Here is a 96,653-nt window from a genome sequence, read left to right as displayed (position 1 = left end):
GCGGCCTCGGTGTTCAGCGGCTCGATGTCGGAGATCGACCCGATGAACGTCGTCTTGCCGACGGCGAACCCGCCCGCGACGACGATCTTCACGACGGTGGGCGCGGCGCCCATCTCGCCGGCGTCACCGGCGGGTCGGGCGGTCGGCACGGCAGCGGCCTGGCCGGTGGCCACGGCGTCAGAGGGCGGAAATGCCATTGAGAACACTCTCCAGGACGCTCAGGGACAGGGCGGGCGACTGACCGGTGGTGGTCTCGACCGGGGTGGACGAGTGCACGCGGACGTAGCCCGCGTCGGCCAGGTCGGACACGACGACGCGCGTCACGCCCAGGGGCAGGTGCAGCAGCGCGGACAGCTCGGCGATGGAGATGTAGCCGTGCGACGCGTGCTGCAGGATCGCCCGCTTCTCGGGCGTCAGGCCCTGACCCGAGACGCCGGCCGGCAGCATCTCGACCAGCGCCTCCAGGGGGTAGTCGGACCGCTCGGACCGGACCCGGCCGCCGGTGAGGGCGTAGGGGCGGACGGTGCGGGTCTCGAACTCGCTCTCGCTCATCGGCTACCTCACACGCTGGGAGCGCGGGTCGCGCCGTCGACGGGGAGGCTGCCGCGCATCTCGGTGATGAGCTGCGGGGTGAGCGTGGCCTCGGTCCGCGAGACGAGCATCGCCATCTCGTAGCCGATGAGGCCCACGTCGCAGGTGGCGTCGGCGACGACCGCGAGGACGGAGCCGTTCGACACGCTCATCAGGAAGAGGAACAGGTTGTCCATCTCCACGATGGCCTGCCGCACGTCGCCGGCGCGGAGCTGGCGCGCCGCTCCCCGGGTGAGGCTCGACATGCCCGCCACGATCGCCGCGAGCTGGTCGCCGCTGGTGCGGTCGAGCTGCTCGGACATCGCCATGAGCAGACCGTCGGCCGACACCACCAGCGTGTGCCGGGTGCCGGGCACGGTCCGGACGAAGTTGTCCAGGAGCCAGCCGAAGTTGGCTGCCTCGGTGCTGAGGGTGGTCACACATCCTCCTGACGTGATGCAGGCGCGGCTGCGGCTGCGGGGACGGGTGTCACCATGACGGCGACGGCGGGACGGGCTGGGAGTCGGACTCGGTGCGGGGCTGCTCCGGCTCGGCGCCGGCCTGACCCTGGTCGGTGTCCGCGAGGGCGCGACGGCCCCGGCGGCTGCCGGACTGGAAGCTCGACAGCCGGTCGCGCAGGCTGTCGGCGTCTCGCGTCGGCGCCGGGCCGGACGCGGGCTGCGAGATCTCGGGCGCGGCCGGGATCGCGGTCGGCACGCGCCGGGTGAGCGAGCCGCCGGCCGGCACGTCGACCTTGGGCCGGTACGCGGACAGCTGGCTCAGCTCGCTCAACGCCTGCTCCTGGATGTCGGCCCGCAGCGCGAGCATCTGCGCCGCCTCCGCGTCGAGAGCGCCGGGCCGGCGGGACTGGTCCGCCGCGGGCGCCGCGACGTCCGCGGGCTGCGCGGACCACGAGGGCGCGGGCGCCGGCTGCGGCAGCGAGGCGCCGTCGGGCGACCAGGAGGACGCCCAGGCGCTCATGTCCCGGTGCGGGCGACGCTCGGCGGGCACGTCCGCACCCGGCTCGGGGGCCGGCGGCGGGACGTCGCCGCGGGTCCGGGTCGGCAGCGGGGCGGCGGCGACCGGGGCCTGCGGGGCCCACGCGGGCTCCGCGGCCTGGACGGGCAGCTCCGGCGACCACGCCGGCTCGGCGGGCGCCGACCAGGCGGGGCCGGCGGACCAGCCGGCGGGCTGCTGCGGGGCGACTTCGGCGGCGGGCTGCACGGGATCGACGGACGCGGGCGCGCCCGGAGCGGCGTGCTCCGGGGCGGACCACGCGGGAACGGCCGGGCCCGGGAGGGCACCCGGGTACGCGCCCGCGGGACCGGCGACCGGCTCCGGCGACGCACCGGTGCCCCAGCCGGAGGCCTCGGGGGCCGGGGACGCGGACCACGCCGGCTGCCCGGACGCGGCGGCACCGGGCGCGGCGGCGCTCGGCTGCTCGGCGTCCCAGGCGGTGACGGGCTGCCAGGACTGGGCGACCGACGGCCGCGCGGGAACCGGGGCCGGCGCGTCGGCCGGGGCCACCTGCTGCAGGGCGGCGGGCTGCGGGGCGCCGGCGGGCGTGCCCGCCGGCGACGACGTCGCCGGCCACGCGGGCGCGGCGGACGGGGCCGGCGCGGGGGCCGCCGCCGACGGCTCGGCGGAGCGGCGCCCGAACGAGAACAGCGACCGGCGCTTGCGCGGGCGGCGGTCCGCCTCCGCCTCGGCTCCGTCGCCCTGGACCAGGGCGGCGAAGTCGGGCAGCGCGGGCGCCGGGACCGGCGGGGCGAGCGGGGCGGGCGGAGCCGCGGGGGCCGGGACCGCCGGGGCGTGCGCCGCGGCAGGGAAGGCGGGCGGGGTCGCGGCGGGGGCGCCGGTCGGGGCCGTCGTGGTCGCCTCGGCCGCCGGGGCGCCCGGGACCGGCGCGCCCAGCACCGCGGTGTCGTCCGCGCGCCCCACGGGCGCGAGCGGCTGGTCGGCGACCGGGGCGGCGGCCCCGGACCACACGGCCGGCGAGTCCGCCGCCGCGGGGGCGACGGGCGTGACGCCGGCGGGCGCGGCGAGAACGTCCGGGGCGGCCTCGGGCTCGGCCTCGGCGTGCGCCGCCGGCTGCGCCCAGGACGGCTGCTCCGGAGCGGCCGGGGCGCCGGACCACGACGACCAGGCGAGCGACTCGTCGAGCGGCTCGTCGGGGGCGAGGGCCGGCACGACCATCGGCCGGTGCTCGGGCGTGGTCGGCCCGGCCTCGTCGTCGGCGGCCGCGAGGGCGGGGACGGCCGGCTCGGCGACGTCCGCCCCGGTGCCCGCGTCCCCGGCGGAGGGCGCCTCGACCTCGGCGGCCGCCGGCTCGGCCTCGGCCGCCGGCTCCACGTCGGCCGGCGCGGGGGCGGGCACGATCGGCAGGCTCGCCGTCAGAGGCGCGGACAGCGCGTCCAGGCGGGCGTGGTCGGCGGCGGACACCTCGGGCTCGTGGTCCACGAGCTCGTCGACGATCGACCGGACCTCGGCGGGCGACGTGATCGGCCGGCGGCGGAGCGGCAGCGCGGGTGCGGGCGCGGCCTCCTGGCCCCCGTTGACGGCGTCCTCGGGAGCGTCCGGGGCGTCGGGCGCGTCCGGGGCGTCCCCGGCGGGCTGCGCCAGCGCGTCGCGGCCGCGGAACCCGGAGAACAGGCCGGCACGCGGCCCGGCGGGCGCCGGGGCCGGGGCCTCGGGCTCCTCGGCCGGCGCCGCGGGGGCGCGGCTGGGCAGGCCACCGCGGGCCGGCAGCGCGCCGCGCGACGGCAGGGCGGCAGGTGCGTCGGGCGCCGGCGCGACGAGCGGCGTCCAGCCACCGGCCTCGGCGGCGATCTCGGGCGCGAGCGTGGCCTCGGTGGGGGCCGGCAGGACCACGTCCTGCTCGGTCGGCAGGTCGGAGCGCGCCGCGGGCGCGGCCGCCGGGGCGGGCTCCGGGGTGCCCTCGCCCGCGGTGCGGCGGCGGGGCAGGCCGGTCGAGGTGGCGCCGTCGGTGAGGGCGGCGAGGTCGACCGGGACCGCCGCCGGGGCCTCGACCGTCGGCAGCGAGCCGGTCGCGGGGCCGGAGCCGCGCGCGGCGCCGCCGGAACCGGCGAGGGCGGGGTCGTTCGCGGTGAACAGCGCGACCGGGAACCGCACGACGGCAGCCGTGCCGGAGAGCTCGCCCGAGGCGCGCTCCAGGACCACCGTGGCCCCGAGGCGCTGGGAGAGGCGCGCCACCACGAACAGGCCGAGGCGCTGCGCGCCGAGGGCCTCCGTGGGCGACGTCGAGGAGATCGTGGCGTTCGCGGCCGTGATCTCGTCGGGCGACATGCCCAGGCCCTGGTCGACGATCCGCACCACGACGTGCTCGCCGTCGACGCCGGTCCGCACGACGACGGGGGTGCCGGGCTCGGAGAACAGCGTCGCGTTCTCCAGCAGCTCCGCGAGGAGGTGCGCGGCACCCAGCGCGTTGAAGCCGTGCATGAGCGGGTCGGCGTCGAGCTCGAGCTGGACCCGGTCGTACTGCTCGATCTCGGACGACGCGGTGCGGACCACGTCGGACAGCGGCATGGCCTCGCGCAGGCGCCGGCCGGAGTCGATGCCGGCGAGCACCAGCAGGGACTCCGCGTTGCGGCGCATCCGGGTCGCGAGGTGGTCGAGGCGGAACAGGTTCGCCAGGACCGCCGGGTCCTCCTCCGACCGCTCGAGCGTGTCGATGAACGACAGCTGGCGCCCGAGCAGCACCTGGTCGCGGCGCGCGACGTTGACGAACATCTCGGCGATCGAGCCGCGGAGCGCGGCCTGCTCGCGCGCGACCTGGATCGTCGTCGAGTTGACGTCGTTGAACGCCTGGGCCAGCCGGCCGACCTCGTCCTGCGACTCGACCGGGATGTTCGCGAGCGTGAGGTCCGGGGTCTGGCCCGGGACGGCCACCTGCTCGACCAGGCGGGGGAGCTCCTCGCGGACCGTGCCGGCCGCGGCCGTCAGGCGGCGCATCGGGACGACGATCCCCCGGGAGACGACCAGGGCGATCACGATCGACAGCGCGGCGGCCGCCGCGGCGATGCCACCGGTGAGCAGCGCGCGCTCCCGCGCCTGGTCGGCGACCACGTCGGCGCGGTCGGCAGCGGACTCGAGCAGGTCGGTGCCGACGGGGCGCAGCGACGCGAGCTCCGCGTTGACCAGGCTGTTCCACCGGGTGGGGTCCAGCGCGGAGACGGTGAGCTCGTTGCCCGACACCATCGACAGCTGCATGGCCGTCAGGTCCGCGTCGCGGGAGCTCAGCTGCACGCCGGGCAGCCGCAGGCTGTTCGTGCGCTCCCGGGCGTCGGACCGCGCCTGGTCCTGCACGGCGAACAGGGCGGCGAGCTCCCGCACGTCGGAGGAGCTCGACCCGTCGCTGTCGAGGACGCTCGTCGCGAGCGGCTGCGCACGCAGGACCTGCTCGATCGTGTCGGCGATGGCGCCGTAGGCGGACATCCGGCTCGCCAGGGACCGCTCGGACAGCGTCTCGGAGACCACGACGGGCACGTCGTTGTCGGCGGTCACGATGTCGGTGTAGTTGCTGTCGACCAGGGTGCCGGGGATCGAGCCGGCGTCGACCCGGTCGCGGATCTCCACGAGGCGCGTGTGCTGGTCGCTCGCCCGCTGCACGGAGTCGGCGACGCGGGCGTCCAGGGTCGACAGGTCGATGTCGCGCAGGGCGGTGCCGAGGGCGGCCACCGCGTCGTCCGTCGCGGAGCGGGCGGCGCTCAGGTTGCCGCCGAGGGCCGCGTCGGTGGCCTGCTGCACGGACAGCGTCCGCTCCTGCTGCAGGGCCTCGGCCGCCCGGGCGTACAGGGGCATCGTGGTCACGACGTCGCGCACGGTGCCGGCGGTGCGGGCCTCGCCGATCGACTGGGAGGTGATGAACGCCGCGGTCAGCAGCAGGACGAGCACGGGCAGCGCGAGGACCGCCAGCACCTTGGTGCGGATGCCGAGCCTGCGCAGCATGTCGACCTGCCTCCCGATCCTCGCGTCCCACCTGGTCACGCGGGCGCGGCCAGGTGCAAGGCACCCGCCGAGGGCCCCCGTCCGAACGACATCGGCGCGCCCGGGCCCCGACATGAGCGCATCCGCAGGATTCATCCACCCGTGTCCTGCGCGGACACGGTGCGTAGGCTCGCACGGTGGACGTGGTGCAGGTCAAGAGCCCGGGCGGACCCGACGAGCTGGAGCTGGTCGCGCGGCCGGACCCGGAACCCGGCCCGGGCGAGGTGCTGGTGCGGGTCGCGGCCGCCGGCGTGAACCGCGCGGACCTGCTCCAGCGCGAGGGCAGGTACCCGCCGCCGCCGGCTGCGCCCGACTGGCCGGGCCTGGAGGTGTCGGGCGTCGTCGCAGGTCACGGCGCCGGGGTGGACGCCACGGCGTGGCCGCTGGGCGCGCGGGTCGCGGCGCTGCTGCCCGGCGGCGGCTACGCCGCGCTGGCCGCCGTGCCGGCCGGCCTGCTGCTGCCGGTGCCGGACGAGGTGGACCTGGTGGACGCCGCCGGGCTGCCCGAGGCGCTGCTCACCTCGTGGACGAACGTCGTGGACGCGGGCCGGCTCGCCCCCGGCGAGGTGCTGCTGGTCCAGGGCGGCTCGGGCGGGGTCGGCTCGGTGGCGGTCCAGCTCGGCGCTGCCCTCGGCGCGCACGTCGTCGCGACCGCGGGCGGGGCGGAGCGGGCCGCGCGGTGCCGCGAGCTGGGCGCCCGCACGGTCGTCGACCACCGCACCCAGGACGTCGCCGCGGCGGTGCGCGAGGCGACCGACGGGCACGGCGCCGACGTGGTCCTCGACGTGCTCGGCGCCGGCGGCCTCGCGACGAACCTGGCGGCGCTCGCGACCGGGGGGCGGCTCGTGGTGATCGGCACCCAGCGGGGAGCGCGGGCCGAGCTCGACCTGGGCCTGCTGATGGCCCGCCGGGGCAGCGTCATCGGGACGACGCTGCGCGCGCGGCCGCTCGCGGAGAAGGAGCGGATCGTCGCCGACGTGCGGGAGCACGCCTGGCCGATGCTGACCGACGGGCGCCTGCGGCCGGTGGTGCACGCCCGGCTGCCGCTGTCCCGGGCCGCGGACGCGCACCGGCTGCTCGACTCGGGCGAGGTGTTCGGCAAGGTCCTGCTGGTGCCGTGACGACGCCGGGGTCGCAGGGGTGCCGTCCGCGCCCGCGCGCGAGAGGATGGCGCGCATGAGCGACTCCAGCACCGGCCCGCAGCGGCCTCGCGTCGTCGTGCTCGGCGGCGGCTCCGGCGACCCCGACGCACCGGCCGACTCGGCCTCGGCGCAGGCGGACGCGGCCGAGGAGGCCACGGCCTCCGTCGGCCAGCCCGCCAAGGTGATGCGGATCGGCACGATGATCAAGCAGCTGCTCGACGAGGTGCGCAGCGCCCCGCTCGACGACGCGGCCCGCGCGCGGCTCGCCGAGGTGCACGAGCGCTCCCTGCACGAGCTCGAGGACGGGCTGTCGCCCGAGCTCATCGAGGAGCTGCACCGGATCACGCTGCCGTTCGCGGACGAGCAGACCCCGAGCGACGCCGAGCTGCGGATCGCGCAGGCGCAGCTGGTCGGCTGGCTCGAAGGGCTGTTCCACGGCATCCAGACGGCGCTGGTCGCGCAGCAGATGGCCGCGCAGGCGCAGCTCACGCAGATGCGGCGCGCCCTCCCGGGCGGCCATGGCCCGGCCGGGCCCGCGGGCCCGGGCGGCGTCCCGGTCCCCCCGCAGCCGGACCAGGGCCCCGGCCAGTACCTCTAGACCCCCCGCTCCCCACCCCCTCCCCGCACCCCCCCTCCCCGAGCCCTCGCCGAGAGTGCACTCGATGCGGGGTTCCGACGCCCGGAACCCCGCAGGTGGTGCAACCTCGGCGAACGCTCGGGCGCGGCGCGGCAGGCGCGGGCGCAGCGGGCGGGCGGGCGGTTACGCCGACGTGGCGCGGTCGTCGTCCCCCGGCTCACGGCGCGTCGCGGTCAGCACGATCGCCACCGAGACGCACAGCAGCCCGACGACCTCCCAGCCGTGCGGCCACTGCCGCAGCGCGACCGCGCCGACCACCGCCGCGGTCGCGGGCAGCATCGCCAGCAGCACGGCGAACGTCGCCGCCGTGACCCGGCGGAGCACGACCTGCTCGATCGCGTACGGCACGACGGACGACAGCACCGCGATGCCGACGACCGCCAGCGCCAGGCCGGCGTCGGCCAGCACCGGCGCGGCCGGCGCGGCGAGAAACGGCGCGCCGACCAGGGCGCCCGCCGTCATGCCGACCGCGAGCGAGGCGATGCCGTCGGGCGCGCGGCGCGCGTCCGGCGCCCGGTCGGCCGCCGACTCCCCGGCCGGGTGGCGTGCGCCGTGGGCCACCCGGCGTCCGAGCAGGATGTACCCCGCCCAGCACGCCGCGGCGACGCCGATGGCCACCAGGCCGCGCACCGAGTCCTCGCCGCCGGTGCTCAGCTCCACCCCGGCGAGCAGCACGACCCCGAGCGCGGCGACCACGATGCCGAGCCGCTCCCGCCAGGTCCGGCCGGTGACCGCCGCGACGGCGACGGGGCCCAGGAACTCGATCGCCACGGCGGTGCCCAGCGGCAGCACGTCGATGGCGACGTAGAAGGACACGTTCATCGCGGCGAGCACCACGCCGAACGCCGCGGCCGCGCCGAGGTCCGCCCGGGTCCACCGCGCGCGCCACGGCCGGCGCCACGCCAGCAGCACCAGCGCGGCGACGGCGATCCGCAGCCAGGCGACCGTCGGCGAGGGGATCACGGCGAACAGCGCCACGGCGAGGGCGGCGCCGCCGTACTGCGCGAGCCCGGAGACCGCGAACAGCGCCGGCGCCGGCACCCGGCCCACCAGGCCGCCCGCTCGTCCGCTCATCGACCACGCACTCTACGGGCCCGCACGACAGCGGAGCGTTCTGCCGGACACGCCGGTGCGTGTCGGGCAGAACGCTCCGCTCGACGAGGTCGCGACCGGGGATCAGCCCTTGACGGAGCCCGCCAGGAGGCCGCGCACGAAGTACCGCTGCAGCGAGATGAACACGATGAGCGGCACCACCATCGAGATGAACGCCCCGGCGGTGAGCACGTGCCAGTCGCCGCCGCGGCTGCCCGCCATCTCGGCGACCGCCACGGTCAGCGGCCGGGAGTCCGGCGACGCGAAGGTGAGGCCGACCAGCAGGTCGTTCCACACCCAGAGGAACTGGAAGATGCCGAACGCCGCGATGGCCGGGACCAGCAGCGGCAGCAGCACCCGGAAGAAGATCTTCACGTGCCCGGCGCCGTCGACGCGGGCCGCCTCGACGAGGGACGACGGGATGTCCTTCATGAAGTTGTGCAGCAGGAAGATCGCCAGCGGCAGGCCGAAGATCGAGTGCGACAGCCAGACCGTCCAGAACGACCCGGCGACGCCCGCGCTCACGTAGTCGCGCAGCAGCGGCACGAGGGCCACCTGCAGCGGGACGATCTGCAGCGCGAACACCGCGACGAACAGGATGTTGCGGCCCTTGAAGTCGATCCACGCGAACGCGTACGCCGCGAGCAGCGCGATGGTGATCGGGATGATCACCGCCGGGATCGTGATGACGAACGAGTTGACGAAGTACGTCGCCAGGTTCGCCCCGGAGCCGAACAGCGCCTGGTCGTAGTTGTCGAGCGTGAACTCGGCCTCGCCGTTGAACAGCCCGCCGAACACGGTCCACCAGCCGGACCGGCGGATGTCGAGCTCGGGCCGGAACGACGTGACGAGCAGGCCGACCGACGGGATCGTCCACAGGATCGCGATCAGGATCGCGAGGAACGACGCCCACGGCGACGACAGCCGGCCCTTGGTGGCGATCGCGCGCCGCTCGAGGCGGCTCAGCCGGCGCTGGCGTCCCGGCTCGCCGCCGGCGTCGGCGGTCTCCTCGAACGCCTCCGCGAACGGCCCGGTCGGGGGGAGCGGGGTGGTGGTCATCGGATCTCCTCCGACTTGCGCAGCTGCCGCACGTTGTAGACGACGATCGGGATCACCAGGACGAACAGGATCACCGCGAGCGCGGCGCTCAGGCCCTGGTTGTTCTGCCGGAACGCCTGCGTGTAGAACTCGTTCGCGATGACCTGCGTGTCGAACTGGCCGCCGGTCATGGTGCGGACGATGTCGAACACCTTGAGCGTCCCGATCGCGATCGTGGTGAGCACGACCACCAGCGCCGGTCGGATCGACGGCACGGTGATGTAGCGGAACATCCGCATCCCGCCGAGCCCGTCCAGGCGGGCGGCCTCGACGATGTCGTCCGGGATGGCCTTGATGGCCGCCGACAGCACGGTCATCGCGAAACCGGTCTGGATCCACACCATCACCACGATGAGGAACACGGTGTTCCACGGGGAGTTGATGAGGAACTGCTGCGGCTCCAGGCCGACCCAGACCAGCACCTGGTTGAGCAGGCCGGTCTGCTTCACGCCGGGCTGGTCCGGCTTGAACTCGTAGACGAACTTCCAGATGATCGACGCGCCGACCATCGAGATCGCCATCGGGATGAACACGAGCGCCTTGGCGAGCTTCTCGAACCGCGTGCGGTCCACCAGCACCGCGTAGACCAGGCCGATCACCGTCGAGGCGATCGGCACGAGGATGACCCAGATCGCGGTGTTCGTCAGAACGCTCTGGAACTGCCCGCCGGTCAGCACGCGGGTGTAGTTGTCCACGCCGATGAACTCGTTGCCGCGCTTGTCGAAGAACGAGTTCCACAGGGTGAGGACCGCGGGGCGCACCAGGCCCCACGCCAGCAGCAGCAGGGCGGGCCCGGCGAACGCCGCGGCCACCACCCACCGGGGGACCCGCTTGGGCCGGTCCACCAGGAAGAGGATCGCGCCCATGACGACCACGAACAGCGCGATCGCCAGGAACATCAGGGCGAACTTCTCGCCCACCGAGCTCGCGCTCGTCAACCAGTCCATGTACGCCTCCGAGCCGGGTGGGCCCGCCCGGCGGGGCCGCGGGTGTCCGCGGGCCCCGTCGGGCGGGCCGTCAGCCGATCAGTCGCTAGCTGCCCGGCTCCGTCAGGAGCCGGCGGGCCAGGAGTCCTCGACCGACTTCGCGGCCTCCTCCGTGGAGGTGCCGGTCAGCCAGTTCACGATGGCGGTCCAGAACGTGCCCGCCCCGACCTCGCCCGGCATCAGGTCCGACGCGTCGAACCGGATCACGGAGTTCGGGTCGGCGAGGATCTCCGCCGACAGCTGGTCGAACTCGGTGGCCAGGTTGTCCGGGTCCAGGCCGTTGTTCGCGCTGACCCAGCCGCCCATCGGGGTGGTCTTGGCCTTGGTGTTGGCCCAGTCCGCGCTCGACAGGTAGGTCTGGAACGCCTGCACCTCGGGACGGTCGTCGAACGCCGCCACGAACTCGCCGCCGCCGAGGACCGGCTTGATGTCGGTCTGGTTGGTCGGCAGGTAGAAGGCGTAGACGTCGCCGTCCGGCGCCACCTCGGTGCCCTCGGGCCACTGCGTCTGGTAGAAGTTCGCCGCACGGTGCAGCCAGCAGGTGCCGTCGAGGATCGGGAAGCCCGCGTCCGTCCACGGCGTCGTGGCGATCGAGTCGACCCCGCCCAGGCCGGCGTTCACGTACTCGTCGTTCTTGAGGATCTCGCCCGCGGTGTCCCAGGCCTCGATGATCTGGGGGTCGTTGAACGGGATCTCGTGCGTGTACCACTGGTCGTAGACCTCGGGTCCGGCGGTGCGGAGCACGATGTCCTCGATGAAGTCGGTGCCCGGCCAGCCGGTGGCGTCGCCGGACTCCACGCCCGCGCACCACGGCATGGCGCCGTCCTCGACGATCTGGTCCGACAGGGCGATCAGGTCGTCCCAGGTCTCCGGGACCTCGTAGCCCGCGTCCTCGAACATGGACGGCGAGTACCAGACGTACGACTTCACATTGGAGCCCAGCGGGGCCGCGTAGAACGTGCCGTCGACCGTGCCGTACTCCTTCCAGGACTCGCTGAAGAACTCGTCGACGTTGGCGACGGTCGCGTCCGGCGCCGGCACGATCGCGTCCGGGAAGTCCGTGACGATCGTGTTCAGCAGCCCGGGCTGCGGCAGGTACGCGATGTCCGGCGCGTTGCCGGCCTGGATGCGCACCAGGAGCTGGGCCTCGAACTCGCGCGAGCCCTCGTACTCGACCGTGACGCCGGTGCACTCCTCGAACGGGTCGTAGGAGTCCTCCTGCGTCTGCTGCTCGGGCTCGACGATCGACGTGTAGACCGAGACGGTCGTGCCGTCGAGGTCGCCGAAGTCGTCGAACACGGAGCAGTCGATCTCGTTCGCGGCGTCGGTGTCGCCGCCGCCGGACGTGCCCTCGTCCCCGGAGTCGTCTCCCCCACCGGAACAAGCCGTGAGCACGAGCGCCAGCCCGAGCCCGCCGGCCACCGCGGCGCTCGCGCCGCGACGACGGATCCTCATCATGCGTCTGCCTCCACCTCGTCGTGGTTGCGGGCCGAGGCGGGTGCGCCTCGGTGCGTGGGCTATATGCAAGCGTTTACATGGCTGGCGCACAACCACCGGAGGGGTTCCGACTTGTCACGATTTGGTCACATGGACGCGCGGTCGGCCCGATTCCGGCTCGTCCCGGTTCGTCCCCATGGCCTCGCCGTCGACCCGCGCTCGACCAGCACCGTCGGGAACACGACCTCCTCCGGCACCGGCGCGCCGGTGATCATCTCCAGCAGCATCGACGCCGCGGTGACCCCCTGCTCCTGCGCGTTCTGCACCATCGTGGTCAGGCCGAGGTGCTCCCCCATGTCGTGCCCGTCGACACCGACGACCGACACGTCCTCGGGCACCCGGAGCCCCCGGTCCCGCAGGGCCAGCAGCGCGCCCATCGCCATCTCGTCCGACGCCGCGAACACCGCCGTCACGTCGGGGCGCCGGTCCAGCAGCGCGTGCATCGACGCGCGGCCGCCCCGGACGTCGAAGTGCCCGTGCACCTCGAGCCCCGCGGTCGCCAGGCCGCGCGCCGCGAGCTCGGCGCGCCAGCCCTCGGCACGGCGCACGGCCGGCGACCACGGCAGGGTGTCGTCCGGCTCTCCCGACAGGTGCGCGATCACGGTGTGGCCGAGGTCCGCCAGGTGCGCGACCGCGCGGCGCGCGGTGCCGACGTCGTCCAGCCCGACGGTGACGTGGCCCGGCGCGCCCGCGCCGACGAACACCAGCGGATAGCCGAGCTCGTCGAGCAGCGCGACCTCCTCCGCCTCGAGCGGGAGCCCCACGACCAGCACGCCGTCGACGCGGCGGCGGAGCACGTCCGGGTCCAGCCGCAGCCGCCGGACCTCGCGGGACACCTCGAACGTGTAGAGCAGCGCGTCGAAGTCCTCGACCCGCAGGGCGCGCTCCGCGCCCTCGATCACGTTGGCGAAGAACCAGTGCGCGACCCACGGCGTGATGAGGCCGATCGTCCGCGTCCGCCCGGAGGCGAGCGACGAGGCGGACGGCGACGGCACGTACCCGAGCTCGTCGGCGGCCCGGCGCACCCGCTCGCGCGTGGCGGCGGTGACGTTCGGCAGGCCGCGCAGCGCGCGCGACACCGTCGCGGTGGACACCCCGGCAGCCCGGGCCACGTCGACGATGCCGTGCGCCATGGCGGGGATTGTGCTCCGCCCCGCGGGCCCCGGTCCACCCTGTCGGGCGACCGCTTGCCGTGGGAGCGCTACCGCTTTCCCGACCGCCACCGCCGCGCCGGGCGGCCGGGTCGCGCGCCCCGCGTCAGCCCGCCGCGTGCCCGACGGTCCGCAGCACCGCGACCACGCCGTCGTCCTCGACCGTGCCCGTGACCTCGTCGGCCGCGAGCCGGACGAACTCCGGCGCGTGCCCCATCGCCACGCCGCGCGCGGCCCAGCGGAGCATCTCGACGTCGTTGCCGCCGTCGCCCACCGCGACGGTCGCGAACGGCTCGACGCCCAGGTCGCGGCGCAGCTCCTCCAGCGCGCTCGCCTTGGAGACGCCGCCGGGGGTCAGGTCGAGCCAGGCGCTCCAGCCGACCGCGTAGGACACCTGGTGCAGGCCGACGCGCTCGACGAGCTCGCGGAACTCCTCGGGGGTGCTGCCCGGGTCCCGCACGACGACGCGGGTGGCGGGCTGCGCGACGAGCTCGTCGAACGGCAGCACCGTCTGCTCGCCGGTGAGCTCGTGGTCCGGGAACGGCCGGGACACCCGGAAGCCGTGGCCCAGGTCCTCGACGGCGAACAGCGCGTCGGGCAGCTCGGCCTGCAGGACGCGCAGGGCGGGCTCGGGGTCGAAGGTGGTCGTACTCGTGACCTCGTAGCCCTGCGGGGCCTCCGGGTCGAGGCGCGCGGTCACGGCGCCGTTCGAGCACACGACCCAGCCGGTCGTGAGCCCGAGGTCGGTGGCCACCGGCACCGCGCTGCGCACGCCGCGCCCGGTCGCGAGCACGACGTGGGCGCCCGCGTCGCGGAGCGCGGCCACGGCATCGCGCACGGCCGGCGACACGGCGCCGTCGTAGGACAGCAGCGTGCCGTCGACGTCGAGGGCGACGAGGGTGCCGGCCGCCGTGCGCGGGTGCGTCATCGCGACCCGCCCCCGACCGGCTCCAGCACCTCGAGGCCGCCGAGGTACGGCCGCAGGCCCTCGGGGACCCGCACCGAGCCGTCGGCCTGCTGGTGGTTCTCGAGGATCGCGACGATCCACCGGGTGGTCGCCAGCGTGCCGTTCAGCGTCGCGACCGGCCGGACCTCGCCGTCCGCCGTGCGCTCGCGCACCCCGAGCCGCCGGGCCTGGAACGTCGTGCAGTTGGAGGTCGACGTGAGCTCCAGGAACCGCTGCTGGCTGGGCAGCCAGGCCTCGCAGTCGAACTTGCGGGCCGCGCTGGACCCGAGGTCGCCCGCCGCGGTGTCGATGACCCGGTACGGCAGGTCCACGAGCTGGAGCATCTGCTCCTCCCAGCCCAGGATGCGGCGGTGCTCGTCGGCGGCGTCCTCGACGGTCGTGTAGGAGAACGCCTCGACCTTGTGGAACTGGTGCACGCGGATGATGCCGCGGGTGTCCTTGCCGTACGACCCGGCCTCGCGGCGGTAGCAGGCCGACCAGCCGGCGTAGCGCAGCGGGCCGCCCGACAGGTCGAGGATCTCCCCCGAGTGGTAGCCGGCGAGCGCCACCTCCGAGGTCCCGACGAGGTACAGGTCGTCCGCCTCGAGGCGGTAGATCTCGTCCGCGTGCGCGCCGAGGAACCCGGTGCCGGCCATGACCTCGGGCTTGACCAGCGTGGGGGTGATGACCGGCGTGAAGCCCGCCGCGAGGGCCAGGTCGACCGCGGCGTTCAGCAGCGCCAGCTCCAGCCGGGCGCCGATGCCGGTGAGGTAGTAGAACCGCGCGCCGGACACCTTGGCGCCGCGCTCGGTGTCGATCGCCCGCAGGCCCTCGCCGAGCTCCAGGTGGTCGCGGACCGCGAACTCGGCCCCGTACTCCGCGGCGAAGTCGCGCGGCGTGCCCTCGTGCCGCAGCACGACGTAGTCGTCCTCGCCGCCCGCCGGGACGCCCTCCTCGACGACGTTGCCGATCCGGCGCGCCAGGTCCGTCGCGAGCTCCTCCGCCGCGTCCGCGTCGGCCTGCAGCGCCTTGACCTGCTCCGCGACCTGCTTCGCGTGCGCGAGGAGGGACTGCTTCTCCTCGCCCTGCGCGGACGCGACCTTCTTGCCGAGCGCCTTCTGCTCCGCCCGGAGGCTCTCGAAGTCGGTGAGCGCGGCGCGGCGACGGGCGTCCGCGTCGAGCACCTGGTCCACGAGGGCCGGGTCGTCGCCGCGGGCCACCTGGCTCGCGCGCACGACGTCCGGGTCCTGGCGCAGCAGCTTGAGATCGATCACGCACCGAGCCTACCGACCGCCGCCGCGCCCCCGCCGCCCCGCGGCGTGCCCCGCAGGCGCCCCGCGGGCGGCCCGCGGGCACCGAGCGAGCAACCGACACGTCGAGCGAGTAGTCGGCGGATGCTCGCTCGACGTGTCGCGCACCCCCTCGGCGACCCGGACTCGTCGCGGGGACCTGAGGCGGCGGGCCGCTCCCGCCGCGTAGATTCCTCACATGACCTGGGAGGGATGGCTGGCCGTCGTCGCCGCCGCGCTGTCCGTCACCGCTCTCGTCGTCGCCGCGGTCGCCTGGCGCGCGACCGCCGCCGAGCGGCACGCCCGCCGCGCCGGCCAGATCCTCGGGACCGCGGCGAGCCACCACGCCTCCGTCACCACGACCGCGCAGCCGGAGCCGCACCGCCCGCTCGTGGCGTTCGTGGCCAACCCGTCGAAGCCGGGCGTGCCGGACCTGCGGGCGACCGTGCGCCGCGCGTGCGCCGAGCAGTACCTCCCCGAGCCGCTGTGGCTCGAGACCACGCTCGAGGACCCGGGCATCGGCCAGACCCGGGACGCGGTCGCGCGGGGCGCCGACATCGTCGTGGCGCTCGGCGGCGACGGCACCGTGCGCGCCGTGGCCGAGGCCCTGGTGGGGACCGGCGTCCCGATGGGCCTGGTGCCGGTCGGCACCGGCAACCTGCTCGCGCGGAACCTGGACATACCGATCGGCGACCCGCTCGCCGCGCTGCAGATCGCGCTGGACGGCACCGACCGGACGATCGACGTCGGCTGGCTCAAGGTGCTGCGGTACGAGTCGCGCGTCGACGACGACATCGCGGAGGCGGCCGACGACCTGCCCGCGGACACCGACGTGCCGCGCGACCACATCTTCCTGGTCATCGCCGGGGTCGGCTTCGACGCCGCGATGGTCGCGGACGCGGACGACGACCTCAAGGCCCGCGTCGGCTGGGTGGCGTACTTCGTCGCCGGCATCAAGCACCTGCACGGCCGCCGGCTGCGGACGACGGTCCGCCTGGACGACGCCCCGGGCGAGCCCGCGCGGGTGCGCAGCCTGCTGATCGGCAACTGCGGCCGGCTGCCCGGGGGCATCACCCTGCTGCCGGACGCCGTGCTCGACGACGGGTGGCTGGACGTCGCGGCGATCGACACCCGGGGCGGCGTCGCGGGGTGGGCCCAGCTGTTCGGCGAGGTGGTGCTGCAGGGGGTCGGCGTCCGCAGCCAGCTGCCCGCCAAGATCGGCCGGATCGACCACGCCCGCGCCCGCGAGGTGCACGTGCAGGTGTCGGGCGGCGAGTACGTGCAGGTCGACGGCGACGTGATCGGCCAGGTCACCGAGCTGTCGGCGCGCGTCGAGCCGGGCGCCCTGGTCGTCCGCGTCGCCGCGACCTAGCCGCGCGGAACCCGCCCGCGGCGGCCCGCGCACCGGGCACACTGCCGGGGTGAGCACCCACGACAGCGCGACGACCCGGGCGTACTACGACGACCTCGGCGACGCGGAGTGGTCCCGCCTCGAGGCGGACGTGGCGGGACGGGTCTCGCTGGAGGTGCACCGCCGGTTCCTCGCGCGGTTCGTCCGCCCGGGCGACCGGGTGCTCGAGGTGGGCGCGGGGCCCGGCCGGTTCACGCTGGCGCTGGCCGCGCTCGGCGCGACGGTGGTCGTGACGGACCTGTCCCCGGTGCAGCTCGAGCTGAACCGCGTGCGCGTGGGCGGGACCGCCGCCGAGGCCGCCGTGGAGCGCCGTGAGCTGCTCGACGTCGGCGACGCGAGCCGGTACGCCGACGGGGAGTTCGACGCGGTCGTGGCGTACGGCGGACCGCTGTCGTACACGTTCGACCGGGCCGAGGAGGCGCTGCGCGGGCTGCTCCGGGTCACCGCGCGCGGCGGCGCCGTCGTGGCGTCCGTGATGTCGGCGCTCGGCACCTGGCGCGCTGCGCTGCCCGGTGTGGCCCGCGCCGCCGCGGCGGCCGGCGAGGACGCGAACGACCGCGTGCTGCGCACCGGGGACCTGCGGCACCTGCCCGGGGCCGCGCACGTGTGCCGGATGTACCGATCGTCGGAGCTCGCGGGGCTCACCGCGGCGGCCGGCGGGGAGCTGGCCGCGCTCAGCGGCAGCAACTGGGCGTCGCTCGGCGACCCGGCGACGCTCGCGGACCTCGAGGCCGACCCCGACCGCTGGCGGCGGTTCCTCGACCACGAGGTCGCCGCGTGCGCGGAGCCCGGCGCCACGGACGGCGGCACGCACCTGCTCCTGGCCGTGCGGCACGCCTAGGCCGGCGCCCGCCCGCGTCGGTCAGACCGAGGCGCCCCCGCGCACCGAGCGGAGCCACTCGCGAGCCGTGCGGAAGTCGTCGTCGGCGGTGCCGATGTGCACGTCGGCCGGGTGCCGGTCGGCGCGCGGGTAGGAGCCGAGGTAGCGGACGTGCGGGCACACGCGGTGCAGTCCCATGAACGCCTCGCCCATCCGCTCCTCGCCGATGTGCCCCTCCGCGTCGATCGAGAACGAGTACCGGCCGAGGGAGTCGCCGATCGGCCGGGACTCGATCCGGGACAGGTTCACGCCGCGCGCCGCGAACTGCTCCAGCATGGTGAGCAGGGCGCCGGCCTCGTTGCTGGGCAGGTGGACGACCAGGGTCGTCTTGTCGGCGCCGGTGGGCGGCGGCACCTCGCCGGGGCGGCCGAGCACGACGAACCGGGTGACCGCGTTCGGGTTGTCGGCGACGCCCTCGGCGAGCACCTGGTCCTCGAGGCCGTAGTGCGCCGGGGCGGCGGGCGGGACCAGGGCCGCGTCGAAGCCGAGCGCCGCCGCGTCCGCCCCGGCGTCGGCGAGCAGGGCCGCCGGGGCGGTGTTCGACGTGGCGGGCAGGTGCACGGCGTCGGGCGCGTGCGCGCCGAGCCACCGGCGGCACTGCACCCAGGCGTGCGGGTGCGCCGCGACCCGCCGGACGTCCGCGAGCGCCACCCCGGGCCGGCCCACGAGCGTGAAGCCCACCGGCACCAGCACCTCGCGCCGGAGCACCAGCGGCTCGCCCACGGCGAGGGCGTCCAGGGTGGCCGTCACGCCGCCCTCGATGGTGCTCTCGATCGCGACCACGGCGTGATCGGCGGCCCCGGACCGGACGGCCTCGATCGCGCTGACCACGTCCGTCTGCGGGAGGTACTCCGCCTCCTGCGGGCTCACGACCTGCCGCAGCGCCACCTCGGTGAACGTGCCCGCGGGGCCGAGGTAGGCGTAGCGCGGACGCGGCATCGGGGGACCTCCTGGGGACGGGCGCGGGGCGGGGAGCCCGGGCGCGTGTGGTCGGCGCGTGCGCTCCCTGTGCGGCGCGCGTGCACGTGCCGTGTCGTGGTGCCGGGGGCGCCCGCAGGCGACGCCCCCGAGCGTAGTGCGCCCGTACGCTGGGCCGGTGCCCCTGTCCACGCCTCAGCCGCGCACGACGGCCCGCCCCGCGCCCGCCCGCACCGCCCCGGCCCGCCTGGTCGCCGCGACGCTCGCGGCGCTGCTGGCGGTCGCCCTCGGCTGGGCCGCCGCCCCGCGGGCCGCCGCGGCGGACGCCCCCGACGGGGACGACCGCGGGCCCGTGGTCCTCGTCGGCGTCACCGGGCTGCGCTGGGACGACCTCGGCTCGCTGACGACGCCGGCCCTCTGGGAGCTGTCCCGGACCGCGTCGCTGGGGACCACCGTGGTGCGCAGCGCGATCTCGTTCACCTGCCCGTCGATGGGCTGGCTCGCGGTGTCCGCGGGCGGGCGCGCCACCGACCTGGCGGTCGCGGACGGCACCTGCCGCACGCTGCGGGACCCGCTGGCCAACGGCGCGGTCCCCGGCTGGGCGGACTACCAGGAGGCCATGCGCGCGTCCTCGTACGACTCCCGGCTCGGGCTGCTGGGCGACACGGTCGCGACCGCGGGGCTCACCGCCACCGGGATCGGCCCCGGCGCGGCGATCGCCCTGGCCGACGCGGACGGCACGCCGGTCGGCGCCCACGTGCGCGCCCCGGCCGACGCGGGCGGGCTGGAGGACGCCGTCGCGGCGGCCCTCGACGGCTCGCGGCTCGTGGTGGTCGACGCGGGCACGGTGCGGGACCCCGGCTACCAGACCCGGGGCCGCTCCGAGGCCGACACGGACGTCCCGAGCGACACCCAGGACGAGCCCCCGGTCTCCGGCACCGACGTGGTGATCGAGCCGACCCGCGCCGAGCAGGTGCAGGAGATCGACGCCCGGATCGCGGCGGTGCTGGACGCCGTCGCCGACTCGGGCTCCGACCCCACGGTGCTGCTGTTCTCGGTGGCGGACTCGAGCCGGCGCGCGAACCTGCAGGTGGCCGCGGCGACCGGTCCGAACCCCGACGGCGGGACGTACGCGGGCGGCCTCATCAGCTCGTCGTCGACCCGGCAGGACGGCTTCCTGCAGACGACCGACATCGCGCCGACCGTGCTCCACGCGCTCGGCATCCGCGACCAGGCGCCGACCGGGGCGCTCGTGGGCTCGGTGATCCGGCACAGCCCGGACGACGCGACCGCCGGCGCGCGGGTGGCCTACCTGATCGACCAGAACCGGCACGCGCTGGCGGCCGCACCCCTGGTGGGCGGGTTCTACGTCCTCTGGGTCGGCCTGAACCTGGCGCTCTACCTCCTGGTGATGGTCGGGCTGAACAACCGCGTCCGCCTGTGGTGGACCCGCCTGATCTCCCGGCTGCGCCGGCGGCCGCCGGGCGCGGGGCACCCGCGCCGCGTGCTGCACGGGCTGCGGGTCGGCGCCGTCGCCGTGGCCGCGGTGCCGGTGTCGACCTTCCTCGCCAACCTCCTGCCGTGGTGGCGCGCCGGCAACCCGGCCTGGGCGCTGGCGGGCGCGGTGGCGCTGTTCTGCGCGGCGATCGTCGCGGTCACCCTGCTGCCGCCGTGGTGGCGCGGGCGGCTGCTCGGGCCGATGGGCGCCGTCGGCGGGATCACGGCCCTCGTGCTCGCTGTCGACGTCGCCACCGGCGCCCGGCTCGCGCTCGACTCGATGATGGGCCCGGGCTCGCTGGTGGCCGGCCGGTTCTACGGCTTCGGCAACCCGGCGTTCGCGCTGTTCGCCACTGCGATGATCCTCACGGCCGTCGCGTTCGCCGACCCGCTGCTGCGCGCGGGGCGCCGCGGTCTCGCCGTCGCGGTGGTCGCCGCGCTCGGCCTGGTCGCGGTGGTCATCAACGGGAGCCCGTCGATCGGCGCGGACTTCGGCGGCCCGCCGGCGCTGGTACCCGGGTTCGCCGTCCTCGCCCTGCTCACGGCCGGCATCCGGCTGAACTGGCGGCGGGTGCTCGCGGTGCTGGCGGCGGGTGCCGTCACCGTCGTGGGCATCGCGGTCGTCGACTGGCTGCGCCCGCCGGACGAGCGCACCCACCTGGGTGCGTTCATCGAGACGGTGCTCGACGGCGGCCTGTGGACGGTGCTGCTGCGCAAGGGCGAGACCAACCTGCGCATCCTGTTCGGCAGCGAGCAGACGCTGCTCGCGATCGGCGGACTGCTGCTGGTCGTGCTCCTGGTGGGGCGCCCGGCCCGCTCGGCCGTGAGCGCGCCCGACGGCGGGCCCTACGCCTGGCTGTCCGCGGGCGCACCGCTGCGGCAGATCGGCACGGACGCCCCGATGCTGATGAAGGGCCTGGTCGCGCTCGCCACGACGCTGGGCGTCGGTTTCGCGCTCAACGACTCGGGCGTGGTCGTGCCCGCCACCGGCATCGGGCTGGCGGTGCCGCTGCTCGCGGCGGCCTGCTCGACGTGGATGCTGCTGCAGCAGACGGCGGCTCAGCGGGGGCCGGGCAGCCTGGCGCCGACCATCCCCGGCAGCACCGGCCCCGGGACCGGGACGGGCCGCACCGCGTCCGCGAACGCGCAGGGCCTGCCGAACAGGTAGCCCTGCGCCAGGTCGCAGCCCAGCGCGCGCAGGGCGGTGTACCGCGCCTCGTCCTCGACGCCCTCGGCGATCACGTCGGCGCCGAGCGACCGGCCCAGGGCGACGACCGCCTCGACGACGCCGGCCGCCCGGGGGCCGGCGGCCCCCGACCCGCCGAGCTCCTGGACGAACGACTGGTCGATCTTCAGCAGCGTGACCGGGTAGTCGTGCAGCCGCGACAGCGAGGAGTACCCCGTGCCGAAGTCGTCGATCGCGACGCCGACCCCGAGCTCGCGCAGGGCGCTCAGCATGGGCACCGCCCGGGCGTCGTCGGCGAGGGCGCTCTCGGTGACCTCGATGCCGAGCCAGCTCGCCGGGGCGTCGTAGGCCGCCAGCAGGTCGACCACCAGGGTCACGAGGTCGGGCCGGTCCTGCCCGCCCGCGAACTGCCGGGGTGAGACATTCACCCACACCCGCAGCCCCGCACCGGTGCTCCGGTTGTGGGCGGTCACCTCGCCGAGCGCCCGGTCGAGCGCCCAGGCGCCGAGCTCGCCGATCAGGCCGGTCTCCTCCGCCACCGGGATGAACTCGGCCGGGGACACGGGCCCGCGGGTGCGGCTGGTCCAGCGCATCAGCGCCTCGACGCCCTCGACCCGCCCCGTCACCAGGTCGACCTCCCCCTGGTAGACAAGCGACAGCTCGCCCTCCTCCGTCGCCCGGCGCAGGTCCGCGGCCATCGTGAGCCGCTGCCGCGCGTGGTCCGCTCCCTGCTCCTCGTACCACTGGTGGCAGCCCCCGCCGGCGGCCTTCGCGCGGTACATCGCGACGTCCGCGCACCGCAGGAGCTCGTCCCAGGCCATCCCGCCCGGCTCGGTGTGCACCACTCCCACGGAGCAGCCGACCGCGAACTCCTCGCCGCGGACCTCGAACGACTCGTCGAACGCCGCCACCAGGCGCAGCGCGACCTCCTCTGCCGCCGCGGGCGTCGCGTCGGGGAGCAGCACGACGAACTCGTCCCCGCCCAGCCGGGCCGCCACGGACCGGTCCGGCAGGCCGGCGCCCACCCGCTCGGCGGCCTGCTGGAGGAGCTGATCGCCCACCACGTGCCCGTAGGAGTCGTTCACGAGCTTGAACCGGTCGAGGTCGAGCAGCAGCAGCGCGGTGCCCGCCCGCGAGGTGGCCAGCGCGGCGACCGCCCGCTCCCGCGCGAGGTCGCGGTTCGCGAGGCCGGTGAGCGGGTCGTGGGTCGCCGCGTGCGTCAGCCGGTCCTGGGCCTCGCGGAACCTGGTGACGTCCCGGGCCACCACGAGCACCGAGTCGACGGTGCCGTCCGCGGCGCGCTCGGGCACCGCCCGCACGTCGTACCAGTGACCCTCCACGTGCGCGGACATGCTGATGAGACGTCGCGGGTCGGTGTCCGGGTCGCAACCCGGGTCCGCGGAGATCGCGATCATGTGGTGCGCGAGGGCGCGCACGGCGTCCATCACGGGGGACCGCCCCGCCAGCCCGCCGACCTGCGTACCGAGGTCCGCGTCGGACACGCGGGCCGCGCGCCGCATCGCGGCGTTCACGAACCGGAGGCGGGCGTCGCCGTCGACCCGGGCGAGGGCGTCGGGCGTGTTCCGGGTGATCGACTCCAGGTCCCGGGTCCGGGCGGCCAGTGCGCGCGTGCGGTCCTCCGCCAGCTCGACCGCGCGCAGCTCGGCCGCGGCCCGCGAGGCCACGAGACCGACGACGAGCGCGGTGAGGAGCAGACCCCCGACCAGCGGCAGCGGCGCGAGGAGCCCCGGCAGGCCCAGAGGGGACGCGGTGAGCGTCCAGGTGCGGCCGGCGACCGGCACGCCGACGTCGAGGGATCCGCCGGGCGCGGGCGGGGCCGCGCCGTCCTCGGCCAGGACGCCGAGGACCGCGTCGCCGTCGCTGACGACCGCGGCGGCGTGGGGCCGCGTCGTCACGGCGTCGAGCAGCGGACCGACCCTGACCGTCGTGACGGTCCAGCCGATCAACCGCCGACGGCGCTCGCCGGTCGTCACCGGGGCGTCCGCCGTGTCGTAGACCGCCACCGCGATGGCCGCCTCCAGCCCGTCCGCGCCGTCCGCCCGCGCCACCTTCCCGGCGTCCGAGCCGTCGACCTCGAGCACGCCCGCCCGGTACGGCGCGCTCATGGCCGGCTGCCCCGAGTCCCGCGCCGAGGCGAGCGCGGCCCCGAGGGCGGACACGCCCGTGGTGGTGGACCCCCCGGCCGCGAGCCGGTCGAGCAGCGACGACGAGCCGAGCCGCACCACGCGCGCCACGTGCACGGCACCCGGGACGTCCGCGCCGCCCGACGGGCGGAGGTCGATGGGCCCCGCCCGGTCGGCCGGGCTGGCCGGGGCGGCGAGCCACCCGACCCCGGAGGTGACGACGGGTGCGGACGGCGGCGCGCCCCCGGACGGCTCGTCTTGTCGGGGCGCACCGGCCGGGGACGTCAGCACCCGCAGGTGGCTCTCCCAGGAGGCCGCCGCGTCGTCCCAGGAGGTACCCGCGCTCGGCGTCAGCAGGGACGCGGCCGTCGTGGCGACCCGGATCTGGCCCCCGAGCCGCGCCTCCAGGGCCTCCGCCGACACGGCGATGTCGGCGCGTGTCGCCTGCACCGCACGATCCCGCTCCTGGTGGGCGTGGAACAGCGAACCGGCCAGGGAGATGGCGAGCCCGAGCGGCGTGAGCACGGCCACCACCAACCGCACCCGCCCGCGGGCGCGACCGCGCGCGTCGGACGCCATCGCACCGCCCTTCTCCAGACCCGTCTGGTCACGGACCTGCCCCGACCGGGTACCGCCGTACCCGTCCCATCGGCCACCGGGCACGACGGGCTGACCTCAGGAGGCAAGTTCACCCGGGTGCTGCTCCCGACCACCCACCCGCGAGCCGCGCCCCCGCGCGGGGCCCGTCTCACCTACACTCGCGTGCGTGATCTTCAAGTCCGTGGGCGAGGGCAGGCCCTACCCCGACCACGGCCTGGTCACGCCCAAGCAGTGGGCCGACGTCCCGCCGCGCCAGGTCCGCCTGGACGAGCTGGTGACCACCAAGCGCACGCTGAACCTGGACAACCTCCTGTCGGAGGACTCCACGTTCTACGGCGACCTGTTCGCGCACGTCGTGCAGTGGCGCGGCGTGCTGTACCTGGAGGACGGCCTGCACCGCGCGGTGCGCGCCGCCCTGCAGCAGCGGCCCGTGCTGCACGCGCGCGTCCTGGTGATCGAGTCCGATGAGCGCTGACCGCACGCCGGACGCCGCCCGTCAGCGACGCCGCCGGCACACCCGCGAGCGCCAGGCCGTCGTCTTCGGCGTGCTGCTCGGCGGCCTCGCCGTCGCCGCGTTCGGCGCCGCTGCCGTCTACACCGGGAACGTGTCGCTGCCGTTCCTGTCGCGCGACTTCTCGTCCCCCGAGCCGACGGGCCTCGCCGCCGAGGACTCGCCGTGCCCGCCGGAGGGCGCCACGCCGGTCCCCTACGGCCAGGTCTCCCTGAACGTGCTGAACGGGACGGCCCGCGTGGGGCTCGCGGGCGACACCGCCGCGGCGCTCTCGCAGCGCGGCTTCACGATCGCGCAGCAGCTCAACGCGAGCCAGATGGGCTACTCGACCTACGCGGGTACCGCGCTGATCCAGTTCGGCACGCAGGGCGTCGCGGCGGCGTACACCGTCGCCGCGCAGTTCGACACCCCGCAGCTCGTGCTGGACACCCGCGCGGACGCGTCGGTGGACGTCGTCGTCGGGTCGTCCTACAACGCGCTGGTGGCCGCGTCGGACGTCGTGCTCGTGGCGGACCAGCCGTTCGCCGTCCCGGAGGGCTGCATCGCCCTCGACCAGGTCACCCCGGTCCCCCAGGCCACCCCTCCGCCGGCCACCGAGGCCCCGGCGGAGGAGCAGGCCGCGGCCGAGGGCTGAGCCGCCCCCGGCCGCGGGCGGCTCAGCGCTCCAGCTCGACGCCGCCCGGGACGGACGCCGGCGACGCCGGCTCCTGGCTGGTGCCGCGCCACCGGGCCACGCCGCGCATGACGTGGTAGACCCCGATCGCCGCGGCGGTGCCGAGCGCGATGCCCTCGAACGTGAGGTCGCCGGCGGACCAGGTGTAGTTGGCGATGCCGACCACCAGCGCGACGGCGGCGGTCGTGAGGTTCACCGGGTCGGAGAAGTCGACCTTGTTCTGCACCCAGATGCGGGCGCCGAGGACGCCGATCATCCCGTAGAGGACCGTCGTCGCCCCGCCGAGGACGCCGGCGGGGATCGTGTTGATGAGCTCGCCGAACTTCGGCGACAGGCTCAGGACCAGCGCGGTCGCGGCCGCCACCCAGTACGCGGCGGTCGAGTACACCTTGGTCGCCGCCATCACGCCGATGTTCTCGGCGTAGGTGGTCGTGCCCGAGCCGCCGCCGAGGCCGGCGAGCGTCGTGGCCAGGCCGTCCGCCAGCAGCGCGCGGCCGGTCAGCGGGTCGAGGTCCTTGCCGGTCATCGCCGCGACCGACTTCACGTGGCCGACGTTCTCCGCGATGAGCACGAACACCACGGGCAGGAACAGGCCCAGCAGCCGGGGCTCGAACGTCGGGGCGACGAAGTGCGGCAGCCCGAACCAGTCGGCCGCGCGGACCGCGGTGAAGTCGACCTCGCCGCGCAGCGTGGCGACGAGGTAGCCGACGACCACCCCGACCAGGATCGACAGCCGGCCGAGGATGCCGCGGAACAGGACCGCGGACAGCACGATCGCCGCGAGCGTGACGATCGCCGTGACCGGCGCGGCGCGGAACCCGCTGCACGCGCCGGTGTCGTCGCAGGTGCCCCACGCGGTCGGCGCGAGGTTGAAGCCGATCAGCGCGACGACGGTGCCGGTGACCACCGGCGGCATCACGAGGTCGATCCACCGGGAGCCGGCCAGGTGCACGACCAGGCCGATCACCGCGAGCAGCACGCCGGTGGCCAGGATGCCGCCCACCGCCGCGGACTGCCCGCCCGAGGCCGTGGCGGCGACGATCGGGCCGATGAACGCGAAGCTCGACCCCAGGTAGGACGGCAGCCGGTTGCCGGTCACGAGCAGGAACACCACGGTGCCGACGGCCGAGAACAGCAGCGTGGTCGCCGGGGAGAAGCCGGTGAGCAGCGGCACCAGGAAGGTCGCGCCGAACATGGCGACGACGTGCTGCATGCCGATGCCGATGGTCCGCGGCCAGGACAGCCGCTCGTCGGGTGCGACGACCGCTCCCGGCTCGACCCTCCTGCCGTCGCCGTGCACCCGCCAGCCGATCGCGCTCACCGAGGTCCTCCTCCTGAGTCGGCGCCCCGGTCGGTCCGCGCGCCGCAGGGCAGGTTAGCGGGTGACGCGGCACCCGCCCGGCCGCGCCCACGGCCCGCACCCCGCCCGCACCGGGCGTCCGCGTAGGGTGTGGCGCGGCCCGTGACCGTCCGCGTGGAGGTGCCCCATCGACCGGCTGCTGCGCTCCCGCGTCGCGCTGTGGACCGCGTTCGTCGCCGTCCACGGCTGGATCGCGTACGTCGGGACGGTGCTGATCCCCGCGCAGGCGTTCTGGGACCTCGACCTGTACCGCTGGTGGATGTGGCAGGGCCTGCACCAGGGCGTCTGGCCGGTGCTGGACGGCGACTGGGTCTACCCCGCCGGCGCCGTGCTGCCGATGCTGCTGCCCGCGCTGGTCGACGCCGTGGGCACCCAGCCGTACGCGGTCGCGTGGTCGGCGCTGATCACGCTGCTCGACGCCGTCGCGGTGGTCGTGCTGCTGCGGTGCGCGGGGCGGCCCGCCCGCGAGGACCTGGTGCGCGGCGCCGTCGCGGCGCCGGGGCCTGACCCCGCCGTGGGCGCGTGGTGGTGGCTGGCGTTCGTCCTGCTGCTGGGGCCGGTGGCCGTCGGCCGGCTCGACGCGGTGGTGGCGCCGGTCGTGGTGGTCGCGCTCGCGCTCGCGCTGCGGCACCCCGCGGTGGCGTCCGCGCTGCTCACCTTCGGGGCGTGGGTCAAGGTGGCGCCGGGCGCGCTGCTGCTGCCCCTGGTGCTCGTGCTGCGCCGCCCCTGGCGGGACCTGGTGCTGCCGGCCGCGGCGGTCTGCGTGGTCGTGGCCGGCGCGGTCGCCGCGGGCGGCGGGCTCGGTCACCTGACCAGCTTCCTGGGCGAGCAGGGCGAGCGCGGGCTCCAGGTCGAGTCCGTCGCCGCGACGCCGTTCGTGCTGGCGGGGATCGCGGGCGGGCTCGGCGGCGAGCCCGTGCGGGTCGTGCTCAACCAGGAGATCACCACGTGGGAGATCGCCGGGCCGGGGACCGCCGCCGTGGCGGGCGCGCTCGGCGTGCTGCTGCCGGTGGCGCTCGCCGCGGTCACGGCGCTGCTCGCCCGGGCCCGGCTGCGCGCCGGCGACCGCCTGGACACCGCCGGGTTCCTCGCGCGCGGGGCGCTGCTCGTCGCCGTGACGCTGATCCTGGCGAACAAGGTCGGGTCGCCACAGTTCGTCGGGTGGCTCGCGGGGCCCGTGGTCGTCGGCCTGGCACGGCCGGGCGCGGGCGGCGTGCGGTCCTGGCGGCTGCCGGCGGCCCTGGTGCTGGTGATCGCCGCGCTCACCCAGGTCGTGTTCCCGATCGCCTACGACGGGATCACGGCGCAGCAGGTGGGCCCGTCGCTGGTGCTCGTGCTGCGGAACCTGCTGCTGGTCGTCCTGCTCGTGGCGGTGGCCCGCGACCTCGTCCGCGCGGGTCGCGCGGGGTCGCGGGCCACCGGCCCGGGTGCGGAGGCGCGCCTCAGCGCACCTGCGGCATGACCTCGGAGGCGATCAGCTCGAGGTGGTCCAGGTCGTGCAGGTCGAGCACCTGCAGGTAGACCCGGGTGATGCCCTGCTCGGCGAGGGTGCCGAGGCGGTCGACCATCGCCGTCGGCGTGCCGGCGATCCCCACCGCGCGGACCTCCTTCGGGTCGCGCCCGATGGCGGCGGCCCGGCGGTCCACCTCGGCGTCGTCCTTCCCGCCCGCGAGGACGAGCGCGGCCGACATCGTCAGCGTCTGCGGGTCGCGGCCGATCGCGCGGCACGCCTCCCGGACCGTCTCCAGCTTCTCGCCCACGACGTCCAGCGGCGGGAACGTCAGGTTGAACTCCGACGCGAACCGCGCGGCGAGCGCCGGGGTCTTCTTCGGGCCGAGCCCGCCGACGATCAGCGGCACGCCGGGCGTGGTCCCGTCGAGCGGCGACGTCTGCACCGGCTTCGGCAGCGCCGGGCTGTGCTTCAGGGTGTAGTGCTCGCCGGCGTAGTCGAACCGGCCGCCGACCGGCGTGCCCCACAGCCCGGTGACGACCTCCAGCTGCTCGGCGAACAGGCCGAACCGCCTGTCCGGGAACGGGATGCCGTAGGCCTCGTGCTCCTCGGCGTACCAGCCGGTCCCCAGGCCCAGCTCCACGCGGCCGCCCGACATCTGGTCGACCTGCGCGACCTGGATCGCGAGCACGCCGGGGTGCCGGAACGTGGCCGACGACACCAGGGTGCCGAGCCGGACGCGGCTGGTCTCGCGGGCCAGGCCGGCGAGCGTCGTCCAGGCGTCGGTCGGGCCGGGCAGGCCGTCGCCGGAGCCCATCGACAGGTAGTGGTCGGAGCGGAAGAAGGCGTCGAAGCCCAGGTCCTCGGTGGCGCGTGCGACGGCGAGGAGGTCGTCGTAGGTGGCGCCCTGCTGCGGTTCGGTGAAGATCCTCAGGTCCATGCGGGCAGCCTTTCACGGCGCGCGGGGTGGGTCGCGCGCGCCGACCGCCCACGAGACACCCCGAGGGCGCACGAGATCGCGTGCGCCTTGGCGGTGTCTCGTGCGCCGTGGGGCGGCGTACCGTCGGGGGCGTGCTGCGTGGGGTCCGGTGGTCGAGCCTCGCCGTCGTGCTGGGGGCGGGGGCGCTGACGCTGGTGTGCCTCGTGCTGGCGCTGCGTGGCCGGCCGTGGGCGTGGGTCGTCGGGCTCGTGTGCGCGGCGACCGCGGTGCGCGAGGTGCGCGCGCTGCAGCGGCACGACCGGCGCGCTCGCCCCGCCCGGCCGCCGCGCGCGTGAGACGGTGAGGGCATGGTGACGCAGCTCGGCCTGGCCCTCGATGCACTCGCGGTCGCGGACTGGCGGCGGCGCACCGCGCAGATGTACGCCGACGTCCGGCGGCTGGCCGAGGACGACCCCGCTGCCGCGCACGCCGAGTGGGTCGCGCGCCGCGACGAGCTGTTCGCCACGCACGCCGCCTCCCCGCTGCACCACGCCGCCAAGGCGGTGTTCGAGGGCCTATCGGTTGCGCCGTACGACCCGGCCTACCGGTTCGAGGTGCGGGTGCGGGCCACGTCGGCGCAGCGGCTGGAGGTCGCGACCGGGACCGACGGCGTCGTGCCGTTCGACCGGGTCGGGCGGGTCGAGCTCGACGGGCTCGGGTCGCTGTCCGTGTGGGCGCTGCGCACCTACGGCGGCGGCATCTTCATCCCGGTCAAGGACGCCACCGCGGGCAAGGGCACGTACGGCGGCGGCCGGTACCTGCTCGACACCATCAAGCACGCGGACCTCGGCCGGGCCACCGACGGCGGGCTGATCCTCGACCTGAACTTCGCCTACAACCCGTCCTGCGCCTACGACCCGGCGTGGGCGTGCCCGCTCGCGACCCGCGGGAACGTCCTGCCCGCACCGGTGCCGGTGGGCGAGCAGCAGCCGGACCCGAAGCTCGTGGCGGACTTCGAGCTGGAGTGAGGCGCGGGCGCGCTCGTCGCGCGGTGAGGTCAGCGGCCGCGGCGGCCCTCCGTGCGGCCCGCCCGCCGGATCCGGAACGTCCCCGCCGCGAGGCCGACGAGCAGCATCGCGGCGAGCGCCACCCACAGCGGCGTCGTCACGGTCGTCGCGAGCAGGTGCACCCGCACCGGCTGCCGGTTCTGCGCCACGAACACGACCGCGAGCACGACCAGCAGGACGCTGAGCCAGCGGCGCTGCAGGAACGTCACGACCGGGTTCGGGCGGCTGGTGGGCGTCTCGGTGCTGCTCATGGCGGGCTCCTCCTCGGCGCGGGTGCGTGCGCGGGCGGCCGGGGCCGCCGTGGTCCGAGCATGGCGCAGCCGCACCCGCGGCGACCACCTACGCTGACCGGCGTGCCGCTGACCATCGAGACCCGCACCCCCGCCGAGATCACCGCCGCCGAGCTCTACGCCCTGCTGCGCCTGCGCGTCGACGTGTTCGTGGTCGAGCAGACCTGCCCGTACCCCGAGCTCGACGGCCAGGACCTGCTGGACGACTCGCTCCAGGTCTGGGCGCACGAGGACGGTGACCTGCTCGGCACCATCCGGGTGCTGCGCGCGGGGAGCGACCACCCGGCGATCGGGCGCGTCGCGACCGCCGGGGCCGCGCGCGGCCGGGGCGTGGCGGGCGCGCTGCTCGAGCACGGCATCGCGCTGTGCGGGCCCGCGGCGACCATCCACCTGCACGCGCAGGCGCACCTGGAGGCCTGGTACGGCCGGTACGGGTTCGAGCGCGCCGGCGAGGACTACGACGAGGACGGCATCCCGCACGTCCCGATGGTCCGCGCGCCGCGCTGAAGGGCGACGCCGCCGTCGCCGGTCAGCGCTGGCAGGTCGGGCACCAGTACAGCTTGCGCCCCGCCATCTCCTCGACCACCACCGGCGTCCCGCAGGTCCGGCAGGGCTCGCCGCCGCGGCCGTACACCCAGTGCCGCTGCGCCTGGTCCCGGAGCGCCTCGGCCCGGCCGGCCTCGTCCAGGTCCTCCCGCGTGAGCATGACCCCGGTGGCGATCCCGTCGGCCAGCAGCGTCGACCAGTCGTCCCAGAGGGCGCGCGCCGTCTCCGCCGGGACCCGCTTCCCGGGTGTGTGCGGGTCGAGCCGGGCGCGGTAGAGCAGCTCCGCCCGGTAGATGTTGCCGATACCGGCGACGACGGCCTGGTCCATGAGCAGCTGACCCACGGGGGTCCCCCGCGCGGTGAGCCGCTGCACCATGACGTCGGCGGCCGTGCCGGGGCCGGGCGCCACCGCGTCGGCGACGGCCGGGTCGGATTCCCCCGGCTCGCGGTGGGCGGCCGCGCCGGTCGCCGCGGCCACGGCGTGCGGGTCGGCCATCCGGGCGCGGACGTCGTCCTCGACCGCCGGGTCCGGGCCGAGCTTCGCGAGCGCGGCGGCCGTCGCGGCGGGGTCCAGCACCTCGCACGCCGTCGGCCCCCGCAGGTCGGCGACCGTCTGCTCGGTCGCCAGGCGCACCCGCACCTGCCCGACGGGCTCCGGCGGGAAGTCCTCGAGCTCGGCGCCCTCGTCGCCCTCGCGCTCCCCCTCGCCCATCCGCACCGACCGGCGCACCCGCGGCGCGCCCAGGCTGGCGACCGCGCCGCCGCCCTCGACCAGCGGCGACACCACGCCGAGGAAGTCCCACGCGCCGTACAGGCCGAGGTGCACCCGCAGCACGTGCCCGCCGGCGAAGCCGAGGAACAGCTGCTTGCCGACGGCCGCCGACGTCAGCAGCTCGCGCCCGTCGAGCAGCGCGGCCCCCTGGGCGAACCGCCCCTGCGGGGAGGACACCGCGACGCGGTGGCCGACGAAGTCCCGCGCGAACTGCCGGGCGATGCGGTGAACGGTGTGACCCTCGGGCATGCGCCCAGGCTAGGGGCCGCGTCCGACGCCCGCCGGGGACGGCGCAGCAGCAGGAGGGCTCAGTCGTCCCAGAAGGCGGTCCAGAGCCCGACGAGCAGCACCACCGCGACCAGCCCGACCGCCGGCCACACCGCGGCCGACCACGTCCAGGCCGCGGCCAGGTCCTCCATCGCGTCCCGGCCGTGCAGGACGCGGCCCAGCAGCGCCGCGGACGCCCGCAGCACGAGCTCCAGGACCACGTCGACCGCGCCGGTCAGCACGACACCGGCCGGCCGGCTCGGGCCCTCGCGGCGGCGTCTCGGCAGGTCACGGGCCCATCCTGCCAGGCACAGCCGGGGCACAGCCAGCAAGCCGGTGCACGGCGCGCGGCCACCCGGTCTCGGCAGCCGGGCGCGAGGGAGGGGCCGCACGTCCGCGGGTACGCTGCGAGGACCGACCGCTCGGACCGATCAGGGGGCACCACATGGCCGCGAGCACGCCACCGGGGACCGCCGCGCCGACCGACCGCGGACGCCGCGCCCGGCTCGCCGTCGTGGCCCTGGTCGTGGTCCTGCTGCTGGTCGCGGGCGGCGTCTGGTTCGCGTCCGCGCAGCGCTCGCAGGCCCGGGGCGGCGCGGCCCTCGACCAGGCGCTCGCCCGGCTGGCACCCGTCGCCACCGAGCTCCAGCAGGCGATCGGCTCCTCGCACGAGGCGCTCGCGTCCGTGGAGGGCCGGCTCACCGACCCGGCCCTCGGGACCACGCTGGCCGACGCGCTGACCGCGGCCGAGGCGCTGGACACCACGGCACCGACGCAGGGCTCGCCGGCGGAGCAGGCCGCTGCGGTCGAGGAGACGCGCGCGGCGGCGCTCGACCACCTGCAGACCATCCAGGACGCGTCCGCCGCGATCTTCGAGGACAGCTACCGCTTCGACCTCCAGCAGGAGGCCACGGCGCGCGACGCCGCGATGGCGGCGCTCGACGGCGCGGTGGCCGCCGGGCAGCGGGCGCTCGCCGCGGGCACCGGCAGCGCCGACGCCCGCGCCGCCCTCCAGGGCGCGCTCGACGCCGCGGCGGCCGTGCGCGCCGAGCCGGTCGACGCGGAGGACGTCGACGCGGTCATCGGCGCGACGACGGCGGCCGAGGAGGCGCGGACCGCGGTCGAGGCGGCGACGGCGGCGCTGGCGGGCTGACCGGCCCTCTCCACCACCGCGTCCGCGGGCCGGACGCCGTGCGCGCCCGGACCGGCTCCGCCGCGATCGACGGTCTCGCCAGAACCCGCATTCGGGTAGGTGTCCCCCGCCATTTGGTCGGGTCGCGGCGCTCCTAAGGTCCGGAGCACCCCGTGCGGCACAGGCGCCACCGGGTTGACGCACCGGGATCGCACATCCGCCGACCAGGGCCGGCCCGGTCCGCCGCAACCCGTGTCGTGGTCGGCTGGGAGTCGACTGATGGCACGGCGGCGCTGGGGCAGGGTGCTGGGGTTCGGTTCGGCGGTGATGGGGCTGTCGCTCGCCCTGGTGGGCGCGGTCGGTCCGCAGACGCCGCTGCCGCCGTCGGTGGAGATCGCGACCGCTGTGTCGGTCGTCCAGCTGGGCGACTCGTACTCGGCCGGCAACGGTGCCGGCGCGTACTACGGCCCGAAGGGCTGCTACCGGTCCTCGTCGAGCTGGGGGCAGCAGTACGTCGACTGGCTCAACGGGCGCGGCCTGCACGCGACGTTCGTTAACCGGGCGTGCAGCGGCGGCGTACTGGCCCACCTCACGAAGGAACGCGACGCCGGCGACGTGCGGCAGGTCATGGTGCCGCGCCCGGACGCCGACGACGAGGCCGCCGCACGCCGCCTCGCCGAGCAGGACCCGGTGTGCACGGGGGGCGTCGGCACCGACCAGCGGGTGCAGACCGAGGTCTCGGGGTCGACCGTGTCGTCCTGGGTGGTGCGGTGCACCGTCGTGATGCGACCGCAGATCCAGGCCGTGGACCGCACCACGGACCTGGTGCTGCTGACCATCGGAGGGAACGACCTGGGCTTCTCCGACATCGTCATGCAGTGCTTCGCGGCACACACGCAGGACCCCGGCACCTGCCGGAAGCACGTCGATGCCGCCCACGCCGGCCTCCGGACGCTCGGCGATGGCATCAGCGAGACCCTTGGTGCGTTGCGCGCGCGGATGCGCCCGGACGCACGGGTGGTGCTGCTGTCGTACCCGTACCTGTCGACGGAGGAGCCGTACATCCTGCGGTCGTTCGGCGGGCTGCTGCCCTGGTCCACCGACTCGTACAACACCGCCACCGCGGTGAGGGACCTCGGGGACGCGGGGGACGCCGCGCAGCGCCGCGCGGTCGACCAGGCCAACGCGGCCGCGGGGGTCGAGTTCGTCACGTTCCTCGACACGGTGAAGGGGCACTTCGCCGGGCACGAGCCCGATCCGTCTACCGCTCGCCGCAATCCGGCACGGTGGATCAAGGAGTTCGAGCTACCCCTGATCCTGGCGGAGAGCTATCACCCGAACCTGCGAGGTCACACCGAGGAGGCCCGCCTGCTGCGGGAGGTCGCCGCCGTGCCGGGGCGTGACATCCGGGCCGGCGCAGCGGGCCTGGATCTGGTGTTCGTCGTCGACACGACGATGTCCATGAGGCCGTACGTCACACAGGTGCAGAACTTCGTGATGGGCATGGCCGAGCGGCTGGGTGCGCTGTCGAGCTCGTACCGGTTCGCGCTGGTGTCGTTCGCCGACGACCCCGCGTGGACGGGCGTGGCGGGCAGCTACGCGTCACGGGTGGACGTGCCGTTCACCACCGACGCCGCCGAGCTGCGCGCCGCACTCGAGGAGCTGGTGCCGATCGACGGCGGCGACGGGCCGGAAGCCGTGCTGTCCGGCCTCGAGGAGGCGATCTCGCTGCCGTGGCGCGACGGGGTGAAGAAGGTCGTGATCCCGATCAGCGACAACACCGGCCGGGACCCGGAGCAGACCTCGGGACTGACCCGGCGGCAGGTGACCGAGCACGCCCTGGCCGTCGACCCGGCGGAGATCTACCCCGTCGCGGTGGGCGGGTCCGCCCTCGCGACGTTCCTCGCCGAGGTCGCCGAGCAGACCGGCGGCCTGGCGTCGGTCGCCGGCGGTGACCTCGCCGGCGAGCTGACGCGCACGATCGCCGACGCGATGGACAAGCCGTTCGCCTGGATCCAGGGACCCTGGGTCGCGCAGGTCGGTGCGACGCTCCGCCTCGACGCCCGCGGCTCGTACGCCCCGGTCGGGCACCTCGTGAGCTATGAGTGGGACGTCGACGGCGACGGGACCGTCGACTACGTGACCTCCGACCCTGTGATCGAGCACACCTACGACGAGGAGCTCGACGGCTACGCCACGGTCAGGGTCACCGACCAGCTCGGGCGGTTCAGCATGGGGTCGACCCTGGTGACGATCTCCCGCGACGGCGACGCCATCCCCGACGAGGTGGACAACTGCCCGGACGTCGCCAACCCGGGCCAGGAGGACAGCGACGGCGACGGCATCGGCGACGCCTGCGACCCCGACCCGTTCCCGGCGAGACCCGACGACGGCCGGGTGGTGTTCGGGCCGGACCAGCGGGACCAGTACGCGACCGCGGCGATCAGCGGGCACGCCTTCGCCGACACCGGCGCCGACGGAACCTGGGACGCCGACGAGCCCGCCGCGGCCGGGGTCGAGGTGCGCCTGACCGGGGACGACGCCTTCGGCGACCGGGTGGAGCTCACGGTCGTCACCGGCCCGGACGGCGCCTGGGAGGTCGGCGGGCTCCTGCCAGGGGTGTACGACCTGCACGTGCCGGGGGCCCTGCTCCGCGCGGGAGGGGCCGCCGACGACGCCGACGGCTTCGTGGCCGGCGAGCCGGACGGCGATCGGGTCACCGGGATCGTGCTGCCCGGAATCGGGTCCACGGCCACCGGCTACCTCGCCGGCCTGATTCCGACGACGCAGGGCACCACGCCTGACCCCGGGACGTCTCCGGCGGCGGCGCCCGTCCCGGGGAACGACGACGGCGGCGGGCTCGCGCTCACCGGGCCCCTGGTCGGGCTCCTCGTCACGCTCACGATCGCCACCCTCGGCGCCGGGGCCGTCGTGTCCGTCCGCCGACGCTCAGTGGGCGGACCACCCGACAGGGCGGGCGAGTGAGGCACGACATCGACCGCGGAGGTCGCCGTGGGCATCTTGGGACTGATCAACGTCGCGATGGCGGTCGGGTTTCTCGTCTTCGTCGTCGGCGTGATCTGGTGGCGATGGGGCGGGCGGCCCCGCGAGGACCGACGGCCCCGGCGGGTGCTGCGGGTCATCCTGACCATCTCGGGTTCCCTCATCGTGCCCGCCGTGGGGGCCTACATCCGGTTCCTGACCCAGCTGCGGAACTTCACGTTCTGACCGCGACGTCCCGCACCATCGAGCAGGGAGGACCACCATGGACTGGGTTGTCCTGATCCACTGGGCGTTCGCCACCGCGGTGCTCGTCTTCATCGGCGGCCTGATCTGGTGGCGCCGAAGCAGGAAGCGAGGTGAGGGCACGATCCGCCGCAGGGTGCGGAGGACCCTCCTGACGGTCTCGGGGGCGGTGATCGCGCTGTACCTCGGATACTGCGCGTACCTGATGATCGGCCTGTCTTACGACTACATGCGGTGAGCCGTCTCGTCACTCACCTCTGCCCGGGCACGCGTTCCGCGCCGGGCCCACCGCCGCAGGCGATACCGCCGAGCGAGGAGGTACTGGTGTGGACTGGCTCGTGGTGAACGGCGCCCTCGCCGCCGCGCTGCTCGCCTTCGCCGGCGGCCTGATCTGGTCCTGGCATGGCAAGAAGCCGCGCGAGCGTCAGCGGCCCCGCCGGGCCCTGCGGATCGTCCTGACGTTCTCCGGGGCCGCGATCGTCGCGGTCGTGGCGTTCTACGTCTGGGTCGTGATCCAGCTGCGGAACTTCACGTTCTGACCGCCCTCGCGCTCACCCCTCGCCCGCGCCCGGCACCTCGCCCTTCACGTCGTCGTACCCGTGCGCGTTCGGCAGCTCGCCGGGCGCGTACACCAGCCGCACCACCCCGGTCGGGAACACGTCCGACGCCAGCAGCCGCAGCGGGTAGATCGGCGACCCCTCGTCGAACAGCCGCTCGCCGTGCCGGGCGGCGACCGGGTGCACGAGCAGCCGCAGCTCGTCGAGCAGGCCGGCGGCGAGCAGCTGCCGCACCACGGACAGCGAGCCGGGCACGACGACCTTGCCGACGCCGGGCTGCGCCTTGAGCGCGGTCACGGCCTCGACCAGGTCGCCCTCGACCCGCTCCGCGTTACGCCAGCCGAGGTCCGCGGCGCCGCGGGTGGCGACGAGCTTGCGGACGTCGCCGAGCTGCCTCGCGAACGTGGCGTCCTCCTCGCCGGCGGCCTCGCGGTCGGGCCAGGCGCCCGCGAAGCTGTCGTAGGTGACCCGCCCGAGCAGCAGGACGTCGGCGCCCGCGTAGTCCTCGGTGACCGCGGCGCCCATGTGCTCGTCGAAGTACGGGAAGTGCCACGCCGGGTCGATCTCGGCCACGCCGTCGAGCGAGATGAACAGGGTGGAGACGATCGTCGCCATCGCGGGTCCTCCTTCGGGCGGGCGCGGAGCGCCGCACGGGTGGCTGGTCCCTCATGAGACCCCACCCGCGCGGCGCGTGCCTAGACCCTCGTCACCGGCTCGGTGTGTACGCGCCCGCCGCCAGGTCCTCGAGCAACGTCGGGCCGGTGGGCCGCCAACCGAGCCGCTCGCGGGTGAGCGCGCTGGACGCGGGCAGGTCGAGCGCGAAGAACCCGCCGATCCAGCCGAAGTGCGCTGCCGCCTCCTCGGTCGCGACCGACGCGGCCGGGACCCCGAGCGCGCGCCCGATCGCCTCGGCGATGTCGCGTGCGGGCACGCCCTCCTCGCCGACGGCGTGCACCACCGGCACGTCGCCCTGCGCCGCCGCCCGCGCCAGCGCGAGGGCGACCAGGCGCCCGGCGTCCGACCGGTGCACCGCGGGCCACCGGTTCGAGCCGTCGCCGACGTACCCCGCGACCCCGCGCTCACGCGCGACCCGGACCAGCTCGGCGACGAACCCGTGGTCCCCGGAGCCGTGCACCGTGGGCGCGAACCGGAGCGCGACGGGGCGCACGCCCCGCTCCGCGAGCGCGAGGGCGTAGGTCTCGCTCGCGCCGCGCGGAGCGTCCGGAGTGGCGTAGGGCGACGCGAGGTCCTCGGTCAGCAGCCGGCCGGGGGCGACGCCGGCGATGCCCGACGCGAGCAGCAGCGGCCGGTCGGTGCCGGCGAGCACGTCGCCGAGCGCCTCGACGGCGGCGCGCTCGGTGCGGCCGGACCCGGCCATGTCGCCGAAGTCGTGCTTGAACGCGAGGTGCAGCACGGCGTCGGCGTCCTCGGCGCCCGCCCGCAGCGCCCCGAGGTCGTCGAGGTCGCCGCGGCGGACCTCGACGCCGGCGGCGGTCAGCGAGGCGGCGGACGCCTCGGAGCGGGCGAGGCCGACGACGTCGTGCCCCGCGGCGAGCAGCTCGGGCACGGCGGCCGAGCCGATCCAGCCGGATGCACCGGTGACGAACACACGCATGGGAGTCCTCCAGGGACGAGCACCCGGGCGGACCCGGGGCGACTGTGATGTCAGTCGCTGTCATCACGGTACGCCCGATGTCAGCGGCTGTCATCACTAGACTGACGGGATGGGACGCTGGGAGCCGGACGCGCGGGGCCGGATGGCGCGCGCGGCGCTGGAGCTCTACGCCGAGCGTGGCTACGAGCAGACGACCGTCCAGGACATCGCCGAGCGGGCCGGCGTCACCGAGCGCACCTACTTCCGGTACTTCGCGGACAAGCGCGAGGTGCTGTTCGACGGCGCGCACACCCTCGAGCGCCTGGCCGTCGCCGGAGTCGTCGGCGCGCCGCCCGGCGCGGGCCCGCTCGAGGCCGCCGGCGCGGGCGTCGTCCGGGGCTGCGACGCCCTCGCCGACCGGATCGAGCACGCCCGCACCCGCGCGGGGGTCGTCGCGGCCAACCCGGGCCTCCAGGAGCGCGAGCTGCTCAAGATGGCGGCGCTCGGCGCCGCGCTGGCCGGGGCGCTGCGCGGCCGCGGCGTGCCCGCGCCGGCCGCCGCGCTCGCCGCGGAGGCCGCGGTCGCCGCGTTCCGGGTCGGCTTCGAGTCGTGGGTCGCGAGCGACGGCGGACGCGGCCTCGACGACCACGTGCGGGCCGCGCTGGCGGACCTCCGCACGCTCGCGTCCGGCTGACGCGTCCACGGGGCGGACGCGCCCGGACGGCGCCGCGACCCCCTCACCAGCGGGGGCGCGCGGCGGTCCCCGGGCGCCCCTTGACACGTCACGCGGGGCTGCCCACACTCGTCGGCATGTCCGCCGTCCTGCACGCCCACGCGACCCCGCTCCGCGCGGGGTCCGTCGCCGTGCCGACGGTGCGGTGCAGCTGTCGAATGTGTCGCTGACGTCCCAGCGGTCCCCCGCCCGCGCCTGAGGCGCGCCCCGGCCGGACCCCGCGTCACCCCGCAGCAGCCGCCCTCCGCGCAGCCCCGGTCCGTCCCGGCGCGCGAGCGCACCCGCACCGCAACGCCGGACCCCAGGAGCCTGAAGTGCCGCAGCACACCCGCGTCGACGTCCTCCCCGTCCAGGAGGTCGTCGCGACCGCCTCCCCCAGTGCCTGGCGCGACGGCCTCGTCGTCGCGCAGGGCGACGCCCAGGTGACCGTCGCCCTGCTCGACGGCGACCTGCGCGTGCTCACGACGCGCGCCACGCCGCAGCCCGGCGAGCCGGTGGCGGTGCACCCGGTCGCCGGGCTGCTGGCGCTGGGCGGCGTCTGGTACGCCGCGCGCCCGTCCGTCTAGCGGTCCGGACCCGGCCGGTCAGGCCGTCGAGGCCATGGCCGAGCGGCAGGCGTCGACCATCGCCCGGCAGGCCTGCGCGCAGATCCGGCAGTGCTCGGACATCGACGCGTGCCTCTCGCACTCCGCCGCGCACGCCTCGCCCACGGCGACGCAGGCCTGCATCATCGCCGACATCGTGGACATGTCGTAGCCCGCGGGCCGCATCATCATCCGCATCGTCGTGGTCGCGACGTCCGCCGTGCTCGCGCACAGGGACGCACATCGGGCCATGTTCTCCCCGGCGTCCGCGTCGGCACACATGGTCGCCGCCATCGCCGCGGCCGAGCAGGCCTCGATGCACGGCTGCATCGCGGTCATGTCCATCCCCGTCGTGCCCGCCGGCATCGACTTCATCATGTCCGTCATCATGCTCATGGCTCGTCCACCCCTCGTGCGATCGGCTGGTGCTCCGGCACCGCACGACGCTACGCCGCAGGGTCTCGGGGCCACCAGGGGCCGGCGCACGCTGCCAGACTGCGGCGCATGATCCGCTACCCCCGCCCGCTGGTCCCCGGCGACGTCGTCGGCGTGGCCTCCCCGTCGGCGGGGGTCACCGCCCCGCACGCCCGGCGGCTCGACGTCGCCGTCCGGCACCTCGCCGACCACGGGCTCGACGTCCGCCTCGGGCCGCTCGTCCGCGGTGCGGGGGTGGCCAGCGGTCCCGCGGACGCCCGCGCCGCCGAGCTGACCGGGATGATGACGGACCCCGCCGTGCGGGCGGTCGTGCCGCCGTGGGGCGGGGAGATCGCGCTCGACCTCCTCGACCGCCTCGACTGGGACGCCCTCGCAGCGGACCCGACGTGGTTCGTCGGCTACTCCGACATCTCGACCCTGCTGCTGCCCCTGACGCTCCGCACCGGCGTCGCGACGCTGCACGGGCAGAACCTCATGGAGACGCCGTTCCGGGTGCCGGCGCCGATGCTGCCGTGGCTCGACGTCGTGCAGGCCGAGCCCGGCGCCACGCTCGTGCAGGGCGCCGCGACGAGGTACCGGTCGGCCGGGTTCACCGACTTCGCGGTCGACCCCGAGGCCACGGAGGAGCCGCTCGACGCCGCCGGCGGGTGGGTGCGGCTCGACGGGGACGACGCCGTGCACGCCGAGGGGCGCCTGGTCGGCGGGTGCCTGGAGACGGTGTCGCACCTGGCCGGGACGCCGTACGGCGACGTGGCGACGTTCGCCGCCGCGCACGCCCCGGAGGGCACGATCGTCTACCTGGAGGCCGCGGCGGCGGACGCGGCCGACGTCGCCCGTCGGCTGCTCGGCCTCCGCTACGCCGGGTTCTTCGCCGGCGCGAACGCCGTGCTCCTCGGGCGGACCCGCGGCGCGGACGTGCCGGGGCTGACGCAGCACGACGCCGCCCGGCACGCGCTGGCCGGCCTCGGGGTCCCGGTGCTGGCCGACGTCGACTGCGGGCACGTCCCGCCGCACCTGGCGCTGGTGAACGGGGCGCTCGCCACGGTCGAGCACGGCGACGGGGGGTCGGTGCTCACGCAGGTGCTGCGCTGAGCGCGCCGTCGCCGTCGCCGCCGCGCCGCACGCCCGCCGCCGCGCCGCACGCCCGCCGCCGCGCCGCGCGCCCGCCGCCGCACCGCGCGCGTGCACCCGGACGCGCGCCTACCGTGGCGCGATGAGCCTCGCCGCGTCCGCCACCGACCGCCTCATCCGGGTCTACCAGCGCCGGATCTCGCCGCGGAAGGGCTACTCCTGCGCGCACCGGGTCGCGCACGGCGGGACGTCCTGCTCGGAGGCGATCCGGCGGACCGTCGTCGCGCGGGGTGTGCTGCGCGGCCTCCGGCCGACCGCCGCCCGGTTCGTCGCGTGCTACCAGGCCGCGGGGATGCTGGCGCAGTCGGACGTGCGCGGGGTGTGCTGCTGCGGCGGCATCCCGATCCCGTTCCGGTTCTGACCGCCGACGTCAGGCGCCGGCGGCGCCGGCCAGGACCTCCCGCGCGTGGGCCAGGTCCGGCGCGACGGCCTCCGCCTGCGCCGCGCTGAGCCGCAGCGCCTCCGCCTCGGCCAGCGTGGTCCCCGCGTCCCCGGCCCGCCCGAGCCGCACCAGCAGCTCGGCGCGGTACGCGAGCGCCCGGACCCGCTCGTCGGCCGGCGCGTCCGGGTGCCGAGTCAGCCCGGCGTCGAGCGCGACCAGCGCCTGCGCGTCGTCGCCGCGCGCGTCGCCCTGCCGGGCCGCGACCTCGACGGCGCGCGCGAGGCCGGTCGCGGCGGGCTCCTCGGTGCCCACGTCGGCCTCGCGGTAGAACCGGAGCCAGTTCCCGCCGACGTCCACCACGGAGAAGCCGGTGGTGGTGCCCTGCTTGCGCCGCGGCCGCAGCAGTCGCGGGACGCCCGCCGTCGGCAGCCGGCCGAGGTGGGCGCGCAGGCCGGCGGCGAACTGCTGGTAGAGCGCCTCCGCGTCCGGCACGACGACGATCACGCTGGCGTACGACGCCGCGGGGTCGAAGCCGTCGATGCCCGAGAGGTGGATGTGGATGTCCTCGAGCCGCACGACGGCTGTCGGATAGGGCCGTCGCTGGCGGTACGTCGGACGGAAGCCGAGCGCCTCGTAGAAGGCGACGGCCGCGTCGACGTCGGGGCAGGGCAGGATCGCGTACGTCCGTTCGCCGGCCATCCGGCCAGCATCCCGGGCGGCGCGCTCCCGTGGCAAGGCGAGCCCGGCCGGCGCTACTCGTCCGCGGGCTCGTTCTTGCTGCGGATCACCAGCAGCGGGTCGGGCCGCCCGACGACGTCCAGGTCCTTGCCCTCGTAGTCGAACTGGTTGAGGAAGAACCGCATCGCGTTGATCCGCGCCCGCTTCTTGTCGTTGGACCGGATGATCGTCCACCGGGCGTGCCGCTTGTCGGTGCGCCGGAACATCTCCTCCTTCGCCTGGGTGTACTCCTCCCAGCGGTCCAGCGACGCGAGGTCCATCGGCGACAGCTTCCACCGGCGGACCGGGTCGAGCTGGCGGATCGCGAACCGGGTGCGCTGCTCCTTCCGGGACACCGAGAACCAGAGCTTGGTGACGTGGATGCCGGAGTCGACGAGCATCTTCTCGAAGACCGGCGCCTGCCCCATGAACGCCTGGTACTCCTCCTCGGTGCAGAAGCCCATCACGCGCTCGACGCCCGCGCGGTTGTACCAGGACCGGTCGAACATGACGATCTCGCCGGCGGTCGGCAGGTGCTGCACGTAGCGCTGGAAGTACCACTGGCCGCGCTCGCGGTCGCTCGGCTTGGACAGCGCCACCACCCGGGACGTCCGCGGGTTCAGGTGCTCGGTGAACCGCTTGATCGTGCCGCCCTTGCCCGCCGCGTCCCGGCCCTCGAACAGCACGATCGCCCGCTTGTCGTTGTCCTCCAGCCAGTACTGGAACTTCAGCAGCTCGACCTGGAGGCGGTACTTCTCGAGCTCGTAGGCGTCGCGGTCCATCAGGTCGGGGTACGGGTACCCCTCCTGCCAGGTGTAGACCGGGTTGCCCTGCGGGTCGATCAGGTCCGGGTCCGGCGTGTGCCCGTCCCGGACCGTGTAGCCGCTGTCCCGGAGGAATTCGATGTACTCGCGCAGGTCGCGAGGCGGGTTCACGACGCTCATGCGACCACTCTCGGGTCCGCCGGGCCGCCGCGCCAGTGCGCGGCGGGGTCAGGACTCGATGCCGGTGGCGCCGTGCGGGGCGCCCACGGGCTTCGACTCCGGGGACCCGCGCTCGCGCAGGTAGATCGCCAGCACGACCATCGACAGCACGGCGAGGAACTCGGACTGCCAGTTCTGCAGGGTCCGGCTCCAGAAGTCCGGCTCGCGCAGGTACTCCGGCCACGTCACCGGGTCCTGGAGGTCGCGCATCTGCTCCTCGGAGTACGCCACCGCGCCGGTCAGCGACTGCACGAACCAGGACAGCAGGAAGATCGAGCCCATCACCAGGGTCAGCGAGTGCGAGTACACGGACATCCGCCAGCCCCGGACGCGCGCCCACGGCGGGGACTGCGGGCCGGCGTGCTCGCCGACGGCCTGCTCCTCGTCGGTCTCCCGCCCCGCCTTGTCGAGCGGCTTCGACTCGGGGGACCCCCGCTGCACGAACCAGACGGTCGCGGCGATGTAGAGCAGGAACTGCAGGAACTCGGACTGCCAGTTCTCGCTGAGGTCGACGGCGAACGCCGACGACGTGACGTACTCGCCGAGCGTCACGGGCTCGAGCCCGGCGGCCACCTGCTCGCGGTTGAACAGGGCCACGCCGCTGACCGCCTGCCCGGCCACCGCCGCGAGGAAGATGCCGAGGAAGAACAGGCTCAGCCCGTTCTCCCGGACCCACCGGGGCGCCCTCACCGCCGCACCACCGCGAGCACGACGCACAGCAGCAGCACGAGGTACGTGCCGCCGAGCACGACCGCGAACAGCACCCGCTGGGACCTCATGCCGCCACCTCGCAGTCGTAGGGGCGGTCCGGGCGCGCGTCGCAGCCCGCGCCGGTCACCACCCACCCGGTGCCCGACCGCGCGAGGAACACGGTGTCGCCGCCGAGCCGCACCTGCGCCTGGCGGCCGGCCACCCGGACCTCCCCGGGTCGGGCGTCCGCGGCGCGCTCCGCGAGGTCGTCGGCGACCGGCCCCTCGGACAGGGCACGGGCGCACGGGGCCTCCTCGTCCTCGGCGACGCGCTGCGCCACCGACTCGGCGAGCAGCGCGCAGGCGGCGTCCCCGTCGCCGGCGGCCACCGCCGCGGAGAAGGCGACGGCGACCTCCCGGGCCGCTCGGGCCGCGCCGCCGGAGCCGCACGCCGCCAGCAGCGCGACCACCAGGGCCGCGCCCACCGGGATGCGCCACCGCCTCATCCGGGCATCGTGGCAGGGCTCGCCCCCGGTCGCGCGGCGAACCGGCTCGGGAGCCCTCAGACCTCCAGGACGAAGGTGTTGAGCGAGTCGGCCGGCAGCACGGGCGAGACGACCTGGTCCCCGACGAGCACCGAGACCGGCATCTCCTCGGCGGTGTCGTTCTGCATGACCACGACGAGCGAGCCGTCGGGGTTGCGGAACGCGACCTGGTTCTCGTAACCGGCGTAGCTCAGCGTCGGCACCAGGCGGGCACCAGGGCGCACGAAGTGGCTGACGTGCTTGAGCACGTGGTACTCGTGCGTGTACTCGAACGTGCGGGCCTCGGGGTCGACCACGACGAGGGAGTTCTGCGACCAGCCCCAGCGGCTGACGCCGCCGCGCTCCAGCGACAGGTTCCAGTACTGGTAGGCGTTCGCGCCGTTGTTCAGGAAGTCGCGCATCAGGCGCCACGCGTAGCGGGCGTACCGCCAGTCGTTCTCGCCGTCGCCGCACTCCTGCTCGGTCTGGTAGAGCCGCAGCTCGGGATGCTCCTTCGTCAGGAACGGCACGATCGACTTGCCGTGCCACTGCACGCCGATGCCGGCGACCGCCGCGGCGGCCTCCGGGTCCGCCAGCACCTCGTCGACCAGGGCCTCGTTCGGCCGCTCGAGCGTGCCGAGGAACACCTCGACGCCGCGCTCGCGCATCTCGGGACCGAGGTGCCGGAGGAACGCCGCGAGGCCGGCCGGGGTCCAGGTGCAGCTCGGGTACGGCTGGGCGGAGTTGAACTCGTTCTGCGGCATGACCATGCCGATCTCGATGCCGAGCTCGCGGTACGCGTCGACGAACTTGCCGAAGTACGCCGCGTAGGTCGCGAGGTGCCGCTCGTCCTGGGTGAAGGAGTCGGTGCCCTCGGCCTGCACCTGGTCGGGACGCAGGCCGTTCTCGACGCCGTTGATCCACGGCTGCACCGACGCGTAGTGGCCGTTGGTCTTCATCCACTGCGGCGGCACCCACGGCGAGGCCCACAGCTTCAGCGACCCCTGGTGCGCCAGCGCGGCCCGGATGTAGGGGACGAGCGTCTCGTGGTCGTTCGCGATGCTGAAGTGCTCGAGGTCGAAGTCCCCCGGCACGTCGTCGTAGGAGTAGTAGTCGCGGGCGAAGTCGTTCGCGCCGATCGGCATGCGCCCGATGGTGAAGTTGCCGCCGACGCCGGGTGCGTACATCTCGCGGAAGATCTCGGCCCGCTGGTCGTCGGTCAGGTGGGCCAGCGAGGTCCAGCCGAGCTCGTTGAACGTGGCGCCGAAGCCCTCGATCTCCTGCCGCTCGTCGTCCAGCTGCACGAACACGTCGGGGATCCGCTCGACCGCGGCGGGCTCGACGGCGCCGAGGTCCGTCCAGCGCTCGTGCTCGGTGGTGCTGGTCCAGCTCGCGATGCGCATCGCACACTCCACTTCGTCGTCCACGGGGACCACGGTGGCCCCGGGTCGCGGCAGGGGCGCGCGCCGGTGCGGGCACTACCTACCGCATGCTAGGTAGTGCGAGGCTACCCCGTCTTCCCGACCGCGTGGGAGGTATTGGCGCGTTCCGGCGCTACGGCGCGACCAACGCCTCCGGCAGGGCTCCACGCCCGCCGGCCGCGCCGCGCTCCGGATCCGGTACGCCCGTCGGCTCGCCGGCTGGATCCTCTCGCCCGGTGCAGCTGGCGGCGGGGCGGCAGAGGTGCGAGCGCGGGCCGTCGTCGCCTACGTCGGTGGGCTGACCCTCGCGAACCTGGCGGGCGGCGGGTCGGGGATCGAGGCGCCGCGCGTGGATGCCGGTCGGGTGGCCGTCGCGCTCGGATGCGAGCCGCAGGCCGCCAACACCGCGCTGCGTCGGGCGGTCGCGGAGGGCTGGCTCACCCGCGTCGGCGGCGAGCGCCCCGGGGTGGCTGGGACCTTCCGGCTCCCGCAGCTGCGCGGTGCCGCAGTCACCGTGGCGGACGACCGCAGCGACCTGATCGACGCACTGGCCGGTGCCGGCGAGCATCCGACCGCGTCCGTCATCCTCAGCGTGGGGCACGCCGCCTGGGGCTACAGCTCCCTGGGCCACCGGGCGTGGGCCGTGGCCCTCGCCGATGCGACCGAGGTGGACCCCGCGACGGTGCTGGGCGTGCCGGCCCGCGCCGCGGCCACGCTGCGCCGCGATCTGATCCGGGCCGGAGTGCCCGCGGGCGGCCCCTCGTTCGCCGAGGCGCTGGACCGGATTGCCTCAACCGCGGACAGCGACGGTGGCTGGTCGAGTCCTGCGACCCGCCAGGTAGAGGCCGAGCAGCGCCGAACGGCGCGGGCCGCCGAGCGGACCGCCGAGGTGGCCCGCCACCGCTCCGAGCAGGCCGGCGCCCGCGAGGCGGCTCGAGCGGAGCGGACTGCGGACCGCGCGAGAGACCGGGCGACCCAGCGGACCACGGTGCGGGCCGGACCGGCGGTCCGCCCGAACCGGACTGCACAGCGGACCGTCGCTCTACCTGGGTGGTGGGCCGCCGGCCCGGACATGGACCGGCTGCAGACCGAACTGGCCCAGGTCCGGCCGGACCTGATCGTCGTCGGGGTCCGGGACGGCTGCGCGATCGTCGAGGCGGCGACTGCCGCCTGAGGCCTGTCGATGGCCCGGCGGCTCGTGTCCGGACGCCCATAGCCTCGTCGCCTAGCGGGCCTGCTGCGCCGGTCCGCCGGCGGACCGGCTTGTCACGACGCGCGGGTGTCACTGAGCCCGAGAATGGCAGCCGTCCGCGCACTGCGGGTCCGCGATCAAGCGGAAGCCGAACTTCCATGCGGTCCTCGGGAACTTTCTCTGCCCTATCGGGATGCACGCCCGGTACTCGTCCGACCCCACCTGATGGTCCGCCTGCGTGTGGTTCTCTGGGTTGGGCCGGCTCGAACGTTGTGCTCCCTGGACTCGTTCATGACGCCGATCCGGAGGAGATGCGTGCGACGGCCACCGCACGGCTAGCAGGGCGGGAATGACTTGGATGGACTGCGAGATCAGGGCAGCGCCTTCTCGGCGCGCCGCTCGCGAGCTGATCGCAGCACCCCTTCGGGTGAAGCCGGAACGAACCACGCACCCCTCCCTACTGGCGTGGCTAGCGTCCCAAGGACGGGGGGATCGGCGATCGCTCGAGTCACGTCCCCAGAGCGCAGCAACAGGGGGCTAGTGATGGCAGGCGTACGAACAGGACTCACCGCCGGTCTGGGAGCGGGGGCGCTGCTCGTCCCGTTCGTTCTTCTTTCGGGCGCGGGACCGGCTGCCGCTGCGTCGGCGATGGTGACGGACTGCGAGTTCTGGCCGCAGGAGACGTTTCACCGCAACCAGCCGGTGTGCGTGACCGGCGACCTGGACTACGTCCCCCCGGGCCACATCGTGCCCACTGCGGACATCTATGTCACCGCGAACACAACCTGGTCCGAAGGCGACCGCGCTGTCGATGTCACGGGGTCGGTGAACCGGTTCCAGTCGTTCGGGACCTTCTACGACCAGTACGCCTGGCTGCCGACTCTGGAAGCCGGCCGCTATGACATCCTGATCGACAACGACCTGAACGGGACGTGGGACCCCGCCCGCGACATCCTGCTTGGTGTCGGGAACGACTACGCATTCTCGGTCACGGGAACAGACCTGGCCGGCTACGACTTCGACTCCGCGTCGGTGAAGGCAGAAGCCCAGGCCCAGGTCGGCGGCTGGTCGCAGCTGTCGAACTTCGGCCGCTACGCCGGTGGCGTTCAGGGCGGAGCCGCCGCCGCGGACGCCGGACGGTTCGCTAGCTCTGCCGGGTGGAGCGTGCCGCTCACGGGACTGGTCGCGGGCGGCGGTACGGCAGGCTTGTCCTTCACCGACTTCACCGTCCCGACGAGCTACAACGACGGGGTGCTCTACGTCGGCGGACTGGTCATCAACTCGCTCGCCGGAACGCAGGCGCAGCACTACCAGAATCTGGCCGACGACCCCGCGGACCCGGCCTACGGACGGGCCGTCGGACTCGACATCGACGCGGTGCAGACCGACCTCGCGGACCGACTCGCCGACCTGGGCCTCTCCAGCAGCTACCCGTTCGCGCCGGCGAGCGACGACCCGTCGCACCTCCAGCAGGTCCGGATCGCCACGCTCCAGGCCGAGCAGGCCGCCACGTTGCAGGCCGTCATCGACTCCCACGAGCGTCTCCTGGGAGCCCGGGACGCCGACGATGTGCGCTGGACGGTCAGCCATGCCGCCTCTCTGGAGCAGTACACGAGCAAGCTCGTGGCTGACCAGCAGGAACTCCTGGTTCTGCTGCAGGCCGAGCGCGACGCCCTGGCGACTCAGCCCGGCGCCGACGACCCGATCGACGCGGCGGCCCTCACCGGCCTGCAGAACCGCCTCGCGTCCACCGGCCTCACCCCTCAGGAGATCGCCGACTACGAGGCGATCGGGTTTACGCCCGCCGACGCCCAGGTCGTGGTCGACCGGATCCTGGCCTTCGACCCTGCCGCCACGAACCTGTCCGCTCTCGACACCTACGACGCGGTCCTGGCCGCCTCGAGCGACCTGCTGACCACGTTCCAGGCCGCCGCCGACGAGGCAGCCGCGCTGAACGCCGAACTGATCGCGCAGGTGCAGGCCGTCGCCATGCCGACCCTGTCCTTGACCGGTCCCGGCACCACCCTGACCGCCGGCGCCCCGACCACCCTGACCGCGACGAGCGGCAGCGGTACGGGTGCCCTGACCATCCGCTGGGACCTCGACCTGGATGGCGACTTCGATGACGCCACCGGCACCACGGCCTCCTTCACCCCGGACCGGGCGAGCGACCAGCTCGTCGGAGCACGCGTGACGGACTCGCGTGGGTTGAGCACGACCCGCTACGTGCGGGTCGTCTCCGACCAGGCCAGCGCCCCCGCCGTGATCGCGACCTCGAGTCCTGCGACCGGTCGGGTCACCGTCACTGGCGGGGCCAATCAGGTGTTCTCCGTCGTTGCCACCGACCCCGAGAACGCGCCGGTGACCTTCCAGTGGTACCTCGACGACACGCCTGTGGGCACGGGTCCGACGTACACCCACACGACCGCGGCCGGCGAACGCTCCATCCACGCGGTCCGGGTCGTCGTCTCTGACGGCGACGAGACCCACACCCATCCCAGCGCCACCTGGTCCCTGACCACCCTCCCGTGACCCGACCCCGACAATCCGCGACGACGCCCAGCCCGGCACGCAGCTACCTGTGGTGGCCGCTGCTGGTCAGCGCAGCCTGGCTGGGCGCCGTCGCGGTCGGCATGTCGTGGCCGGCCGTCTTGCTCATGCTGCCGTGCGTCCTCACCGCCGCCTTCGTCGGACTGCGGGGCCCGTTCCGGCGCAGCCCGCTCCCGCAGGCGCTCCGGATGGCCACGGCCCTCGTCCCGATGATCGTCGTCACCGCACAGAACCCCTGGTACGACCGATTCGGGCTCAACCAAGGCCAGCCAGGGGTGATCACACCCGCGGAGTTCTGGTCGCACGTCGCCCGAGCTGAGATCGTCGCGCTCGTCCTCGTTGAACTCACCCTCTTCACCCTCGCTGCGCGTGTCGACGAGCGCAGCCGATGAACCCTTCGCCGCCGTGATGAGTTCCTTAGTCCGCGCCGTTGCCCGTGGCGCCGGACGTCACGGCACCTAGATGCAACACGCACCGGAGGTCCTGGTCACTGATGGGCACTTCCCCGGGGATCGGGTGATCGGACCTGGCGATCGGGTGGACGGCTGCCGATCCGGCCCAGTGGGTAGACCGGCGCTGCCAGGATGCAGGACATGCCCAGCACTTCCCCCCGTCGGGGCGTTCTCGTCGCGCTCGTCGCCAGCACCCTTCTCGCCGCTGGGTGATGGCCGGTGCGGCGGATACGGCGCCGGGGCAGCTGGGCGACGGGGGCGAGCTCGTCGATGGCGGTCACGGTCATGGGTCCTCCTCGTGGACTGGTGCGGGCGGTCAGTGGGTCCTCAAGCGCGGAGCGCGGCCAGGAGCTGGGAGTGGTCGTCCCGGGCCTTCTCGGCGGCCGCCAGGTTCTCGAGGGCAGATCGGTGCGACGGCGATCACGGACGCGACGACCGCATGGCTAGACCGAGCGATCAAGGCCAGGGCCGCGACGGCGCCGGGCGCCGCGCGCACGATGCGCTCTCTCCTCCGCATGGCGTTCCAGATGGCAGTCCGGTACGGAGTGCTCGACCGCAACCCCGTGGACGACACCGCGGCTGTGCCCCGTCCGAAGCGAGACGTCAAGGTGATCGCGGACGACCAGGTCACGCGGCTGCTCCGGCACCTCGACACCATCCCCGCCGACGACGTGCTTGCCGCTCAGGCGGGGTACATCGCAGCGACGCTACTCGCGACGGGGGCGCGCATCGGCGAGGTCTTGGCTCTGCGCCGCACCCTCGACGTCGACCTGCAGGGCAGTCCGCCGACGCTGACCGTCGCCGGCACCGTGGTCAAGGCTGCAAGCGACGGCCCGAAGACCATTCGCCAGCCCTGGCCGAAGGGGTCCCGCAGCTGGCGGACGATCCCGCTGCCTGACTGGGGCGCCCAGGCGGTGCACCACGCGCTCGCTCTCCCGCTTCCTGCCGGCCCGATGGATCTACTGTTTCCCGGGGTCGACGGGGCGGTGGCTCGCCCCGCCACGATCCGGAACCGGATCAAGGTGCACTTCGCCGCCGCCGGCGTCGCCGCGGACCACACGCCGCACAGCGTGCGGCGCACCGTCGGCACTGCGGTGGCCAGGTCTCGCGGCGTCGCTGCTGCGGCCGACGTCCTCGGTAACGACCCGTTGACCGCCAACAGGCACTACATCGCGGTCGTGCAGCACGTCGTCGAAGATGTCCGCGACGTCCTGACGTGGAACGAGGGTGGCGCGGAGTCCGTCTAGGGGCAGCCGGGGACCCCAGTGAATGGGGCCTGGCGGCCCGACCCTGCCGCCGCCGGGCCTCCTCCGCGATGCTGGGATCCGGCGTGCGGGCCAGCGAGGACGACGCAGTTCGATGTGACTTCGATGTGACACAAGAGCCCCTGACCGGCGTTCGCGCTGGTCAGGGGCTCTTGTGTCTTGCTGGCGGTAGCGGTGGGATTTGAACCCACGGTGGACTTTCACCCACACACGCTTTCGAGGCGTGCTCCTTAGGCCGCTCGGACACGCTACCTCGGGCCAGAACAGTACCGGATGCGAGGCGGAACTCCCGCATCGGGAGTCGTACCGTGGTGCACGTGACACCCCCGCGCCTGCCGATCCCCCTCCACGACGCCGTCCGGCCGAACCCGGGGACCGTCGACGACGCGGTCCGGCTGCTCCGCGGCAGCCGCCTCACCGTGCTCACCGGGGCGGGCCTGTCGACCGACTCCGGCATCCCCGACTACCGGTCGCCGGACTCCCCGCCACGGAACCCGATGACGTACCAGCAGTTCGTCGGCGACGAGGGCTTCCGCCGGCACTACTGGGCGCGCAACCACGTCGGCTGGCGGTACGTGCACCGCACGCACCCGAACGCCGGGCACCGCGCGCTGGCGTCGATGGAGGCGCACGGCGTGGTGCTGGGCGTCATCACGCAGAACGTCGACCTGCTGCACGAGCAGGCGGGCTCCCGCCGCGTGATCGACCTGCACGGCCGGTACGACCGGGTGATCTGCCTGCGGTGCCACCGGACCGTGACGCGCGCCGAGCTCGCCGAGCGGCTGGAGGCGGCCAACCCCGGCTTCGCCGAGTCGGTCGGCGCGGTCGGCGACGTGGAGATCGCGCCCGACGCCGACGCCGTCATCGAGCAGACGTCGCACTTCCGGGTCGTCGACTGCTGGCAGCCCGACCCCGAGGGCGGCGACGGCCCGTGCGGCGGGATGCTGAAGCCGGACATCGTCTACTTCGGCGAGACGGTGCCCGGACCCCGGGTCGCCGAGGCGTACGCGCTCGTGGACGAGGCGGACGCGCTGCTGGTCGCCGGGTCGTCGCTGACCGTGCAGTCGGGCCTCCGGTTCGTCCGGCACGCCGCCGAGGCGGGCAAGCCGGTCGTCATCCTCAACCGCGGCGCGACCCGCGGGGACCCGCTGGCGACGCTGACCCTGGACGCGGGGGCGTCGGAGACGCTGACGGAGCTGGCCGACCGGCTCTGAGGGCGTCTGCGCCGGTGCGGTGGACGCCCGCTCCGCCGCGGCCGCCGCCGGCACGGCGGCGGGAGGAGCCGTCCCGGGGAGGCGAGCGACCCCGGACCGTGCCACGCTCCGGGCATATCGCCCGTGCGGGGAAGTCGCGGGCAGCGCCGGAGCCTTGCGGCGGCCGGACCCGACACCTATAGTCGCGGCATGTGGCATCGTTGCCACATCGTCGGGCAGCGGAGCTGGGCAGGCCTCCTCACCGGCGCCCATGGTCGACTGGAGGCCTCGATGACGCAGCTGAGAGCCGACGCCGCTCCGGCCGTCGCACGCACGTCACGCCCCGCGCGCTGGCGCCGCAAGAAGAAGGCGCCGTACAACAAGCGCGAGGCGCTGACGGGCTACCTGTTCATCACCCCGTGGATCATCGGGTTCCTGGTCTTCACGGCCGGCGCGATGATCTACAGCCTGGTGATCTCGTTCAGCCACTACAACCTGGCGACGAACACGACCCGCCCCGCGGGCTTCGACAACTACGCGCAGCTGTTCTCGGACCCGCGCGTGGCGACGTCGCTGTCCAACACGCTGTTCTACGCGGTGCTCGCCGTGCCGCTGATGATCGTCGTGGCGCTGGCTCTGGCGTCGCTCCTGAACCAGGCGGGACGCGGGGCCGGCGTCTTCCGGACGATCTACTACCTGCCGAAGATGACGCCCGCCGTCGCCACCGCGGCCGTGTTCTTCCTCCTGCTCAACGGGAACACGGGCGCGGTCAACCAGTTCCTGCGCTTCTTCGGGATCGAGGGCCCGCAGTGGCTGGTCGACCCGGCGTGGATCAAGCCGTCGATCGTGCTCATGGCGCTGTGGGGGGTGAGCGGCACGATGGTGATCTTCCTGGCGGCGCTGAAGAACGTGCCGCGCGAGCTGCACGAGGTCGCCGAGCTCGACGGGGCCGGTGTCTGGCAGCGGTTCCGGAACATCACCCTTCCGATGATCTCCAGCGCCATCTTCTTCAACGTGATCGTGCTGTCGATCGCCGCGTTCCAGGTCTTCGACGAGGCGTACCTGCTGTTCTGGCGCGACCAGTCGAACGCCTCGCCCGAGGCCTCGCTGTTCTACGCGATCTACCTGTTCCAGCAGGCGTTCCGGCAGTTCAACTTCGGGTTCGCCGCCGCGATGGCGTGGCTGCTGTTCGTCATCATCATGATCATCACGGCCATCCAGATGAAGTTCGGCAACCGGTTCGTCTACTACGAGGGGGACAAGGACTGATGGCCAGCACCGGCACCACCAGCACGCCCGTCCGCCAGGTCCCCGGGCTGCCCGAGGACGTCACCGGCCAGGGCGGCGACAACCCGATCGACCCGAACCGCCCGCCGATCGCTCAGCGTCGCTCCGGCGGCCGCGCGGGACGCCGCATCCGGCGCGGCGGCCTGCTCGCGCTGCTGGTCGTGATGTCGTTCGTGTTCCTGTACCCGTTCGCCTGGCTGCTCGCCGCGAGCCTCAAGGGCCGGGGCCAGGTGTTCGACAACTCGCTGTGGCCCAGCGAGTTCCACTGGGACAACTACGTCAAGGTGTTCGACGAGCTGCCGCTCGGCAGCTGGATGTTCAACAGCATCGGCATCGCGGTGCTCGCGGCGGTCTCCGTCGCGGTGTCGTCGTCGCTCGTGGCGTGGGGCTTCGCCCACTTCCGGTTCCCGCTGCGCGGCCCGCTGTTCGGGCTGGTGCTCGCGACGATGATGCTGCCCGGCGCCGTGACGATGATCCCGATCTACCTGATCTGGAAGGAGCTGGGGTTCCTCGGCACCTGGGTCCCGCTGTTCGGCGCCAACCTGTTCGGGTCGGCGTTCTACATCTTCCTGCAGCGGCAGTTCTACCTCGGCCTGCCGCGGGAGCTGTTCGAGGCCGCCCGCATCGACGGGGCGAACCAGTGGAAGACGTACTGGCGGATCGCGTTCCCGCTGTCGCTGCCGTCGTTCATCATCGTGCTGCTGTTCGAGTTCCAGGCGTCCTGGAACAACCTGCAGGCGGCGCTCATCTACCTGAACGCCGGCAGCCCGGAGGACTTCACGGCGCCCCTCGGCATCGCCTACGCGATGACGAAGTACTCCCCGACGGCCGGCGGCCAGGGCGACTACCAGTACGTGATGGTGGCCTCCCTGCTCGTGACGCTGCCGATGCTCGCGCTGTTCGCGTTCGGGCAGCGGTACTTCATCGAGGGCGTGGCGACGCAGGGCCGCAAGGGCTGAACCCGCGCCGCGCCGCCCGCGCCACGCACACGCCACGCCGAGGTAGGACCTCCGCGCCGAGGTAGGACCGTCGACGGTCCTACCTCGGCGGGCGGGTCCTATCTCGGCGCTCGGGAAGAGCGAGGGGGAGGGAGCGGCGCGGGTCGGGTCGCGGCGGGGAGAGCGCGCGGGTCAGACCGGGTCCGGGAGGAGCGACGGGGCCGCGAGGGACTGCTCGCAGGCCAGGAGCAGGGCGCCGACGGTCCAGGCGTGGCTCAGCGTGAGCAGCATGCCCTTCGGCTGGAAGCACGCGGTCTGGTAGTACCGCTCGGAGGTCATCCCCCGGTAGGCGTTCACGTCCCCGTCGAACCGCGCGACCAGCTGCCGGAAGCAGGCCAGCGTCTCCGCGGCGCGGTCGGCGTAGTGCGGGTCGCCGGTGGCGGCGGACAGCTCGGCGAGCTCGCGGGTGCAGACGAGGCCGTAGGCGTGCAGGTGCTGGTTCGACGGCGAGGCGTTGTCGGCGCCGCGGGTCGCGAACCGGTAGACGTCGAGCAGCGTCCCCTGCGGGAACCGGGTGTTGTAGGAGTACCGGAAGGTCAGCATCCAGTCGGCGGCCCGGCGGGCCAGGTCGAGCCAGCGGGCGTCCCCGGTGCGCCGGTGCAGCGCGACGTAGGACATCACGGCGACGTAGCCGTCCTCCGAGGTCGGCGCGAGGTCGACGTCCTCGGGCGCCCCGTGCAGGAACTCGCGGTCGACGAACTGCGCGTAGTGCTCCCCCGCCCGCACGGCGGCCGCGAGGTAGGCGCCGTCGGCGCCGTCGGGACCGTCCCAGCGCTCGGCCTCGGCCAGGGCGGCGACCCAGGTCAGGCCCGCCGCGCCGTGCCAGGACAGCACCTCGCCGGTCTCGGCGTGGTGCGCGGACCCGAGGTTGCCGTCCGCGCGCTGCCGGCGGACCACGACGTCCAGGTTGGATCGCAGCGCCGCGGCCCAGCCCGGGTGCGCGGCGCGCACGTCCTCGCCCAGCTCGAGGGCCCGGGCGAGGAACAGCGACGCCTCCGCGAGCGTGCGGGAGTGCAGGGCGCCGCGGGTCCGGGACCAGCTCTGCGACCAGCCGTGCTCGGCGTACCAGACGCCCCAGAACGTCCCCGAGGGCGACAGGTGGTCGCAGATGAAGTCGATGACGCGCGCTGCGTCGGCTCCGGCCGCGTCGGAGCCCCGCCGGCGGGCGTGCGCGAGCAGCGCGTAGGCCCACGGGACGCCGCTGACCCAGCCGACGTGCATGGCCTGCCGGTCGACCGTCAGGCCGTCCCGGCCGGACAGCTCGCGGTCGAACCCGACGGTCTCCAGCAGGACGCCCGGCTCGGCGTAGTGCCAGCGGTGCAGGCCTTCGGCGGCCAGGTCCGCGGCCTCGGCGACGCCGACCCACGGCCGCAGCGGCGCGGCGGCCCGGACCCGCTCGTGCTCCTCGCGCAGCACGGGGGCGTAGGCGTGCCGGTCCGGACCGGTCGCGTAGACGGCGAACCGCAGGGTGACCCGCTCGCCCGGCGCCCAGCGGTACGTCGTGGTCTCCGCGGGGAGCGGTGTCGCCGAGCCGAAGTACGACACGGGGCCCTCGCGGAACGGGAACGTCAGGTGCACGCTGCCGGCGCCGGTGGTCGCGTCATGCGCCAGCCCCAGGCCGGTCATGCCGAGGGCGGTCGTCTCCGGGCCGACCAGCGCCACCCCGCCGGGCCCCGCCCACGCGAACACCGCCGGGGTGGCCGCGCGGTCCGCGCGGAACTCCCAGCGGTCGCTGACCATGCCGGCGGGGTCGTCGGCCCCGACCTCGAACCGCGGGAACAGCCGGTCGCAGTCCGCCGGGCGGTTCTCGCCGTAGAACGCGCCCGGGACGAGCCACCAGGGCGCCTCGGGCGCCGGCGGCAGGTGCACGCGGAACCGGATGCCGGCCTCGGTCGGTGCGTCGCCGCGGTGCTCGACGTCGAGGCGCACGTCGACACGCCCGGTGGCGGTCGGCGGCGCCCAGGTCGCGACGGCGCGGAACGGCCCGGCCTCGCCGGCGTACGCACCCGGGCCGGCGGGCGACGAGGGCGCGGGGAGCACGGTCCCGTCGGGCAGGACGACCTCGACCACGTGCCGCACGGTGCCCACCACGGGCCCCGCGTCGTCGGACCACGCCGGCCCCTCCGGCCGCAGCGCGCCCGCCGGCCGCAGCGGGACTCCCTCGTCCACAGGTCCACCCTCCGCCGTCGCGGTCGTCGGTCAGTCGGTCGGTCGGTCTCGCGCCGGCACGACCGTCACGCCGCGGGCGGCTCGTCGGCCGCCCACGCGTCCACCATCTCGCTGATCACGTGCAGCACCAAGGTGTGCATCTCCTGGATGCGCGGCGTCGCCGACGACGGCACCAGCAGCAGGTGGTCGGCGTGCTCCCGCGCGGGCCCGCCGTCGCCGCCCGCGAGGAGCAGCGTGGTCGCGCCGTTGGCGCGGGCTGCGGCCAGCGCGCGGACGACGTTCGGGGACCGGCCGCTGGTGGTGAACGCGACGACGAGGTCGCCCGGGCGCGCGAGGGCCTCGACCTGGCGGGCGAACACGTCCTCGTAGGCGTAGTCGTTCGCGATGCAGGTCATCGACGTCGGGTCGGTGCTGAGGGTGACGGCGGGCAGCGGCCGGCGGTCGCGCTTGTAGTGGCCGACGAGCTCACCGGTGAGGTGCTGCGCGTCCGCGGCGCTGCCCCCGTTGCCGAACGTGTAGAGGGTGCCACCGCCGGCGAAGGTGTCGCGGACGAGCTCGCCGGCGGCACGGATGCCCTCGGCGAGGCCGACCATCGCGCCGGCGACGTCGGCGTGGGCGGCGAGGTGGGCGTGCAGCCAGTCGCCGGGCGGGGCGGCGGGCGCGGTCGGCGCGGTCGGCGCGAGCATCGGGGCGGTGGGGTCAGACACGAGCGGCCTCCGTCGGCGCGTGGTCGTGCGGGGGGTGGGTCGCGGCAGGTGCGGCGGCGCCCGCACGGTCGGCGGCGTCGTCCGCACGGTCGGCGGTGCCCGCGGGGCGGCCGGGGTCGGCGTCGGCGTCCAGGGCGAGGGGGGTGGCGGCGACCGCAACCCCTCCGCCGTGCCGCAGCACGTCGAACGCGATCGCCCCGGCCCCGACGACGCAGACCGCGTCCCCGAGCGCGGCGAGCCGGACGGTCGCGGCGCGCGCGGCCGGCGGCATGGCCTCCCGGGCGACGATCGCCCGCACGGGGTCGAGCAGCATCGCCCCGGACCGGGTGACGCCACCACCGAGCACGACGAGCTCGGGCTCCAGGACGTTCACCAGGTCGGAGACCGCGCTGCCCAGCAGGTCGACCGTCTCGTCCCAGACCCGGGCCGCGAGCGGGTCGCCGGCGGCCGCCGCCGCGCTGACGTCCGCGGCGGTGACGGCGGCGAGCCCGGCGAGGGTCGAGGGCGGCTCGCCCGGTGGCGGGTCGGCGAGGGCCTCGGCGGCGCGCGCCGCGATCGACGAGCCCGAGGCGTACGCCTCGACGCAGCCGCGCCGCCCGCACGAGCACGCCCGGCCGCCGCGCCGCACCGTGATGTGCCCGAGCTCGCCGCCGTTCCCGGCCGCGCCGCGGTGCAGCCGGCCGTCGAGGACGACGCCCCCGCCGACGCCGGTGGACACCGTGAGGTAGACGAGGCTGCCCAGCCCGCGCCCGGCGCCGTACCGGTGCTCGGCGACGGCCGCGGCGGTGGCGTCGTTCTCGAGGGCGAACGGGACGCCGAACTCGGTGGCGGCGAGGGGGCCGATCGGGATGTCGTCCCAGCCGGGCAGGTGCGGCGGCGACTGCAGCAGCCCCGAGGGCGCGTCGAGCGGGCCCCCGCACGCGATGCCGACCGCGCCCACCGGGCCCAGCCCGGCCTCCGCGACCGCCTCGTGGCCCATCGCGAACAGCCGGCCGATGACGGCCTGCGGGCCCTCGTCGCGGCGCGTGGGGCGGACGCGCAGCCCGTGCACGCCCCCGTCGGGGGTGACCACGGCGACGGCGAGCTTGGTGCCGCCGATGTCGAGCGCGAGGACCGGCGTGCCGGTGGCCGTGCCTCCGCCCGCGGGCGCGGGCGAGCCGTCCGTCGTCATGCGTCCTCCCGTACCCCCGGCGGGCGCGCGGCCGGGTGCGGCGGCGCGCGGGACCCCGGGCGCCGCGCGGCGGCAATGCCGCGCGACCCTCTGGGATCGATTCCAGAATGAGCATAGGAGGACGCGCGAGAGAGCGTCAAGCGCGCCGCGAGAAAACGATCCCGGCACCTGGGATCGAGTCCAGGTCAGCCGGGCCGGATCCCCGGGTGGAGCGTCCTGCCGGACACGCCGGTGCGTCTCGGGCAGAACGCTCCACCCGAGGGAGGCCGCGCGTGCTCCAGGAGGCCCGGGGCGGGCCGGAGGGGCCGGAGGCCCCGGGAGGGTCAGGCCTCGGACGGGGCCGCGGTCGAGCCGCGCTGCGCCACCGCGGCCGAGAGCATCACGGTCCGCTTGGGCGACTCCGGGCTCTGGATCCGCTCGAACATCTGCGCCACGGCGGCCTCGCCCAGCGCGACGGCGTCCTGCGCCACGGCCGTCACGCCGGGCGTCACCATGGTCATCCAGGGGGCGTCGTCGAACGACACCAGGCTGAGGTCCTCGGGCACGCGCAGGCCGAGCGCCTGCGCGGCGCGCCACACGCCCTCGGCGAGCACGTTGTTGGCCGCGAACACGGCGGTCGGCCGGTCCGGCCCGCCGAGCAGGTCCCGCGCCACCCCGGTCGCGGCGCCGACGTCCCAGCCGCCGCGCACCACCAGGGCGTCGTCGAGCGGCAGGCCGGCGGCGAGGAACGCGGAGCGGTAGCCGACGAGGCGGTCCCGCCCGGTCGTCCAGTCCATCTCGTCGATGAGCAGCGCGACCCGGCGGTGGCCCTGCTGCAGCAGGCCCGTGGTGACCCGCTCCGCGGCGGCCTTGTTGTCGACGACCACCGCGTCGCAGGCGCCCTCGGCGAACTGCCGGTCGACCTCGATGACGGGGATGCGGTGCCGGCCCAGGTACTCGGTCACCTCGGCGGACAGCGGGGTGAGGATGACGCCGGCGACGCGCAGCGCGACGAACGTCTCGGCGGCCTCGAGCTCGGCCTCGACCGAGCCCGCGTCGTCGGCGAGCATCATCGCGTAGCCGCGCTTGCGGGACTGGGCGCTGACCCCGCTCGCGAGGTCGGCGTAGAAGGAGTTGCGCAGGTCGGAGACGAGCACGCCGATCGAGCGGCTGACCTGCTGGCGGAGGTTGCGCGCCATCGCGTCCGGCACGTACCCGAGCGTCTGCGCGGCCCGGCGCACCCGGTCGCGCACGGCGGGCGCCACGTAGCCGCGGCCGGTGAGCGCGCGCGAGGCGGTGGAGCGGGAGACGTCGGCGGCCTCGGCCACGTCCTTGATCGTGGCGCGGCGCCCGGCTGCGGTCACCGCACCGCGCGTGCCCGGCGCGGCAGCCTCCATGCAGTGCTCCTCGATCCCCCGGGCCCCTCGGCCTCAGTCCGCGACGACGTCCACGAGCGCCTCCGCGTGCTGGCCGAGGCGCAGGTCGCCGATGCTGACGTCGACGGCCAGCCGCCGGCGGACCGCCGCGGGACCCGTGGGCACCACGTCCAGGTCGATCTCCGCGTGCCCGGCGGGCGGGAGCGCGACGACGGCCTCGTCGGGGTGCGCGCGCCAGCCTAGCGGCAGCACCGCCCGCACGGTCGCCTTCCGCTCCTCGCGGGTGGGGTTCCGGACCGTCACGGTGAACCGGGCGGGCCGGTCGGCGGGCACCCGGGAGACGTACGGGGCGATCCGCGCCATGTGCGTGTCGCTGCCCAGGTCGAGCTCGTCGAGCGGCAGCAGGTCGTGGTGCATCTGCACCAGCTCCTCGGCCTCCTCCTCCAGCATCGCGAGGTAGGAGTCGTCGACCCACCGGGGCTCCCAGTGCCCGGAGACCATGACGCCCGGCGCGACCCGGCGGTAGAGCGCGGCGCTGTCCCGGTAGTCGGTGATCCGGAACAGGTTCCGGTACTGGTAGTTGAGGATCTCCCGCCGGTTCCCGGGGATCCCGAGCCCGTCCTGCTGGTCGCCCGTGACGAGCACGCGCACGCCGTCCACCTCCACCTCGAACGCGGCGGCGTACAGCGTGTGCCCGGGCAGCTCGTGGACGGTGATCTCGTACTCGTGCCACCGGAAGGTCCCGCCGACCGGGAGCACGCGGTCGACCGGGATCGGGTCGTACCACTGACAGGGCAGGTCGAACCGCATCGGGTCGGTGAGGATCGGCGCGACGTTCGACGGCGCCCACACCTCGGTGCCCTCGACCTCGCGCAGCAGGTTCATCCCGGCGACGTGGTCGTCGTGGTAGTGCGTGGGCAGCACCGCCTCGACCGTCGTGACGCCGTGGTCGCGGCGCAGCGCCGGCAGCGACGCGAGCCACGGCCGGCGGGACGCCCGGTCGCCGCCCGAGGGCAGACCCGTGGTCATGTCGTAGCCGTAGTCCATCAGCAGCGCCGCGCCGTCCCGCGAGACGAGGACGTAGGAGCAGGCGTTGCTCGACAGGTTGAGCAGGAAGTGCTCGGTGATCCGCTGGAACGGCTCCGTCAGGCGCAGGCGCAGGTCCCACGGCTGGGGACGGCGCGAGTCCACGTAGCCGCGCATCCGGGTCGCGAGCAGTCCGAGCGCGTGCTGCGGGTCGTCCATCGGCTGCCCGTGCGACGGCAGCAGCAGGTCGAGGCGCTCGTCCATGAGCAGGTAGCAGGACAGGACCGTCATCGCCGGCCCCTCGTTCTCGGTGTACGACCACTGGGTGGCCGCGAGCGACCACACCTTGCCCGGGGCGTAGACCAGGTCACCGGTGAACCCGAGGCGCCGGCCGCCGCGCTCGACGACGTAGCTGACCGAGCCGGTGGTGTGACCCGGGGTCGGCACGACCTGCACCGGGACGCCGCCGTAGACCCGGGTCCGGTACTCGGGGACGACGTCCGCGACAGGCACGGGCTCCAGCAGCGAGAACCGGTCCTCACGCAGGTTGTAGTCGTTGACGACCCGGCGGGTGCGCCACATCTCGTCGACCTGGTCGAACAGGTCCCGCTCGACCGGCGGGACGTGGATCGCGATGCCGGCCGCGACGGCGCGCGGCAGCCCCTGGCCCTGGTCGCGGTGGTGGTGGGTCATGAGGACGTCGGTGATCCGGTCGACGCCCATCTCGTCCAGGTGGTCCAGCGCGGCACCCGACCCGAAGTCGATCGCGACGGCGGTGCGGGTGCCGTCGGCGGCCGGCTCCGCGGCCCGGACGACGTAGACCTGGCAGGTGTCGGCGACGCGGAACACCCCGGGAGCGACCTCGGCGACGGCGGCGGGGACGGGAGTGGACATGGCGCTATGGTATCGATTCCAGATCGGGCGGGACAAGCACTGCGACGGAAGAGAAGCGCTGCTCAGCGGTGGTTTCGACCCCTATGCCCGGATCATCCCGCGCGCCCCCGCGGGCCCGCCTGCCCGCCCCCTGCGCGCCCAGTGCGCGCCCAGTGCCGACCGTGCAGAAGATGCGGGGTTCCGAGGCCTCGAACCCCGCATCTTCCGCACACTCGGCGATCGGCGATCGGCGATCGGCGGCGCCGCCCGGCAGCGGTCGGGGGCGTCAGACCGCGAGCACCTGGCCGGCCGCCCGCAGCTCGTCCTGCAGCGCCGCCACGTCGACGGCCTGCACCGCCCGGTCCGCCGCCACGGCCCGCGCCGCCGCCAGCCCCGCGACGTGGCCGAGCATCTGGTACTGCGGCTCCATCCGGATCGAGGAGAACGCCACGTGCGACGCGGACACGCACACCGGCACGACCAGGTTGGTGCAGTCCGCCCAGCGCGGCACCAGGGCCCGGTACGGGATCGGGTACGGCGGCACCGGCACCGAGTAGTAGCCCTCGGTGACGACCATCCCGACCGGCCGCGGGTGCTCGTGCACCCACCGCCAGGTGCGCTGCACCTCCCGCACGTCCAGGTGGTACGAGCCCATCGCCACCACGTCGTGCCACCGGGCCGGGGTGCGCAGGTCGTGCTCGGTCAGCACCACCTCGCCGACCATGCGGCGGGCCTCGCGGACGTACAGCTGGTGCGGCAGGTGCCCGGTGTCGGCGAACTCGTCGGCGGGCAGGCCCCAGCGGGCCAGCTCCGCCCGCACCGGGGGGGGCACGTCGGGGTCGTGGGTGAGGAACCACAGCAGGTCCTGGGCGTGGTGCAGGTGGTGCCGGCGGATCTCCTCGCGCCGGTCCCGGTCGGCGGTGGGGTACTCCCACGCCGTCCCGTCGAGCACGCTGAGCGAGAACGGCCCGAGCGAGTTCCCGTCCGCCTTGCCGCCGGGCAGGTTCGGCTCGAGCCCGAGCAGCGACCCCGCCGCCGGGACGTGGCCCGCGCGCGCCCAGTGCCGGAACAGCCGTCGACCGAGCTCCCAGTGCCCGTCGTCGTAGCCGGGCCGCCGCTCGACCGGCACGCGGTCGGCGGCCGTGGTCAGGCACAGCCGGTAGCCGTAGGACATGACGCCGCCGTCCCCCGAGCCGACCGGGGCGAGCGGCACGTCGCGGACCTGCGGCAGCACCGCGCCCGGGGTCTCGCCCGACGGGTCGTCGACGAACGGCGACACCCAGGCCGGGAAGGCGTGCCGGCCCGGCACGGGCTCGCGCCGGCCGGCGAAGGTCTCGCCGTGCAGCGACCGGTCCTCGCGGCCCACCCGCGACGGCACGCCCGCGAGCGCCAGCAGGTCCCCCTCGTAGGTCGCGTCGACGAACGCACCGCCGGCCCACGCGCGCCCGTCGGCGGTGCGCACGGACCGGATCGCGCGGTCGGCCACGTCCGCCGACCGGACCGCCGCGCCGTGCTCCACCCGGATCCGCGGGTGGTCGAGCCACCGGCGCAGGATCGCCTCCGCGACGTGCGGCTCGGGCCCGGCGTACGCGCCCACCGGGACGCCGTAGTGCGCCGCCACCTCCGCCCGGAACCGGGCCGCCATGCCGCCGAGCACCCGGACGTCGCCGACGTCCGTGTAGCCGAGGCCGCCGGAGGTCATGCCGCCGACGTGCCGGCCGGGCTCCAGGAGCAGGACGGTCGCCCCGGCCTGCGCGGCGGCGACGGCGGCGCACACGCCGGCGGCGGTGGCGCCGACCACGACGACGTCGGCCTCGGCGGCGGGTGCGGGTGCGGGCGCCGCGGCGGGGTCGCCCGTCACGTCCGACCCCCGGTGCCGGCCGCGGCGCGCAGCCCGGCCCGGTACGCCGCCCAGGACCCGGCGACCAGCGCCAGGTCGTCCCGGGTCAACGGCTCGCCCGACCGGTCCACCCGCTCCGCGTAGTACAGCGCCGGCACCCCGCCCTCGGCCTGCGCCGCGACGTAGTCCCGCCACTGCGCCCGGTCGAGCATCGGCCACTGGTCGGTGTCCACGAGGTGCCCGGGCAGCGCGGCCCGGGCGATCGAGCGGCGCACCCGCATCTGGTCGGCGAGCGGGACGACCCGGCCGGCGGTGTCCCGCTCCAGCACGTCGTTGAGCCGCACCATGTCGCAGACGTCGGCGAACGCCGGGTGCGGGGTGTGGGTGACGACGAGCGCGTCCGGCTTGGCGTCCTTGGCCGCGCGGTACAGGTCCCCGAGCAGGGCGTGCAGCGCGGCGACGCCCCACGGCGCGTCGGCGGCGCCGGTCCCGTGCCGCCGCACCGAGTGCCCGGCGGGCGCGCGCTGCGTGAAGTCGACCTTGAACCCGTCGGCGTCGACCCCGTCCGGGCCGAGCAGGTGCGCGACCGTGCGCCGGACCCGCTCCCGGTACGCCGGGCTCGCCGGGTCCACCGCGACCGGCCGGCCGGCGGCGTCGACCAGGCACTCCTCGACGGGCAGCCCCTCGGGGTCCCACGCCTTCCACCAGAGCAGCACCCGCTGGCCGGCGGCGTGCCGGGCGGCCACCCACGCGCGCAGGTCCGGCCAGCGGCCGGCGTCGACCTCCCCGGTGCCGTAGGCCCGCTGCCACTTGTCGTCGACGACGACGGTGCCCGGCACCACGTCGTGCGCCGCGAGGTGCGCGAGCAGCTCGTCGTAGACGTCCTGCCGGGCCAGGTCGGGCGCGATCGGCAGCCCGGGCGGCACGACCGCCGGGCCGAGGTCCTGGAGGAAGAACGGGTGCGACGCGGGCTCGCCGGGCAGCGGCGCCCGGGCGCACTGGGCACCCCACCCGCAGAAGATCGGCTCGGCCCACCAGCCCGCGACCGGCGCGACGGGGCCGGCCGGCGCCCCGGCCGCCACCAGGTCGGCGCGGTGGTCCGCGAGCGCCGCCCACGGGTCGGCGGCCGGCCGCAGCACCACCGCGGGGCTGCGCCACGTGCCGTCGACGGCGGTGTGCGCGTCGTGGTCGAGCTCCAGCAGGAAGCCGCCGTCCACGGGCAGGTAGCGGAGCTCGGTCAGCCGCAGGTCGGCGACCGGGGCGACGAGTCCGAGGGCGAGCCAGCCCGGGGCGTCGTCGCCGCCGGCGGGCACGTCGAGGGCCGACGTCGCCGGCTCCCGGCCCAGGACCAGGCACAGCGGCGGCGGCGAGAACACCGCGTGCAGCCGGCCGGGGGACGCGTCGCCCACGATCCCGAGCGTGGCGGCGGACGCGGCGGGCCGGACCAGGTCCACCGGCTCCGTCGGTGTCGGCACGAACACCGACCGGTGCTCGACCGAGGACCGGAACGTCCCGCCCGCGCCGTTGCGCAGCACGGCCCGCCCGCCGAGCAGCCGGACGTCCGTGAGCACTCCCGCCCCCTCGACCTCGACGACCAGCTCCACCCGGTCGGGCAGGCAGCGCAACGTCGTGCGACGGCGGTCCCACGCGGTGCTCCGGCAGTCGAGCCGGACCTCGGCGACGGGGGTGTCCACGGACTCCGTGCCGACCGGGGCACCGGACGCGTCGCGCACGGTGGGCGCGCCGACGTCGGACGACTCGTCCGCGGCGCCGACCACGTCCACGGACGCGAGCAGGCTCAGGTGCGACCAGATGCGGCCGTCGGGGTCGGCGAGCACGGCGCGCGGCGGGTCGGCGCGGACCTCGAGCAGGTAGGCGTCGGCGTGGATCGTGCGGGTGCCGGGGGCGGTGGTGATGCGCATGGGTCCTCGGGGGTGGCGGGTGGGTGGGGGGCGGGGCGCGGGGCCGGGGGCGGCGTCAGCCGAACGGCGCGACCGGCGGCGCGGCGTCGGGCAGGGTGCCGGTGCGTGCGACTTGCGCGTAGACCCGCCCGGAGTCCTTCACGGTGCGCCGCCCGGTGGCGTAGTCGACGTGCACCAGCCCGAATCGGGGCCGGTAGCCCAGCGACCACTCGAAGTTGTCCAGCAGCGACCAGTGCAGGTAGCCGACGACCGGCGCCCCGGCCTCGATCGCCTCGTGCACGGCCCGCAGGTGCCCGAGCAGCAGGTCCGTGCGCCGGACGTCGTGCACCCGGCCGTCGTGCGTGGGCCCGTCGCCGAACACCCCGCCGTTCTCGGTGATCATCAGCGGCGTGCCCGGGTGGTCGCGGTGCAGGCGGAGCAGCAGGTCGCGCAGCGCGTCCGGCACGATCTCCCACCCCTCGTCCGTGCGCCGCACGTCCCCGGACGGCCCGACGACCTGCCACGGGAACGGGCGGTCCGGCCCCGCGGGCGCGGCCGCCATCACCCGGCGGGTGTAGTAGTTGACGCCGATCCAGTCCTGCCGGCCGCCGATCCGGTCCTCGTCGCCGGGGCGGATCACGTCGTCGAGGGACCGGCCGAGCGCACGCTCGTAGTGCGCGCGCATGTCGTCCGGGTAGCCGCGCCCGGCGAGCGGGTCGAGGTACCACCGGTTCACGTAGCCGTCCGAGCCCCACGCGGCCGCGGCGTCCTCGGCGGAGCCGGTCGCGGGGTCGCACGGGAACAGGCTGAGCGCGCAGCCGGTGCGGGCCGCCGGCGCGTGGGCCCTGACGGCGTCCGCCGCCGCGCCGTGGCCGAGCAGGACGTGGTGCCCCGCCGCGACCGAGGCGCCGAGGTCGGCGACGCCCGGGGCGTGCAGGCCGAGCTGGTAGCCGAGCAGCTGGACGATCCACGGCTCGTTCTGGGTGACCCACCAGGTCACGCGGTCCCCCAGCCGCCCGGCGACCGCGTCCGCGTACGCCGCGAACGCCTCGACGGTGGACCGGCCGGCCCAGCCGCCGTCCGCCATCAGCGCCTGCGGCATGTCCCAGTGGTTGAGGGTCAGCACCGGCTCGACGCCGCGCTCCAGCAGGGCGTCGACGAACCGCTCGTAGTGGTCCAGGCCGCGCGGCTCGACCCGGCCGCGGCCCTCCGGCACGACGCGGGACCAGCCGACGGAGAACCGGTACGCCCGCAGGCCCAGCTCGCTGACGAGGTCGACGTCGTCGCGCCAGCGCCGGTACGAGTCGCAGGCGCGCGAGCCGTCCCCGCCGCCCTCGACCGCGCCGGGCCGGGCGGCGAACTCCTCCCAGACGGAGCGGCCCCGGCCGTCGGCGTCGAGGCTGCCCTCGACCTGGTACGCCGAGGTGGCGGCACCCCAGAGGAAGCCGGGCGGGAAGGTGACGGTCACGGTCGGGCCTCCAGGGGGACGCGGTGGGCGGGGTCGAGCGGGGCGAGGTCGGTGGCCGGGAGGTTCCAGGCCTCGAGGACCAGGCGGCGGTCTCGGGTGCCGGGCCGCCAACGGGCGCGGAGCGTGCGGGTGGTGCCGGGGAGCAGCGGGCGCGGGTCGCCGTCGAGGACCGCCCAGCCGGGCGCGCCGGCGGGCCGGGCGTCGAGCAGCGCGAGGCCCACGACTGCCGGCCCGGCGCGGTGCGCGACCTCGACCGTCGCCGCGTCCGGCCCGTCCGCGCGCACGGCGACGTCCACCGTCGCGGGCGCGAGGTCGAGCAGCGGCGACAGGTCGGCGGCCGAGGTGCCGACGACCACCTCGTGGTCCAGCGGCTCCCCGTCCGCCGCGGTCCACACGACGTCCCAGAGCAGCACGGCCGCCCGGGGCAGCGCGGCCGCGGTGTGCCGGAGCTCGCCGACCGCGAGCGGCTCCCGCACCGCGTCCTGGACGGCCCACCGGCGCTCGGCCAGCACGTCGCCGTCGGCGGTCCGCAGCCGGGCGACCACGCGCGAGCCGGCCCGGACACCCGCGTCGGACCACAGCCAGACCTCGGCCGTGGCGTGCGCCCGGCCGCCCCAGGCGGTCGTCGCGGTGCGCAGCGTCGCGCGGTCGGGGGCGAAGGCGCGCGCGACGGCGTGGAACGCGGGCTTCGGGTCGCCGAGGTGGTCGACGACGGCCGTGCACCAGGCGTTCGGGTACGACTCGGCGAGCTGCCAGGGCAGCACCAGCGAGCAGCGCGGCCACCGCCGCCGGTCCGCCTCGACCGCGTACGCCAGGCCGGTCGCCTGCAGGTGCTGGCTCGCGCGCCGGTAGCCGTCGACGTCCGCGAGCCGGTCGCCGAAGCACCGCTGCACGAGCGGCGCGTTGTCCCACCACTCGCCCAGGTGCCGGTGCACCGGGTTCGACCGGTCGAGCGGCCACACCCGGTCCGCGGGCACCAGGTGGTCGAGCAGCCGGCGGTTCGCCATGCCCTCGACGCCGAACTCGCTGTGCGCCAGGCAGGTGCCGGCATCGGCGAGCGCGTGCTGCCCGGTCAGGCCCTGGTGCTCCCACGGGCCGTGCACGTCGTGCTGGTCGTCCGGGGCGGCGGCGATCACGTCGGCCCGGTGGTGGAACGCGGGCCCCGTGGGGGACGTCGGCAGCCACGCGCGGCCCGGGTCGAGGCGGGCGACCTCGTCGCACAGCGCCGCCAGCACCGGCGACCGGTCCTCGTCCAGGGGGACGCCGTCGAGGTCGAGCTCGTTGCCGCCGCCCCACAGCAGCAGGCTCGGGTGGTGGACGCGCGCGGGGACGACGACCGCGGCCTCGCGGCGCATGAGGTCGACGAACGCCGGGTCCTCGCTCGGGGCGCTCTGCACGCCCGACGACGACTGGGACAGCTCCTGCCAGACGAGCAGGCCCGCGCGGTCGCAGGCCTCGTAGAACTCCTCGGTCTCGACCAGCCCGCCGCCCCACACCCGCAGCAGCGCGGCACCCGACGCGGCCGCCAGTCCCACCAGGTGCTCGACGCGCTCGCGGGTCACCGTGCCGTGCTGCGCGTCGGCCGGGGCCCAGTTCCAGCCGACCAGCGGCAGCCGGACGCCGTTGACCTCGGCGGTGTAGGCGCGGGCGTCCGCCGGCGCGTCGGCGTTCGCCACGAGGCGGGCGGTGCGGAAGCCGACGGTGCCGCGCCACAGCGTGCGGCCGCCGGGGACCGTCAGGCGGACGGTGTACGTCGTGGGAGGGCCGAGCCGGCGGGGCCACCAGCGGCGGGGCCCGGGGACGCGGACGACGAGGTCGAGCGGTCGGTCGCGCCCGGGACCCGGGAGGTCGGCGCGACCGGCGGCGACCACGTCGCCCGCGTCGTCCAGCACCTCGACCCGCACCGCGGCGTCCCCGTCGTCCCCGACCTCGACGACCCCCGCGACGCGCACGACGCCGTCGGCCGCAGCTCCCAGATCGGTGCTTCCGACCGAGATCGGTGCTTCTGAGCACCGATCTCGAGCCGAACCACCGACCTCGGCGACCAGCAGGTCCGCGCGCACCGTCGCCTCCGCGAGGTGCACGCGGTCGACCACCACGCGCGCGGGGCGCCACAGGCCCTGGTGCGGGAGGCGCGGGCAGAAGTCCCAGCCCTCGGTCATCCGCGGCCGGTGCACCCGGACGCGCTCGGTGCGGCCGACCTGCGGCTCGTTCGGCGGCACCGGGTCGACCACGACGGCCAGCCGGTGCTCGCCCGGCGCCGCCTCGGCCGCCGGGACCTCCGCCCGGAACCGGTGGTACAGCCCCTCGACCCGGCCGAGCGGCTGCCCGTCCCACAGCACCGTGCCCGACGGGTCGACGCCGTCGAGCTCCACCACGGCCCGCTCCCCCGGCGCGAGCGGCGGCAGGTCGACCGCGCGGCGGTAGACCCAGTGCCGGGCGCCGGTCCACTCGGCGGCGCGGCTGTTCCGGTCCCGGTACGGGTCGGGCAGCTCGCCGGCGCGCGCCAGGTCGGTGACCACCGAGCCGGGGACGGCCGCGGGCCACCAGCCGGGGGTCGTGGCGGCGGCCCGGGCGGCGTCGGCGGCGTTGTTCCGGGCCGCGACCGGCGCGTCGACGTACCACTGCCAGGTGTCGCCGAGCGCCTCGCGCACCAGCCAGCCGGGGCCGGTGAGGTCGAGGACGCGGCCGTCCCGGGAGCGCGCGGAGTCGGGGGCTTCGTGGCTGGTCGGCTGATGTGGCATCGTTGCCATATCGCTATCCGACCACACCGGGGCGAGGCGACGCAACGCGCACGTGCCGCCGGATCCCGCCGCCGGAACGCGCCCGCGGGCGGCCGGGGCCCTGCCACACTCGGCAGCACGACGGACGGGGGCGCGATGGCCGAGGCACGGCTGGGCGACGACCGGGACCCCGCGCGCCCGGCGCCCCCGGACGACCCCGGGGCTCGCGCCGCGCGCGACCGGCGCCGCTCCGAGCGCGCCCGCGTGGTCGAGGTCGTCGCCCTGCTCGGCGGGGCGGCGCTGATCCCGGTGCTGTTCTGGCAGTACGTCGACGTGTACCTCGCGTTCTTCGGCGAGCAGAACGTCGCGAGCCCCGAGGATGGCACCCGGTACGTCGTCACCGCGGCCGCGTGCATCGCGCTGCTGCTGGTCGGCACGGCCGCGGCGATCGTCGGCGAGCGCACCAGGGCCGTCGTGGCGGGCACGGCGCTGCTGGTCGTCGGGCTGGTGGCGGCGGTCCTCTTCGCGGTGCCGTCGGACCGGTTCGCCGTCGACCCGCCCGACAACCGGCCCGGGCCGGACTACGTCCCCTGCTACAGCGGCAGCGGCGACTGCCCGGGCGGCTAGCCGTCCGTGAGCGCGCCCAGCCGCTGGCGGCCCACGACCGCGAGCAGCCGCAGCTTCTCCGCGCTCTCGCTGCCCGGCACGGCGGTGTAGACCAGCATCAGGTGCGACTGCTCCGGGTCCACCAGCGTCTGGCAGCTCAGCTCCAGCGCGCCGACCTCCGGGTGCACGAACCGCTTGGTCTCCCGGGGGCGCAGGCCGACCTCGTGCCGCTCCCAGAGCGCGCGGAACTCGGCGCTCCGGTCGAGCAGCAGCTCCGCGTACCGCGCCGCGCGCGAGCCGGGGCCGCGCCGGGTCAGCACCTCGCGGAGCCCGGAGGCGTACAGCCGGGACAGGAAGGCGTGGTCCTCCGGCTCGTACAGGTCCCGGGCGCCCGGGTCGGCGAACCACCGGTACCCCAGGCTGCGCGAGGGCCCGGTGAACCGGGTGGTGTCGCCGGTCAGCGCGACGCCCGCCGGGGTCTGCCGCAGGGTCTCGCCCGTCTCGGTGACGACCTCGGCCGGGGTGTCCTGCAGCCGGTCCAGGATCCGCAGCAGCGCCGGGCCGACGTGCTCGCCGCTCGCGCCGCGGGCCGGCGGGTGGTGGCCGGCGAGCCGGAACAGGTGGTCCCGCTCGCCGAGGGACAGGTGCAGGCCCTGCGCGATCGAGGCGATCATCTGCTCGGACGGCTGCGGGCCGCGCTCCCGCTCGAGCCGCGCGTAGTAGTCGGTCGACATGTGGCAGAGCACCGCGACCTCCTCCCGGCGCAGGCCGTCCGTGCGGCGGCGCGGCCCGCGCGGCAGGCCCACGTCCTCGGGCTGCAGCGACTCCCGCCGGCGGCGGAGGAACTCCGCGAGCCCCGCCCGGTCGATCTCCATGCGCCGCCCTCCCGCGATCCGGCCGGCGCGTCCGCCCGGCCCCGCCGTCGTTCCTACCCCGCCCGGCGCCCCGGAGCCACGGCCCGGCGATCCGTGGATGAGCGCGCCCTGGATCCGCCCCGCGCCCGCGGCGACGGTGGGGGCACCACCACCGCCGCACCCCGAGGAGCCACCGTGTCCCGCTTCGACCTCACCGTCCCCGACCAGTCCGGTCGCCGCGCCGTCGTCACCGGCGGCAGCGACGGCATCGGGCTCGGCATCGCCACCCGCCTGGCCGCCGCCGGCGCCGAGGTCGTGCTGCCGGTCCGCAACCCCCGCAAGGGCGAGGCCGCCCTCGCCGCGATCCGCGCGGCAGCCCCGGACGCCGACGTGTCCCTGCGCGCCCTCGACCTGTCCTCGCTCGACTCGGTCGCCGCGCTCGGTCGCGCGCTGCTCGACGAGGACCGCCCCGTGCACGTGCTGGTCGGCAACGCCGGCGTGATGAACCCGCCCGGCCGGCACACCACCGCCGACGGCTTCGAGCTGCAGCTCGGCACCAACCACCTCGGCCACGCCGCGCTGCTGCTGCACCTGCTGCCGCTGCTCCGCGCCGGGCGGGCGCGGGTGGTGTCGCAGATCAGCATCGCCGCCGCGCGCGGCACCGTGCACTGGGACGACCTGAGCTGGGAGCGGTCGTACGACGGGATGGCGGCCTACCGGTCGTCGAAGATCGCGTACGGGCTGTTCGGGCTGGAGCTGGCCCGGCGGAGCGAGGCCGCGGGCTGGGGGATCACCAGCGTGCTGTCCCACCCCGGGGTCGCGCCGACGAGCCTGCTCGCCGCGCGCCCCGAGGTCGGGCGGGCGGACGACACCCGCGAGGTGCGGCTGATCCGCCGGCTGTCGGCCTGGGGCATCACCGGGACGCCGACGTCCGCCGGGCTGCCGGCGCTGCACGCGGCGACGTCGCCGGACGTCGAGGGCGGGCGGCTGTACGGGCCGGGCGGCCTCGGGCACCTCGCGGGCGCCCCGGCCGAGCAGCGGCTGTACCGGTCGCTGCGGAGCCCGGACGAGGCCCGCCGGGTCTGGGCGGAGACGGAGCGGCTGGTCGGGGTGCGGGTGGCGTGACCGGGCGCCGGGGCCGGCCGTCAGCCCGGTCCCGGTCCCCGCCCGGGCTCGTCCTCCGCGAGCGCCGCCAGGTCCGCGGCCGTCGCATACCGCGCGGCGCCCTCGGGCCCGCCGGCCACCTCGATCGCGAACGCCGGCGCGCCCGGCGTCAGGTCCACCGTCAGCAGCGCCGTCGCGCCCGCGCCGTCGTCCCAGCCGAGCACCAGCCGGCCCGTCCCGTCCTCGCGCGCGGCGAACTCCCCGTCGAACGCCGCGTGGTGCGTGCGCAGCGCGACCAGCCCGAGCTGCGCCCGGGTGACCTCGCCGTCGAGCGCCGCGGCCACCTCAGCCGCGTCGTACACGTGCCGGTTCACCTCCCGGCCCTGCCCGGTGCGGGCGAACCGCTCCATGTCGTCCGTCCCGGCCAGGAGCCCGACGTAGTAGATCTGCGGCCGCCCCGGCACGAACAGCTGCACCGCCCGGGCGAGCAGGTACGCGACCGGGTCCTCGCCGAGCACCGAGAAGAACGTCGCGTTGATCTGGTGCGGCATGGCGGCCCACGCGGGGGTGGTGGACGCGAGCGCGGACCGCCCGGCGGTCCGGCGCTCCGCCTCCGCGAACACGCCCGCCATCTCCTCGGCCGACAGCAGGCCGGGCCGGTCGCCGGCCGGTCCCGCGTCGATGACGCCGATGCCGTCGTGGGTGTCGAGCACGGTGATGGCGTTGCGCGGCCGGATCTCCAGCCAGTGCGCCAGCCGGGCCGTGTCCCCCGTCGCCAGGCCGTGCAGCAGCAGCGGCGGCAGTGCGAAGTCGTAGACCAGGTCCACCAGCGGGGCGATGGCCGCCTGCTGGGTGTGGTGGGCGTGCACCTCGACCAGCACCCGCAGCCCCTCGGCGTGCGCCAGCGCAGTGATCTCGTCGACGAACTCCAGCGTCTGCGGCGTCATGAACGAGTCGGTGCCCGGCGTCTTCACCGCGTAGCCGACCGCGTCGAGCCGGACCGTCGACACCCCGCCGTCGGCGAGCGCGCGCAGCGTGCGGCGGAGGTACTCGCGGGCGGCGGGGTGCCGGACGTCGAGGTCGACCTGGGTCGGCATGAACGTCGTCCACACCAGCCGCCGGGTGCCGTCGGCCCGCTGGTACGGGGTGAACGGCAGCCCGAGCCGCGGCCGGTAGAAGGCGGTGATCTCGCGCTCGCCGGCGCCGTCCGGGAACACGGTGTCGTAGGTGAGGAACATGCCGTCGGCCGGCGACGCCTCGCCCCGCGCGAGCCAGTCGCGGAACTCCGCCGAGTCCGCCGACACGTGGTTGACGATCAGGTCCGCCGTGACGTGCACCCCGTCGGCGGCGAGCGCCCGCACGTCGTCCCAGGTGCCCAGACGCGGGTCGACGGCGTTGTGGTCCACCGGGTCGAACCCGGCGTCGTCGCCGTCGAACGGCACGAAGAACGGCAGCAGGTGCACGCCGCGGAACACCGCCAGCGGCCCGTCCCGGAGCAGCGCGCGCACACCCGCGAGGTCGCCGCCGAGCCGCTCGGTGTAGGCCAGCAGGTGCACCCCGTGGTCGCCGGCGGTCATCGCGCACCCCCGCCGGCCCCGAGGGCCTCGACCAGAGCCGCCACCCCGCCCGCGGGCGAGGTCAGCACCGGGACCGCGACGTCCGCGCGCGCCGCGGCGCCGGCCATCGACGCCTGCGCGAGCACCACGGCGTCCGCGCCGGCGGCCGCCTCCGCGACCGCCCGGGCCACCAGGTCGTCCGCCCGGTCGCCGTCCCCGGCGTCCCGCGCGGCGGCGGCCCCGTCGACCACCCGGGCGTCGACCTGCACGTCCGCGCCGGCGGCACGCGCGGCACGCTCCACCAGCCGGCCGGTCGGGCCGAGCGTCGAGGCGAGCGTCGCGAGCACGGCGACCCGGCCCCGCGCACCGGGCGCGGCCGCGCGGGCGACGGCCTCGCGGGCCATCGCCGCGTCCACCCGCAGCACCGGCACGTCCACCTGCGCCGCGGCGGCCTCGGCAGCCTCGCCGATCGACGAGCAGGTCACCAGGACCGCGGAGGCGCCCGCGGCGGCGAGGTGCCGCACGTGGGCGAGCACGGCCGCCTCGACCTCGGGGGTCACGCCGGTGGCGACCGCGGTGGCGAGCAGCCACGCGTCGACCACGTGCACCCGGCGCGATCCCGGGGCGGTGGCGTCCAGGTCGGCGTCGAACCTCGCCGCGAGGGCGGGGACGGTGTGCAGCAGACCCGCGGTGCCGGCCGCCCCGGACCCCGCGGCCGGGACCCCCGTGGGGCCCTCGGCCGTCACGCCGCGGTCCACGGCCGGGCCTCCGCGTCGACCAGCTCCACCAGCCGCTCCAGCCGGGGCACCGACACCTCGGCGAGCGCGCTCGGCACGTCCGGGCGACCGACGACGTCGCTCCACAGCGCCCGGCCGGCCAGGAACCCGCTCGCGCCGCCCCGGCACGCCGCGCGCACCGCACCGGCGAAGTCGTCGCGGTCCACGCCCTGCGACAGCACGACCCACGGCCCGGTGATGGACTCCCCCAGCGTCGCGCACGCCCGCTCGAGCTCCGCGGGCTCCGCGCGGCCGCCCAGCGGGACCTGCACCTTGTACAGGCTCGGGCCGAGCGGCGACAGCTCCCGGGCGGCCTCGGCGATCGCCGCCTCGGTGTCCCAGGTGCCCGCGGCGGTCTCCTCCGGCGTCGCCCGCACGACGGGCTCCAGCACGGACAGCACCCCGCGGGCCGCGGCGACCTCGACGAACCGGCGGGCGAGCTCGACCCGCTGCTCGCGGCGGGCGTCGCGGCGCCAGATGACCAGCAGCTTGATCGCCACGGCGCCGTGCAGGTCGGATTCGGGGGCGACGACCACCTCGTCCAGCCCCGTCTCCTCGACCGGGCCGCCCGCCTCCTGCTCCAGCGCGTCGGCGGCGAGGATCAACCCGCAGGACGACGGCAGCAGCGGGGCCGCGCGCTCGACGCCGAGCTCGCGGTCGATCAGGAAGCCCGAGGCCAGCGGGCTCAGCGCCCGGGCGACGTCGAGCTTGAACGCGACCAGGCGCTCGTCCTCGACCCGGCCGGCTCCGGCCTGGTCGAACATCGTGCGCAGGCTCTCGCGCTGGTCCATCGCGACCATCGCGAGCGCGCCGGACGGGCGGGCGATGGCGTCGAGGGTCGGTGCGGTCACGGGTGGCCTCCTGAGGTCGGGTACGGCGGGTCGTCGGGGGCGGCGGTGTCGGGGGCGGCGGTGTCGGCGGTGTCGGGGGCGGCCGCGGCGCGGGCGGCGCGGACGAACCGGGTGAGCGCGGCGTCGGTGCCGGGGCGCGGGGCCGGCACCGGGCGGCCGTCGGGCAGCCCGTCGATCGCCGGGAGCACCGGCGGGTCGTCGGGCTCGAGCAGCCCGGCACGGTGCAGGGCGAGCAGCGCCGCCCCGGCGGCGACCGGTTCCGCGCAGTCGACCAGCCGCACGGGCACGGGGCCGGCCTCGGCCTTGGCGCGCATCCACGCGGTGTTCCGGGAGGCGGGCCCGCCCAGCACGACCAGGCGCTCCGGCCGCAGCGCCGGGTCGGCGGCCGCGCCCAGCCGGAGCTGCACGTCGAGCATCCAGCGCGCCTGCAGGGCGAGGCCCTCGAGCATCGCCGCCGCGAGCACCACCGGGCCGTGGGCGGCGCGGTGGAGCACGCGCGCCCGGGCCGCCGGGTCGGGCTCCGGGGTCTGCCGGCCCGAGACGTACGGGAGGACGAGAGGCGCGGCGGGGTCGGCGGGGTCGGGCCGGTCGGGCGGGGGGAGCGCGGCGGCCGCTGCGAACAGGTCGTCGGCCGTCCACCCCGCGGCCTCGTGCTCCAGCCACCAGCGGACCATCGCCCCGGCGCTCGACGACCCGGCGAGCAGCGCCGGGAGACCCGCGACGGTCCGGACCAGGCTCATCCCCGCGCGGGCGACGTCGGCCCGCGCGGGGTCGGCGGACAGCACCGTGCACACGGCCTCGGCGGTGCCGATCGAGTCCGCCGTCGTGCCCGGCGCGCGCACCCCCGCGGCCCACGCGCCGACCGCGTGGTCGTGGCCCGCCACGACCACGGGCGTGCCGGCCCGGAGCCCGGCGGCGACCCACGACCCCGGCCGCACGGCGCCCGCCACCTCCCCGGGCCCGGCCACCCGCGGCAGGTGCTCCGGGCGCAGGCCGACCTCGGCGAGCAGGTCGGCGTCGAACGCCGTCGGCAACCCCGCACCCGAGGGCGGCAACCGGTAGGCCATCGACCGGCCCGCGAGCGTGTGGTCGGTGACGAGGTCGCCGGTGAGGCGGAGCGCCGCGAGGTCCGCGACCCCCGCCCACCGGGCCAGCGCGGCGCGTCGGCCGGGGTCGTGCGCGGCGAGCCAGGCGAGCGTCGCGAGCGGCACCTTCGCGCTCGGCCGGACGCCGGTCGCCTCGAACAGCGCCGTGGCGCCGAGCCGGTCGGCGAGCGCCGCCGCCTCGGCCGCGGCGCGCTGGCCGTCCCAGCGGAGCCAGGGACCGAGCGGGCGGCCTCCCGCGTCGAGCGGGACGCCGGTCTCGGCCATCGAGGCGACGCCGACGGCCTGCGGCACGAGCGCAGGGCCGGACCCGGCGCCGGCGGTGGGCGCGCCGCCTGCGGACCGTCGGGCCGTGGCGAGCGCGCGCACCGTCAGCTCGCGGAGCACGCGGTCGAGCGCGGCGGGCTCGGGCGTCGGCGCGGCCGCGACGGCGAGCAGCTCGACGGCCCCGTCGGCGGCCGACTCCGGCGCGGCGACGAGCGCGACCTTCGTGTTCGTGGTCCCGACGTCGATGCCGAGACCGACCAGGCGGCTCACATCCGCCAGTGTGTTCGACGTCGAACACATCGGTCAACCGTGTGCGGTCGTTGACATCCGCGCGGGGCGACCGTTGGATGGCGACCGTGCGCTACTCCGACGCCCCCCGCCGCCGGGACGAGCTGCTGCGCCGGCTCGACGAGTCCGGCTACGTCTCGTCCAGCACCGCCGCGGCCGAGCTCGGCGTCTCGGAGATGACCATCCGCCGCGACCTCGGCCAGCTCGCCGCCGAGGGCCGGGTGCGCCGGGTCGTCGGGGGCGCGTCGCTGGTCGACGGCAGCGCCGCCCCGCCGTTCGAGCTGCGGCGGACCGAGGCGGCCCGGGAGAAGGACGCCGTCGCCCGCGCCGCCCTGCCGCTGCTCGACGACGCGGGGGTGGTGGCGCTCGACGCCGGCACGACGGTGGCGACGCTCGCCCGGCGGCTGCCGCAGGGGCTGACGGTCGTCACGCACTCGGTGCCCGTCATCACGGCCTGCACCGGCCGGGACGACCTGGAGGTCGTGGCGCTCGGCGGCACGTACCACCGCGCCACCCGGTCGTTCGCCGGGCCGGCCACCCGCGCGGGCCTCGCCGACCTGGCCGTGGACGTCGCCGTGCTGTCCGCCACCGCCGCCGGGCCGGGCGGGGTGTACTCCGCCGACCCGTGGGACGCCGACACCAAGCGCGCGATGGCGGCGATCGCCGAGCGGGTGGTGCTGCTCCTCGACCACCGGAAGCTCGCGGCGCGGGCCCCGATGCGCGTCCTGGGGGTCGAGGACGCGCACGCCGTGGTGGTCGACGACGGGGCGACGGCGGACCAGCTCGCGATGCTCCGGGAGCGGTGCGAGCGCGTGGTGGTCGCGGACACCGGGTCGGCGTCGTGACGGCGGGGCCGCGGCTCGGCGTCGTGGCCGACGACGTGACCGGCGCGTGCGACCTCGCCGACGCCGTCCGGGACGCGGGCGGGTCGGCCGTCGTGGTGCTGGGCGTCCCCGGACCCTCGACGACGCTGCCGGCCTGCGACGCCGCGGTGGTGGCGCTCCGCACCCGCACCGCACCGGTCGAGCAGGCGGTCGCCGAGTCCGTGGCGGCGGCGTCGTGGCTGCTCGCCCGGGGTGCCGCCGCGATCTACCAGAAGTACTGCTCGACGTTCGACTCCACCGACGAGGGCACGATCGGCCCGGTGGCGGACGCCCTGCTCGACCTGGTCGGGCCGGGCGCGGTGTCCGTCGGCACGCCCGCGACGCCGCGCGCCGGGCGGACCCAGTACCAGGGGCACCTGTTCGTCGGCGACCGGCTGCTGTCGGAGTCGTCGCTGCGGCACCACCCGCTCACGCCGATGACCGACCCGGATCTGGTGCGGGTGCTGGGACGGCAGACCGCGCGCCGCGTGGGGCTGCTGACGTGGGGCGGGCTGCGCGGGCCGGAGCCGGCCGCGGCGCTGGCGCGCGTCGTCGGCGACGGGGCCGTGCACGTCCTGGCGGACGCGCTGACCGACGAGGACCTGGACACGCTGGCCGGGGTCGTCGGGGCGGGCGTCGTCGGCACCGCCGGGCCCGGCGCCGCGGGGCGGCCGGTGCTGCTCGGCGGCGCCGCGGGCCTCGCGGGGGCGCTGGCGCGATCCTGGCCCCACGACCCCGCCGACGCGGGCGCGCCCGCCGGCACCCGGACCACCCGCGGCCGGGCGCTCGTCGTCTCCGGCTCGTGCTCGGCCCGCACGCTCGAGCAGGTGGCTCTCTTCCCCGGCCCCCGGGTCGAGCTCGACGCCGACGCCCTGGTCGCGGACCCGGAGGGCGCGCTGGAGGCGGTGCTCGCCGGCCTGGCCGCCGCGTACGCCGACGGCGACGACCCGGTGCTGGTGTCGTCGTCCGCCGACCCCGACGCGGTCCGGCGCACCCAGGAGCGGCTCGGCGTCTCCCGCGCCGCCGAGACGCTGGAGCGCGCCGCGGGAGAGGTCGCCGCCCGGGCCGTCCGGGACCTGGGCGTGGGGCGGCTGCTGGTCGCGGGCGGTGAGACGTCGGGCGCGGTCGCCGCGGCGCTCGGGCTCGGGGTACTGCGGGTCGGGCCCGCGGCGGCGCCCGGCGTGCCGTGGATGGTGCCCGTCGACGGCCCCGCGGTGGCGGTGCTGCTGAAGTCGGGCAACTTCGGCGGCCCGGACCTGTTCACGACGGCGTGGGAGGCGTGCCCGTGACCGGCGGGCCGCGTCGGACGGCCGCGGACCCGGGGGCCACGGGCGCGGCCCCGCGAGCGGCGGGCGCGGGCCCGGGCGCCACGGCACCGGGTCCGGTGGGGGCGCCGCCGGACCGGGCGACCGTCGACGCGGCGCGGGACGCGCTGGTCGCGGCGTGCCGGCACCTCGCCGGGCGCGGCCTGTCGCCGGGCGGGTCCGGCAACGTGAGCGTCCGGGTCGGGCCGCTGCTGCTCATCACGCCGACCGGGTCGAGCCTGTCCCGCGTCGAGGCCCACGACCTCGCGGTCGCGCCGCTCGACCCCGACGCCCCGGTCGCCCCGGTCGCGGATGCCGCCGCCCCGGGCAGCGCGACCACGGGCGCCGTCGCCCCCGGCGCCCCGGCCCCGTCCAAGGAGCTGCCGCTGCACCGCGCCGTCTACGCCGCCCGCCCCGACGCCGCCGCCGTCGTGCACCTGCACTCCCCCGCCGCCGTCGCCGCGTCCTGCCTGGAGCCCGCCGCCCTGCCCCCGGAGACCGCGACCGGCCCGCTGCCGGCGGTGACCCCGTACCAGGTGATGCGGCTCGGCGACCTGCCGGTGGCGCCGTTCGCGCTGCCCGGGTCGACGGCGCTCGCCGAGGGCGTGGCGGCGCTGGCGGCCACGGCACCGGCGATCCTGCTGGCGAACCACGGCTCGCTCGTCGCGGGGACGCACCTGACCGGCGCGCTCGACCTCGCCGAGGAGCTGGAGGCCGCGGCCCAGGTGGTGCTGCTCCTCGCCGGGGTGCCGCACCGCCGCCTGACGGCCGCCCAGGTCGCGGCGCTCCGCGCCCGCTGACCACCCGCACCCCGCCGCCCCACCCGCGCTCGACCCGCGACACCCCACCCGCGCCTCCGCCGAGGATGCACTTCGTCGCGGGGTTCGACCCGCTCGAACCCCGCGAGAGGTGCGCTCTCGGCGAGAGGAGCGGGCGGGCGGCGGCGCGGGGGGTCAGGCCGGGAGGCGCACCTGGCCGCCGAACTCGCGGCAGTGCCGCTCGACCGCCTCGAGCGTGCGCCGGCCGGCGTCGTCGACGACGCGCACGGCGGTCGCGTCCACGGTCAGCTCCTCGCCGGCCGAGCCGAGCAGGCACTGCAGCGCCTCGCGCAGCGCGGACGCGGTGTGCACGTCGAGGTCGCCCCGCACCTCGATCACCGACGGCTGCGCCGGCTGACCCAGATCGATCGTCACGTCCACGGCCGCACCTCCGGACTTCCGTCGCGGGCGCCGCTGCTGCACCCCGCGCTGCGAGGGTAGAAGCGGTTCTCCGTCCCCGCGCGGGGAAGTGGTTCTCGGCGGCCGTCCCACATCCGGGCGCACCCCTGGTGTGCGAAGTTGCACATCCCGTAGTGTGGCAACGTTCCTACATCCGTCCGGCGTCGCACGGAGTCCGCCCGCGGTCCGACCACGGCCGCGGCGCAACGGGACCCGCGCGGCACCTCCTGAGGAGAGCCGTGCACCGCACCCTGTCCGACCTGACCGCCCGCATCGACCGCACGCTCAAGGACCGGGTGCTGCCGGTCGTCCACACGCACCGTGTCCCGCTCGACGTCACGGTCGCCCACCTGCCCGGCGAGCCCCTGCCGTTCGCCGAGGCCGTCGCGCTGCCGTTCACGCCCACCACCGTCGGCGAGCCCTGGGGCCGCGCCTGGTCCACCAGCTGGTTCCGCCTGCGCGGCGTCGTCCCGCCGGAGATGGCCGGCCGGCGGGTCGAGGTGCTCGTCGACCTCGGCTTCCGCACCGGCGGCCCCGGCTTCGAGGCCGAGGGGCTCGTCTACACGCCGGACGGCGTGCCGCTGAAGGGCATCGAGCCGCGCAACCTCTACGTCCCGGTGGCCGACCCCGCGCGCGGCGGCGAGCCGATCGACCTCTACGTCGAGGCCGCCGCCAACCCGTCGATCGGCGGCTCCCCCACCACCGACCTCGGCGACCTGGACACCGTCCCGGACGTGCTGCTCTACCGGCTCGCCCGCGCCGAGGTCGCGGTCCTGGAGGAGGAGGTGCAGGCCCTGGCTCTCGACGTGCAGGTGCTGCACGAGCTCGCCCTGCAGCTCGGCGTGAACGACCCGCGCCGCGAGCGCATCCGCACCGGGCTGGAGCGGGCCGTCGACGCGCTGGACGTCCGCGACGTCCCCGGGACGGCCGCGGCCGCCCGTGCCGAGCTGGCCGCGCTGCTGGCGGCGCCCGCCGTGCCGAGTGCGCACCGGGTCTCCGCCGTCGGCCACGCGCACATCGACTCCGCGTGGATGTGGCCCGTGCGGGAGACGATCCGCAAGTGCGCGCGCACGTTCTCGAACGTCGCCGCGCTCGCCGACGCCTACCCCGACCTGCGGTTCGCCTGCTCCTCCGCGCAGCAGTACGCCTGGGTGCAGGAGCACCACCCGCACGTGTTCGCCCGGATCGAGGAGAAGGTCGCGTCCGGCCAGTTCGTGCCCGTCGGCGGCATGTGGGTCGAGTCCGACACCAACCTGCCCGGAGGCGAGGCGCTCGCCCGCCAGCTGGTCCAGGGCCGGCGGTACTTCGCGCGCGAGCTCGGTGTCGAGGAGCAGCCCGAGGTCTGGCTGCCCGACTCCTTCGGCTACACCGGGGCGTTCCCGCAGCTCGCCCGCCTGGCCGGGGCCCGGTGGTTCCTGTCGCAGAAGATGTCCTGGAACACCACCAACCGGTTCCCGCACCACACGTTCTGGTGGGAGGGCATCGACGGGTCGCGGGTGTTCACGCACTTCCCGCCGGCCGACACCTACGGGGCCAAGCTCTCGGGCGAGCAGCTCGCCTACGGGGTGGCCAACTTCGCCGACGCCGGCCCCGCCAACCGCAGCCTGCTGCCGTTCGGGTACGGCGACGGGGGCGGCGGCCCGACCCGCGAGATGATGGAGACCGCGCACCGGGTCGCCGACCTGGAGGGCTCGCCGCGGGTGGTCGTCGAGACGCCGGCCGAGTTCTTCGCGGGCGCCGAGGCCGAGTACCCGCAGGCGCCGGTGTGGTCCGGGGAGATGTACCTGGAGTTCCACCGCGGCACGTACACCAGCCAGCTCGCGATGAAGCAGGGCAACCGGCGCACCGAGCACCTGCTGCGCGAGGCCGAGCTGTGGGCCGCGACCGCCGCCGTCCGCGCCGGGGCCGACTACCCGTACGAGCACCTGGACCGGCTGTGGCAGGACACCCTGCTGCTGCAGTTCCACGACATCCTGCCCGGCAGCAGCATCGCCTGGGTGCACCGCGAGGCCCGGGACACCTACCGGCGCCTGGCGGGCGAGCTCGAGGCGCTGGTGGCGGGGTCGCTGGCGGCGGCGGCGGGGACCGGGGACGTGGAGGTGCTGGCGAACGCGGCACCGCACGACCAGGACGGGGTGCCGGCACTCGCGGCCGGGACCCCGGCGGCGCCCGGCCGGCCGGTGACGGTGACCCGCGACGGCGACGCGGTGGTGCTCGACAACGGGCTGCTGCGGGTGCGGGTCGACGCGGACGGCACCATCGGGTCGGTGCGGGACCTCGTCGCCGACCGTGAGGTGCTGGCGCCCGGCGCCGCCGCGAACGTGCTCCAGCTGCACCCCGACCAGCCCGTCCGGTTCGACGCCTGGGACGTGGACGAGTTCTACCGGCACCGGGTCCGCGAGCTCCGGGGCGTGTCGGCGCTGACCGTCGACCAGGCGGATCCCGCACGAGCCGAGGTCCGGGTGACCCGGCACGACGGCGACTCGGCGTACGTGCAGACGATCGCGCTGGCCGCGGGAGAGCGCCGGGTCGACCTTGCCCTCGACGTCGACTGGCACGAGCGCGAGACCCTGCTCAAGGCGGCGTTCCCGCTGGCGGTGCACGCGGAGCGGTCGACGGCCGAGACCCAGTTCGGTCACGTGCACCGGGCCACGCACACCAACACGTCGTGGGACGCCGCCCGGTTCGAGATCTGCGCCCACCGGTGGCTGCACGTCGCCGAGCCGGGCTACGGCGTGGCCGTGGTGAACGACTCGACGTACGGCCACGACGTCGGCCGCCCCGGCCCCGGCGACGCGCGCGGCGCCGGGGCGACCACCGTGCGGCTGTCGCTCGTCCGGGCGCCGCGGTACCCCGACCCCGACACCGACCAGGGCCGGCACACGATGCGGTACGCGCTGGTGCCGGGCGCGGGGATCGACGAGGCCGTGCGCGAGGGGTACCGGATCAACCTGGCGCCACGCCGGGTGCGGGGCGCCGGGGCGGTCGAGCCGCTGGTCACGGTCGAGGGCGCGGTCGTGGAGGCCGTGAAGCTCGCCGACGACCGGTCGGGGGACGTGGTCGTGCGGCTGTACGAGGCGCGCGGCGGGCGGAGCCGGGCGGTGGTGCGCCCCGGGTTCGCCTGCGCCGGGGCGTCCGTGCGGGACCTGCTCGAGCGGGAGGACCCGGAGGTGGCGGCGCTGGCCCCGCTGTCCGACGCCGGCGACGGCGCGGTGGCGCTGGACCTCGGCCCGTTCCAGGTGGTGACCCTCCGCCTGACCCGCGCCTGACCCGGGCTGCCGGGCACCCTCTCGCCGAGCGCGGGAGTTCCCGCCGAGCGCGGTGGTTCCACGTACCGCGCTCGGCGGGAAGCACCGCGCTCGGCGCCGCGGAGTCGCTCGGCGCCGCGGAGTCGCTCGGCGCCGCGGAGTCGCTCGGCCGCGCCCGGCGCCGTTCGGGCGGGTCAGGGCGCGGGAACCGCGGCGACGGTCCGGGCCGGGAGCAGGAGACGCGCCAGCGCCCCGTCCAGCACCGCCCGACCGTCGTCGGTGAGCAGCCAGCGCGCCGCGCCGTCGCCCGTCAGGAACGCGACCGTCCGCGCGGCCGGCGCCGGGGCGCCTGTGGTGAGCGGCGTGCCCGCCGGCACCTCGACGAGCACCGGGTGGGGCTCCGGCTCCGGGGCGCGGGCCAGCACGCGGGCCCCCGGGACCGGCTCGCACCAGGTCAGCCGCCCGGGGCCGCGGTGCACCACCAGCTCGCGGGCGCTGTCGTGGCCGTCCGCACGCACCAGCCGGTCGCGGTCGAGCAGGACCCCGGAGGTCGTCGCGACGCCCAGCGTCACCAGCCGACCCCAGGCGAGCACAGGCACGGCGGCCCCGGCCAGGGCCGCGGCGGCCGCCGGCGGGGCGTGCGGGGTGAGCACGACCAGGTCGACGTGCGGGTGGCCTTCGGGCGGCCAGGTGGACGCCACCCGCACGTCGAGACCGCGGGTCCGCAGCCAGCCGGCGGTCGCCTCGTCGCCCGCCGACGGCGCCGTGCCGGTCACCAGCACCGCCCGACGCCCCGGTCCGACGACGCCCGTCCCCGCGGCGTCCGGCTCCCGACCGGCCAGCGCGGCCCGGACGAACCGCGCCACGTCCGCGCGCAGCACGTCGGGGAAGTCGGTCTCCACCACGTCGAGCGCGGCCCCTGCCGCACCGACGTCGCCCGCCCCGCGCAGCAGCGCGCACGCCGCGAGACCCGCGGCCCCGGCGTGCGCGGCGGCGTCGAGCCACGGCCGCAGCGCCTCGACCAGGGCCCCGGCCTCGTCGCCCTGCGTCCCGTCGAGGGCATCCCCGTCGCCCCGCACCCCGTCGAGCGCACTCCCCGCGCCCCGCACCCCGTCGACGGCGGCCCCGGCGCACCCGGCGAGCGCGCGCATCCGACCCTCGACCTCCGCCAGCGCCCCCGCATCCCCGGCGAGCGCCGCCCGCATCGCCCGCGCCAGCCCCGGGTCCCGCGGCGCGTCGGGCGGCCACGCCGCGCACGCGCGTGCCAGCGGCCCGACGACGCCCGCGTGCCGCCCCGCCACGGAGGCCAGCGCCTCGGCCGCCGACCGCTCGGGGTCGTACGCCGCCGGGTCCCGCGCCCACGCGCCGACCGTCGCCAGCGGCAGCCGGGACGGCAGCGCCTCGATCATCGCGTTCGCGACCACCCCGTCGAGCGGCAGCCCGTCGACGTCGTCCGGCCGGCCCGTGAGCGGCCCGAGGAACAGCCGGGTCCGGTCGAAGTCGTTGACCGGGAAGTTGTCCCACAGCACGACCCGCCGGCCGAACGCCGCGGCCGCGGCCAGCACGTCGTCCCGGGTGACCTCGCCGACGACGATGTCGCGGCCGGTCCACAGCACGCGCGCGTCGGCGGGGAGCGCCCCCGCGAGGGCGTCGCGGTACGGCGAGCGCCCGCACCCGGCGTAGTCGGTGGGGCACACGGTCATCGGGGCGGAGATCCCGTGCGGCAGCAGGAACGCCTCCCGGAACCGGGCGGCCGCCTCGCCGTGCGCGCGCCCGCTGCCGGCCTGGCCCGGGCCGTAGGCGGCGACGTCCTCGGCGTGCGGCAGGTCGTACGGCACGTCGTCGAACAGCAGCCACACGTCGCGGACCCCCGCGGCGCGCACCTGCTCGGCCTTGGCCGCGAGCGCCACGTGCTCGGCGTCGTCGGAGTACCGCATCGACAGGCCGGGGGCGACCGACCAGACGAACGCCACCCCCGCGGCGGCTGCGCGCGCGGCGAGCTCGCCCAGCCGCGCGAGCTCGCCGGCGGGGTACGGGTCGCGCCAGCGCTCGCGGTGCCACGGGTCGTCCTTGGGCGCGTAGAGGTAGGTGTCGAGGCCGAGGGCGGGGGCGGCGTCGAGCAGGGCGAGCCGCTCGTCGTGCCGCCACGACGGCCCGTAGAACCCCTCGACCACCCCGGCGGACAGCCGCGCCCGGGGGCGCGCACCAGGGCCCCCGGCGGCCGGACGGACGGGTTCGTGCGGTCGACGTCGACTCGGCATGCACCCAGCCCACCAGCGCACTCGCGACGTTGTCAATCACCGCACAGATGTGCGACCACGGACGTCGTGAGCCCCTCCCCGACGGCACCGGGCCCGGTCGCGCCCCTCGATATGGGATCGATTGCAGCGTACGATCGACACCGACCACCCGCGCGACGACGCACGAGGAGCACGATGAGCCGGCCACGCCAGACCACGGGCGCGCCCCTGTCCAACGCACCGGCGGGCACCCAGCCCCGGGACCTGCCGCCCACCCCCCGCCCGCACGCGACGCCGGACCGGACCATCCACATGATCGGGAACTCGCACATCGACCCCGTCTGGCTCTGGCCGTGGCAGGAGGGTTACGCCGAGGCGCGTGCCACGTTCTGGTCGGCGATCCACCGCATGGACGAGTACCCCGACTTCGTGTTCACCTGCGACCAGATGGTGCTGCTGTCCTGGGTCGAGGAGCAGGACCCGGAGCTGTTCGCCCGGATCACCGAGCGGGTCGCCGAGGGCCGGTGGGTCAACGTCGGCGGCTGGTGGGTCGAGCCGGACTGCAACATGCCGATGGGCGAGTCGTTCGCGCGGCAGGGGTTGTACGGCCAGCGCTACCTGATCTCCCGGTTCGGGAAGCCGGCCACGGTCGGCATGAACGCCGACCCGTTCGGGCACAGCGCCAGCCTGCCGACGGTGCTCCGCGGGCACGGCCTCGACTCGTACCTGTTCCTGCGCCCCGGCCCGCACGAGAGCGCCCTCGACGACACCCTGTTCCGCTGGCAGGCGCCCGACGGCAGCCGCGTCCTGGCCTACCGCATCCCGTTCGAGTACTGCTCCCCCGCCGGCTCCGTCGACGGCCAGGTCGACAAGGCGCTCGGCGCCCTGGACCGCTCGCTCGGCGACGTCATGGTGCTGTACGGGGTCGGCAACCACGGCGGCGGCCCGACGATCGCCAACATCGAGTCGATCCACCGCTACGACCGGATGGGCTCGTTCGGCCGGCTGCGGATGTCCTCCCCGCGCGAGTACCTGGACGGCGTGCAGGCCCGCGGCGAGGAGTTCCTCGACGGCCTGACGACCTGGACCGACGACCTGCAGCACCACGCGCCCGGGTGCTACTCGGCGCACTCCGGCATCAAGGCCTGGCAGCGCCGCGCGCAGTACGCCCTGCTGTCCGCCGAGCGCTGGGCCGCGGTCACGGCCGCGCACGACGGGACCCCGTACCCGCGGGAGGACCTGGAGCGCGCGTGGAAGCAGGTGCTGTTCAACCAGTTCCACGACGTGCTGCCGGGCTCCGCGATCGAGCACGCCTACGACGACGCGCGCGACCAGCTCGGCGAGGCGGTGGCGATCGCCAAGCGGATCATCGTCCGGGCGCACAACACGATCGCGCGGCAGGTCGACATCCCGCTCGACACCGCCACCCAGCCGGTGCTGGTGTTCAACCCGCACCCGTGGCCGGTGACGACGGACGTCGAGCTGCACTACGGCTCGCACCCCGGCGCCGTGCACGTGGTCGACGGCGAGGGGCGCGCGGTCGTCTCCCAGCCGACCCAGTCCCGCGCGGCGACCAACCAGACCGGCCGGGGCGCCCTGGTGTTCCGCGCCGAGGTGCCCGCGCTGGGCTACCGCCTCTACCGGGTGCGCATGGCGGCCGAGCCGCGGGTCCCCGAGTGGAGCGCCGGCGCGCCCGGCCGGCTGTCGGCCGGCGAGACGGTGCTGGAGAACGACCTCGTCCGCATCGAGCTCGACCCGGCGACCGGCTGGATCCGCTCGTACCTGGACAAGCGCACCGGGCTGGACGTGCTCCGCGGGGTCGACGGCAGCCAGCACACCCAGGTGTGCGACGACCCGACCGACACCTGGGGCCACCGCGTCGTGTCCTACGCGTGGGCCGGCGACAGCATGAAGCTCGCCCGGATCGTCGTCCGGGAGTCCGGCCCGCTGCGCGCCCGCGTGCGCGTCGAGCGCGAGTGGGGCGCGTCGACGATGACCGAGGAGCTGCTGCTCGACCACGACTCGGCCGTGCTGCGCGTCGACGTCACGCTGGACTGGCGGGAGCGCGCGCACCTGCTCAAGCTCCGGTTCCCCACGGCGCTCACCGACCCGCGGGCGACCTACCAGATCCCGTACGCCGAGCTCGAGCGCCCCGTCGACGGCGCCGAGGAGCCCGGCCAGGGCTGGGTCGACCTCACCGGCACGCTCGACGGACGGCCGGCGGGCCTGACGCTCGTCACGACGAACAAGCACGGGTACGACGTGTCGCCGGGCGCGGAGCCGAGCATCGGGGTCACCGCGGTGCGCAGCCCGGTCTACGCCTGGCACGACCCGCGGCTGCTCGACGGCGACGACGTGTACGCCTACCAGGACCAGGGCGTCCAGCGGTTCTCGTACGAGCTCGTCGTGCACGACGGCGACCGGCACGCGGCCGACCCCGGCCGCCGCGCCGCCCTGCTCGGGTCGCCGGTGCGGGCCATGCTCGAGTCGTTCCACGCGGGGTCGCTGCCGGACACGGGGTCGTTCGCGACCGACGGCGGCGGGGCGGTGTCGATCACGGCGCTCAAGGGCTCCGAGGACGCCGTCGACGCGCCCGGCGGGGCCGACCTGGTGGTCCGGGCCGTCGAGACGCGCGGCGAGCCGGGGACGGCGCGGATCGCGCTGCCCGTCGTGGGGCGGACGATCGAGGCGGAGTTCGGGGCGTTCCAGCTGCGGACGTTCCGCGTGCCGGCCGACCCGGACGCGCCGATGGTGGAGGTCGACCTGGTCGAGCGACCGCTGGCGGACACCGGGGACGACGTCCGGGTGGAGGCGACGGCACCGGCGGAGCGGCTCGAGCCGGCGGCCGTCCCCGGCGGGTCGCCGGCGGACGACCACGCGGCGACCGACGCGCTCACCGCGACGGAGGCGTCGGCCCCGGACGCGACCGGTCGCCCGCGCCCGGCGGAGGCACCGTCGGCCGACGACCCGCTCTGACCGCACCCACGACGAGGGCGCCACCCGGCTCGGGTGGCGCCCTCGTCGCGTCCGCGAGCACGCCGCCACCCGGGCGACGCCCCCGCGAGTGGGCAACCGACACGTCGAGCGAGCATCCGCTGGATGCTCGCTCGACGTGTCTCGTGCACAGTCGGCGGGGCGGCGCTGCCGGGCAGTGCCCGGCCGGGGTCAGGGCTCGCGGCGCAGCAGCGCGTCGCCCACGCCGTGCGGGCCCAGCGGCACCGGGCCGCCGCCGGACACCCGCCCCGGACCGTCCCACGCCACCTCGGCGTCGACCGGGTCCGCCCCGACGTTCCGCAGCCGCACCCGCACCGATCCGTCCGGCACCGGCCGCACCTCCGCCAGCACCCGGTCCGCGGGCGACACCCGCAGCCCCAGGCCGCCCTCGACGGCGACCGGCCCGTCGTACGCCCGCGCCTGCAGCGGCTCCGCCAGGTCGCGACCGAACACCCGCACCCGCTCCCGGGTCACCGGCCCGTCGACCGCGGCGAACCGGTACCGGTACGCGCGGGTGCCCTCCTGCCGGGCCTGGAAGTTCGTGAAGTGCAGGTTGTTCATCAGCCAGGACGACAGGTACCCGGTCGGGGCGCGGAGCGTGCGGGCCCACTCGCCGGTGTGCAGGCCGCCGAGCTGGACCAGCGGCGCGTCGACCGAGCCCCACAGCACCCCGCCGCCCGCGCCGGGCCGGTGCACCCCGACGGCGTGCTGGACGGAGTACCAGTCCTTCGAGGTGTCGGGCAGCTGCTCCGTCTCGGCCGCGTACACCGCGCCCGCCGTCTCGAGCAGGAACTCGGGGCCCTCGACCCGGAACGGGAACGCCACGTGGATGCTCTCCGGCCCGAAGACCTCCGGCTTCACCAGGGCGACCTCGAGGTCGACGACGTCCAGGTCCCGGTACAGGGTCAGGGTGGTGGTCGCCGGCGGCAGGCCGGGCGGGGTGGTCCGCCACGCGATCCGCGCCCAGGACCCGCCCTCGGTCACCAGCGGCTCCTCGTCGCCGGTCGCGTGCCGTCGGTCGAAGTCGGGTCCCGGGAAGTCGGGGTGGAAGTCCTTGGGGTCGCGGACGACCATCGGGTGCTCGCTCCCGGCGACGACGGACTCGGCGACGACCGCCCCGAGCCCGTGACCCGCCGCCTCCGCGTCGACCAGCTCGCGGCCCGACGGCCGGTGCACGAGAGAGACCACGCCGCCGCGCGCCGGGTCGACGACGGCCCGGTACGCGCCGCACGCGACCTCCCGGGCCGTGCGGGCGGGACCCGGCGGCGCGGGCAACGGCACCGTCGTCACGCCGAACGCGGGCACGGTGGCGACCGTCCGGGCGCGGCCACGGCCGTGCACCTCGACGTCGACCGGCTCGGTGCGCGTGCGCTCGGTGGGGTTGACCACGACGACCCGGGTCGCGTCCTCGCCGCCCGCCGCCGCGCTCCCGGCGGGCGCCGCGGCGCCCGACGTGCCGTCCGCCCCGCTCGCGACCACCCGGAACAGCCCCTCGACCGCGAGGTCCCGCGCGAGGTCGAACGCCCCGTACGCGAACCCGGCCTTGGCGTTCCAGTGGGAGTGGCTGAACGACGAGTACGGCTTGGAGTACGTCTCCCAGGACCCCCAGGTGTGCTCCGCGAACAGCAGCAGCTCGGCGTCCACCCGGTCCAGGTCCCGCGCGACCTCGGCGTCGGACCGCAGCCGCACCGGCCCGCGCCGGTAGCCCATGACGTCCGCGAGCGCCGGCGCCCCGTCCCCGCGCAGCCGCGTCAGCCCGAGCGTGGTCTGGGCGGCGCGCGCGAACGACCGGGCCTCCCGGTACACGGCGACCTCCCGGGCGGTCGACCCGTGCCCGTGCGCCCACCAGTCCGACCACTCGCCGCGGGCGACGGGCACGTCGGCGGCCTCGGCCTGCGGGCGCAGCACGTCGAGCGCCTCGTCGATCGTGGCGGTGCGCATCGGCAGCTCGGGGTGCCGGGCGTTCCAGTGCCGCACGACGTCGAGGAACAGCGCGGTCGGCCACCGGTTGTCGTTGGCGGCGTGCACCACCGCCGTGTCGTACGGGTAGTCCTCGCGCTTCTCGAGCGCCGCGACGAAGTCGGCGACGTGCGCCGCGGCGGCCTCGACGTCCCCGTCGACGATCCCCCACTCCTCGCCGACGCCGTAGTGGGTGGACAGCCACACGAACACCCGCCCGCCGCCCGGCCCCTGCCACCAGAACCCGGTCGGCTGGGGGTAGGGCGCGCGGCCGTGGTCGGGGTTGAGCGCCATGACCAGCCGGTCGATCCCGGCGCGCCGCATCGCGTCGACCGTCCCCCACGCGATGCCGTTGACGTCGCCGTGCTGCTCGGTGCGCACGGGGACGCCGGCCGCGCGCAGCCGGTCCAGGGAGTCGTACGCCGCGCCGAGCTCCGCGTCGCCGAGCAGCTGGGTCATGTTGAGGTAGCCGCCGGTGACCGCGACCCGCCCCTCGGCCACCCGGCGGCGCAGGCGCTCGACGTCCGCCGGTCCGGCGTCGTCGAGGAAGCGCAGCACCGGGCGGGCCACCTCGAACGTCCAGCGGAACGCGTCCGGGCCGTCCCCGTCGTTCGTGTCGCAGAGGTCGAGCACCCGCCGTACGGTCGCCGCGTGCAGGTCGTCGATCAGGCGCGGGCTGTTGGTGTAGCCCACGTCGTGGTGGGTGTGCCCCACCAGGAGGACCTGCCGGATCGGGCGGTCCAGCAGCGGGCCGCCGGGGGGCGGGCCTGCGGCCGCCGTCGGCTCGGCGGTGCGCGTCTCGTCGGGTGTGGACGACATCCTCGGGTCCTCACTTTGTGGCATCGTTACCATATGAGCCTAGTCACACGACAGGCCGTCAGTCCATGGCCATCAGGCGTTCGACAGGCGTGATCACTCCGTGATCCCGAGGGGCTTGTCTCAGCCGAAGGCCCTGAACTACCGTCCGATGTGGGAAGGTTTTCAGATCCTCGGCACCGGTGCCGGGGGCTCTCCCGCGGGCCGGCGACGACGCCGCCCCGCAGGCCGAGGAAGGGAAGACGTTCATGAGGAAGAGTCGCCGCGCCGCGATCGCCCTGCTGCCGGTCACCGCGCTGGCCCTGGCCGCCTGCAGCTCGGGCGGAGGTGGTGACGAGGGGTCCACCGGGTCGACCGACTTCAGCACCGAGGCCTCGGGCTCGCTCAAGGCCTGGGGCTTCGAGAACGCCGACGACGTCGGCCAGTCGCGCCTCGACTACGCCGCCGAGCAGCTGCCCGGCATCGACGTCGAGCTCGACGCCACCGCGTTCGACGCGCAGAAGTTCACCACCCGGCTCGCCTCCGGCGACGTCCCGGACGTGGTGCAGATGGACCGCCGGTACGTGACCACGTACGCGGCGCAGGACCTGATCATGCCGCTGGACGCCTGCTACAGCGCCCACGACGTCGACCCGGACCAGCAGTACTACCCGTCGGTCGTCGACGACGTGCGGTACGGGGACCAGGTCTGGGCGGTGCCGCAGTTCTACCAGCCGCCGGCCATCATCCTGAACAAGCGCGTGATGGACGCCGCGGGCGTCACGGCGGACCAGATCGACACCTCGGACCCCGACGTGCTGATCCCCGCCGTCGAGAAGATGTACGCCGAGAGCGGCGGCGTGCCCACCGTGCTCGGTTTCGACCCGCAGACCACCGGCCAGGCCGAGCTGTGGATCCTCGGCCAGGGCGGCCAGCTCATCGACTCCGACGGCAAGCCGACGCTCGACGACCCGTCCAACGTCGCCGGCATCGAGCTGCTCAAGCAGATCAACGACGCCCAGGGCGGCTACGCCAAGATCAAGTCGTTCACCGACTCGTTCGACACCTTCGGCGACAACAACCAGTACGTCACCGACCAGGTCGGCGCGCAGGTGAACGCCCAGTGGTACCCGAACGTGCTCGGCGCGTACGTCGGCCAGATCCAGATCGAGGCGGTGCCGTTCCAGGACCAGGACGGCAACCCGTTCTCGGTCGCCGGCGGCCAGTCGTTCGTGATCCCGGCCGGGGCGCAGAACAAGGACGCCGCGTGCGCGTGGATGCTCGACCTGACCTCGTACGACGCCTGGATGGCGGCCGGTGAGGCCCGCGCCGACACCATCGCGACGGACGGCGGCATCAACACCGGCCTGTTCACCGGCTCGCCCGAGGCCGACAAGGCGATCCGCGACCAGTACGTCACCGAGACCGGCGACGCCGGCTTCGACCAGGTCATCTCCACCTACTACGACGTCGTGGACTACGGGAAGACCTTCGGGTCCTCCCCCGCGGGTCAGGAGATCCAGAACGAGCTGAAGAACGCCATCACCGCGGCGCTGCTCGGCGACAAGACCTCGGAGGAGGCGCTGGCCGACGCCCAGACGGCGGCGCAGCGGGCGTACGACAACATCACGGGCGGCTGACCGTCCCGCCACCCGGCACGACGGAGGGCCCCGCCGCGGTACCGACCGCGGCGGGGCCCTCCGTCGTCCGTGGTCAGGCGCGGTGCTGGGCGAAGAACTCCCGCAGCACCGCGCCGCACTCCTCCTCGCGCACCCCGCCGACCACCTCGACCCGGTGGTTCAGCCGTGAGTCCCGCACCACGTCCCACTGCGACCCGCACGCCCCGGCCTTGGGGTCCCACGCCCCGAGCACCAGCCGCGGGACCCGGGCCAGCACCGTCGCGCCCGCGCACATCAGGCACGGCTCGAGGGTGACCACCAGGGTGCAGTCGTCGAGCCGCCACCGCCCGAGCGCCTCCGAGGCCGCCCGCAGGGCGAGCACCTCGGCGTGCGCGGTCGGGTCGGCGTCGGCCTCCCGGCGGTTGCGGCCCGCGCCGACCACCTCGCCGTCCGGCCCCAGGACGACGGCGCCCACGGGGACGTCGCCCGACACCGCGCAGCCCGCGGCCTCGGTCAGGGCCAGGCCCATGGCGGTCAGGTCGTCGGGACGCGCGAACATGCGGCCCATCCTCGCGCACGCCGGGTGCGCGTCACGCGGTGCACGGGCGGGCGGCTGCCCTCGCGCGAACTGGTCGAGCCCGTCAGCGGCTCGCGCAGCCCACGCAGGTCCGAGCCGTCGGCACGGCGCGCAGCCGCTCGACCGGGATCGGCCGGTGGCACCGCAGGCAGGTGCCGTACGTGCCCGCCGCCAGCCGGTGCTCCGCCTCGTCGATCTCCCGGAGCCGGTCCCGCTGGTCGTGGGTGAGGGCGTCGAGCAGCCGGCGCTCGTACGCGATCGTCGACCCCTCGGGGTCGTGCTCGTCGTCGGCCACCGTCTCCCGGGACGCGGCGACGACCGCCTCGCGCTCCGCGTCCGTGCCGGCCAGGCGTGCGAGGGCCTCGCGCCGCCGCTCCGCCAGGAGCGCGGTCACCTCAGCCGGGTCCAGCGTCTGCGCCACGCGACCAGTATCCGCCCCCCGCGGCCGCCCGTCGCCGCGCGCGCCGCACCCGGCACCCCGTCCGCACCTCCGCCTTCCCCCCCACCTCCGCCCCCCTTTCCGCCCCCCTTCCGCCGAACCTGCACCTGATGCGGGGTTCGGGGCCCGCGAACCCCGCACGAGATGCAGGGTCGGCGGCGGACCGCGGAAGGCGGAAGGCGGCGGAGTGCGGGATGCGCGCCCGCGGGCACGCGGCAGCGGCGCACGCGGCAGCGGCGCACGCGGCAGCGGCGGCCGGGGGCGCGGCGGCGTCAGCCGGCCAGGACGCGCGCCTTCGCCGCGGCGTACTCCTCCTCCGACAGCGCCCCCGTCGCCCGCAGCGCCTGCAGCCGCTCGAGCGCGTCGACCACCGGGACGGACCCCGCCGGGCGCGCGCCGCCCGCCCAGGCCGCGCCGGACGCCGAGGCCGCGCCGGACGCCCGGCCGCCCGGCTCCCCCGCACCTGCGCCACCCGGTCCGCCGCGGGCCGCACCCGCGGCGCCCGCCGAGGCCGCGCCGGACGCCCAGCCGCCCGGCAGGTCGTCGCCCGGGAGCGGCAGCAGCGCCCGCACCGCCTGCTCCCGCGCCCGCCGGGCGGCGGCGGTCAGCGGCGGAGGGGGCACCACGACGGCGAGCCGCTGGGGGTCGTCCGGCCGCTCGGGGTCGTAGTACGCCCGCGGGGGGTGGGTGAAGGCGGCCCGCGGGACCCGGGTCCGCACGGCGTGCCGGACCCCGCGCGCGTCGTCGAAGTGCACGGTCGCCCCGACGACCGGCCCCGGGACGCTCTCGTAGTCCTGCACGCGGGCCCACGTCCCGGTGCGGCCGCGCAGCCGCAGCAGGCCACCGGCGTCGCGCAGCGTCCGGACGCCGCCCCACAGCGCCGCCACCAGCCCCAGCGCGAGGACGAGGGCCGCGATCAGCACCGGCCGCCGGACCGCCTGGTCGGTGGTCAGCCCGTCGGACACCGCCGCCGACCACCCCGTGAGCAGCGCGCCCGAGCCGAGCACGGCCGCCAGACCGGGCGTCGCCCGGCGGGTCACCGGCCACGCGACGGCAGCGGTGGCGAGCAGGACCATCCCCCCGAGCACCGGCGCCGCGCCGGCGAAGTCGTCGGTGGCGCAGGTGCCCGCGAAGCACTCCCACCGCACGAGCGTGGCGTCGTGCGCGCCCAGTCGCAGCAGCCACCACGCGACGGCGCCGAGCCCGGCGGCGACCACCCCGGCGACGGCGGTGCGGGCGGCGGCCCCGGACAGGGCGGACGGGACCTCGGGTGCGGCGCTCACGTCCCCATCCTGCCAACGCCGCACCCGGTCCCCTGCGCACCCCGGCCGGACCCGGCGCCGAGCCTGCACTCGTCGCGGGGTTCAGGCCGGGCGAACCCCGCCACGAGTGCACTCTCGGCTCCTGGGTGCGGGAGACGCGAGGGCCGGGTCGGGCGGACACGGCGCGGACACACGGTGGGGCTAGCCTGCGTCCCGTGCCCGAGATCGCCGCCCACGCCCGCGCCGTCCCCGCCTCCGGGATCCGGCGGATCACCGAGCTCGCGTGGTCGCTGCCGGACGCGGTGGTGCTGAGCGTCGGGGAGCCGGACCTGCCGACCGCGCCGCACGTGCTGGCCGCCGCCCGCGAGGCGCTCGCCCGGGACGACACCCGGTACACCCCGAACGGGGGCATCGCCCCGCTGCGGGACGCCGTCGCCGCCTGGCTCGACCCCGAGCACGCCCTGCCGGTCCGCCGGGACAACGTCTGGATCACCGCGGGCGGCGCGCAGGCGCTGCACCTGGCGCTC

At 75.9% G+C, this 96,653-nt stretch carries 80 protein-coding genes, 1 tRNA gene and 3 pseudogenes (1 of these 84 only partly in view); 37 read left to right on the top strand and 47 right to left on the bottom strand.

Annotated features, from left to right (window positions below; genetic code table 11):
- The 4 genes and pseudogenes from FS882_RS13025 to FS882_RS13010 form a co-directional block, all read right to left on the bottom strand.
- A pseudogene (locus tag FS882_RS13025) lies at positions 1-197 on the bottom strand (hypothetical protein); the annotation flags it as partial.
- Positions 178-552: a DUF742 domain-containing protein gene (locus tag FS882_RS13020; protein ID WP_147794821.1), complete on the bottom strand. Its 375-nt coding sequence runs from the start codon at positions 550-552 to the stop codon at positions 178-180. The pseudogene FS882_RS13025 and the gene FS882_RS13020, both read right to left, overlap by 20 nt.
- Before the next feature lie 8 nt (positions 553-560).
- Positions 561-1,010 carry a roadblock/LC7 domain-containing protein gene (locus FS882_RS13015; protein WP_158373465.1) on the bottom strand — a complete coding sequence of 150 codons (450 nt, stop codon included), beginning with the start codon at positions 1,008-1,010 and terminating at the stop codon, positions 561-563.
- 49 nt (positions 1,011-1,059) lie between these two features.
- Positions 1,060-5,538: a nitrate- and nitrite sensing domain-containing protein gene (locus tag FS882_RS13010; RefSeq protein ID WP_187365289.1), complete on the bottom strand. Its 4,479-nt coding sequence runs from the start codon at positions 5,536-5,538 to the stop codon at positions 1,060-1,062.
- Between the two features lie 176 nt (positions 5,539-5,714).
- Here FS882_RS13010 and FS882_RS13005 point away from each other — a divergent pair, with 176 nt between their 5' ends.
- Positions 5,715-6,698 carry an NAD(P)H-quinone oxidoreductase gene (locus tag FS882_RS13005; RefSeq protein ID WP_158373463.1) on the top strand — a complete coding sequence of 328 codons (984 nt, stop codon included), beginning with the start codon at positions 5,715-5,717 and terminating at the stop codon, positions 6,696-6,698.
- Positions 6,699-6,744: 46 nt separating this feature from the next.
- Positions 6,745-7,317 carry a bacterial proteasome activator family protein gene (locus FS882_RS13000; protein WP_410053281.1) on the top strand — a complete coding sequence of 191 codons (573 nt, stop codon included), beginning with the start codon at positions 6,745-6,747 and terminating at the stop codon, positions 7,315-7,317.
- Positions 7,318-7,479: 162 nt separating this feature from the next.
- Here FS882_RS13000 and FS882_RS12995 read toward each other — a convergent pair whose 3' ends face one another.
- The 7 genes from FS882_RS12995 to serS form a co-directional block, all read right to left on the bottom strand.
- The gene (locus tag FS882_RS12995) at positions 7,480-8,397 is read right to left on the bottom strand and encodes an EamA family transporter (RefSeq protein ID WP_158373493.1); all 918 of its coding nucleotides are present in this window, start codon (positions 8,395-8,397) and stop codon (positions 7,480-7,482) included.
- A 135-nt stretch (positions 8,398-8,532) separates the two neighbouring features.
- The gene (locus FS882_RS12990; RefSeq protein ID WP_158373461.1) at positions 8,533-9,507 is read right to left on the bottom strand and encodes a carbohydrate ABC transporter permease; all 975 of its coding nucleotides are present in this window, start codon (positions 9,505-9,507) and stop codon (positions 8,533-8,535) included.
- On the bottom strand, positions 9,504-10,493 hold the full coding sequence (locus tag FS882_RS12985; protein WP_158373460.1) for a carbohydrate ABC transporter permease: 990 nt from the start codon (positions 10,491-10,493) through the stop codon (positions 9,504-9,506). Before FS882_RS12985 ends, FS882_RS12990 begins: the two co-directional genes overlap by 4 nt.
- Positions 10,494-10,595: 102 nt before the next feature.
- Entirely contained in the window at positions 10,596-11,990 is a 1,395-nt protein-coding gene (locus tag FS882_RS12980; protein WP_158373459.1) for an ABC transporter substrate-binding protein, read from the bottom strand.
- 125 nt (positions 11,991-12,115) lie between these two features.
- Entirely contained in the window at positions 12,116-13,162 is a 1,047-nt protein-coding gene (locus FS882_RS12975) for a LacI family DNA-binding transcriptional regulator (protein WP_158373458.1), read from the bottom strand.
- A gap of 124 nt (positions 13,163-13,286) precedes the next feature.
- Complete coding sequence (locus tag FS882_RS12970) at positions 13,287-14,108, bottom strand: HAD family hydrolase (RefSeq protein ID WP_158373457.1); 822 nt, start codon at positions 14,106-14,108, stop codon at positions 13,287-13,289.
- The gene (gene serS, locus FS882_RS12965; protein WP_158373456.1) at positions 14,105-15,400 is read right to left on the bottom strand and encodes a serine--tRNA ligase; all 1,296 of its coding nucleotides are present in this window, start codon (positions 15,398-15,400) and stop codon (positions 14,105-14,107) included. The genes FS882_RS12970 and serS overlap by 4 nt, the downstream gene beginning before the upstream one ends.
- Positions 15,401-15,614: 214 nt before the next feature.
- On the opposite strand from serS, the gene FS882_RS12960 reads away from it, so the two are divergent.
- Complete coding sequence (locus tag FS882_RS12960) at positions 15,615-16,787, top strand: diacylglycerol/lipid kinase family protein (protein ID WP_158373455.1); 1,173 nt, start codon at positions 15,615-15,617, stop codon at positions 16,785-16,787.
- Between the two features lie 49 nt (positions 16,788-16,836).
- Positions 16,837-17,667, top strand: a complete 831-nt coding sequence (locus FS882_RS12955) for a class I SAM-dependent methyltransferase (RefSeq protein WP_158373454.1) — start codon at positions 16,837-16,839, stop codon at positions 17,665-17,667.
- A gap of 21 nt (positions 17,668-17,688) precedes the next feature.
- Here FS882_RS12955 and pheA read toward each other — a convergent pair whose 3' ends face one another.
- The gene (gene pheA, locus FS882_RS12950) at positions 17,689-18,645 is read right to left on the bottom strand and encodes a prephenate dehydratase (protein ID WP_158373453.1); all 957 of its coding nucleotides are present in this window, start codon (positions 18,643-18,645) and stop codon (positions 17,689-17,691) included.
- A 157-nt stretch (positions 18,646-18,802) separates the two neighbouring features.
- Here pheA and FS882_RS12945 point away from each other — a divergent pair, with 157 nt between their 5' ends.
- Positions 18,803-21,289, top strand: coding sequence for a hypothetical protein (locus tag FS882_RS12945; protein WP_187365288.1), 2,487 nt, complete (start codon positions 18,803-18,805; stop codon positions 21,287-21,289).
- Here FS882_RS12945 and FS882_RS12940 read toward each other — a convergent pair.
- Complete coding sequence (locus FS882_RS12940; RefSeq protein WP_158373452.1) at positions 21,181-24,030, bottom strand: EAL domain-containing protein; 2,850 nt, start codon at positions 24,028-24,030, stop codon at positions 21,181-21,183. The genes FS882_RS12945 and FS882_RS12940 overlap by 109 nt on opposite strands.
- Before the next feature lie 187 nt (positions 24,031-24,217).
- Between FS882_RS12940 and FS882_RS12935 the strand changes: the two genes are divergently transcribed.
- Entirely contained in the window at positions 24,218-24,526 is a 309-nt protein-coding gene (locus tag FS882_RS12935) for a type II toxin-antitoxin system VapB family antitoxin (protein WP_147794834.1), read from the top strand.
- Complete coding sequence (locus FS882_RS12930) at positions 24,516-25,196, top strand: LytR C-terminal domain-containing protein (RefSeq protein ID WP_158373451.1); 681 nt, start codon at positions 24,516-24,518, stop codon at positions 25,194-25,196. Before FS882_RS12935 ends, FS882_RS12930 begins: the two co-directional genes overlap by 11 nt.
- A 22-nt stretch (positions 25,197-25,218) precedes the next feature.
- Here FS882_RS12930 and FS882_RS12925 read toward each other — a convergent pair whose 3' ends face one another.
- Positions 25,219-26,556: a uracil-xanthine permease family protein gene (locus FS882_RS12925; protein ID WP_158373450.1), complete on the bottom strand. Its 1,338-nt coding sequence runs from the start codon at positions 26,554-26,556 to the stop codon at positions 25,219-25,221.
- Between the two features lie 247 nt (positions 26,557-26,803).
- Between FS882_RS12925 and FS882_RS12920 the strand changes: the two genes are divergently transcribed.
- Positions 26,804-28,057: a glycosyltransferase 87 family protein gene (locus FS882_RS12920; protein WP_158373449.1), complete on the top strand. Its 1,254-nt coding sequence runs from the start codon at positions 26,804-26,806 to the stop codon at positions 28,055-28,057.
- On the opposite strand, the gene FS882_RS12915 is transcribed toward FS882_RS12920, so the two are convergent.
- Positions 28,038-28,985 (bottom strand): LLM class F420-dependent oxidoreductase, encoded by a 948-nt coding sequence (locus FS882_RS12915; RefSeq protein WP_158373448.1) that lies wholly within the window; start codon positions 28,983-28,985, stop codon positions 28,038-28,040. The genes FS882_RS12920 and FS882_RS12915 overlap by 20 nt on opposite strands.
- Positions 28,986-29,116: 131 nt before the next feature.
- Between FS882_RS12915 and FS882_RS12910 the strand changes: the two genes are divergently transcribed.
- Entirely contained in the window at positions 29,117-29,320 is a 204-nt protein-coding gene (locus tag FS882_RS12910) for a hypothetical protein (RefSeq protein WP_262348281.1), read from the top strand.
- A gap of 12 nt (positions 29,321-29,332) precedes the next feature.
- Positions 29,333-29,992 carry a DUF1684 domain-containing protein gene (locus FS882_RS12905; protein WP_158373447.1) on the top strand — a complete coding sequence of 220 codons (660 nt, stop codon included), beginning with the start codon at positions 29,333-29,335 and terminating at the stop codon, positions 29,990-29,992.
- Positions 29,993-30,021: 29 nt separating this feature from the next.
- On the opposite strand, the gene FS882_RS12900 is transcribed toward FS882_RS12905, so the two are convergent.
- Positions 30,022-30,282: a LapA family protein gene (locus FS882_RS12900; RefSeq protein WP_158373446.1), complete on the bottom strand. Its 261-nt coding sequence runs from the start codon at positions 30,280-30,282 to the stop codon at positions 30,022-30,024.
- A gap of 102 nt (positions 30,283-30,384) precedes the next feature.
- Between FS882_RS12900 and FS882_RS12895 the strand changes: the two genes are divergently transcribed.
- Complete coding sequence (locus FS882_RS12895; protein ID WP_262348280.1) at positions 30,385-30,828, top strand: GNAT family N-acetyltransferase; 444 nt, start codon at positions 30,385-30,387, stop codon at positions 30,826-30,828.
- Between the two features lie 22 nt (positions 30,829-30,850).
- Here the strand turns inward: FS882_RS12895 and FS882_RS12890 are convergent, their stop codons facing one another.
- Both FS882_RS12890 and FS882_RS12885 read right to left on the bottom strand, forming a co-directional pair.
- Entirely contained in the window at positions 30,851-31,888 is a 1,038-nt protein-coding gene (locus FS882_RS12890) for an Fpg/Nei family DNA glycosylase (protein WP_158373444.1), read from the bottom strand.
- A gap of 59 nt (positions 31,889-31,947) precedes the next feature.
- Positions 31,948-32,238 carry a hypothetical protein gene (locus FS882_RS12885; RefSeq protein ID WP_158373443.1) on the bottom strand — a complete coding sequence of 97 codons (291 nt, stop codon included), beginning with the start codon at positions 32,236-32,238 and terminating at the stop codon, positions 31,948-31,950.
- Positions 32,239-32,351: 113 nt separating this feature from the next.
- On the opposite strand from FS882_RS12885, the gene FS882_RS12880 reads away from it, so the two are divergent.
- The 6 genes and pseudogenes from FS882_RS12880 (at position 32,352) to FS882_RS12850 (ending at position 36,823) form a co-directional block, all read left to right on the top strand.
- Positions 32,352-33,059 (top strand): hypothetical protein, encoded by a 708-nt coding sequence (locus FS882_RS12880; RefSeq protein ID WP_158373442.1) that lies wholly within the window; start codon positions 32,352-32,354, stop codon positions 33,057-33,059.
- A gap of 258 nt (positions 33,060-33,317) precedes the next feature.
- A pseudogene (locus FS882_RS21760) lies at positions 33,318-34,907 on the top strand (GDSL-type esterase/lipase family protein); the annotation flags it as partial.
- Positions 34,908-35,300: 393 nt separating this feature from the next.
- Positions 35,301-35,402: pseudogene (locus tag FS882_RS21755) on the top strand (thrombospondin type 3 repeat-containing protein); the annotation flags it as partial.
- Positions 35,403-36,050: 648 nt separating this feature from the next.
- Positions 36,051-36,266 carry a hypothetical protein gene (locus FS882_RS12860; protein ID WP_158373441.1) on the top strand — a complete coding sequence of 72 codons (216 nt, stop codon included), beginning with the start codon at positions 36,051-36,053 and terminating at the stop codon, positions 36,264-36,266.
- 37 nt (positions 36,267-36,303) lie between these two features.
- Positions 36,304-36,522: a hypothetical protein gene (locus FS882_RS12855; protein ID WP_158373440.1), complete on the top strand. Its 219-nt coding sequence runs from the start codon at positions 36,304-36,306 to the stop codon at positions 36,520-36,522.
- A gap of 88 nt (positions 36,523-36,610) precedes the next feature.
- Entirely contained in the window at positions 36,611-36,823 is a 213-nt protein-coding gene (locus FS882_RS12850; RefSeq protein ID WP_158373439.1) for a hypothetical protein, read from the top strand.
- A 12-nt stretch (positions 36,824-36,835) separates the two neighbouring features.
- On the opposite strand, the gene FS882_RS12845 is transcribed toward FS882_RS12850, so the two are convergent.
- Both FS882_RS12845 and FS882_RS12840 read right to left on the bottom strand, forming a co-directional pair.
- Positions 36,836-37,456, bottom strand: coding sequence for a dihydrofolate reductase family protein (locus tag FS882_RS12845; protein WP_158373438.1), 621 nt, complete (start codon positions 37,454-37,456; stop codon positions 36,836-36,838).
- Positions 37,457-37,547: 91 nt separating this feature from the next.
- The gene (locus FS882_RS12840; RefSeq protein WP_158373437.1) at positions 37,548-38,456 is read right to left on the bottom strand and encodes an SDR family oxidoreductase; all 909 of its coding nucleotides are present in this window, start codon (positions 38,454-38,456) and stop codon (positions 37,548-37,550) included.
- A gap of 109 nt (positions 38,457-38,565) precedes the next feature.
- Here FS882_RS12840 and FS882_RS12835 point away from each other — a divergent pair, with 109 nt between their 5' ends.
- Entirely contained in the window at positions 38,566-39,129 is a 564-nt protein-coding gene (locus FS882_RS12835; protein ID WP_158373436.1) for a TetR/AcrR family transcriptional regulator, read from the top strand.
- A gap of 353 nt (positions 39,130-39,482) precedes the next feature.
- Positions 39,483-39,734, top strand: a complete 252-nt coding sequence (locus FS882_RS12830) for a nuclease (protein WP_158373435.1) — start codon at positions 39,483-39,485, stop codon at positions 39,732-39,734.
- A gap of 18 nt (positions 39,735-39,752) precedes the next feature.
- Here FS882_RS12830 and FS882_RS12825 read toward each other — a convergent pair whose 3' ends face one another.
- Positions 39,753-40,148: an aldehyde dehydrogenase gene (locus FS882_RS12825; RefSeq protein ID WP_158373434.1), complete on the bottom strand. Its 396-nt coding sequence runs from the start codon at positions 40,146-40,148 to the stop codon at positions 39,753-39,755.
- Positions 40,149-40,256: 108 nt separating this feature from the next.
- Between FS882_RS12825 and FS882_RS12820 the strand changes: the two genes are divergently transcribed.
- Entirely contained in the window at positions 40,257-41,279 is a 1,023-nt protein-coding gene (locus FS882_RS12820; protein ID WP_158373433.1) for an LD-carboxypeptidase, read from the top strand.
- A 121-nt stretch (positions 41,280-41,400) separates the two neighbouring features.
- A complete protein-coding gene (yidD, locus tag FS882_RS12815; RefSeq protein WP_158373432.1) occupies positions 41,401-41,679 on the top strand; it encodes a membrane protein insertion efficiency factor YidD in 279 nt (92 codons plus the stop codon).
- A 9-nt stretch (positions 41,680-41,688) separates the two neighbouring features.
- On the opposite strand, the gene FS882_RS12810 is transcribed toward yidD, so the two are convergent.
- From FS882_RS12810 to FS882_RS12790, 5 genes are all read right to left on the bottom strand, one after another.
- Positions 41,689-42,399 carry a hypothetical protein gene (locus FS882_RS12810; protein WP_158373431.1) on the bottom strand — a complete coding sequence of 237 codons (711 nt, stop codon included), beginning with the start codon at positions 42,397-42,399 and terminating at the stop codon, positions 41,689-41,691.
- 53 nt (positions 42,400-42,452) lie between these two features.
- Positions 42,453-43,361 (bottom strand): polyphosphate kinase 2, encoded by a 909-nt coding sequence (gene ppk2 / locus FS882_RS12805; RefSeq protein WP_158373430.1) that lies wholly within the window; start codon positions 43,359-43,361, stop codon positions 42,453-42,455.
- Between the two features lie 48 nt (positions 43,362-43,409).
- The gene (locus FS882_RS12800; RefSeq protein WP_158373429.1) at positions 43,410-44,090 is read right to left on the bottom strand and encodes a DUF6766 family protein; all 681 of its coding nucleotides are present in this window, start codon (positions 44,088-44,090) and stop codon (positions 43,410-43,412) included.
- Between the two features lie 85 nt (positions 44,091-44,175).
- Complete coding sequence (locus FS882_RS12795; RefSeq protein ID WP_158373428.1) at positions 44,176-44,595, bottom strand: hypothetical protein; 420 nt, start codon at positions 44,593-44,595, stop codon at positions 44,176-44,178.
- A gap of 56 nt (positions 44,596-44,651) precedes the next feature.
- The gene (locus FS882_RS12790) at positions 44,652-46,016 is read right to left on the bottom strand and encodes a glycoside hydrolase family 30 protein (RefSeq protein ID WP_158373427.1); all 1,365 of its coding nucleotides are present in this window, start codon (positions 46,014-46,016) and stop codon (positions 44,652-44,654) included.
- A 280-nt stretch (positions 46,017-46,296) separates the two neighbouring features.
- On the opposite strand from FS882_RS12790, the gene FS882_RS12785 reads away from it, so the two are divergent.
- The 4 genes from FS882_RS12785 (at position 46,297) to xerC (ending at position 51,475) form a co-directional block, all read left to right on the top strand.
- Positions 46,297-47,208 carry a histone H1/H5 family protein gene (locus FS882_RS12785; protein ID WP_158373426.1) on the top strand — a complete coding sequence of 304 codons (912 nt, stop codon included), beginning with the start codon at positions 46,297-46,299 and terminating at the stop codon, positions 47,206-47,208.
- A 561-nt stretch (positions 47,209-47,769) separates the two neighbouring features.
- On the top strand, positions 47,770-49,758 hold the full coding sequence (locus FS882_RS12780) for a hypothetical protein (protein WP_158373425.1): 1,989 nt from the start codon (positions 47,770-47,772) through the stop codon (positions 49,756-49,758).
- Complete coding sequence (locus FS882_RS12775; protein WP_187365286.1) at positions 49,755-50,168, top strand: hypothetical protein; 414 nt, start codon at positions 49,755-49,757, stop codon at positions 50,166-50,168. The genes FS882_RS12780 and FS882_RS12775 overlap by 4 nt, the downstream gene beginning before the upstream one ends.
- A 575-nt stretch (positions 50,169-50,743) precedes the next feature.
- Positions 50,744-51,475: a tyrosine recombinase XerC gene (gene xerC / locus FS882_RS12770; protein WP_187365285.1), complete on the top strand. Its 732-nt coding sequence runs from the start codon at positions 50,744-50,746 to the stop codon at positions 51,473-51,475.
- Positions 51,476-51,656: 181 nt separating this feature from the next.
- On the opposite strand, the gene FS882_RS12765 is transcribed toward xerC, so the two are convergent.
- A tRNA-Ser gene (locus FS882_RS12765) sits at positions 51,657-51,746 on the bottom strand.
- Between the two features lie 64 nt (positions 51,747-51,810).
- On the opposite strand from FS882_RS12765, the gene FS882_RS12760 reads away from it, so the two are divergent.
- The 3 genes from FS882_RS12760 (at position 51,811) to FS882_RS12750 (ending at position 54,932) form a co-directional block, all read left to right on the top strand.
- Entirely contained in the window at positions 51,811-52,707 is an 897-nt protein-coding gene (locus FS882_RS12760) for a Sir2 family NAD-dependent protein deacetylase (RefSeq protein ID WP_262348278.1), read from the top strand.
- A gap of 270 nt (positions 52,708-52,977) precedes the next feature.
- Positions 52,978-53,955, top strand: coding sequence for a carbohydrate ABC transporter permease (locus FS882_RS12755; RefSeq protein WP_158373422.1), 978 nt, complete (start codon positions 52,978-52,980; stop codon positions 53,953-53,955).
- The gene (locus FS882_RS12750) at positions 53,955-54,932 is read left to right on the top strand and encodes a carbohydrate ABC transporter permease (RefSeq protein WP_158373421.1); all 978 of its coding nucleotides are present in this window, start codon (positions 53,955-53,957) and stop codon (positions 54,930-54,932) included. Before FS882_RS12755 ends, FS882_RS12750 begins: the two co-directional genes overlap by 1 nt.
- Positions 54,933-55,103: 171 nt before the next feature.
- On the opposite strand, the gene FS882_RS12745 is transcribed toward FS882_RS12750, so the two are convergent.
- The 9 genes from FS882_RS12745 to FS882_RS12705 all read right to left on the bottom strand — a co-directional run bounded on the left by FS882_RS12745 (position 55,104) and on the right by FS882_RS12705 (position 70,225).
- Complete coding sequence (locus tag FS882_RS12745; RefSeq protein ID WP_187365284.1) at positions 55,104-57,140, bottom strand: hypothetical protein; 2,037 nt, start codon at positions 57,138-57,140, stop codon at positions 55,104-55,106.
- A gap of 65 nt (positions 57,141-57,205) precedes the next feature.
- Positions 57,206-57,847, bottom strand: a complete 642-nt coding sequence (locus FS882_RS12740) for an SIS domain-containing protein (RefSeq protein WP_262348277.1) — start codon at positions 57,845-57,847, stop codon at positions 57,206-57,208.
- Entirely contained in the window at positions 57,840-59,018 is a 1,179-nt protein-coding gene (locus FS882_RS12735; protein WP_158373420.1) for an ROK family protein, read from the bottom strand. Before FS882_RS12735 ends, FS882_RS12740 begins: the two co-directional genes overlap by 8 nt.
- Before the next feature lie 323 nt (positions 59,019-59,341).
- Positions 59,342-60,394 (bottom strand): LacI family DNA-binding transcriptional regulator, encoded by a 1,053-nt coding sequence (locus tag FS882_RS12730; RefSeq protein WP_158373419.1) that lies wholly within the window; start codon positions 60,392-60,394, stop codon positions 59,342-59,344.
- A gap of 33 nt (positions 60,395-60,427) precedes the next feature.
- Positions 60,428-62,293, bottom strand: coding sequence for an MBL fold metallo-hydrolase (locus tag FS882_RS12725; RefSeq protein ID WP_158373418.1), 1,866 nt, complete (start codon positions 62,291-62,293; stop codon positions 60,428-60,430).
- Between the two features lie 265 nt (positions 62,294-62,558).
- Positions 62,559-64,133, bottom strand: coding sequence for an FAD-dependent oxidoreductase (locus tag FS882_RS12720; RefSeq protein ID WP_158373417.1), 1,575 nt, complete (start codon positions 64,131-64,133; stop codon positions 62,559-62,561).
- Positions 64,130-66,034, bottom strand: a complete 1,905-nt coding sequence (locus FS882_RS12715; RefSeq protein WP_158373416.1) for a hypothetical protein — start codon at positions 66,032-66,034, stop codon at positions 64,130-64,132. The genes FS882_RS12720 and FS882_RS12715 overlap by 4 nt, the downstream gene beginning before the upstream one ends.
- 55 nt (positions 66,035-66,089) lie before the next feature.
- Positions 66,090-67,481 (bottom strand): GH1 family beta-glucosidase, encoded by a 1,392-nt coding sequence (locus FS882_RS12710; RefSeq protein ID WP_158373415.1) that lies wholly within the window; start codon positions 67,479-67,481, stop codon positions 66,090-66,092.
- Positions 67,478-70,225 carry a glycosyl hydrolase 2 galactose-binding domain-containing protein gene (locus tag FS882_RS12705; RefSeq protein ID WP_187365283.1) on the bottom strand — a complete coding sequence of 916 codons (2,748 nt, stop codon included), beginning with the start codon at positions 70,223-70,225 and terminating at the stop codon, positions 67,478-67,480. The genes FS882_RS12710 and FS882_RS12705 overlap by 4 nt, the downstream gene beginning before the upstream one ends.
- Positions 70,226-70,360: 135 nt before the next feature.
- Between FS882_RS12705 and FS882_RS12700 the strand changes: the two genes are divergently transcribed.
- A complete protein-coding gene (locus FS882_RS12700) occupies positions 70,361-70,831 on the top strand; it encodes a DUF6234 family protein (RefSeq protein WP_158373414.1) in 471 nt (156 codons plus the stop codon).
- Here FS882_RS12700 and FS882_RS12695 read toward each other — a convergent pair.
- Positions 70,828-71,685, bottom strand: a complete 858-nt coding sequence (locus tag FS882_RS12695) for a helix-turn-helix transcriptional regulator (protein ID WP_158373413.1) — start codon at positions 71,683-71,685, stop codon at positions 70,828-70,830. The two genes, FS882_RS12700 and FS882_RS12695, sit on opposite strands and share 4 nt — an antisense overlap.
- Before the next feature lie 174 nt (positions 71,686-71,859).
- Between FS882_RS12695 and FS882_RS12690 the strand changes: the two genes are divergently transcribed.
- Positions 71,860-72,789, top strand: a complete 930-nt coding sequence (locus FS882_RS12690; protein WP_158373412.1) for an SDR family oxidoreductase — start codon at positions 71,860-71,862, stop codon at positions 72,787-72,789.
- Positions 72,790-72,809: 20 nt separating this feature from the next.
- On the opposite strand, the gene gtfA is transcribed toward FS882_RS12690, so the two are convergent.
- From gtfA to FS882_RS12670, 4 genes are read right to left on the bottom strand one after another with little or no spacing between them, the layout of a single operon-like run.
- Positions 72,810-74,345 (bottom strand): sucrose phosphorylase, encoded by a 1,536-nt coding sequence (gene gtfA / locus FS882_RS12685; RefSeq protein WP_158373411.1) that lies wholly within the window; start codon positions 74,343-74,345, stop codon positions 72,810-72,812.
- Entirely contained in the window at positions 74,342-75,070 is a 729-nt protein-coding gene (locus FS882_RS12680; RefSeq protein WP_222848208.1) for an aspartate/glutamate racemase family protein, read from the bottom strand. Before FS882_RS12680 ends, gtfA begins: the two co-directional genes overlap by 4 nt.
- Entirely contained in the window at positions 75,067-75,951 is an 885-nt protein-coding gene (locus tag FS882_RS12675; protein WP_262348276.1) for a hypothetical protein, read from the bottom strand. Before FS882_RS12675 ends, FS882_RS12680 begins: the two co-directional genes overlap by 4 nt.
- Positions 75,948-77,591 carry an FGGY-family carbohydrate kinase gene (locus FS882_RS12670; RefSeq protein WP_262348275.1) on the bottom strand — a complete coding sequence of 548 codons (1,644 nt, stop codon included), beginning with the start codon at positions 77,589-77,591 and terminating at the stop codon, positions 75,948-75,950. The genes FS882_RS12675 and FS882_RS12670 overlap by 4 nt, the downstream gene beginning before the upstream one ends.
- A 77-nt stretch (positions 77,592-77,668) precedes the next feature.
- Here FS882_RS12670 and FS882_RS12665 point away from each other — a divergent pair, with 77 nt between their 5' ends.
- From FS882_RS12665 to FS882_RS12655, 3 genes are all read left to right on the top strand, one after another.
- Positions 77,669-78,454 carry a DeoR/GlpR family DNA-binding transcription regulator gene (locus FS882_RS12665; protein WP_158373409.1) on the top strand — a complete coding sequence of 262 codons (786 nt, stop codon included), beginning with the start codon at positions 77,669-77,671 and terminating at the stop codon, positions 78,452-78,454.
- On the top strand, positions 78,451-79,761 hold the full coding sequence (gene otnK / locus FS882_RS12660; protein WP_158373408.1) for a 3-oxo-tetronate kinase: 1,311 nt from the start codon (positions 78,451-78,453) through the stop codon (positions 79,759-79,761). Before FS882_RS12665 ends, otnK begins: the two co-directional genes overlap by 4 nt.
- Before the next feature lie 95 nt (positions 79,762-79,856).
- The gene (locus tag FS882_RS12655) at positions 79,857-80,576 is read left to right on the top strand and encodes a class II aldolase/adducin family protein (RefSeq protein WP_158373407.1); all 720 of its coding nucleotides are present in this window, start codon (positions 79,857-79,859) and stop codon (positions 80,574-80,576) included.
- 153 nt (positions 80,577-80,729) lie between these two features.
- Here FS882_RS12655 and FS882_RS21020 read toward each other — a convergent pair whose 3' ends face one another.
- Positions 80,730-80,975, bottom strand: coding sequence for an STAS domain-containing protein (locus FS882_RS21020; protein ID WP_187365282.1), 246 nt, complete (start codon positions 80,973-80,975; stop codon positions 80,730-80,732).
- 257 nt (positions 80,976-81,232) lie between these two features.
- Between FS882_RS21020 and FS882_RS12645 the strand changes: the two genes are divergently transcribed.
- Positions 81,233-84,262 (top strand): alpha-mannosidase, encoded by a 3,030-nt coding sequence (locus FS882_RS12645; protein WP_158373405.1) that lies wholly within the window; start codon positions 81,233-81,235, stop codon positions 84,260-84,262.
- Positions 84,263-84,435: 173 nt separating this feature from the next.
- On the opposite strand, the gene FS882_RS12640 is transcribed toward FS882_RS12645, so the two are convergent.
- Positions 84,436-86,415 (bottom strand): protein O-GlcNAcase, encoded by a 1,980-nt coding sequence (locus FS882_RS12640; protein WP_262348274.1) that lies wholly within the window; start codon positions 86,413-86,415, stop codon positions 84,436-84,438.
- Between the two features lie 261 nt (positions 86,416-86,676).
- On the opposite strand from FS882_RS12640, the gene FS882_RS12635 reads away from it, so the two are divergent.
- A complete protein-coding gene (locus FS882_RS12635; protein WP_262348273.1) occupies positions 86,677-89,457 on the top strand; it encodes a glycoside hydrolase family 38 C-terminal domain-containing protein in 2,781 nt (926 codons plus the stop codon).
- Between the two features lie 189 nt (positions 89,458-89,646).
- On the opposite strand, the gene FS882_RS12630 is transcribed toward FS882_RS12635, so the two are convergent.
- Positions 89,647-92,253 carry a hypothetical protein gene (locus FS882_RS12630; protein WP_158373402.1) on the bottom strand — a complete coding sequence of 869 codons (2,607 nt, stop codon included), beginning with the start codon at positions 92,251-92,253 and terminating at the stop codon, positions 89,647-89,649.
- Positions 92,254-92,498: 245 nt separating this feature from the next.
- Between FS882_RS12630 and FS882_RS12625 the strand changes: the two genes are divergently transcribed.
- Complete coding sequence (locus FS882_RS12625; RefSeq protein WP_158373401.1) at positions 92,499-93,869, top strand: ABC transporter substrate-binding protein; 1,371 nt, start codon at positions 92,499-92,501, stop codon at positions 93,867-93,869.
- 73 nt (positions 93,870-93,942) lie between these two features.
- Here the strand turns inward: FS882_RS12625 and FS882_RS12620 are convergent, their stop codons facing one another.
- From FS882_RS12620 to FS882_RS12610, 3 genes are all read right to left on the bottom strand, one after another.
- Positions 93,943-94,407, bottom strand: coding sequence for a nucleoside deaminase (locus FS882_RS12620; RefSeq protein ID WP_262348272.1), 465 nt, complete (start codon positions 94,405-94,407; stop codon positions 93,943-93,945).
- An 82-nt stretch (positions 94,408-94,489) separates the two neighbouring features.
- A complete protein-coding gene (locus FS882_RS12615) occupies positions 94,490-94,846 on the bottom strand; it encodes a TraR/DksA family transcriptional regulator (RefSeq protein ID WP_262348271.1) in 357 nt (118 codons plus the stop codon).
- Between the two features lie 290 nt (positions 94,847-95,136).
- The gene (locus FS882_RS12610) at positions 95,137-96,147 is read right to left on the bottom strand and encodes an SHOCT domain-containing protein (RefSeq protein WP_158373400.1); all 1,011 of its coding nucleotides are present in this window, start codon (positions 96,145-96,147) and stop codon (positions 95,137-95,139) included.
- A gap of 194 nt (positions 96,148-96,341) precedes the next feature.
- Between FS882_RS12610 and FS882_RS12605 the strand changes: the two genes are divergently transcribed.
- A protein-coding gene (locus FS882_RS12605) for a pyridoxal phosphate-dependent aminotransferase (RefSeq protein ID WP_187365281.1) crosses the window boundary here: on the top strand, positions 96,342-96,653 show its start. Its footprint extends 846 nt past the window's final position; 312 of the gene's 1,158 nt are visible here — the first part of the coding sequence; the start codon lies at positions 96,342-96,344; its stop codon lies off the right edge, out of view.

It is taken from the genome of Cellulosimicrobium cellulans (assembly GCF_007679345.1).
GTDB classification, from domain to species: domain Bacteria; phylum Actinomycetota; class Actinomycetes; order Actinomycetales; family Cellulomonadaceae; genus Cellulomonas; species Cellulomonas cellulans_A.
Note: the sequence above shows the minus strand (reverse complement) of the source record. Positions and strands in the feature narration are given on the sequence as shown.

Excerpts from the sequence above, each read along its gene's own strand:
- FS882_RS12975 (WP_158373458.1), bottom strand. The coding sequence starts at position 13,162 with ATGGCGCACGGCATCGTCGACGTGGCCCGGGCTGCCGGGGTGTCCACC.
- FS882_RS12790 (WP_158373427.1), bottom strand. The coding sequence starts at position 46,016 with ATGCGCATCGCGAGCTGGACCAGCACCACCGAGCACGAGCGCTGGACG.
- FS882_RS13000 (WP_410053281.1), top strand. The coding sequence starts at position 6,745 with ATGGCGCGCATGAGCGACTCCAGCACCGGCCCGCAGCGGCCTCGCGTC.
- FS882_RS12625 (WP_158373401.1), top strand. The coding sequence starts at position 92,499 with ATGAGGAAGAGTCGCCGCGCCGCGATCGCCCTGCTGCCGGTCACCGCG.
- FS882_RS12780 (WP_158373425.1), top strand. The coding sequence starts at position 47,770 with ATGGCAGGCGTACGAACAGGACTCACCGCCGGTCTGGGAGCGGGGGCG.
- ppk2 (WP_158373430.1), bottom strand. The coding sequence starts at position 43,361 with ATGAGCGTCGTGAACCCGCCTCGCGACCTGCGCGAGTACATCGAATTC.
- FS882_RS12905 (WP_158373447.1), top strand. The coding sequence starts at position 29,333 with ATGGTGACGCAGCTCGGCCTGGCCCTCGATGCACTCGCGGTCGCGGAC.
- FS882_RS12665 (WP_158373409.1), top strand. The coding sequence starts at position 77,669 with ATGGCGACCGTGCGCTACTCCGACGCCCCCCGCCGCCGGGACGAGCTG.
- FS882_RS13010 (WP_187365289.1), bottom strand. The coding sequence starts at position 5,538 with ATGCTGCGCAGGCTCGGCATCCGCACCAAGGTGCTGGCGGTCCTCGCG.
- FS882_RS12730 (WP_158373419.1), bottom strand. The coding sequence starts at position 60,394 with ATGGAGGCTGCCGCGCCGGGCACGCGCGGTGCGGTGACCGCAGCCGGG.
- FS882_RS12980 (WP_158373459.1), bottom strand. The coding sequence starts at position 11,990 with ATGATGAGGATCCGTCGTCGCGGCGCGAGCGCCGCGGTGGCCGGCGGG.
- FS882_RS12840 (WP_158373437.1), bottom strand. The coding sequence starts at position 38,456 with ATGCGTGTGTTCGTCACCGGTGCATCCGGCTGGATCGGCTCGGCCGCC.
- FS882_RS12940 (WP_158373452.1), bottom strand. The coding sequence starts at position 24,030 with ATGGCGTCCGACGCGCGCGGTCGCGCCCGCGGGCGGGTGCGGTTGGTG.
- FS882_RS12795 (WP_158373428.1), bottom strand. The coding sequence starts at position 44,595 with ATGAGGCGGTGGCGCATCCCGGTGGGCGCGGCCCTGGTGGTCGCGCTG.
- FS882_RS12970 (WP_158373457.1), bottom strand. The coding sequence starts at position 14,108 with ATGACGCACCCGCGCACGGCGGCCGGCACCCTCGTCGCCCTCGACGTC.
- FS882_RS12620 (WP_262348272.1), bottom strand. The coding sequence starts at position 94,407 with ATGTTCGCGCGTCCCGACGACCTGACCGCCATGGGCCTGGCCCTGACC.
- FS882_RS12855 (WP_158373440.1), top strand. The coding sequence starts at position 36,304 with ATGGACTGGGTTGTCCTGATCCACTGGGCGTTCGCCACCGCGGTGCTC.
- FS882_RS12755 (WP_158373422.1), top strand. The coding sequence starts at position 52,978 with ATGACGCAGCTGAGAGCCGACGCCGCTCCGGCCGTCGCACGCACGTCA.
- FS882_RS12820 (WP_158373433.1), top strand. The coding sequence starts at position 40,257 with ATGATCCGCTACCCCCGCCCGCTGGTCCCCGGCGACGTCGTCGGCGTG.
- FS882_RS12700 (WP_158373414.1), top strand. The coding sequence starts at position 70,361 with ATGGCCGAGGCACGGCTGGGCGACGACCGGGACCCCGCGCGCCCGGCG.
- yidD (WP_158373432.1), top strand. The coding sequence starts at position 41,401 with ATGAGCCTCGCCGCGTCCGCCACCGACCGCCTCATCCGGGTCTACCAG.
- FS882_RS12960 (WP_158373455.1), top strand. The coding sequence starts at position 15,615 with ATGACCTGGGAGGGATGGCTGGCCGTCGTCGCCGCCGCGCTGTCCGTC.
- FS882_RS12630 (WP_158373402.1), bottom strand. The coding sequence starts at position 92,253 with ATGTCGTCCACACCCGACGAGACGCGCACCGCCGAGCCGACGGCGGCC.
- FS882_RS12635 (WP_262348273.1), top strand. The coding sequence starts at position 86,677 with ATGAGCCGGCCACGCCAGACCACGGGCGCGCCCCTGTCCAACGCACCG.
- FS882_RS12825 (WP_158373434.1), bottom strand. The coding sequence starts at position 40,148 with ATGAGCATGATGACGGACATGATGAAGTCGATGCCGGCGGGCACGACG.
- FS882_RS12695 (WP_158373413.1), bottom strand. The coding sequence starts at position 71,685 with ATGGAGATCGACCGGGCGGGGCTCGCGGAGTTCCTCCGCCGCCGGCGG.
- FS882_RS12845 (WP_158373438.1), bottom strand. The coding sequence starts at position 37,456 with ATGGCGACGATCGTCTCCACCCTGTTCATCTCGCTCGACGGCGTGGCC.
- FS882_RS12750 (WP_158373421.1), top strand. The coding sequence starts at position 53,955 with ATGGCCAGCACCGGCACCACCAGCACGCCCGTCCGCCAGGTCCCCGGG.
- FS882_RS12900 (WP_158373446.1), bottom strand. The coding sequence starts at position 30,282 with ATGAGCAGCACCGAGACGCCCACCAGCCGCCCGAACCCGGTCGTGACG.
- FS882_RS12990 (WP_158373461.1), bottom strand. The coding sequence starts at position 9,507 with ATGACCACCACCCCGCTCCCCCCGACCGGGCCGTTCGCGGAGGCGTTC.
- FS882_RS12915 (WP_158373448.1), bottom strand. The coding sequence starts at position 28,985 with ATGGACCTGAGGATCTTCACCGAACCGCAGCAGGGCGCCACCTACGAC.
- FS882_RS12735 (WP_158373420.1), bottom strand. The coding sequence starts at position 59,018 with ATGACGACGGACGGCTCGCCCGCGCCCGCGGGCGGAGGCACGGCCACC.
- FS882_RS12985 (WP_158373460.1), bottom strand. The coding sequence starts at position 10,493 with ATGGACTGGTTGACGAGCGCGAGCTCGGTGGGCGAGAAGTTCGCCCTG.
- FS882_RS12835 (WP_158373436.1), top strand. The coding sequence starts at position 38,566 with ATGGGACGCTGGGAGCCGGACGCGCGGGGCCGGATGGCGCGCGCGGCG.
- FS882_RS13020 (WP_147794821.1), bottom strand. The coding sequence starts at position 552 with ATGAGCGAGAGCGAGTTCGAGACCCGCACCGTCCGCCCCTACGCCCTC.
- xerC (WP_187365285.1), top strand. The coding sequence starts at position 50,744 with ATGGCGTTCCAGATGGCAGTCCGGTACGGAGTGCTCGACCGCAACCCC.
- FS882_RS12725 (WP_158373418.1), bottom strand. The coding sequence starts at position 62,293 with ATGTCCACTCCCGTCCCCGCCGCCGTCGCCGAGGTCGCTCCCGGGGTG.
- FS882_RS12880 (WP_158373442.1), top strand. The coding sequence starts at position 32,352 with ATGGCCGCGAGCACGCCACCGGGGACCGCCGCGCCGACCGACCGCGGA.
- pheA (WP_158373453.1), bottom strand. The coding sequence starts at position 18,645 with ATGCCGCGTCCGCGCTACGCCTACCTCGGCCCCGCGGGCACGTTCACC.
- gtfA (WP_158373411.1), bottom strand. The coding sequence starts at position 74,345 with ATGACCGCCGGCGACCACGGGGTGCACCTGCTGGCCTACACCGAGCGG.
- FS882_RS12715 (WP_158373416.1), bottom strand. The coding sequence starts at position 66,034 with ATGCGCATCACCACCGCCCCCGGCACCCGCACGATCCACGCCGACGCC.
- FS882_RS12705 (WP_187365283.1), bottom strand. The coding sequence starts at position 70,225 with ATGCCACATCAGCCGACCAGCCACGAAGCCCCCGACTCCGCGCGCTCC.
- FS882_RS12930 (WP_158373451.1), top strand. The coding sequence starts at position 24,516 with ATGAGCGCTGACCGCACGCCGGACGCCGCCCGTCAGCGACGCCGCCGG.
- FS882_RS12890 (WP_158373444.1), bottom strand. The coding sequence starts at position 31,888 with ATGCCCGAGGGTCACACCGTTCACCGCATCGCCCGGCAGTTCGCGCGG.
- FS882_RS12810 (WP_158373431.1), bottom strand. The coding sequence starts at position 42,399 with ATGGCCGGCGAACGGACGTACGCGATCCTGCCCTGCCCCGACGTCGAC.